Origin of the sequence: Pseudomonas sp. W15Feb34 (assembly GCF_023127765.1) — a bacterium.
GTDB classification, from domain to species: domain Bacteria; phylum Pseudomonadota; class Gammaproteobacteria; order Pseudomonadales; family Pseudomonadaceae; genus Aquipseudomonas; species Aquipseudomonas synxantha_A.
On sequence record NZ_SPKN01000003.1, the window covers coordinates 1 to 112,586 of the forward strand.

Sequence of the window (112,586 nt, forward strand, 5' to 3'; positions counted from 1 at the left end):
CCGGAAGTGGGGCGAATTATAGGCTTCCAGAATCTGCCGTCAACTCTTAATTCTGCTTTTCTATCAATTAGTTAGAATTGATTAAAAAACCACCACCACTTATAGGAACGCCATGAGTGCCCTCTATATAGAAGGAATCATTCAGACGATGCCCGCCTCCTTCAACGCAGCCACATTAGCTGCCCCTAACCCCAAAATCCCCTGCAGCACCTGAAGCGTGTGCTCCCCCAGGAGAGGTGGTGCATTTCGATATTCCACTGGCGTCTTGGACAAGCGTATCGGGCTGGCAACCTGAGGCACCATCCCCGCCAGCGCATGGGGAAGCTCCATCGCCAGGCCGCGCGCCTGGACCTGAGGATCGGAAAAAACTTGCGCCAGATCATTGATCGGTCCACACGGCACGCCCACTCGCTCCAATTGCGACACCCACTCAGCCGTTGTCTTGAAGACAGTCGCCTGGCGGATCAACGGAATCAGCGCAGCACGGTTGGCCACTCGCGCCTGGTTAGTGGCGAAACGCGGGTCATCCCCCCATTGCGGCTGCCCAGCAACTTCAGCGAACTTGCGGAACTGGCCGTCATTACCCACCGTCAGGATGAAATCACCATCAGCCGTAGGAAAGTCCTGATACGGCACGATGTTCGGATGCGCATTGCCCAGGCGTTTTGGCGAGACTCCGGTGGTCAGGTAATTCATCGCCTGATTAGCCAGGCAAGCCACCTGCACATCCAGCAGCGCCATATCGATATGTTGCCCACCGCCATCATGATCGCGGTGAGCCAACGCTGCCAGGATCGCGACGGTCGAATAGAGTCCCGTGAGAATATCGGTCAATGCCACACCGACTTTCACCGGCCCTGCGCCCTCATCACCTTCAGGCCGGCCGGTCAGGCTCATCAACCCACCCAGCCCTTGAATCATGAAGTCGTAGCCGGCACGCGCGGCATAAGGCCCCGTCTGCCCAAAGCCCGTGATCGAGCAGTAGATCAACTCAGGATTTATCTCCTTGAGCGACTCGTAATCCAGCCCATAAGCCGCCAGACCACCCACTTTGAAGTTCTCGATCAGGATGTCTGACTTGGCCGCCAGATCACGCACCAGTTTCTGCCCTTCAGGCTTAGTGAAGTCGATGGTCACCGATTCTTTATTTCGGTTGGCGGACAGATAGTACGCCGCCTCACTGGTATTTTCGCCGTATGCGTCCTTGAGGAAGGGCGGCCCCCAGGCGCGCGTGTCATCACCGCTGCCTGGCCTTTCGACCTTGATCACCTCGGCCCCAAGGTCCGCAAGAATCTGCCCGGACCAAGGGCCCGCCAGTACACGCGATAAATCCAGTACCCGCAGGTGGGAAAGCGCGCCCATGTCCGTGCTCCTATTAATAGAACGCCTGAAGACCGGTCTGTGCGCGCCCAAGAATCAAGGCATGCACGTCGTGGGTTCCCTCATAGGTATTGACCACTTCGAGGTTGACCAGGTGGCGCGCCACCCCGAATTCGTCGGAGATGCCGTTGCCGCCCAACATATCGCGGGCCATGCGGGCGATGTCCAGGGACTTGCCACACGAGTTACGCTTCATGATCGATGTAATCTCGACCGCTGCGGTCCCCTCGTCTTTCATCCGCCCCAGACGCAGGCAACCTTGCAGAGCCAAGGTGATCTCGGTCTGCATATCGGCCAGCTTCTTCTGGATCAACTGCGTTGCAGCCAATGGCCGACCAAACTGCTGACGATCCAGGGTGTACTGGCGCGCGGTATGCCAGCAGAACTCAGCAGCCCCCAACGCCCCCCAGGAGATACCGTAGCGCGCCGAATTCAGGCAAGTAAAAGGCCCCTTCAAGCCACGCACATCCGGAAAAATGTTCTCGTCCGGCACAAACACGTTATCCATGACAATTTCGCCGGTAATGGACGCTCGCAAGCCGACCTTGCCGTGAATCGCCGGGGCGCTAAGGCCCTTCCAACCTTTTTCCAGGACGAAACCACGGATATCGCCTGCATCATCTTTGCCCCACACCACAAACACGTCGGCTATCGGGCTGTTGGTGATCCACATCTTCGCGCCGGTCAGGCTGTAGCCGCCATCTACCTTTCGCGCACGGGTAATCATCGCGCCCGGATCAGAACCATGGTTGGGTTCGGTGAGCCCGAAACAGCCAATCCATTCGCCGGACGCCAATTTCGGCAGGTATTTTTGTTTTTGCGCCTCGGTGCCGAACTCATTGATCGGCACCATGACCAGTGACGACTGAACACTCATCATCGAACGATAGCCGGAGTCGACACGCTCCACCTCACGCGCAATCAGCCCGTAGCTGACGTAGTTCAAGCCGCTGCCACCGTACTGCTCGGGAATCATCGCCCCCAGCAAACCGGTTTCTCCCATCTCACGGAAGATAGCGGGATCAGTCTTTTCATGACGGAAGGCTTCGAGCACGCGAGGGGCCAGCTTGTCCTGAGCAAACTGCTCGGCACTGTCACGCACCATGCGCTCCTCTTCGGTGAGCTGTTGATCCAGCAGCAGTGGATCGATCCAGTTGAAGCTTGCCTTGCCAGCCATGAATAAGTCCTCGCGGATAAAAACGGAAGTCGTGATTCAGACTAGGCCGGCCACGCGCAGAGGGCAAACGAGGTTTCTGCATAGGGTTGTGCTAATTTCTCACTCCGTAACACTCGAAAAGCCCATAAATGCGCCTTATCTGTGAGGGCAACGTACATGCGCAGAAAAATCCCTAGCACCACCGCGCTTATCAGCTTCGAAGCGGCAGCCCGTCACGAAAGCTTCACCAAGGCGGCACAGGAGCTTTCCATCACCCAAGGCGCCATCTGTCGACAGATCGCCAGCCTTGAGGAGTTTTTAAGTGTCGAACTGTTTCGCCGCTCGCGTCGCGGGGTGAAGCTGACAGAGGCAGGCCTCTCTTACAGCCGCAGAGTTGCTACACAGCTGGACGCCGTAGAGCGCGACACCCTCTCGGTCATGGGTCAGCAGGGCACCAACGCCATCGAGTTGGCGGTGGTACCGACCTTCGGCACGCAATGGCTGATTCCACGCCTCAAGGACTTTCAGGACCGGCACCCGGAGGTGACCGTGAATCTGACCAATCGGACACGCCCGTTCCTGTTCGCCGACACCGCGTTCGACGCCGCGATCTACTTCGGCGATGCCGATTGGTCCGGCACAGAGTCACACCGGCTGATGGGAGAAAACCCTGTCCCGGTGTGCAGTCCACACTTACTTGGAGGCCGCGCGCACTTAACTCCTCAAGAGATCGCCGAATTACCGCTGCTACAGCAGACAACACGCCCCTATGCCTGGCGTCAGTGGTTCAACGCGCAACAGCTGAGTCTGCCTCGCGACATGACAGGCCCTCGATACGAGCTATTCTCGATGTTGTCCCAAGCGGCTATGCATGACATGGGCATCGCACTGATACCTCCCTTCCTCATCCAGCGCGAGCTGAAGGAGCAGCGACTGGTGATTGCGAGCACCGAAACGCTAAGCAGCGAAAAGGCGTACTACCTCATGATTCCCGATAAAAAAGTAGAATCGGCCTCCCTACACGCATTCAAGGACTGGCTGATTGAACAATCAAAGCGCTACAACCCCGGCATTTAAAGGATAAAGCCGCCTTGTTGACCCTGTAGTCAGGTTAATTTGAATCCTACAGATATACGTATATGTCGCATTTAGACAGTCTGTACCGGTTGAGCAAAAACAAGGCTCAAAGCCATGATCTACAGGGCTTGTAGCGACTAATACCAGCCTATAAGCGACCATTCACATCGGCGATTGGAAAACATCGAGTAAATGCCCTTGAGCCTTTAAAGACTTGTATTTAAAGAGGTTATTCAAGGCGGTTGCGACAATCAGTCACAGGGTGACTTGTAGTTAATTTTTCGTCACCCGTCATAATCTCTTGAAGGCCGTAAAGTTCGCCTGCAAAATGCCGCGCCCCGCTGTCATTTCAGCGGGATCGTGCTGATCGGTCGCCCCAGTTGCGCCACTCGCGGTGCACTGGCCTTTTTACAAAAAGATCAAAAGCAAAAAGATCATGCAGGAGATTTGACGTGCACATTGGTGTTCCTCTCGAAACCCAGACCGGTGAAACGCGGGTGGCTGCCACCCCGGAAACCATCAAGAAGCTGATCGGCCAGGGCCATAAGGTCACTGTACAAAGCGGTGCAGGCATCAACGCCAGCATCGTCGACAGTGCTTATGAAACGGCAGGCGCAACCATTGGCAGTGCCAGCGATGCGTTCGGCGCCGAGCTGATCCTCAAGGTGGTTGCCCCCAGCGACAGCGAACTGGCGCTGATCAAAAGCGGCACCGTATTGGTGGGCATGCTCAATCCGTTCAGCAACGAAACCATCGCCAAGCTTGCCGAATGCGGCATCACCGCCTTCGCCCTCGAAGCCGCGCCACGCACTTCACGGGCCCAAAGCCTCGACGTGCTGTCTTCGCAAGCCAATATCGCCGGTTACAAGGCTGTGTTGCTGGCCGCTCATCACTACCCGCGCTTCATGCCGATGCTGATGACCGCCGCCGGCACTGTGAAAGCTGCGCGCGTGTTGATCCTCGGCGCCGGTGTCGCGGGCCTGCAAGCTATCGCCACGGCAAAACGCCTGGGCGCGGTCATCGAAGCGTCCGACGTCCGTCCGGCGGTAAAAGAGCAAATCGAATCCCTGGGCGCCAAGTTCGTCGACGTGCCCTACGAAACCGATGAAGAGCGTGAATGCGCCGTCGGTGTCGGCGGCTACGCGCGCCCGATGCCCACCAGCTGGATGCAGCGCCAGGCCCTGGCCGTGCACGAACGCGCGAAGCAGGCCGACATCGTCATCACCACCGCACTGATTCCAGGCCGCAAGGCACCTACCCTGCTTAGCGCCGATACCGTCGCGCAGATGAAACCCGGCTCGGTGGTCATCGACCTCGCCGCAGCTCAGGGCGGCAACTGCCCGTTGACCGTCGCTGACCAAGTCGTGGTGGAAAACGGTGTGATCATCTGCGGCCCGACCAACCTGGCAGGCGCTGTCGCCGCAGATGCCTCGGCCTTGTACGCGCGCAACCTGCTGGACTTCCTGAAGCTGGTCTTCACCAAGGAAGGGCAGTTTGAAATCAACCTCGAAGACGACATCGTCGCCGCGTGCCTGATGTGCCGCGACGGCCAAGTCATCCGCAAAAACGCCTAAGCAGGGATTCAGACGATGGAAGAGCTTATCTCCCCCGGTATCTACAACCTGATCATCTTTGTGCTGGCGATTTATGTCGGTTACCACGTGGTCTGGAACGTTACCCCCGCGCTGCATACGCCATTAATGGCAGTGACAAACGCGATTTCCGCGATCGTGATTGTGGGCGCCATGCTGGCCGCCGCCCTCACCGTGACGCCGTTGGGCAAGACGATGGGCACCCTGGCGGTAGCTTTGGCTGCGGTTAACGTGTTCGGCGGTTTCCTGGTTACGCGTAGGATGCTTGAGATGTTCAAGAAGAAAGCGCCCAAAGCTGTGAAAGAAGAGGTGCAGAAGTAATGAGCATGAATCTGGTGACGACGCTCTACCTGATCGCGTCGATCTGCTTCATCCAGGCCCTCAAAGGCCTGTCGCACCCCACCACCTCCCGACGCGGCAACCTGTTCGGCATGCTCGGCATGGCACTGGCGGTGCTGACCACCGTAGGCCTGATCTATAAGCTCGGCGCGGAGCTGGCCACCGCCGGTATCGGCTACGTCATCGTCGGCCTGCTGGTCGGCGGCACGGCCGGCTCGATCATGGCCAAACGCGTAGAAATGACCAAGATGCCGGAGCTGGTGGCGTTCATGCATAGCATGATCGGCCTGGCAGCGGTGTTTATCGCGATTGCAGCGGTCGTCGAGCCGCAATCCTTGGGTATCGTCAAACACTTGGGCGATTCGATCCCGGCCGGTAACCGCCTGGAGCTGTTCCTCGGTGCCGCCATCGGTGCTATCACCTTCTCCGGCTCGGTGATCGCATTCGGCAAGCTGTCGGGTAAGTACAAGTTCCGCCTGTTCCAAGGCGCACCGGTACAGTTTGGTGGGCAACACAAGCTGAACCTTGTGCTCGGCTTGGCAACCCTGGGCCTGGGCCTGGCGTTCATGTTCACCGGCAACCTCACTGCGTTCGCGCTGATGCTGGCGCTGGCCTTCGTGCTGGGCGTGCTGATCATCATCCCGATCGGCGGCGCCGACATGCCGGTAGTGGTATCGATGCTCAACAGTTATTCCGGCTGGGCAGCGGCGGGCATTGGTTTCTCGCTGAACAACTCGATGCTGATCATCGCCGGCTCCCTGGTCGGCTCCAGCGGCGCGATCCTGTCTTACATCATGTGCAAGGCGATGAACCGCTCCTTCTTTAATGTACTGCTGGGCGGTTTCGGCAATACGCCAGACGCCGGTGCAGCAGCTGGCTCGAAAGAAGCTCGGCCGGTGAAGTCCGGCTCGGCCGACGACGCTACCTTCCTGCTGACCAACGCCGACACGGTCATCATCGTGCCGGGCTATGGCTTGGCTGTCGCACGGGCACAACACGCGCTTAAAGAGCTGACCGAGAAGCTCACCCATCGCGGCGTCACCGTGAAGTACGCGATCCACCCGGTGGCGGGCCGTATGCCTGGGCATATGAACGTGCTGCTGGCCGAGGCCGAAGTGCCTTACGACCAGGTGTTCGAGATGGAAGACATCAACTCTGAGTTCGGCCAGGCTGACGTGGTGCTGGTGTTGGGCGCCAACGATGTGGTCAACCCGGCGGCCAAGAACGATCCGAACTCACCGATTGCCGGTATGCCGATCCTCGAGGCGTTCAAGGCCAAGACCATCATCGTCAACAAGCGCTCGATGGCCAGCGGCTATGCAGGCCTGGATAACGAGTTGTTCTACCTGGACAAGACCATGATGGTCTTCGGTGATGCCAAGAAGGTCATCGAAGATATGGTCAAAGCCGTCGAATAACACTGCGCCAGCGCAATACCCGAAACCCTGGCCTCACGTAGGCTGGGGTTTTTTATTAGCGGATGAAACCCGACCAAAGGCTCTAAATCGCCACCTGGCATTCGACCATGGTAGCGGGCCGAAACTTTTTGAAATCACTACACTGCCCACCTTGCTTCCGTAGCCTGAGATAACAATTCATGTACCGTGATCGTATCCGCTTGCCTTCGTTGTTGAACAAGGTCATGAGCGCGGCAGACGCCGCTGCACTGATCGAGGACGGCATGACCGTCGGCATGAGCGGCTTCACCCGCGCCGGTGAAGCCAAGGCCGTCCCCCACGCCCTGGCCGAACGCGCCAAGACTTCGCCCCTCAAAATCACCCTGATGACCGGCGCCAGCCTGGGCAACGACCTGGACAAGCAACTGACTGAAGCTGGCGTACTGTCGCGACGCATGCCGTTTCAAGTCGACAGCACGCTACGCAAAGCGATCAATGCTGGCGAGGTGATGTTTATTGACCAGCACCTATCGGAAACCGTCGAGCAACTGCGCAACAACCAGCTCAAGTTGCCGGACATTGCGGTAATCGAAGCGGTCGCCATCACTGAACAAGGGCACATCGTGCCCACCACGTCCGTAGGCAACTCAGCCAGCTTCGCAATTTTTGCCAAGCACGTGATCGTCGAGATCAACCTCGCGCACAATCCGAACCTGGAAGGGCTGCATGACATCTATATCCCGACCTACCGGCCGACGCGCACGCCTATCCCGCTGGTGAAGGTCGACGACCGCATTGGCAGCACTGCGATTCCGATCCCGCCAGAGAAAATCGTCGCTATCGTGGTCACTAACCAGGCCGACTCTGCCTCAACCGTGACGCCGCCTGACGGTGACACTCAAGGCATCGCCAACCACCTGATCAACTTCCTCAAGCAGGAAGTTGATGCCGGACGCATGACCAACAAACTCGGCCCGCTGCAAGCCGGGATCGGCAACATTGCCAACGCGGTGATGTGTGGCTTGATCGATTCGCCCTTCGAAGATCTGACGATGTACTCGGAAGTGCTGCAGGATTCGACCTTCGACCTGATCGACGCCGGTAAGCTGAGCTTCGCATCCGGCAGCTCGATTACCTTGTCGGAGCGCCGCAATGCCGACGTTTTCGGCAACCTGGAGCACTACAAAGACAAGCTGGTACTGCGCCCACAGGAAATCTCCAACCATCCTGAAGTGGTGCGCCGCCTGGGCATCATCGGTATCAACACCGCGCTGGAGTTCGATATCTACGGCAACGTCAACTCCACCCACGTCTGCGGCACGCGGATGATGAATGGCATTGGCGGCTCCGGGGACTTCGCGCGCAACGCGCACCTGGCAATCTTTGTCACCAAATCGATTGCCAAGGGGGGCGCGATTTCCAGCGTGGTGCCGATGGTCAGCCATGTGGACCACACCGAACATGACGTGGACATCCTCGTCACCGAAGTGGGCTTGGCCGATCTGCGCGGCCTGGCACCGCGGGAGCGTGCGCGGGTGATCATCGACAACTGTGTGCATCCGGCCTACCGCGACGCGCTCAATACTTACTTCGAAGCCGCCTGCGCCATCGGTGGGCACACGCCGCATATCCTGCGCCAGGCACTGAGTTGGCACATCAACCTGGAAGAAACCGGGCATATGCTCAAGGCTTGATGAATACAGATCCGAGCTGATGCAACTACAGTTTCATCAGCTCGGCAGCCTAGCCAGTGTCTATGCAAAAAACTGTACTACTGTACCGCTCATTTCCTACTTAAATATCCCACAACTCATCTTGAAAACACCCATTTCGCACCTTTTAGGTGCGCACAGGTACAGTTGCCCCATTTCCGTACCGTACAGCCGTATTAAACAGTTAACTGGCCCCTCACAATACAGGTGAACTGTATCTAGAGAGTCTTGCGCCGGAGGAGGATCATTGGCATCAGTTAAACCACTACCTAATCCCGCCACAAGCGGAAGGATGTCATCATGGAACGTACACTCAGTTCCGAACTGTTCTTCGAAGAGAAAGCTGTAAACACCAACGCTTCCCTGCCTTTGCGCGTTCTCGCCAACCTGATGTTGTGGCAGCGCCGCATCTCCAGCCGCCACCAATTGGCTCGCCTGGATTCGCGTCTGCTGGCTGACGCCGGTATCAGCGAAGCTCAACGCTACGAAGAGCTGAGCAAGCCGTTCTGGCGCTAAGCAGCGCCCGCTGGCCCTGACCCACCGGGTCCACCGCCAGCACTCTGATTTTTTAAAGCAAAGCCCGCCCCGGGTAACCGGAGGCGGGCTTTGCTGTTTCTGCGAAAGGGCATTGAATCGGTAGGATTTCTATCTACAGGTACAGTTCTAATAAAATCATTATTAACCAGCACAGTTAAATTACAGGCTTCCTGTTGCACCGGTCCAAGCCTAATATCCACTCACCACGTGGCGAACCCTGTAGAGCGAGCGTCTGATGCTCAACAGTCCCAGTCCGTCTCACTGTGGCCGCGTCGCGCCACCTTATTTCGTCTACAGGAGTTACCCCATGTCCCGCCTTCGCCTGCTGTGCACCGCCGCTGTGCTGACCCTGGCCGCCAACGCTAACGCGAGCAGCTTCATCATGACCACCGACTCGATCGTTGGTGCCCTGAAAGCCACTTCCGACGCCACCTCCGATGCGACCTCCTCCCTGCGCGACAATAAGGTCGTACAGGCCGCCCGTGATGACGCAGCCAGCTTTGTCGCCAGCGAAGGCGCTATCCGTGGCGTGAAACTGGAAAGCGCCCTGGCCCACATCCGCCAGCAAGCGCCGCAACTGGCCATCGCTACCGATGCACAGCTGGCACAGGCAATCCTGGCGATCTGATCTGCGGCAACAGACGGGAGCGCCTGCCGCTCCCGAATGCCTCGGCGCTGGCCCTCGCCTGGCCATTGCGCTAGCCTTGGCGCTCGTTTTCAGTTGTCGAGTCCCATGGCTTTTTCATACCGCCTGTTGATCGTTCCCGTAATGTTTTGCGCCTGCTGGTCACCCTGGGCTATGGCCATGGATGTGTCCACCCAGAGCACCGTTGTCAGCGTGTATGCCACCGGCAAGGTGACCTCTGCGCCGTTCGACAACAAGTTGGTGATGGCCGCTCAGGATGATGCTGCCGCTTTCATTGCCACTGACGGCCAATGGCGGGGCGCACGCCTGGAGTCCGCGCTGGATTATCTGCGCCACAGTCGGCCAAAACTTCATGCGAGCGACCTTGAACTGGCGCAAGCAATTCTCGTCCAATAGTTATCTTTGTATTTCGGAGTCACTCGATGCGTAGCCCGTTGATCGTCGCCGCCCTCGGCCTGCTGTTTTTGGTCGATGTCGCCCAGGCGCAAACCTTGAAGGCCACCAGCAACATCATCGTGCGTGCGTCGGCGCGCACCATTGATTTCACCTCAGACACCACCACGTCCATCCGCGACTCCAAAATCGTGCGCGAAGCCCACGACGACGCCGCCAGCTTCGTAGCCACGAATGGAGAGATCCGTGGTGCCCAGCTTGAAGCTGCGTTCGATACCCTTCGCACCCGCGTGCCAGAAGCCCGTGATGCCAGCGACCAGACCCTCGCCGAAGCTATCCTCGCTCTGTGAGGCGCATCAAAACCTGGCTCCTGGCCGGGGTTGTGCTGTTGTGTGCAAGTACAGCCCAGGCCAGCCTGCAACTGCGGCTCAAAACCGATGGTTTGAGCCCGGCCGAACAGCAGGCCAGCCAGGCATTGCTCGATGAAGCGCTGCGCGCCTTGCCGCCACGTTTTGTCGAGCAATTGGATCGGCGGATTGATGTCGGCTGGACCGACAAGATGCCTGAAAATGCCTATGGCCAGGCGTCCCTGGTGTCCGAGCTGGACCTTAATCAAAACCTGCTCGCCAGCCTGACCGACGGCAGCGCCGCCGCCCTCAAAACCAATCGCCCCCACGGCACAGTGCGCCAGGAATTGCTCGCCACGGTGCTGCATGAACTGACCCACATCTATGACCGCGCACGCCTGTGGCCCAAAGACGAGCGCGCACTGATCCAGCGTTGCAGTCGCCAGAACAACATTACCGGCTTGATCGGCCTGCCCGATCAATGCCGTGGCCAGAACGACCGGCGCTTCACTCTCAGTGATGATCCCCGCCTGCTGGACCTCGCCGGCTGGCCACAATATGTCGGCCGCCGCGGCGAGCGTGAACAGCATAACAATCAGGTGGTGCGCAGCCCGGACATCTACGAAACCACCAGCCCGTTGGAGTTCGTGGCGGTCAACATGGAGTACTTCCTCCTCGACCCCAGCTACGCCTGCCGACGCCCCGCGCTGTTCCGCTATTACAAGGAACATTTCGGCTGGACGCCGCCCGAACAGCAACCCTGTGCCAAGACATACCCGTTCCTGAACGCCGGCAATGACTTCGCCAAGACGCCACTGGGGCAAATAGACCCGGAGCGGGTGTATGAAATCGACTACCTGCTCGCCGAAGCCAACCAGAATCTGGTGAGCCGCTGGGGCCATAGCATGCTGCGGCTGGTGATCTGCGCGCCAGGTCGCCCGCGTGGCCCTGACTGTCGGCTGGATCTGGACCGCCACCTGGTGCTGTCCTACCGCGCCTTCGTCGGTGACGTACAGCTGTCGAGCTGGGATGGCCTGGTGGGCAAGTACCCGTCGCGATTGTTCGTATTGCCGCTGGCCCAGGTCATCGATGAATACACCAAGACCGAATTACGAGGCCTGGCGTCGGTACCGCTGAAGCTCAACCGCCAGGAAATCAACGACACCGTCGAGCATGCGGCTGAAATGCACTGGAGCTATGACGGCAACTATTTCTTTATCTCCAACAACTGTGCGGTTGAAAGCCTGAAACTGTTACGCAGTGGCAGTGCCAACCCGCAACTGACCGGCCTGGACAACATCACCCCCAACGGTTTGCTGCAAGTGCTCAGCGCACGTGGCCTGGCCGATACCAGCGTATTGAATGACAAGCGTGAGGCGTTGCGCCTGGGGTACCACTTCGACTCATTCCGCGAACGCTACCAGGCGATGTTCGATGTACTGCGCAAGCGCCTGCCGATCAAGCAGACCCAGGTCGAAGACTGGCTGGCCCTGGATGCGCAAGCGCGCCGCCAGTGGTTCAGCCAGGCCGACCTGCGTACCAGCGCTGCATTGTTGTTGCTTGAACAAGCCAGCTATCGCAAGCAACTGATGCTCGCTCAGGACGAAGTCAAACAGCGCTATCTCAATGCCCGCGAGCTGAAAAATGGCGGCATGGAGAAAGCCAACAACACGCTGCAACAGATCCTCGCCAACAGTGGCTTTCTCAGTCGCCCGGCCGAGTTGCTCGACAGTGGCGGCTATGGCCTACCGCAACCTTCGGAAGCCAAGCGCCTGGAGTCGGAGAGCGCCGAACGTCAGAAGCAGTTGCAATCATTGACCGGCGAGCTGGATAAAGAGGTGAGGGCGCTGCTCGATCCGGCCCGCGCTGCCGAGATTGCGGCCTGTGAGGCCAACCTCAAGCAGTTGGGTGAGCATCTGCGTGCGCTGCATAAAGCGGCCGGCGGCCTCGAACTGCCCTAAAAACATAGCGGTACACAATCAAATTGTGGGAGGGGGCTTGCTCCCGATAGCGGTGTATCAGTCACTGGAAATATTGACTGAACTCCAGCTATCGGGAGCAAGCCCCCTCCCATATTTTTATCTGCATGAGCCTTAAAACCGTGTGTCACCAGTTTCTCCAGCGAAAGCTGGCTGAAAGCTTACCCGTCTAGGATCGCCCCAACTGCCGGCAACAGACCGGCTGTAAACAACAACAATGGTGATTCCCGATGTCCGCTCGTACCCGCCTGTTCGCACCCACTCCACCCGTACGCCTCGTGCCTTTCGTTCTGCGCTGACCCTCACCCGGTTCGCCATTCCCTAGCCGCGCTACGCCTGGAGTATTCCTATGCTGACTTTCCTTGGCTTTGCCATGGTCATCACGTTCATGTTCCTGATCATGACCAAGCGCCTGTCTGCGCTGATCGCCTTGATCATCGTGCCCATCCTGTTTGCACTGTTCGGCGGTTTCGCGCCGAAGATCGGCCCAATGATGCTCGAAGGCATCACCAAGCTCGCGCCAACTGGCGTGATGCTGATGTTCGCCATCCTCTACTTTGCCTTGATGATCGACTCCGGCCTGTTCGACCCGGCCGTGCGCAAGATCCTCAAGATGGTCAAGGGCGACCCGCTGAAAGTCTCGGTCGGCACTGCCGTGCTGGCTTTGGTGGTATCCCTGGACGGTGATGGCGCCACCACCTACATGATCTGCGTCGCCGCCATGCTGCCGCTGTACCAGCGCATAGGCATGAGCCCGCGGATCATGGCCGGTCTGATCATTCTCGCCGGCGGTGTAATGAACATGACACCCTGGGGTGGCCCGACGGCTCGTGCGGCCAGTGCGTTGCATGTTGATCCGTCCGACATCTTCGTACCGATGATTCCGGCCATGGCCGCTGGCGTCGTGGCGATCCTGGTAATTGCCTACATGTACGGCAAGCGTGAGCGCGCACGCCTGGGTGAACTGCACCTGCAGGGCGACGAGATCGACCACAGCGAAATCAGCGTGTCGCAATTCCCCGACGCCCGCCGCCCGAAACTGATCTGGTTCAACGGCGCCCTCACCCTGGCCCTGATGTGCACCCTGATTGCCGGCCTGTTGCCGCTGCCGGTGCTGTTTATGGTGGCGTTCAGTATCGCGATGATCGTCAACTACCCGTGCCTGCAACAGCAGAAAGACCGCGTCGCGGCCCACGCCGGCAGCGTCTTGGCGGTCGTCGGATTGATCTTCGCCGCCGGGATCTTCACAGGCATCCTGTCGGGCACCGGCATGGTCGACGCCATGTCAAAAAGCCTGCTGGCGGTCATCCCGGAAGCCATGGGCCCGTACCTGGCAGTGATCACTGCGCTGGTGAGCATGCCGTTCACCTTCTTCATGTCCAACGATGCGTTCTATTACGGCGTACTGCCAGTATTGGCCGAAGCGGCCAGTCACTACGGCATCACCGCGGTAGAAATGGCCCGTGCGTCGATCGTCGGGCAACCCGTGCACCTGCTCAGCCCGCTGGTACCCTCGACTTACTTGCTGGTGGCGCTGGCGGGTATTGAGTTCGGCGACCACCAACGCTTCACCTTGAAGTGGGCAGTGCTGGTATGCCTGTGCATAATGTTCGCCGCATTGCTGATGGGGATTTTTCCGCTGTTCAGCACTCTATAATCGTACTGACTCACCGCGCGGCGCTACAGCTTGCGCGGTTTAACACTTGCTCAAAGGAATACACATGGAATGGCTGACCAATCCGGAAATCTGGATTGCCTTCTTCACCCTGACGGCTCTCGAGATCGTCCTGGGCATCGATAACATCATCATGATTTCGATCCTGGTCAGCCGCATGCCCAAGCATATGCAGGCGCGCACCCGGATCTTCGGCCTGGCACTGGCCATGGTCACGCGCATCCTGTTGCTGCTGTCGATCACCTGGGTCATGCAACTGACCGCCGACCTGTTCGTGGTGTTTGGCCAGGGCATTTCCGGCCGTGACCTGATCCTGTTCTTCGGTGGCCTGTTCCTGCTGTGGAAAAGCTCCCAGGAGATGTACCACGCCCTGGAAGGGGAAGACGAAACCAACGACGAGCCCAAAGGCGCCGGTGGCAAGTTCATCTACACCATCATCCAGATCGCCATCATCGACATCGTGTTCTCCCTGGACTCGGTGATCACCGCCGTCGGCATGGTTTCCCATGTGCCGGTGATGGTAGCTGCAATCGTCGTGGCCGTACTGGTGATGATGCTGGCTGCCGGCACCATCAGCGAGTTCATCGACAAGCACCCGTCGCTGAAAATGCTGGCGCTGTCGTTCCTGCTGGTGGTGGGTACCGTGCTGATCGCCGAATCCTTCGACGTGCATGTGCCAAAAGGCTATGTCTACTTCGCCATGGCGTTCTCGCTGGCAGTGGAAGCGGTGAACATCAAGATGCGTACCGCCATCGCGAAAAAGAAGAAGCAGCAGGATCCAGTGAAACTGCGTAAAGACATTCCGGGTCAATAAACCTGACCCGCTGCTGAAATGGGGCGCTTGCGCCCCATTTTTTCGTCTGCCAAAAAGCTGATTTCATGACAGTTTTGTTTCAATCCCCACTTTAGCTATGCGATGCTGGCGCAGAGCCCATTCGCCAACTACAGCTTAAGTACAAGACGTAGAACGGCACGCGGTAACTTTCCTTCGCTCCTCCTGGAGCGCACCCACACGGGGGGCCGAGCATGCTGACCCTGCTCAATCTGCTTTCCGCCGTGACCCTGCTTATCTGGGGCACGCACATCGTCCGTACCGGCATCCTGCGGGTCTACGGCTCCAACTTGCGCCAAGTCATCGGGCAGAACATGTCCAAGCGCTGGCTGGCCTTTATCGCCGGGATCCTGGTGACCGCCATGGTGCAAAGCAGCAACGCCACGGCGATGCTGGTCACTTCCTTTGTCGGCCAGGGGTTGATGAGCCTTACACCGGCCTTGGCCACCATGCTTGGCGCCGACGTCGGTACCGCGCTGATGGCGCGGGTGCTGACCTTCGACTTGTCCTGGCTGTCGCCGCTGCTGATCTTCCTTGGGGTGATTTTCTTCCTGTCGCGCAAACAGACGCGGGCAGGGCAGTTGGGCCGGGTGGGGATCGGCCTTGGGCTGATCATCCTTGCGCTGCAATTGATCGTCGAGGCCGCCGGGCCCATCACCCATGCCCAGGGCGTCAAGGTGATCTTCGCCTCGCTGACCGGCGATATCTTGCTCGACGCCTTGGTCGGCGCGCTGTTCGCAATGATTTCCTACTCCAGCCTCGCCGCCGTGCTGCTTACGGCCACCCTGGCCGGCGCCGGCGTGATCGGTTTGCACGTGGCCATCGGCCTGGTGATCGGCGCCAATATCGGCAGCGGTGTGCTGGCATTTCTAAGCACCAGCATGCAAAACACCGCCGGCCGCCAAGTGGCCCTGGGCAGCCTGTTGTACAAACTGATCGGCCTGTTGCTGATCATTCCTGTGCTTGACCCGCTCGTGGGCTGGATGGACGGTCTGGATTACAGCGCACAAGGCATGGTCATCACCTTTCACCTGCTCTATAACGTCACGCGCTGCTTGATTCTGCTGCCCACCATTGGCCCTATGGCGCGGCTGTGCGCCTGGCTGTTGCCCGAGCGCGAAGAAACCAATGGCAAGGCCAAACCACGCCACCTCGACCTGGCCGCGCTCACCACGCCGAGCCTGGCCTTAGCCAACGCCGCCCGCGAAACCCTGCGCCTGGGTGACCTGATCGACAATATGCTCACCTCCATGCAGGAGGTGCTGCGCGGTAATCAAACCGCAATCACCCAGCAAATGCGCAGCCTCAGCGATGATGTCGAGGCGCTCTATAGCGCGATCAAACTCTACCTGGCGCAAATGCCCCGTGAAGACCTGAGCGAACAAGACAACCGCCGCTGGGCTGAGATCATCGAGCTGTCGATCAACTTGAAGTTGGCAGGTGACTTGATCGAACGCATGTTGCGCAAGGTCCAGCAGCAGAAAACCTCGCAGCGGCGGCAATTTTCCGAAGTGGGCCTGGAAGAACTCAGCGGTTTGCACAGCCAGCTGATCGCCAACCTGCGCCTGGGTCTGTCGGTGTTCCTCAGCGGCGACCCGGAGAGCGCTCGCCAATTGCTGCGTGAAAAGCGCCGCTTCCGCGCCCAGGAACGTCGCCTGGCTCACGCCCATGTCAGCCGCCTGCAGCGCAAAATCGTACAGAGCCTGGAAACCAGCTCCCTGCACCTGGAGCTGATCGCCGACATGAAACGCTTGAACTCGTTGTTTTGCAGCAGCGCTTATGTAGTCTTGGAAACGTCCGACACTGGCGCACTCTCCACCGAAGATATTGCCGACATCACCCATTCGCCCTGAACGTACGACGGCCAGTGAAGTCAGTTAACAATGGACCTCACTCGCCAGGAAGCTTGTTATGCGTCGCCTGTTACTCGCCTGCCTGCTTCTAGGATCGGCACACACCTTTGCCTTCGACCGTCAGCAAGTCGAGGGCTACACCTTGCCCAACGGCCTGCAGCTGCTGCTCAAACCGGGCACCGAACGCGGGCACGTGGCCATCCGCCTGGTGGTCGGCGTGGGCCTGGATGATTTCGGTTGCGAAGACAAAGAGCTTCCCCACCTGTTCGAACACCTGCTGTTCAGCGGCATCGACGGCGGTGGCGAAGGCGACCTCGAAGACCGCATGCAAGCGTTGGGCGGCGAATGGAACGCCTACACCAGCAACGCCGACACCACATTCGTCATCGAGGCCCCCGCGCACAACCAACGCAAGGTGCTGGACCTGCTGCTGGCAATCCTGACCCGCACGCAGTTGACCGATGCCAATATCAACGCCGCCAAGCAGGTGGTCGAGCGCGAAGACGGCGGCCATTATTCGCACCTGCAACGTTTGCTGGATCGCCAGGACCTGGGCCACAGCGCCAGCAACCAATTAGCCGTCGAGTTGGGGCTCAAATGCGCCGAACGCGCGCAGGTCGGCCACCTGACCCGCGATCAGTTGGAGAAACTGCGCAAAGCCTGGTACGCGCCCAACAACATGACCCTGATCGTCGTCGGCGATCTGGACAAGCTGCTGCCAGCCTACCTGGAACGCACCTACGGCCAGCTCGACCCGGTAGACCCGAGCGAGCATCGCCCGCTGCCGCAGATCCAGCACACCGCCGCCCGCCAGCGCGACCTGGTGCATGGCTGGGTCGGCGATGGCGCCAAACTGCACTGGCTGTTCCCCGAGCCGGTGCTGGACGACCAGCATGACGAAACCTACGACCTGCTCAAGGATTATCTCGATTGGGCGCTGTATCGACAGCTGCGTCTGAAGCATGGTTTGTCCTACGGTCCGTGGAGCGAACGCGAAGTGCTCGGCGGCGTAGGCTTCCTGAGCCTGAACGCCGACCTCGAACGGGAAAATCTCCCTGAAGCCGAGCAGGTCTTGCAAGACCTCAAGGCACAACTGCTCAAGGACGGCCTCGACCCGAAGGTGTTCACTCGCCTGCAGCAGGCTGCCATTGCTCGCCAAGCCTGGGCGGTACAGGGCAACAGTGCGTTGGCCGATTATTACTGGAGTGCCGCCGGCGACTACGCTGACGGCCGCTTCAGCGACCCGGTCAAGCGCATCAAGGCAGTGAGCCTTTCGCAAACCAACCAGGCGATGCGCGAGGTCTTCAAGCAACCGGGCTACTGGCGCATCGAAAAGCCGTTGTTGAGCTATGACGCCCTGACCTGGATAGGTGCGGGCGTTCTTGGGCTCATCGCCATAGTGTTGATTGGCGTTCGGCGTTATCGCCAACGGATCATGGAATGAAGCACCGAGCCCAGCGCTAAGACGTTATTCTGTCTGGGATTTTTTCCTACAAAGACTGCGAACCGCCGAATGCCAAACCTGACCCATCTAATCCAGCGCATCCTCGAACTGATTAAGCGCTACCCAGGGGTAATTGCACTCGGCGGTTTTATCTCGGGTGTGGGCAGCTTCATCCTGGTGGACCGCCAGCAAGGCATGGCCAGCTGGATCGCCGTCATCATGCTGGTCAGTTGGTTGTGGCTGATGCTGGAAAACAGCTTCACCCAACTGTTTGCCAAGCTCTTCAAGCGCGAGATCCCGGAACCGCTGCTGCGCTATGCCACGCAGATGATCCACCAGGAAAGCCTGTTCTTTGTCCTGCCCTTCTTTTTCGTCACCACTGCCTGGAACAGCGGCCAATCGCTGTTCACCGGCCTGCTCGGCGCGGCGGCACTGGTGTCGATCATCGACCCGCTGTACTACAAGTGGCTGGCGCCCAAGCGCTCGCTGTTCCTGGCCCTGCACACCCTGACCTTGTTTGCCGCATTGCTCACCGCGCTGCCGATTATCATGCACCTGACCACGGCCCAGAGTTACAAGCTGGCGCTGGGCGTGGCCATGGCGCTGTCGATCCCGAGCCTGGCGGTCAGCCTGCCGCTGCGCAGCCTCAAAGGCTGGGCGATGCTGCTGGGGGTCACGGCGGCGATCGGTTGCGCCGGCTGGTTCCTGCGCAGTTGGGTGCCGCCGGCCACCTTGTGGATGACCGAAGTCGCCATCAGCACCCAACTGCAGGATCGCACCCCGGGCGATGACCTCAAGGAGGTCACCGCCGACCAGTTGCGCAGCGGTGGCCTCTACGCCTACACCGCGATCAACGCCCCACGCGGGCTGGATGAGCGGATCTACCATGTGTGGAAATTCAACGGCAAGGAAGTCGACCGCATTGCTCTGGATATCCATGGTGGGCGCAAGGAGGGCTATCGCGCCTGGACGCACAAGCAGAATTTCCCGGGCGACGCAGCGGGGCGCTGGCAAGTGCAGGTCCTCACCGAGGACGGCCAAGTGATCGGCGTCTTGCGCTTCAAGGTGATCGACACAGCACAAGCGGACAACCCAAAGTAGGTCAGATCGTGCTATTACGTAGCCATTGTGGATAGCCAAACAAGCTCGGAGCTTATGACCACTCGCACGACCGCCGGCGCAGCCCATCTTGATACGTCCAGCACCCCGCCTTCGCTGCGGATTACCGGCGACTGGACGCTTGCCCACTACGCCAACCTGAAAAAGCTGTCGGACACACTCGACGGCCAATACGACGCCGGCGCCCGAATCGACCTTAACGGCCTCGGTGCGCTGGATACCGCCGGCGCGTCACTGCTGGTCGAGCTGCTGGGCCCCGACCGCATCCAGCACTGCGCCGAGCAGACCGATTGCAGCCTGTCGGCCGCCGACCGGGCGCTGCTCAAGACGGTCTACCGCTCCCTCAATGATTTTTGCGTCCCGCTCAAAGAGCCGGAAGAAAGCGCCGGCATCCAGGTGCTGGCCCGTATCGGCCGCGCGGTGGACACCGTCTGGCAAGACGCCAAGAAACTCCTGGGTTTTATTGGCCTGATCCTTGAGACCTTCGTCCGCGGGATGTTTCGACCCAAGCGCTGGCGCCTTACGCCGATGGTCGCCCATATCGAACAGACCGGTCTCGATGCCGCACCCATCGTGGCCCTCCTGACCTTTCTGGTGGGCGCGGTGGTGGCGTTTCTTGGCGCCACCGTGCTCAAGAGTTTTGGCGCAACGATTTTTACCGTGGACCTGGTGGCGTTCTCTTTCCTGCGCGAATTCGGCGTGCTGCTCACCGCGATCCTGATCGCCGGCCGTACCGCCAGTGCGTTCACCGCGCAAATCGGCTCAATGAAGGCCAACGAAGAAATCGACGCCATCCGCACCCTGGGCCTGGACCCGATGGAGCTGCTGGTATTGCCGCGGGTTCTGGCGCTGCTGGTGGCGCTGCCGATGCTGACTTTCCTGGCGATGCTCTCGGGGATTGTCGGCGGTGGCGTGGTGTGTGCGGTGGCCCTGGATATTTCACCGGCGATGTTCCTCTCGCTGTTGCAATCGGACATTGGCGTGCAGCACTTTTTGGTGGGCATGGTGAAGGCGCCGATCTTCGCTTTCCTGATCGCGGCCATTGGTTGCCTGGAAGGCTTCAAGGTCAGCGGCAGCGCCGAATCAGTCGGCGCGCACACCACCTCCAGCGTGGTGCAATCGATTTTTGTGGTGATCGTGCTGGATGCGGTCGCCGCGATGTTCTTCATGGAGATGGGCTGGTGAGTCGTCTACACCGTGCGCCCACTGAGGCGGTGATTGAAGTGCGCGGCTTGTGCAACCGCTTTGGTAGCCAGAGCGTGCATGAAAACCTCGACCTGGATTTATACAAAGGCGAGATTCTGGCAGTGGTCGGCGGCTCCGGCAGCGGCAAGTCGGTGCTGCTGCGCAGCATCGTCGGCCTGCGTCGGCCCAGCGAAGGTGAGGTGCGGGTGTTCGGCAAGAATCTGCCCAGCCTGCCTGAGCACGAACGCTCGCTGGTGGAGCGGCGCTTTGGCGTGCTGTTCCAGAAGGGCGCGCTGTTTTCCTCGCTGACCGTTACCGAGAACGTTGCCCTGCCATTGATCGAACATGCCGGCCTCAGCCGCGCCGACGCCGAGCACTTGGCCGCAGTCAAGCTGGCCCTGGCCGGGCTACCCCTGTCGGCCGCCGACAAATACCCGGCTTCGTTGTCCGGCGGCATGATCAAGCGCGCGGCCCTGGCCCGTGCGCTGGCACTGGACCCGGACATCCTGTTTCTCGATGAACCCACCGCTGGCCTCGATCCGATTGGCGCAGCGCAGTTCGACCAACTGATCCTGACCCTGCGCGATGCGTTGGGCTTGAGCGTGTTCCTGGTCACCCACGACCTCGACACGCTGTACACCATCACCGACCGCGTGGCGGTGCTGGCGCAGAAGAAAGTGCTGGTGGCCGACGCCATCGATGTCGTCTCGGAAACGGACGACGCCTGGATTCACGAATATTTCCACGGCCCCCGGGGCCGCGCGGCATTGGATGCCGCTCAATCGCTCAACGAGGTATGACATGGAAACCCGAGCCCATCATGTGATGATCGGACTGTTCAGCGTAATTGTGGTGGTCGGCGCTATGCTCTTCGGCCTATGGCTGGCCAAATCCAGCGTCGACAGCGCCTTCCAGGATTACGAAGTGATCTTCAACGAAGCGGTCAGCGGCCTGTCCCAAGGCAGTGCGGTGCAGTACAGCGGGATCAAGGTAGGCGACGTCACCAGCCTGCGCCTGGACCCCAAAGACCCGCGTCGCGTCCTCGCCCGCATCCGCCTGGCCGGGCAGACGCCGATCAAGGAAGACACCCAGGCCAAGCTGGCGCTGACCGGCATCACCGGCACCTCGATCATCCAGCTCAGCGGCGGCACCCCGCAGAGCCCGGAACTCAAGGGCAAGAGCGGCAACCTGCCGGAAATCATCGCCTCGCCATCGCCCATCGCTCGCCTGCTCAATAACAGCAACGACCTGATGACCAGCGTCAACCTGCTGCTGCACAACGCCAACCACATGTTCTCCCGGGAAAACGTCGAACGCTTGAGCAACACCCTGGATAACCTGCAACAAACCACCGGTGCCATCGCCGAGCAACGCGGCGACATCAAGGTGGTGATGCAGCAATTGATGCAGGTGAGCAAACAGGCGGGTGCCGCGCTGGAACAAACCACCGTGTTGATGCGCCGCGCCAATGGCCTGCTCAACGAGCAAGGCAAGCAAGCCTTCGGCAGCGCCGAGCAGGCGATGAAATCCCTGGAACAAAGCACCGCCACCATCAACAGCTTGCTGACCAACAACCAGGACTCGGTGAACAGCGGTATGCAGGGCCTCAACGAACTGGCGCCAGCGGTGCGTGAGCTGCGTGAAACCCTCGGTTCGCTGCGCGCCATCTCCCGTCGCCTGGAAGCCAACCCCAGCGGTTACCTGCTGGGCAGTGACAAGAACAAGGAGTTCACGCCATGAAGCGTGCTTACCTGATGATCGCCGCTGTGGCCCTGGCACTGCTCAGCGCCTGCTCGATCCTGCCCAAGCCTGACCCGTCAGACGTGTACCGCCTGGTGTCCACCCAACCAACCACCCAAGGCACGCCGGTGAGTTGGTCGCTGCGCGTAGCCAAACCCCAGACCAGCGAGTTTCTCGACAGTCCACGCATTGCCGTGGTGCCTGACGGCAACCTGATCAGCAGCTATGCGAACTCACGCTGGAGCGACCCGGCGCCGGTACTCTTACGCAACCGCCTGCTGGACGGCTTCCAACGCGATGGACGGGTAACGCTGCTGAGTACCGACGAGACCAACCTGCAAGCCGACTATGAGTTGGGCGGGCAGTTGCAAGCGTTTCAAAGTGAATACCGGGGTGACGCGGTGGAGGTGGTGATTCGCCTGGATGCGCGTTTGGTGCGCGGCAGCGATCAGCGGATTATCGCCAGCCGGCGGTTTGAGGTAAGGCAGCCGGTGGGTGATACCAAGGTGCCGGCGGTGGTGGCAGCCTTTGGAAAGGCGGGGGATCAGTTGAACAAGCAGGTGGTGGATTGGGTGGTGCAGCAAGGCAAGGCTTCCTCTAAACGCTGACAGCCTCATCGGGGGCAAGCCCCCTCCCACACTTGATCTGCGAATGCATTCAAAATGTGGGAGGGGGCTTGCCCCCGATAGCAATCTAAGGCTTAACCGAAGAACCAGTAGCACACCGCAATAGCCGCCACGACACCGGCAAACTCCGCCAGCAACGCACAGCCCACCGCATGTCGTGCGCGCTGGATGCCCACCGAACCAAAGTACACCGCCAACACATAGAAGGTGGTCTCAGTACTGCCCTGTATTGTCGCCGCCACCAAGGCCGGGAAGCTGTCCACACCCTGGGTCTGCATGGTCTCGATCAGCATCGCCCGTGCCGCACTGCCGGAGAAAGGCTTGACCATCGCAGTCGGTAGCGCATCGACAAACCGTGTATCCATGCCCGTCCAGGCCACCACATGGCGAATCCCTTCCAGACCGAAGTCCAACGCGCCCGAGGCCCGCAACACGCCCACCGCACACAGCATCGCTACAAGGTAGGGCAACAGGTTCTTGGCCACGTCGAAGCCTTCCTTGGCCCCTTCGACGAAGGCCTCGTACACCTTGACCTTGCGCAACGCGCCGATCACCAGAAACAGCATGATCAGGCCAAACAACGTGAGGTTGCCCAGGATCGAGGATAAACCGGCCAGCGCCGTGGCCGAGAGTGTCGCCAGCAGCGCCATGAAGCCGCCCAGCACCAACGCGCCAGGAATCAGATAAGCCAGCACCACCGGGTCCCACAACCGCAGGCGTTGCATCACCGCCACCGACAGCAGGCCCACCAGGGTCGATGCGCTGGTGGCCAGCAGGATCGGCAGGAACACCAGCGTCGGATCGGCGGCGCCTTGCTGGGCGCGGTACATGAAGATGGTCACCGGCAACAGGGTCAGCGAGGACGCATTGAGCACCAGGAACAGGATCTGCGCGTTGCTCGCCGTGTTGGGGATGGGGTTGAGTTCCTGCAAGGCCTTCATGGCTTTCAGGCCGATGGGCGTGGCGGCGTTGTCCAGGCCCAAACCGTTGGCGGCGAAGTTGAGGGTGATCAGGCCGATGGCAGGGTGACCGGCAGGCACTTCCGGCATCAGCCTTCGAAACAACGGGCCGAGCGCCTTGGCCAGCCAATCGACGATCCCGGCTTTTTCAGCGATGCGCAAAAAGCCCAGCCACAAGGTCAGGGTGCCGAACAGCAGCACCATGACTTCCACCGACAATTTGGCCATGGCGAAAATGCTTTCGACCATCGCCGCAAAAATCCCGGCGTTACCGCCCACCAGCCATTGCGCCAGTGCTGACACCATTGCCACGACAAAGAAGCCAAGCCACAGGCCATTTAGCATCAGTTGAATCCCCCGAAAGATGGGGCGAATGATAGCGGGGCTGACAGAAACGACAAACCCCGGAATTATCCGGGGTTCGTGTCAGCGCAATCGTGCTATCAGCCGCGAGTAGTCTCGCCGGCTGGCAACGCTTCCTTGCTGCGCCAGTGCGGCAGGGAGTTCCAGTAGCGCTCGCCCTTGGCGTCATCGTACATGCCTTCCCAACGGGAGATGACCAATACGGCCAAGGCATTGCCGATCACGTTCAGTGCGGTACGCGCCATGTCCATCACACGGTCGACACCGGCGATAAACGCCAAGCCTTCCAGCGGGATGCCCACGCTGCCCAGGGTAGCCAGCAACACTACAAAGGACACACCCGGCACGCCGGCGATACCTTTGGAGGTAACCATCAGGGTCAGAACCAGCATCAGTTGCTGGCCGATCGACAGGTCAATGCCATACAGCTGGGCAATAAAGATTGCCGCGATGCTCTGGTACAGGGTCGAACCGTCGAGGTTGAACGAATAACCGGTCGGCACCACGAAGCTGCAGATCGCCTTCGGCGCGCCGTAGGCTTCCATCTTCTCGATCACCCGGGGCAGCACAGTTTCGGAACTGGCGGTGGAGTAAGCCAGTACCAGCTCATCCTTGAAGATGCGCATCACTTTCAGGATCGAGAAGCCAAACAGACGGGCGATCAGGCCCAGTACCGCGAAGGCGAAGAACAGAATGGCGACGTAAACCAGGATCACCAGCTTGGCCAGCGGCAGCAGGGAGGCAAAGCCGAAGTTGGCGACGGTCACCGCGATCAGGGCAAACACGCCGATAGGGGCGTACTTCATGATCATGTGAGTGACTTTGAACATGCTCTCGGACACGCCCTGGAACATCGTCACCAGCGGCTCGCGCAGCTCAGGCTTGAGGCTCGACAAGCCCAGGCCGAACAGCACCGAGAAGAAGATGATCGGCAGCATTTCACCACGGGCAACCGCCGCGAAGATGTTCGATGGGATCAGGTTGAGGATAGTTTCGATGAACGCATGTTCATGCTGCACCTCGGCGGCGGTGGCCTGGTACTTGGAGATGTCGACGGTACCCAGGGTACTCATGTCGATGCCGGCGCCCGGGTGGAACAGGTTGGCCAGCAGCAGGCCAACCACGATGGCGATGGTAGTGACCACTTCGAAGTAAAGGATGGTTTTGACGCCGATGCGACCGAGCTTTTTCGCGTCGCCCACACCGGCAATGCCGACGATCAGCGAGGAAATCACAATCGGGATCACGATCATCTTGATCAGGCGGATAAAGATATCGCCTGCCGGCTGCAATACATTGCTGATCCACCAGGCCTTTTCAGCACTGAAATGGTTGAGCACTGCACCGATTGCGATCCCCAGTACCAAACCGATGAGGATCTGCCAGGCGAGGCTTAGCTTTGCCTTCTTCATGTCATTACCCTTACTTCAAGTGGACTTATGGCAAATGCGCCAGCTGCAACGCTCGAAAGCGAAAAAGTGTGTGCATCAGCCTCCATGGAAGGTCACCGCAGCGTGGCCGAAATGGCTTACTGGTAGGCGAAAAAAGGCGCAACTATTCCCATGCAAGGGAGCGACGTCTAATGCCGTAAACGCCTACCCTATGCCGAATCGGCATGGCTTTTTTTGAAAATAATTGTCCAAACGGTCAGTTCGAATACGCCATTCAGGCGGGTGAATATGCCGTGAGGCGGCCAAATCAGGCTCGCTCAGTGATACTGAACGACTTGCAACGTTTGGCAGAAATGCGTGAGAAATCCATCACCTAGCACCGGAAATGTCCTATGGCGCGTCTGAAAATTTCTCGATAGATGGTCGCGTCGACATACCCGGTAATGGTTGGCGAGAGGCAAAAAGCAAAATTGCGACTATGAGAGGCATAAAGCGAGAGCCATGAAGCGAGAGCCAAGCGCGGGCATGAGAGTCATAAGCCCGCCGCAAGTTCAGCAAGCTTGAGGACTTGTGAACTTGCGTCGCAGCTTTTCGCCTAACCCGGCCCTTTCGCAGGCACTCCCTGTGCCCGTAGGTCACGCCGATCTTGATCGATCAGAGCAACCCGGCCCCCTGGTCATGCACCACCCTTGGCGAGTGATGCAAACAGAAAGAAGCGCAGGGGCTTCTTTCTATGGACGCTGGCTCCGTCTCAGACGGAACCTAGTACCAATTCGGATCTTTCTTCAGTTGTTCCATCAACAGCTTTTGCATGCCTTCATCCGGCTTACCGAGGAAACGGTAATCGGCATGCCGTGTCGGGGACTTGTCGGCCGGCAAACCGGCTGGGACTTCCACCAACATCGCGTAGGCATCTTCCTTATCGAAACTGAAGGCCACGATCAAACGCTTGCTCCGGCAGGTATCCGCGGTTTCACACAGCGGCCCGACCAAGTACTTGTCGCCATCTTCCTCGACAGCGTTCATTTGCTCAGCGGTGCCGGACAGGTTCATCACCCATTCCGGCAGACGCTCTTCTTTCTTCACCACGCCTTGCCAGGTTTCACGGTATTGCGGATCCGAATTGAGCAATTCGTTCGCCCGGGATTGCCCGTCATTGGCGGCCATCGCCAGGCCGCTGCCGCCCAGTAGCAGGGCGGCAGCCAAGGCTTTAAACGGCAGAGTGGTCATATTCAACCTCGGCCTTTACGACCAAAGAAGAACGAAGCAATGAACATCACCAGGAAGACGACAAACAGGATCTTGGCGATGCCGGTGGCGGTGCCAGCGATACCACCGAAGCCCAGGACTGCAGCGACAATGGCGATGATCAGAAATGTGATTGCCCAACTCAACATGGTGATTCTCCTTATGCTTCTATAGGGGTAACAGCGGTAGTGCCGTGCAGTCGCTCAACACAAGCGACTTGTTCTTGCCTAGAACACCCAGCGCTCTTGAGCAGGCAGTTCATCCAGGGTGGAATCCTGATCGACCAAGCTCAATTGCGGGGCAGTTACATTAGCGCTGGCGCTGCCAATGGAACGGAAATGGTTCTGGGTCATCACCGGACGCTCAAATTGCGGGGCTGGCTGCTCACTCTGCTGCCAGTGCTGCATCTGCTGGCCGGCAATCAACGTGACCATCAAGGCCAGGCTGGCAAACAGGCCCTGCTGCATACGCAGCGGCGATACACGCAATTGGCTGAGGCTTTGGCGAGTCATGCTGCTGTTCTCCCGCATTCTGATTATTCGTTCATGACACTCTTGGGAGGGATATTGCAGACTGCGTGCCAGCTTTATTGCAAAATAAAACACAATAAAATCAATAAGTTATGTGACATGAAAGGATGTTGCACCCAGCATCCTGCACGATGCCTCTTTAGATGCCGTGCGAAATGCACGATGGCCAGTGGTCGGGTCAGGGGATCGAAAGCGCACGCTCAGTTGCCGAAGTCGCGATAACGCACAAAAAGGCTATCAGCCGGCGCTTTGTAGGAAGGCGTGTAGATACCTACACGAAGATGCCTTTTATGAATCAGAATAAACCATGCAACTTGCCCGATTATTCCGGGACTAAACACCATCTTATTTAATAGTTAAGGAGCGCGGGACAGATGGATTCAGCCAAGGAGCTTCAAGGCCGCATTCTTTTAGTGGATGACGAATCCGCAATCCTCCGCACGTTCCGTTATTGCCTGGAAGACGAGGGCTACACCGTTGCCACCGCCAACAGCGCCGCCCAGGCCGATGCCCTGATGCAGCGCCAGGTGTTTGACCTGTGCTTTCTGGACTTGCGCCTGGGCGAGGACAACGGCCTGGATGTACTCGCGCAGATGCGTATCCAGGCTCCGTGGATGCGTGTGGTGATCGTCACGGCCCACTCCGCCGTGGATACCGCCGTGGACGCAATCCAGGCCGGTGCCGCCGACTACCTGGTCAAACCTTGCAGTCCGGACCAATTGCGCCTGGCCACCGCCAAGCAACTGGAAGTACGCCAGCTCTCTGCGCGACTGGAGGCCCTGGAAGGCGCAGTGCGCCAGCCCAAGGATGGCCTCGACTCTCACAGCCCCTCGATGATGGTGGTACTGGAAACTGCGCGCCAGGTGGCCGGGACCGATGCAAACATCTTGATCCTTGGCGAGTCCGGCACCGGTAAAGGTGAGCTGGCCCGTGCCATTCACGGCTGGAGCAAACGCTCCAAGAAGTCTTGCGTGACCATCAACTGCCCGTCACTGACCGCCGAGCTGATGGAGAGCGAACTGTTCGGCCATAGTCGCGGCGCGTTCACCGGCGCCAGTGAAAGCACCTTGGGACGCGTTAACCAGGCTGACGGCGGCACGTTGTTTCTCGACGAGATCGGCGATTTTCCCCTCACGTTGCAACCAAAGCTGCTGCGCTTCATTCAGGATAAGGAATATGAGCGTGTGGGCGACCCAGTCACCCGCCGCGCCGACGTGCGCATCCTCGCCGCCACCAACCTGAACCTGGAAGACATGGTGCGCGACGGCCGCTTCCGGGAAGACTTGCTGTACCGCCTCAATGTCATCACCCTGCACCTGCCGCCGCTGCGCGAACGCAGTGAAGACATCCTTACCCTGGCTGACCGCTTCCTGGCACGCTTCGTCAAGGAATACGCCCGCCCCGCGCGCGGATTCAGTGATCAGGCCCGTGAAGCGCTGCTCAACTATCGCTGGCCCGGCAACATTCGCGAGCTGCGTAACGTAGTGGAACGCGCCAGCATCATCTGCCCCCAGGAGAAGGTAGAGATCAGCCATTTGGGGATGGCCGAGCAACCGACCAACAACGCGCCCCGTATCGGCGCGGCGTTGAGCCTGGACGAACTGGAAAAAGCCCACATCGGCGCCGTGCTCGCCACCAGTGACACGCTGGATCAAGCAGCCCGCACCCTCGGCATCGACGCGTCGACCCTGTACCGCAAACGCAAACAGTACAACCTGTGAGCAGGACCTTATGAAGCTCGCGATGAAACTGCGCACTCGGTTATTTCTGAGCATTTCAGCGCTGATCACCGTGGCCTTGCTGGGATTGATCCTGGGCCTGGTCAGCGTCATGCAAATGGCCAAGACCCAGGAATCGCTGATTCGCAGTAACTTCATCACGCTGGACCTGGGGCTCAAGTTGCGTCAGAGCCTGGGCGACCAGCTGATCATGATGCTGGAGAAACGACCCGACCCTGAGGCCCTGAGGGCCTCCAAGCAGCATTATTTCGACCTGCTGGACCAAGGCGTCGCCCATGAGCAGTCGATCGGTAAAAGCCATGGCTTTGGCCAGGCCCGCTCCGACTACCAGAACCTGCTCGAAGCGTTCGACCAATCCCAACAGGAAACACCGCCGCCGGGCAGCAAGGAAAAAATCACTGAAACCTTCAACATACTGCGCAACGGACTGATTGCCGATCACAAGCAGGCTCTGGAGAACATCAGCGCCAGCGAGCACAAGTCCCGTGAGCGCGCGTTATTGATTGCAGGGTTGCTCGGGTTGGTGGGCCTCGCAGTGTTGATCATTGGCTTTGTCACGGCCCATGGCATCGCGCGGCGTTTTGGCGGACCGATCGAGGCACTGGCCAAAGCCGCCGACAAGATCGGACAGGGCGATTTTGAAGTGACGCTGCCTATCTCCTCCGCAGCGGAAATGAATCAGTTGACCCGCCGTTTCGGCATCATGGCCGAAGCATTGCGCCAGCATCAGGCCACCAATGTCGATGAACTGCTGGCCGGCCAACAGCGCCTGCAAGCCGTGCTCGACAGTATTGATGACGGCCTGCTGATGATTGATCGGCAGGGCTGCCTGGAGCACCTCAACCCGGTTGCACAGCGCCAACTGGGCTGGGACGAAGAGCGCCTCGGTCAGGGCCTGGGCGAAGCCCTGGGTCGTGCAGAGATGGATGAACAACTGCAACTGGTGCTGCGCGGCGGCAACCTGGAGCGGGCGCCGGATGATCTGGAAGTGGAAGTCGAGGGCGAACTGCGCCTGCTGACCTACAGCCTGACCCCTGTGAGCCATACACAGGGCCATATTCTGGGGGCTGTGATGGTGCTGCATGACGTCACCGAACAGCGCGCCTTCGAACGAGTGCGTAGCGAGTTCGTGTTGCGCGCCTCTCATGAGCTGCGCACGCCGGTGACAGGCATGCACATGGCCTTCGGCCTGTTTCGCGAGCGAGCCAAGTTCCCGGCCGACTCCCGTGAAGCGGACCTGCTGGATACGGTCAACGAAGAAATGCAGCGCCTGATGCAGTTGATCAACGACTTGCTCAACTTCTCGCGCTACCAGAACGGCCTGCAAAAACTCACCCTGGGGGCCTGCGATGTGACCGACCTGCTGGAACACGCACGGGCGCGATTTACCGAACCCGCCAATGCGCAGCACATTGAGTTGCTGGTGGAAGCCCAGCCGGAGTTGCCGCGACTGTATGCCGACCAGGTGCAACTGGAGCGCGTGCTCGACAATTTGCTCGGCAACGCGTTGCGCCACACCGCCGAAGGCGGGCAGATTCGCCTGCAGGCACGGCGTCATGGCGAACGGGTGATTATCAGCGTTGAAGACAACGGCGAAGGTATCGCCTATGGCCAGCAAGGGCGAATCTTCGAACCCTTTGTGCAGGTGGGTCGCAAGAAAGGCGGCGCGGGCCTGGGGCTGGCCCTGTGCAAGGAGATCGTGCAGTTGCACGGCGGCCGCATGGGCGTGTATTCACGACCGGGGCAGGGTACGCAGTTCTATATGGCATTACCGTTGTAGGAGCGAGCTTGCTCGCTCCAACATCTACACAATCAGCGCTGGTTCAAGGCCCGCAGGATCGCAGCACTTTCAGCATCCGGAGTGCCATCAAACAATGAAGGGCGGAAGCGCATCTGGAAGGCGGCGATCACGTGCCGCGTGGCCACATCCAGCTCCCCGGTCTGCGGCGTCTGATAGCCCAGGCGAGCGAGTTCTTCCTGGAACCAGGTGACGCTCGGCAGCTGAGCGCCGTACTGCACCTGGAATCGTGCCACGGCCTGTGCATCCGGCCAGACGGCCAGACCTTCTGCGGCCAGACGCTTCCAGGGGAACAGCGGCCCCGGGTCCAGCTTGCGCAGTGGGGCAATGTCGCTATGCCCGATGATGTTCTTGGGGTCGATACCGTTACGCTTGCTGATGTCCTTGAGCAGCACGATCAGCGACTGCACCTGCGCTTCGGAATACGGGTACCACACACGCCCTGTCGGCGTATCACGGAACCCAGGGTTGACGATCTCGATGCCGATGGAGCTGGAATTGAGCCAGGTGCGCCCCATCCACTCGCTTTCCCCCGCGTGCCAGGCACGCTGGCTTTCATCCACCAGCTTGTAGATGGTGCCTGAGGCGTCGTCGCCGATCAGGTAATGGCTGCTCACCTGGCCATGGGTCAGCAATGCCAGCGAGCGCTCAAGGTTGGTAGAGGTGTAATGCACGACAACAAACTGCACGCGGTTGTCGTGGTTCACCGAAGGGTGGCTGGTATTCAGCCGCGGGCCGCTGGCGCAACCGGCGAGCAGGAGAAACACAAAAGCAATAGACAAGGATTTCATGGCAGGAGCAGTACACTGAGAGACGATAATGCAACAGTGTAACGTAACGTAATTAGCCCGGCGGTCAAATTACAAAATGGAACATCTTTTATGCCACCTGCACTTGATTGCGTCCCGCTGCCTTGGCCCTGTAAAGCGCTTCATCGGCTCGCTTGAGGGCCAAGTCGCTGCGCTCGCCAGGTTGAAACTGCGCTACGCCCATGGACACCGTGATCGTCACCGGCTCGCCCTTGAAGTGGAACGGGCATGCCTCGATGGCCGCGCGCAATACTTGAGCGACAGCCAAGGCATCCGCCAAGGCTGAGTCGGGCATCAGCAGCACAAACTCCTCACCGCCGAAACGCGCGATGAAGTCGGTGGGCCGCAGGCGCTTGCTCAGCACGTTGGCGATGATCTTGAGCACCTTGTCACCCGCCAGATGACCGTAGCCATCATTGATGCGCTTGAAATGATCCAGGTCGAGCATCGCCAGCGACAGGCTGTTGCCGCGTTGATGCCAGGCGTTGACCTCGTGATCAAGGCGTTCGCTCCACGCTGCCCGGTTGGGCAGGCCGGTTAGCGGATCGAGCAAGGCCTTCTGGCGCTGTACTTCCAGGTGCTCACGGTAGCCCTGGGCTTCCTGCTCCATGTTGGCCACCCGCTCAGCCAGGGTTTTGAGGCGCGCCGCCACTTCCTGCTCACGTTGGTCACGCTGCTGCTGATGCTCGTCCATGGTCCCGAGCAAGCCTTCGAGATGGCTTTCGAGTACCTGCTTGAGGCTGCTCAGATCGGCGGCTTCCTGCACGCTGCTTTGCAACCCGTCGACCTGTTCACGAATCTGCGTATCCAGCTCCCGCGCGGCCAGGCTGCTATCGGCGTGGCCCTCGCTGGCAACCTGCAGGTGGCCCTGAAATGCCTCAAGGCGCTCGTTGAGTTGCTTGAGATAAGCCTCGAACTCATGCTGGCCACTGTCGGTGATCGCCAGCATCAGCACCGCCAGGTCATCCAGGATCGGGATCAGCTCGTACCAATTCAAGCCGTGGGCAAGCCGCTCGCGCATGGCTTCGGCCTGGGGCCGGTGACGTTCAGGCAGGGACAGATCTTCCAACAGGCCCAGTAACGTATCTTCAATGTGCTTGGCCACCGAGCTGTAGGACGGCTCAGGCGAGTCGGGCAGGGCGTATATCCCATCGGACTGCAGTTCGTCGGGCTCGGGAATTTCCAGCACCGGCGGGAGAGACAGGCTACCTATGCTGGTTTGATCCGGCGCGTCGACTTCAACCTGCGGCGCTTCAATAAAGGCGGCGAGCGCGCTTTCAGGGGCCGGCTCTTCTATCGGCGGCTCAGGGGCCTGCACAGGTGAAGCAATCGGGGCTGCAGAAGGCGGTGCCTCGAATGCGAAGGTGTCGCGAGCCGCTTCCACCGGGGCCGGCGCTACCAGCTCCGATGCGGGAGCGAGCGGCGTTTGTGGTTGCGGTGCAAAGGCACGCAAGGCCTGGGTCAACTCTTCGGACTGTACGGGCTCCTGCGGCTCGGGCGAAGGTGGCGGCGCAGCGGGCTTTGACGGCGCCACCTGCGCGGTGGGGAGTGGCGCAGCGTCAACCTGCGGCGCTTCACTCGATGCCTCCTTACTGCCAAACAGGCGCTGCAGCAGCCCAGGACCCGCGCGTGAGGCTTCGCTTTCAGGCTCCAGATTATTCAGCGCCTGCCCTTGCAGGCTGCTTAGCTCACTGAGCAACAGCGGTATCTCCCGCGCCTGGCCGACGCGGCTATCGAGCTGTTTGGCAAAGGCCTTCAGCGGGCGGGCCACCTCGCGGGGCAACGCAAGCTTTTGCAGCTGGGCAACCAGGGCCGTGAGTGCGGTGCTGATCTGGTCAACCCGGGTTTCGCGGCGCTGCTCGGAATCCAGCACAGCCTTTTCCAGGCGCGGCAACAGCGCTGCGAGGGCTGCGTCCATGTCGTCCGTGCGCACTACATCACGCATTTCTTTCATGCATTGATCAACAGCGCGGTCGGTCCCTTCAGCCGCCAGCGTGCTGCGCACCAGGCCGCGGCGCAGCAGGTCGAGGCGGGCGGCCCAGCGGCGTTCGAGCTTGTCTTGTTGCTCGATGCTCTTGAGGTATTTCTCTTTCCAGCGCTGGGCGTCGTCGCTCATGCAAGAGGTCCGCGAGGACCTGGGCTCAACGCGGGTAATGCATCAGCGGTAAGCGAACCCGGCAGACGAATCTCTACCGCGACGGGCAGGTGATCGGAAATGGGCTGCGCCAGCACTCGCACACTTTCCAGTGTAAGGCTCGGGCTGAGCAGGATGTGGTCAAGGCAGCGCTGCGGGCGCCAGCTGGGAAATGTGGCTTCGACTTGCGGGGCCAACAGGCCCAGGTCGCGCAGCGGGGAATTCTGCAACAGGTCGTTGGCATGGGTGTTCATGTCCCCCATCAACACCTGGTGCTTGTAGTTACCAATCAGGTCACGCACATAGGCAAGCTGCAGGTTACGGGTACGTCCGCCGAGTGCCAGGTGCATCATCACCACCACCAAGGCTTCAGGACCTTCACCGAAACGCACGAGGATCGCACCGCGGCCTTTCGGACCCGGCAGCGGGTGATCCTCGATGGCGGTCGGCTTCAAGCGGCTGAGCACACCATTACTGTGCTGTGCCAGGCGCCCCAGGTTGCGGTTGAGCTGCTGATACCAGTACGGAAACGCGCCGAGCTGGGCAAGATGCTCCACCTGGTTGATGTAGCCCGAGCGCAGGCTACCGCCGTCAGCCTCCTGCAAGGCGACCAGGTCGAAGTCGCTGAGCAGGTCGCCGATCTTCTGCAGGTTACCGGTACGCCCCTTGTGCGGTAGAACGTGCTGCCAGCCACGGGTGAGGTAGTGCCGGTATTTCTCGGTACTGTTGCCCACCTGAATGTTGAAGCTGAGCAGGCGCAAGCGGCTGTCTGCCGGCAGGCCCGTGGCTTGCAGGTGGTGTTCGTTGACCTGCGGCTCGTGCAGGCCAACGACGCGTTCGGTACCCCAACGGCGCATGGCGGGCCCCTTACTTGGCTGCGCGTTCTTTAGCGATCAGTTGGTCGGCAACATTGAGGACCGCTTCAGGACCACCGGCAGTGCCCAGGTCGAAACGATACTTGCCGTTGACGATCAGGGTTGGAACGCCTTGCACACCGTACTTCTGCGCGAGCTCCTTGGCCTGCTTGATCTGGCCCTGGATGGCGAAGGAATTGAAAGTGGCCATGAACTTGTCCTTGTCCACGCCCTGGGTGGCGACGAAGTCAGCCATTTCGTCCGGCTTGGTCAGGCGCTTGCCCTGTTTCTGGATCGCTTCGAAGACGGCGTTGTGAACTTTGTGTTCCACGCCCATGGCTTCGAGCGTCAGGAACAGTTGGCCGTGGGCATCCCATGGGCCACCAAACATGGCGGGAAGGCGACGGAAGTTAACGTCCTTGGGCAGCTTTTCAACCCATGGGTTGATGGTCGGCTCAAAAGCGTAGCAATGCGGGCAGCCATACCAGAACAGCTCCACCACTTCGATTTTGCCGGGTACCGACACCGGTACAGGGTTAGCCAATTCAACGTAGGTTTTACCGGCTTCAAGCGGCACATCGGCTGCTTGCGCGGTCATGCCGAAGAGGCTGGCAGTGACGAGAGCGGCGCTGAGGATCAGATTACGCATGCTTTACTCCTGGACAAATAAAGTCGCCTCACGCGACCTTTGTTGTGACAGGTCTACGCGGGCATGAGTTCGTTAGTGTAACGGCAGCGGCCACAAAAAAGGGCGGCCTGAGCCACCCTTTTATGCTTGCATCGCGGGATTAATCGAGTGTTAACGTTGCGTGCAACTTAATGCAGGCCCTGGATGTAACTGGAGACGGCTGCAATGTCTTCGTCACTCAGCTTGCGAGCGATGGTGCGCATGATTGCGGCGTCGCCATCATTCGCTCGTCCGGCCTCTTCCTTACGGAAATCGGTCAGCTGTTTGGCGATATAGGTAGCATGCTGGCCACTCAGGTGCGGGAAGCCAGCGGCGGCGATGCCAGCGCCATTTGGCGAGTGGCAACCGGTGCAGGCAGGCAAGCCTTTTTCCAGGTCACCGCCACGGAACAGCTTTTCTCCGCGAGCGACCAACTTAGGATCAGCAGCTCCCACACTGCCTTTCTGGCTGGCAAAATACGCCGCGAGGTCCGCCAGGTCCTGATCGTTGAGATTGGTCAGCATGCCGGTCATTTCCAGCACTGTGCGCTTGCCGTCCTTGATGTCGTGCATCTGCTTGCTCAGGTAACGTTCACCCTGGCCGGCCAGTTTGGGGAAGTTCGGCGCCGGGCTGTTGCCATCCGGCCCGTGGCAGGCACCACATACGGCGGCTTTCGCTTGACCGGCAGTGGCATCACCTTTGACGGGGCCCTCTGCAGCGACGGCAGCGCCTGTGATGCCCAAGGTCAACAGCAGACTCACGATCAGTTTGTTCATCAGCTAATCCAACTACGGCTAAGGGTTTAAGAGTTATCTACCGGGTTTACTCACCACCAACTCAATGACGGCCTGGTAATCCTCAGTACTGCAGTCCATGCACAAACCACGCGGCGGCATTGCCTTGAAACCCTGGGTCACGCGCTGCATCAGCATGACCACGCAAACTCGGTTGTACAGCGCTTGTGGATCCTGTGTAGCCTGAGCGCCGTAAAGCGGGTTCAGGACACCAAAAGCGGCAACCATTGAGGCCATACATCGACCTTTTCAGGGTTTGAGAGCGTTTTGCGTTCTAATGCGCAATAAAGGTCTTTCGCTCCCGTGAACTTCATCCTTCGCTGGGACAAAGCACACACAAAATCTGCGGCATTATATACTGGCGCTACTGAAACGGAAACGACACCGCTTGCCGCACCCTTTTTCGGCACCGCCCACATCGGAAATCTCATGCAACTCAAGAATCCCATCCTCGGCCTGTGCCAACAGTCCACGTTCATGCTCAGCGCCGCCAAAGTGGACCAATGCCCCGATGACGAGGGCTTTGAAGTCGCCTTTGCCGGCCGCTCCAACGCTGGCAAATCCAGCGCACTGAACACCCTGACCCACGCCAGCCTGGCGCGCACCTCGAAAACCCCGGGTCGCACGCAACTGCTCAATTTCTTCAAGCTAGACGATGATCGGCGTCTGGTCGACCTGCCGGGCTACGGTTATGCAAAAGTACCTATCCCGCTGAAGCTGCACTGGCAGCGTCACCTTGAGGCTTACCTGGGTGGCCGGGAGAGTTTGAAGGGTCTGATTCTGATGATGGACATCCGCCATCCGATGACTGACTTCGACCTGCTGATGCTCGACTGGGCCGTCGCCAGCGGCATGCCGATGCACATCCTGCTGACCAAGGCCGACAAGCTCACCTACGGCGCAGCCAAGAACACGCTGCTCAAAGTGCAGTCCGACATCCGTAAAGGCTGGGGCGATACGATCACTATCCAGCTGTTCTCGGCGCCGAAGCGCATGGGCCTGGAAGAGGCTTACACGGTGCTGGCCGGCTGGATGGAATTGGCGGACAAAGGCGCAGAAGCTACCGAGTAACTTTTCTGCGGGCAAAAAAAAACCCCGGACTTCGTATGGGGAGGGAAGTTCGGGGTCCAAGTTCCGGACCGCTAGGGCGGGGTCCAGATATCTGCCAACACTTAACACAACATAGGAGCATTGAAGGGCTTCACCACCCATTCAGTAACTCTGAGTGGCAGTTCACAGGTTAAGTTCCGGCAGCTCCAAAAAACTATTGGAAATAACTGACGGCGATTTGCGCTCTAAAGCACTGCGCCAGCACCCTCGGTGTTGGCGCAGCTCTGCAATCAGTGCGCTTGGTCCCAGTTATCGCCCACGCCCACATCCACCACCAACGGTACGTCCAGCTGGGCTGCAGCACTCATATGTTCGCGAATCTTCTCGCTGACTTGTGGGACCAGGTCCTCACGTACCTCCAGCACCAATTCGTCGTGCACTTGCAGGATTACCTTGGCATCCAGGCCCGACTCGGTCAGCCAGTTATCCACCTGCACCATGGCTTTCTTGATGATGTCCGCCGCCGTGCCCTGCATGGGTGCGTTAATGGCTGTGCGCTCTGCCGCAGCGCGCTCCTGAGGCTTGTTGGAGTTGATATCCGGCAAGTACAGGCGCCGACCGAAGAAGGTTTCCACATAGCCTTGGTCCGCTGCCTGGGCACGCGTGCGCTCCATGTATTCGCGAACACCTGGATAGCGGGCGAAGTACACATCGATGTAGGCCTTGGCGGTCTTGGTATCGACGCCGATGTCCTTGCCGAGCTTCTGGGCACCCATGCCGTAGATCAGGCCGAAGTTGATCGCCTTGGCACTGCGGCGCTGGTTGGACGTGACTTCAGCCAGCTCAACCTTGAATACCTCGGCAGCCGTGGCGGTGTGCACGTCCAGATCGTTTCGGAAGGCGTTCATCAGCCCTTCGTCCTTGGACAGGTGCGCCATGATCCGCAGCTCAATCTGGGAATAGTCCGCCGCCAGCAGCTTGTAGCCCTTGGGCGCGACAAACGCCTGGCGAATCCGCCGCCCTTCGGCGGTGCGCACCGGGATGTTCTGCAGGTTCGGGTCGCTGGAGGACAAGCGCCCGGTTGCCGCTACCGCCTGATGGTAAGACGTATGAATGCGCCCGGTGCGAGGGTTGATCTGCTCCGGAAGGCGGTCGGTGTAGGTACTTTTGAGCTTGCTCATGCTGCGGTACTGCATCAGCACCTTGGGCAACGGAAAATCATCTTCGGCCAGTTTGGCCAGCACTTCTTCGGCGGTGGAAGCCTGCCCCTTGCCGGTCTTTTTCAACACCGGCATCCCCAGCTTCTCGTAGAGAATCGCCCCAAGCTGCTTGGGTGAGCCGAGGTTGAATTCTTCACCGGCGATCTCGAAGGCCTGGCGCTCCAGCTCGACCATCTTGTTACCCAGCTCGATGCTCTGGATGCCCAGCAGCTCCTTGTCCACCAATGCGCCCTGGCGCTCGATGCGTGCCAGTACCGGCACCAATGGCATCTCGATATCCGTCAGCACACTGGCCAGGCTCGGGATCGCGGCCAGCTTTGCGTGCAGCTCCTGATGCAGGCGCAAGGTCACATCGGCATCTTCGGCTGCGTAAGGGCCAGCCTGTTCAAGGGCAATCTGGTCGAACGTCAGCTGCTTGGCGCCTTTGCCGGCAATGTCCTGGAAGCTGACCGTGTCGTGGTCCAGGTACTTCTTCGCCAGGCTGTCCATGTCATGGCGGGTCGCCGTGGAGTTCAGCACGTAGGATTCGAGCATGGTGTCGAAGGCGATGCCACGCACAGTGATGCCCTGTGCAGGGTCGCCACCGATGGCGCAGTTGGCGAGGATGTTCATATCGAACTTGGCGTGCTGGCCAACCTTGAGTTTGGTCGGGTCTTCCAGCAGCGGTTTCAAGGCCAGCAGCACGGTGTCCCGATCCAATTGATCCGGCGCGCCGATATAGGAATGGGTCAGCGGGATGTAGGCGGCTTCATGGGGCTGCACAGCAAACGAGACCCCAACCAATTGCGCCTGTTGAGCGTCAATGCCGGTGGTTTCGGTATCAAAGGCAAACAACGGCGCATCGTTGAGTTTTTTCAGCCACACGTCGAAGGTGGCCTGGTCCAGGACGGTGGTGTAAACCGCCTCTACCGGTACCGATATAACGGCCTCGACCGGCGTTTCGGCGGCAGGTGCAACCTCGCTCGCCGACTTGAGCTCCACACGCTTGGCATCGCGCTGGATCTCGTCGTACCAGCTCTTGAACTCAAGCAGCGTGTACAGCTCCAGCAGCTTTTCGCGATCCGGCTCGATCAGGTGCAGGTCATCCAGGCCCACGTCCAGTGGCACATCGATCTTGATCGTCGCCAACTGATAGGACAGGAATGCCATCTCCTTGTGCTCTTCAAGCTTGGCTGGCAGGGTTTTGGCCCCGCGGATAGGCAGCGTCGGCACAATATCCAGCTGCTCATAAAGCTCTTTGAGGCCGCCATTCACTCCCACCAACAAGCCCGAGGCGGTCTTCGGCCCAATACCCGGGACGCCTGGGATGTTGTCGGACGAATCGCCCATCAACGCCAGATAGTCGATGATCTGCTCGGGAGCGACGCCGAATTTCTCCTTTACGCCCTCAACGTCCATCGAGCTACCGGTCATGGTGTTGACCAAGGTAATGTGCCCGTCCACCAGCTGTGCCATGTCTTTATCGCCGGTCGAAATCACCACCGGGCGGCTGGCGGCCGCGCTGCTGCGCGCCAGGGTGCCGATCACGTCGTCAGCCTCGACGCCTTCGACGCACAGCAACGGGAAGCCCAGGGCGATCACGCTTTGATGGAGCGGCTCGATTTGCAGGCGCATGTCATCGGGCATACTCGGGCGGTTGGCCTTGTACTCGGCGTACATCTCATCGCGAAAGGTCCCGCCCTTGGCGTCGAACACCACCGCGAACGGGCTGTCCGGGTACTGCTTGCGCAGGCTTTTGAGCATGTTCAACACGCCCTTGACCGCACCGGTCGGCAGGCCTTTGGAGGTGGTCAGCGGTGGCAGCGCGTGGAAGGCGCGGTACAGATAAGAAGAACCGTCCACCAGGACGAGGGGCGCTTGGCTCATGAGCAGGATCAACCTTTTCGGCGGGTCAGGCGCTAGAATAGCCGGACCAATGAAAACAAAGGGACAAGGTTATCATGCGTACATTCAATCGCCTGCTGTTGACCGGTTTGATTGCACTCGCTCCGATGGCTGCCATGGCGGCAGACGATGCGCCTTCGGCAGACCCGGAAGTTACCATTCGCACGGAAGGCGACAAGACTATCCAGGAGTATCGCCAGAACGGCTTCCTGTACGCCATCAAGGTTACCCCGAAGGGCGCTCCACCTTATTTCCTGGTGCGCGCGGACGGAACCGATGCGAACTTCATCCGCTCCGACCAGCCGGATATGCTGATCCCGTCATGGAAGATCTTCGAATGGAAATGATTTCTTAATTTTAACCGGCGCTGCTAAGCCAGCGCCCGTAACGGCAGTTTTAACCATGTCTGTGTTCACCCCCCTGGCTCGGCCCGAGCTGGAAACCTTTCTCGCCCCTTATGGGCTCGGCCGCCTGCTTGATTTCCAGGGGATTGCCGCCGGCAGCGAAAACACCAATTTCTTTATCAGCCTGGAGCAGGGTGAGTTTGTCCTGACCCTGGTTGAGCGCGGCCCCGTGGCAGAAATGCCGTTCTTCATCGAACTGCTCGACGTGCTCCACGACGCCGACCTGCCGGTGCCGTACGCCTTGCGTACCACCGACGGTATCGCTTTGCGCGAACTCAAGGGCAAACCCGCCTTGCTGCAACCGCGCCTGGCCGGCAAGCACATCAAGGACGCCAACGCCCAACATTGCGCCCAGGTCGGCGACCTGCTCGGCCACCTGCACTTGGCGACTCAGGGCGAAAAAGTGCTGGAGCGCAAGACCGACCGCGGGCTGGACTGGATGCTCAGTGAGGGCGCGCAGCTGATTTCACACCTCAACGACGCACAGCAGCGCCTGCTGCAGGACACATTGAGCGAGATCGAAACCCACAAGACTGACATCCTCGGCCTGCCACGGGCCAACGTTCACGCCGATCTGTTTCGCGACAATGCGATGTTCGAAGGCACACACCTTACAGGCTTGATCGACTTCTACAACGCCTGCTCGGGGCCGATGCTCTACGACGTGGCGATTGCCTTGAATGACTGGTGTTCGGATGCCGATGGCGCGATCGACGGGCAACGCGCCCGGGCGCTGCTGGGGGCTTATGCAGGGCTGCGGCCGTTTACTGCGAAGGAAGCCGAGCTATGGCCGACCATGCTGCGCGTGGCGTGCGTACGGTTCTGGTTGTCACGACTGATCGCGGCGGAGTCGTTTGCCGGCCAGGATGTTCTCATTCACGACCCCGCTGAGTTCGAGCACCGTCTGGCGCAACGCCAGCAGGTCAGTGTCCACCTGCCGTTCGCGCTCTAAAAGGCCTACTCGGTCAAAAAAATGTGGGAGCTGGCTTGCCTGCGATAGCGGTGTCGACTGACACGCCGCCATCGCGGGCAAGCCCGCTCCCACATTGGTTATGCGGCGATGGTTAAAGCGACTCCAGACAGCCAGCCAAATCATTACCTAGCTTCTCCAGGACCTGCTCATAACCCTGAGCGGTAGCCGGGGTATAGCCACCCAACGCATCCAGCTCCGCCAACTTCACCGGCAACCCGGCAACCAGCGTCTCGGCCAATCGCGGCCGCAACGGCGGCTCGCTGAACACGCAGGTCTTGCCCACCTCCTGCAAGCGCGTGCGCATCGCCGCTACATGCTGGGCACCTGGCTGCACTTCGGCGGCCACGCTGAATACGCCGGTGTGCTTGAGGCCGTAAGCCTCTTCGAAGTAGTCAAACGCCTCATGGAATACGAAGTAAGGCTTGCCATCGACGCTCGCCAGTCGCTTTTTCAAGCGCGCATCCAACGCATCCAGGCGCTCACCAAAAGCTTTGGCGTTGCTCTGATAACGCTCGGCGTTTGCAGGATCAGCCGCACTGAGGTCCGCAGCCATGCGCGTGGCGATTACCCGCGCGTTCACCGTTGACAACCATAAATGCGCATCGACGCTGCCAGGTCGATGATCATGGTCATGCTCGTCGGCATCGTCGGCGTGGGAATGGCTATCTTCGCCGAAAATACGTAATTTCATCCCTGGCAGGTCCTGGACGGCCACGGTAGCGGTCGTACGGCCTTTCAACACGCGCGGCAAAAAGGTTTCCATGTCCGGTCCGATCCAATACAACAGGTCCACCGACTGCACGCGCCGTACGTCGGATGGGCGCAATGCGAAGTTATGCGGCGACGCACCCGGCGGCAGCAATACCTCCGGAACCGCCACACCGTCCTGCACCGCCGCGGCAATCAGCTGCAACGGCTTGATGCTGGTCAGCACCTTCACATCGGCCTGAGCGGCACCCGCAACGAACAAACTGGTGACAAATACGACAAAAACGGGAAAAAGTCGGGACACGATGACCACTCAATGGCGTAGGAACGGGTAACATAATAACGTCTCTATCAAATATCTGTCGCCGCTCATGCCTAAAACACCGCTTGCCAGCCGTCCCCACGACCACTCTCACTGCGTGCACACCGCATTGTCAGAGGCCGATACCCTGTGCGCACAAAAAGGCTTGCGCCTGACCGCCTTGCGTCGCCGGGTGCTGGAGTTGGTGTGGCAGAGCCACAAACCGCTGGGCGCGTACGACATTCTTGGCGTTCTCAGCGAACAGGACGGCCGCCGCGCTGCACCACCTACCGTGTACCGCGCACTGGATTTCCTGCTGGAAAATGGCCTGGTTCACCGTATCGCCTCGCTCAACGCGTTTGTCGGCTGCAACCACCCGGAGCACGCGCATCAGGGCCAGTTCCTGATCTGTCGCGAGTGCCACGCGGCCATCGAGCTTGAACAAAAAAGCATCAGTGACGCCATTATCCAAAGCTCTGCCGACGTCGGCTTCAAGGTCGAGGGGCAAACGGTTGAAGTGGTCGGCCTGTGCGCGGGCTGCCAGGGGGCTTGATGAGCAACGCGTTGATCCGTCTGGAGCAGGTCGGCGTCACGTTCGCCGGGCAGAACGTGCTGGAAAACATCGCGCTGAGCGTGGAGCCGGGGCAAATCGTCACGTTGATCGGCCCCAATGGCGCAGGCAAGACCACCTTGGTGCGCGCCGTGCTTGGCCTGCTCAAGCCCGACAGCGGCAGTGTATGGCGCAAGCCCAAACTGCGCGTGGGCTACATGCCGCAAAAACTGCACGTGGACCCGACCCTGCCGCTGTCCGTATTGCGCTTCCTGCGCCTGGTGCCCGGTGTCGACCGCGCCCGTGCACAGGCCGCGCTCAAGGAAGTCGGCGCCGAGCAGGTGATCGACAGCCCGGTACAAAGCATCTCCGGCGGCGAAATGCAGCGCGTGCTGCTGGCCCGCGCCTTGTTGCGCGAGCCAGAGTTGCTGGTGCTCGATGAGCCCGTACAAGGCGTCGACGTCGCCGGCCAGGCCGAGTTGTACAGCCTGATCACCCGCCTGCGCGACCGCCATGGCTGCGGCGTGCTGATGGTCTCCCATGATCTGCACCTGGTGATGAGCACCACCGACCAGGTGGTCTGCCTCAACCGCCACGTGTGCTGCTCCGGCCACCCGGAACAGGTCAGTGGCGACCCGGCGTTCGTGGAACTGTTCGGCAAAAACGCCCAGAGCCTGGCGATCTATCACCATCATCACGACCACGCCCATGACCTGCATGGTGCCGTTGTCGATACTCCCCACGTTCATGGAGATAGCTGCAAGCATGGCTGATTTTCTGCTCTACGCCCTGCTGGCAGGCTTGGCTCTGGCACTGGTGGCGGGCCCGCTGGGCTCGTTTGTGGTCTGGCGGCGCATGGCCTATTTCGGTGACACCTTGTCCCATGCGGCGTTGCTGGGCGTGGCCATGGGCTTTCTGCTGGACGTGAGCCCGACCATCGCCGTAACCGTGGGCTGCCTGCTGCTGGCGGTACTGCTGGTGACCTTGCAACAACGCCAGCCGCTGGCCTCCGACACCCTGCTGGGCATCCTCGCGCCAAGCACCCTGTCCCTGGGCCTGGTGGTATTGAGCTTCATGCATGAAGTGCGTATCGACCTGATGGCCTACCTGTTCGGCGACCTGCTGGCGATCAGCCCGACTGATCTGGCCTGGATCCTCGGCGGCAGCGCTGGCGTACTGGTGTTGTTGGTGGCCCTGTGGCGCCCGATGCTGGCGATCACCGTGCATGAAGAACTCGCCAGGGTTGAAGGCTTGCCCGTCGCGGGGCTGCGCATGGCCCTGATGTTGCTCATCGCCGTGGTGATCGCTGTCGCGATGAAGATAGTCGGCGTATTGTTGATCACGTCGCTGCTGATCATTCCCGCCGCCGCCGCCCAGCGTCATGCCCGCTCACCGGAGCAGATGGCAATCGGCGCCAGTCTCTTGGGAATGTGTGCAGTGTGCGGGGGCCTGGCGCTGTCCTGGTTCAAGGACACGCCAGCCGGGCCGTCGATTGTGGTTACGGCGGCCGCCCTGTTTCTGCTGAGTTTTGTCCTGCCCCGTCGAGGGGTGTAGACTTGCTCGCTTTTTGCGCAAATAGAGAGTCGCAGGAATGAAGCCGTTCACCTCCCGTTATCTGCTCCTTGCCGCATTTTCCCTGCTGCTGGGTGCCTGTCAAAGCACGCCGCCCGCTGCCCCCGAGGCCCCGGACGCACGCGCTGTGGCCATCGCGCAGCTGGAGCAAAACCTGGCCAGCAGCGAACTGGCAACCGCCGAAGACCAACTTGCGGCGTTGCAGGCCCAGTCCCCCAACGATCCCGCACTTGAGGCCTATCAGCGTCAACTGGCCGAAGCCTACCTGCAGCGCAGCCAGATCGTGCTGCAAAAAGGCGATGTCAACGCCGCCGCCACCGCACTGAGCCGGGCCCGCGCGCTGATGCCAAAAGCCCCGGCACTGACCGGTGGCGTCAACAGCGCTATCAGCCATGCGCGCAAGGCCGAGCTGGATCAGGCAGAAGCCGCGTTGAAAGCCGCCGAAGCCAAGCCTGCGGCCAAGGTCATCGACCCCGCAGCGCCGAGCACTACCGTGGCGCTGAACCTCGCGGATGTCGAAGACATGCGTCATCAGTTGGACGCCATCGCCACCGACGTGGTGAATTACCAGTGCGATGTCAGCATCCAGGTGCCACGCACCCAGGATTACCCGTGGCTGGCCACATTGCTGACCAAACGGGTGAAACGAATTGATTCGGGGTATGACTTGAAGATTCACCGGCAGATCCTGAAACACATTCCGGCGCAGGTTGTGCTGATTCCGCGCAAGGCGGACTAAAAGCATCGTAGGCAAGCCAGCTCCCACATTTGAAGGGTGAACACATTCACGTGTGGGAGCTGGCTTGCCTGCGATGACGATCTAACAAACAACCGATAATTTAAGCCGGAATCGCCTTGGATTTCGGCTCCCGCTCCCAAACCCGATGCTGTGCAATCGCAGCAAAGAACGCCTTGAACGCCTTGGCATCAGCGCCCACGATCAAGCCCGCATCCGCTTCCAGCTTCAGCAAGTCCAGCAACGGTTTCACATCACTGGCCACCGCAATCGCCTTGAGGTGCTTGTACGCTTCCAGTACGTAATGCAACGCCACGCCATCGCCGCTCAACGCCTTCACCGAGTCCTTACCGCCCGGGATAAACACCGCGTCGAAGGCAATGGACGGCATGCCTTCCATCGAAGCGTCTACGGGTAGCGTCTTGCCATCGGCAGTGGTCACAGGCGCCGAAGTCGGGCCCAGCAACTTGGCATGGGCACCCTCTGCCTCCAGCGCTGCCTTGAGCGCATCAATTGCCGCACCATCAACGCCGTTAGCCGCCAGAATCGCCACCTTGCGCGTCTTGATATCGCCAGACAGCAAATTCACCTGGCTCAATGCCGGTGATTCCTTCAGCGATGTTTCACGTGCGGGCACCGTGCCCTTGGTCGGCGCTGGCAAGCCCAGGTTCTGCGCCACGCGTTTGGCCAGTTCCAGGTCAATGTTGGCCAGGATCTCGTTGACTTGACGCGCCCGGATAAACTCGCGCTCAACCTTGCCCAACTCGAAGCTGTAGGCCGCGATGATGTGCTCTTTCTCGTGGTGGCTCATGCTGTTGTAAAACAACGTGGCCTGGGAGAAATGGTCGCCGAACGACTCGCTGCGCTCGCGCACTTTATTGGCATCGACGCGCTCGTAGTAGGACTCGAAACCTCCATCGGCAGGACCGGCAGGCGTTTCTTTCGGCCAGCCACCATCAATCGAGTTCGGCTCGTACGAGGCCCGCCCTTTATCGATCACGGTGCGATGTTGAGCGTCGCGCTGGCCGTTATGGAAAGGCACTACCGGGCGGTTGATCGGAATCTCATGGAAGTTGGGGCCGCCCAACCGACTGATCTGCGTATCCGTGTAGGAAAACAAGCGGCCTTGCAGCAGCGGGTCGTTGGTAAAGTCGATGCCCGGCACGATATGGCCAGGGCAAAACGCGACCTGCTCGACTTCAGCGAAGAAGTTATCCGGGTTACGGTTGAGCACCATCTTGCCCAGCGGTGTGATCGGCACCAGCTCTTCAGGGATAATTTTGGTCGGGTCGAGCAAGTCGAAATCGAACTTGTGTTCGTCTTCTTCCGCCACGATCTGCACACCCAGTTCCCACTCGGGGTAATCGCCGCTCTCAATCGATTCCCACAGGTCACGGCGGTGATAGTCCGTGTCCTTACCGGCCAGCTTTTGCGCCTCGTCCCATACCAGGGAGCACGTGCCTACTTTTGGGCGCCAGTGAAATTTCACGAAGCTGGATTTACCTTCCGTATTGATCAAGCGGAAGGTGTGCACACCAAAACCCTGCATGGCGCGCAGGCTTTTTGGAATCGCCCGGTCAGACATGGCCCAGATCACCATGTGCGCCGACTCCGGCTGCAACGACACGAAATCCCAGAAGGTGTCGTGTGCCGAGCCGCCGGTAGGAATCTCGTTGTGCGGCTCAGGTTTTACCGCGTGTACAAAGTCAGGAAACTTGATCGCATCCTGAATGAAAAACACCGGCATGTTGTTGCCCACCAGGTCGAAGTTGCCTTCGTCGGTGAAGAACTTCACGGCAAAACCGCGCACATCGCGCACGGTGTCGCCGGAACCGCGCGGGCCCTGCACCGTGGAAAAACGCGCGAATACCGGCGTTTTATGCTCGGGCGTGCGCAGGAAACCGGCCTTGGTCAGTGCCGAATGGTCACCATAGCTCTGGAAATAACCATGGGCGCCGGTACCACGGGCATGCACGATGCGCTCGGGGATACGCTCATGGTCAAAGTGCGTGATCTTTTCACGCATGATGAAGTCTTCCAGCAGCGAAGGGCCACGGGCGCCGACTTTCAGGCTGTTCTGGTTGTCGGAAATCTTCACGCCCTGGTTGGTGCGCAGGGCCTGGCCGGTCGCATCGGAACGGAATTCTTCCAACGCCTGCAATTTGGCGTTGGTATTGCCTCGGTCCAGGGTATCAGTACCCGCGACTTCACTCTTGGGCGGGGTGGCTGGCTTCTTGGTACTCATCAGTCAAAACTCCTTAGTCAAAGTGGCCAGAGCGGTCCCCGGCTCGTTTGAGCGAAACCCCAGGCACGGCACCCGGGAGATCGAATTGCTTAAGTAGTGACTGACAGGGTTTTGCGCCGTTCCTTTTTTATGACCTTTGGTCTCGTTATTGCCAAATCGCTGGATGGATACGAAATAAATGCTAAGAAACACTAGATGGACAGGCTAAAATGCGCGCCCGGCTAACCGCTGATCCCTTTTCAATGCGCCCCACAAGGTTCGCTACGTGATCGAGTTTCAAAACGTCCATAAAACCTACCGCGTCGCCGGTAAGGATATCCCCGCACTGCACCCCACCAGCCTGCGCGTCGCCAATGGCCAGGTGTTTGGCCTGATTGGCCACTCGGGTGCGGGTAAAAGCACACTGCTGCGCCTGATCAACCGCCTGGAAGAACCCAGCGGCGGGCAGATCACGGTCGACGATGAAGAAGTCACCGCCCTGGATGCCAACGGCCTACGCCGCTTCCGTCAGCAGGTCGGGATGATCTTCCAGCACTTCAACCTGCTGGCGTCCAAGACCGTGGCCGACAACGTCGCTCTGCCACTGACGCTTGCCGGTGAATTGTCGCGCAAGGAGATCGACCAGCGCGTGGCTGAGCTGCTTGCTCGCGTCGGCCTGTCGGACCACGCCAGGAAGTACCCGGCGCAGTTGTCCGGCGGTCAGAAACAGCGCGTCGGTATTGCCCGCGCCCTGGCGACCAAGCCAAAGATCCTGCTGTGCGACGAAGCCACCAGCGCCCTCGACCCACAGACCACCGCGTCAGTCCTGCAACTGTTGGCCGAGATCAACCGCGAACTGAACCTGACCATCGTGCTGATCACCCATGAAATGGATGTGATCCGCCGCGTGTGTGACCAAGTTGCAGTGATGGACGCTGGCGTGATCGTCGAGCAAGGTTCGGTCGCCGATGTGTTCCTGCACCCAAAGCATCCGACCACCAAGCGTTTCGTTCAGGAAGCCGAACAGGTTGACGAAGGCGAGCAGCGCGACGACTTCGCCCACGTGCCGGGCCGCATCGTACGCCTGACGTTCCAGGGCGATGCGACCTACGCGCCATTGCTGGGTACCGTCGCTCGCGAAACAGGCGTGGACTACAGCATCCTGGCCGGTCGTATCGACCGCATCAAAGACATCCCTTACGGGCAACTGACCCTCGCCGTCACCGGCGGTGACATGGAGGCCGCGTTTGCGCGCTTCACCGCCGCCGACGTTCACATGGAGGTCCTGCGCTGATGGACGTTTTCCTGAGTTTCTTTGCCAATATCGACTGGTCCGAAATCTGGCTCGCCACCGGCGACACCATGACCATGCTGTTCGGCTCGCTGTTCTTCACCGTGCTGTTGGGCCTGCCTCTGGGTGTGCTGCTGTTCCTGACCAGCCCGCGCCAGCTGTTCGAACAAAAAGGCCTGTACGCGCTGCTGTCGCTGATCGTGAATATCCTGCGCTCGCTGCCGTTCATCATCCTGTTGATCGTGATGATTCCGTTCACCGTCCTGATCACCGGCACATCGCTGGGCGTTGCCGGCGCGATCCCGCCGCTGGTCGTAGGTGCTACGCCATTCTTTGCGCGGCTGGTAGAAACGGCCCTGCGCGAAGTCGACCGCGGCATCATCGAAGCCACCCAATCCATGGGTGCGAGCACCCGCCAGATCATCACCAACGCCTTGTTGCCCGAGGCGCGCCCCGGCATTTTTGCGGCGATTACGGTGACGGCGATTACACTGGTTTCCTACACGGCCATGGCCGGTGTAGTCGGAGCTGGTGGCCTGGGTGACCTGGCGATCCGTTTTGGTTACCAGCGCTTCCAGACCGATGTGATGGTAGTCACCGTGGTAATGCTGTTGATCCTGGTGCAAATTCTGCAAACCGTCGGCGACAGGCTGGTGGTGCATTTTTCTCGAAAATAACGGCCATTGCCGGCTCACAGCCGGCAGATGCCCGAACAAGGAGCTTGCTGGATGAAAAAACTACTGGTTGCCTTCGCTGCCGTTGCCGCGTTTTCCGCCCATGCCGAGACGATCAAGGTCGCTGCCTCGCCGGTGCCTCATGCGGAAATCCTCGAATTCGTGAAGCCTGCCCTTGCCAAAGAAGGCGTGGATTTGCAGGTCAAAGTTTTCACCGATTACGTGCAGCCAAACGTGCAAGTGGCTGAAAAACGCCTGGACGCCAACTTCTTCCAGCACCAGCCGTACCTGGATGAGTTCAACAAGGCCAAGGGCACTCACCTGGTGAGCGTTGGCGGCGTGCACCTGGAGCCGCTGGGTGCCTACTCCAGCAAGTACAAGAAACTGGCCGACCTGCCTGACGGCGCCAACGTGGTGATCCCTAACGACGCCACCAACGGCGGTCGTGCGCTGTTGCTGCTGGCCAAGAACGGTCTGATCACCCTGAAGGACCCGACCAACATCCTGTCGACCATCAAGGACATCACCGGCAACGATAAAAACCTCAAGTTCCGCGAACTGGAAGCCGCCACCCTGCCGCGCGTGCTGACCCAGGTCGACCTGGCACTGATCAACACCAACTACGCCCTGGAAGCCAAGCTGGATCCATCCAAGGACGCCCTGGTCATCGAAGGCAGCGACTCGCCTTATGTGAACATCCTGGTGACCCGCGAAGACAACAAGGATTCGGACGCAGTGAAGAAGCTGGTTGCAGCCTTGCACACGCCTGAAGTGAAAAAATTCATCGAAGAGAAGTACAAAGGCGCGATCAAGCCGGCGTTCTGACCCGCCTAGATCTCCAAAACACTGAAGATCAAAAATGTGGGAGGGGGCTTGCTCCCGATAGCAGGGTGTCAGTCGATGCATGAGCTGACTGACCCACCGCTATCGGGAGCAAGCCCCCTCCCACATTTGGTTTTGTGTTGTCTTTACTTGCGTTGGAGCAAGCCTGGCAACTGCGCTACCAGTTTCTGGTTGTTCAGCGGCGCTCGGATAAAGCCACGCTGGGTACCATCCGGGCCGATCAGCGCCAGGTTGCCGCTGTGGTCCACGGTGTAGTTCGGCTTGCTGGTATCTGCCGGAATGAAGGGGATGCTCACGGCATTCGAAACCTTCTGCACATCCTCAACATTCGCGCCGGTCAGGCCCTGGAATTGCGGGTCGAAGTAACCCAGGTACTGCTTGAGCTGGGCCGGAGTATCGCGGTTCGGATCGACGCTGACCAAAATCACCTGCAACTTATCCACAGCCTCTTTAGGCAGCTCGCTCTTGATCTGGCGCAGCTGGGCGAGGGTGGTCGGGCAGATGTCCGGGCAGAAGGTGTAGCCGAAGAACAACAGACTCCACTTGCCTTTCAATTCATTGGCCAGCACCGGCTGGCCGTCCTGGTTGGTCATGCTCACTGCGGGCAACTGGCGGCTTTGCGGCAGCAGGATGATGCCCGCGTCGATCAGCGCGGTCGGGTCGCCCTGGCCTTTGCCCGAGAGCACTTTGTTGACGGTCAGGCCCATGATCAACGCCACCAGGGCCACGAGGATGAAGACGGTTTTTTGAGTTCGAGTCATAGGTTCAACAGTAAGTAGTGGTCTACGAGCAGGGCGATAAACAGCAGCAACAAGTACCAGATAGAGTACTTGAACGTGTTGATCGCCGCGTGCGGCTGGCTGCCACGGTACAGCACCCAGGCCCATTGCAGAAAGCGTGCACCCAAAACCAGGGCACAGGCCAGGTAGAGCACGCCACTCATATGGATGACATAGGGCATCAGGCTCACCGCCAGCAAGGCGAAGGTATATAGCAGGATATGCACCTTGGTGTAGTGCTCACCATGGGTGACCGGCAACATGGGGATGTCGGCCTTGGCGTATTCCTCTTTGCGGTGAATGGCCAGCGCCCAGAAGTGCGGCGGGGTCCAGGCGAAGATAATCAGCACCAACAGCAGGGGTTCGGCACTCACATGCCCGGTGACGGCCACCCAACCCAGCAGCGGCGGCGCTGCGCCGGCCAGGCCACCGATGACGATATTTTGCGGCGTCGCCCGCTTGAGAAAACCGGTGTAGATCACCGCGTACCCGAGCAGCGACGCCAATGTCAGCCAGGCCGCCAGGGGGTTGGTGAACGCCAGCAGCAGCGCCAGGCCCGCCACCGCCAGCAACAACGCAAAGGCCAATGCTGCAGCGGGCGATACACGACCCTCAGCCAGTGGCCGCTTATGGGTGCGCGCCATCAGCGCATCAATCCGCCGATCAACCACATGGTTCACCGCCGCCGCGCCGCTTGCACACAGGGCAATGCCCAGGTTACCGAACACCAGCACCGTCCACGGCACGCCAGCGCGAGTGGCCAGGAACATGCCCACCAGCGAGGTGATCAGCATCAGCACCACCACTTTGGGCTTGGTCAGCTCCAGATAGTCACGCCAGATTGCCCGATCGTGACCTGCGCCGATCAGGGTCGCCATGGCATCTCTCCTTTAAGGGTGATCAGGCCTGAGACCTGTTTGCGCGGGATGAACCGCCAACCGAGCGTCAGCGGGGCGCGAACCCGGACCAGGCTCGTGCGGGCGTGGTAATTGACCAGCACCAGGCTCAGCAACAAGGCCGCTCCACCCGCGTTGTGACCCACCGCCACCGGCAGCGGCAGGCCGAACGCCACATTGCTCACACCCAGGCAGATTTGCGCAGCCAGGGCGATCAGCAGCAAGCCCGCCAACCGCGTCATGCCCACTGCACGCAGTTGCCAGGCCAACCCCAATAGCACCAAGGTGACCAGTACCGCGCCGATGCGATGGGTCAGGTGGATCGCCGTGCGCGCCTCGCTATCAAGTTGGCCGCCCAGGTAATTGGGGCCGATATGCTGGGTCAGGTGAAAGCCATTGGCAAAATCCGCCGCCGGCCACCATTGGCCGTGACAGGTCGGTAGGTCGACACAGGCCACGGCCGCGTAGTTGGAACTGACCCAACCGCCCAGCGCGATCTGCCCGATTACCAGTACCAGCCCCGCCGTTGCCCAATATTGCAGGCGCCTGGGCACGATCAGCGCCGGCAGCACGCCGGATAAACGCAGGGTCAGCAAAAACAACAGGCTCAAGGTCGCAAAACCACCCAACAGGTGCCCGGTGACGACTTGTGGCCACAGCTTCAAGGTCACCGTCCACATGCCAAAGGCCGCCTGGGCGAACACCACCACCAATACAAACAATGGCAATTTCACCGGCTGGCCCGGGTCGCGTCGATGGCTCCACGCACGCGCCGCCAGCAGCGCGATCAGCAGACCCAGGGTGCCGGCGAAGTAGCGATGGGTCATTTCTGCCCAGCCCTTATCGGCCTCTACCGGCGTATCCGGAAAATGCAGTTCGGCGTGGGCCAACTGGGCTTCGCTTTGCGGCACGCCGATAAAGCCGTAGCACCCGGGCCAGTCCGGGCAGCCGAGCCCGGCGTGGGTCAGCCGGGTATAGGCACCGAGCAGCACGACGATCAGCGCCAATAAGGTGGCAAACAGCGCGAGGCGAAATCCAGGCTTGGCCATGACGGTGCCCCTATCCGATGTTCGACAGTTTCAGCAGCAGGCGCAGGTCGTTGAGCAAGTCCTTGCCCTTGACCTTGGCGTCGTAGCGCAGCACCAGGTTGCCGTGGGGGTCGACGATCCACAGTTGAGCCTCACCGGGCGCCGCGGCGTTCCTGGCAAAGGTCGACACATCCAGCGGGTAGCGCTGCAGTTGCGGGTACTCAGCCTTGAGCTTGGCCTCATAGTCGGTGCTCAGCGGTTGCGCAGCCGCCAGGGCATGGTTGGCGCGGGACGCATCACGGCCAAGGCTGATTTGCAGTTGGCGCGCCAGGTACACCAGTTGTTGGCAATCGGCGGCGCAGGCGGTGGGTGCGGTGGGTGCGGTGACCAACAGTTGCCACCGACCTTCGCCGGCCTGCACGCCGATATCGGCACGGGTCTGGCCGTTGCCGATCAGTTCACCGTGATAGCTGCGGCTGTCCGGCACCCAGAACTGCAACTTGTACATGAAGGTGGCCAGCGCCATCGGACCGATCACCATCATGAGGATCAAAATCAGCTGCCAGCGCCCTTTGCGCCGGTCCGGCGTTTCAGACGTGCTGGGTGGATTCATGGCCGCTCTCATGGGGCTTCTCCTTTTTGTTGTGCCATCCGAGGTAGAGGTAAAGCACCAGCAGTGCCAGTGCCATGGCGAACCACTGCACTGCGTAGGCCAGGTGTTTTTCCGGGCCCATGGCAACGATAGGCCAGGTGGTTTCGTACGTACCCGGGCCCGCTTCGGCACGCAGTTCGTAGGCAAAGCCGCTGCGCCCCAGCTCGTCCCACAGCGCGGCGGGATGCAGTGCGGTGAGCAAACGTGGCCATTGCGCGCTGGCAGGGTCGGCATGCAGTTGGAAGGTCTCGCCGGGGGCGACGTACACCCAGGCGTCAAGATTCAATGCCTGTTCAGGCGTGGAGAAGGCCGGCGGCGTGCGCCGGTCCGGCCACGGCAACCAGCCGCGATTAAGCAACAGCCACAGGCCGCTAGCCTGGTCCTGAAAGGGTTGCAGCAGCTCGACACCTGCCTTGCCGTCACGCATACGGTTATCCAGCAATATGCTGTGCGCAGCGTCCAATTGCCCGCGAAGATGGACGCGGCGAAAGGCAGGGTCGGCCATATCATTGAGCTGCGCACTGCTGATCGGCTCGGCAGCGCGGCGCTCGGCATAACGCTCCACCAGCAGCTGTTTTTCATGCCCACGGGACAGTTGCCAGAACCCCAGGCTCACCATGAGCGGCAGCAACACCAGCACCACCAGCGTCGGCGCGATACCTGGACGAAAGCGCTGCATGGCACTGGCTATACTGGATCTCATCGCCCCTCCCTCTGTAGCCCTGGAGCCAGACCATGCTCAAAGCAGCCATTGCCCTGATGCTGATCGCGACTGTCGTGAGCCTGTTCAGTGGCCTGTTCTTCCTGGTCAAGGACGAGGGCAACTCCAACCGCCTCGTCACTGCCTTGACCGTGCGTGTGGTACTGGCCGTGATCACCGTGGGCTTGATCGCCTGGGGCTTTTTCAGCGGCCAACTGGTCTCTCATGCGCCTTGGTAATCCGCCTCACAGCACATAAACAAAGAAAAACAACCCGATCCACACCACGTCCACAAAGTGCCAATACCAACTGGCCGCCTCGAAGCCGAACTGGTGCTCGGCGTTGAAATGCCCACGCAGGATGCGCATCAGCATCACGAATAAAATGATGGTGCCGATGGTTACGTGGGCGCCGTGAAAGCCCGTCAGCATGAAGAACGTGGCGCCGTATACCCCTGAACCCAGGGTCAGGCCCAGTTCTTTATAGGCGTGGATGTACTCCTCGGCCTGGAACCCGAGAAACGCCAGGCCCAACAGCACTGTGATCGCCAGCCAGATTTTCAGCGCACCCCGATGGCCTTTACGCAGGGCATGGTGGGCGATGGTGATGGTCACGCTGGAGCTCACCAGCAGGATGGTATTCACCAACGGCAGGCCCCACGGGCTGATGGTGCCTTCAGGCGCAGGATAGAGCTTGGGGTCAGGGTTATTGAGCAAGGGCCAGGCGAACTCGAAGTTCGGCCACAGCATATGCGCAACGCCTTTGGAGCCCTCACCTGCCAGCCATGGCGCCGACATGTGCCGCACATAAAACAACGCACCGAAGAACGCGATAAAGAACATCACCTCCGAAAAGATGAACCAGGTCATGCCCCAGCGAAACGAGCGGTCCATTTGTGCGCTGTACAGCCCGTCGCGACTTTCCTTGATCACAGCACCGAACCAGCCAAACAGCATGTAGGCCAACAACAGGCCGCCGACGAAAAAGATCCACGGCCCGTGGGATTCGGGGCGCGCAGCCTTCAAGTCGTTGAACCACACCGCCAGGCCGTACACGGTGACCAGCAGGCCAATCGTGGCAATTATCGGCCATTTGCTTTGCGCTGGTACGTAGTACGTATCATGAGTCGACATGTATTCGCTCTCCTGATTGAGGGGGCAAACAGTAGCTAGCCCCCGGTCCTCGCGGCCACGGGCGGTTGGCGCGCAGTGATATCGAACAGCGTGTACGCCAGGGTCAAATGCTTCACATCCTTGGGCATCGCGCGGTCGACGATAAAACGCACCGGCATCTCGATGCGCTCACCCGGCTGAAGCACTTGCTGGGTGAAGCAAAAGCATTCGGTCTTGTGGAAATACATGGCCGCTTCGGCCGGGGAAATACTCGGGATCGCCTGGGCGGTCATCGGCTTATTGGTGGGGTTGTAGGCCACGAACAGCATCTCGTTGACCGCCCCCGGGTTGACCACAATCTCATCGGCCTTGGAATGAAATTCCCAGACCATGTCGATGGCGTTGGTGGACAGAAACTGCACCCGAACCTGACGTGAGGGGTCGACCATTTGCTCGCCCTCGTACTGCCCGGCGGTCTTGCCGTTGATGCCGAAGGCCTTGCACATCACGTCGTAGATCGGCACCAGCGCGAAGCCGAAGGCGAACATCGCCAGTACCAGGATCAGCAGGCGGGTGACCAGGCGTTTGATCGGCACGGAGTCAGACATGACACCCACCCAAGGCTGGTGCGCCCCTCCCACATGGACCGCGTTCGCAACACACAGAGGTATTCATTTGACCTCCGGCGGGGTGGTGAAGGTGTGATACGGCGCAGGCGAGGGCACGCTCCATTCCAGGCCCTCGGCGCCATCCCAGGGCTTGGCCGGTGCCGGCGTACCCCCACGGATGCACTTGATGACAATGAACAGGAAGAAGATCTGTGTGGCGCCGAACATAAAGGCACCAATGGACGAAACCATGTTGAAGTCGGCGAATTGCAGGTTGTAGTCCGGCACCCGCCGCGGCATACCCGCCAGCCCTACAAAGTGCATGGGGAAGAACGCCATGTTCATGCCCACGAAAGACAGCCAGAAATGCAACTTGCCCAGGGTTTCGTCGTACATGTGGCCAGTCCATTTCGGCAGCCAGTAGTAGGCCGAAGCGAAGATCCCGAAGATCGCGCCGGGCACCAGTACGTAATGGAAGTGCGCCACCACAAAGTAGGTGTCGTGGTACTGGAAGTCCGCCGGGGCAATCGCCAGCATCAGCCCGGAGAAGCCGCCAATGGTGAACAGGATCACGAAGGCCACCGCAAACAGCATCGGCGTCTCGAACGTCAGCGAGCCCTGCCACATGGTGCTGACCCAGTTGAATACCTTCACCCCCGTGGGCACGGCGATCAGCAGGGTGGCGTACATGAAGAACAACTCACCCACCAGCGGAATGCCCACCACGAACATGTGGTGCGCCCAGACGATGAACGACAGGAACGCGATGCTCGCCGTGGCGTAGACCATCGAGGTGTAGCCAAACAGCGGCTTGCGCGAGAAGGTCGGGATGATCGAGCTGACGGCGCCAAACGCCGGCAGAATCATGATGTACACCTCGGGATGGCCAAAGAACCAGAACACATGCTGGAACAGCACCGGATCACCGCCACCGGCCGCGCTGAAGAAGCTGGTACCGAAGTGGATATCCATCAGCATCATGGTCACGCAGCCCGCCAGCACCGGCATCACCGCGATCAGCAGGAACGCGGTGATCAGCCAGGTCCACACGAACAGCGGCATCTTCATCAAGGTCATGCCGGGGGCACGCAGATTGAGGATGGTGGCGACCACGTTGATCGCGCCCATGATCGAACTGATGCCCATCAGGTGGATGGCAAAGATAAAGAACGTCACGCTTTCCGGCGCATAGGTGGTGGAAAGCGGCGCGTAGAAAGTCCAACCGAAGTTCGGCCCGCCACCGGGGCTGAACAAGGTGGAGACCAGCAGCAGGAACGCCGCCGGCAGCAGCCAGAAGCTGAAATTGTTCATGCGCGGCAGGGCCATGTCCGGCGCGCCGATCATCAGCGGGATCATCCAGTTGGCCAGCCCGACGAAGGCCGGCATCACCGCGCCGAACACCATGATCAGGCCGTGCATGGTGGTCATCTGGTTGAAGAACGCCGGTTGCACGATCTGCAGGCCTGGCTGAAACAGCTCGGCGCGGATCACCATGGCAAACGAGCCACCGAGCAGGAACATGGTGAAGGCAAACCACAGGTACATCGTGCCGATGTCTTTGTGGTTGGTGGTCAGCACCCAGCGCATCAAGCCTTTGGCGGGGCCGTGGGCATGGTCGGCATGACCGTGGTCGATCACAGTGCTCATGGCCGTTCTCCTGCAAGCGAGTGAGCGGGGCGATTCAGGGTATTGGCGTTGAAAGTAGTCATTTGCTTTCGGCCTGTTTCAAAGCCAGCACGTCTTTGGGCGTGACCATGTCGCCTTTGTTATTGCCCCAGGCGTTACGCTCGTAAGTCACCACGGCGGCGATATCCACTTCCGAGAGTTGTTTGCCGAAGGCTGCCATCGCGGTGCCGGGCTTACCGTGGAAGACGATGCCCAGGTGATCGGCGGCGGGGCCGGTGGCGATTTTCGAGCCCTTGAGCGCCGGGAACATCGGCGGCAAACCTTGGCCCTCAGCCTGGTGACAGGCAACGCAGGTGGTGTGATAGACCTTGTCGCCACGGGCCACCAGTTCGTCCAGCGTCCACTCTTTGGAGGTCAGCTCCTTGAGCTTGGCCGCTTCTTCCTTGCGCTCGCCGAGCCAGGTGTCGTAGTCGGCCCGGGACTTGACCTCGACCACGATGGGCATGAAGCCGTGGTCTTTGCCGCAAAGTTCGGCGCACTGGCCGCGGTAGATGCCGGGTTTCTCGACACGGGTCCAAGCCTCGTTGACGAAGCCCGGGATGGCATCGCGCTTGACCGCAAAGGCCGGCACCCACCAGGAGTGGATCACGTCGGCGGCGGTCACCAGAAAGCGCACCTTGGCACCCACCGGCAACACCAGCGGCTGGTCGACTTCCAACAGGTAATGTTCGCCCTTGGTGGCCTGGTTATGAATCTGCTCGGCGGGCGTGGCCAGGTTGCTGAAGAACTCCACATCCTGGCCCAGGTATTTGTAGTGCCACTTCCACTGGTAGCCGGTGACCTGGATATCGATATCCGACTCACTGCTGTCGTAGATGTTGATCAGGGTCTTGGTCGCCGGAATCGCCATGGCCACCAGGATCAGCAGGGGCACGACCGTCCAGAGAATTTCCACCGTGGTGCTCTCGTGGAACTTGGCCGCGACCTGGCCCGTGGATCGCCGGTGCAAAATCATCGACCAGAACATCGCGCCAAACACGACGATGCCGATCACCACACAGATCCAGAAAATGGTCATGTGCAGGTCAAACACGGCGTGACTGACTTCAGTAGCCCCTGGCGCCATATTCGTTGTCCAGGCGGCGTGCGCCTGGCCGAATACCGACCACAACAGGAGGCCCATCCATACGTGTGGATGTCGCGTCATTGCGGGTTCCCCTTTATGTTTCTTGTTATCCCGCCGGTTTGCACCTGCGGCCAAGGGAGCGGCTTCCATACTGCTTACAACCGCCAAGCCTTGCCTGCGCCATGCAGTTGGGCGTCATCAGCTAATTGCGTACAAAACCGAGTATAGACAGCCCTAGCAACCCCGCAATGTGTGGGGGCAAATGAATAGAAACAGACAGACGGACCCCGTAAAATGGGCGGCGGAATCGTTTATCCGACGAACGATGGCATTTCGATATAACGCCTGCCTATAACCATGAAATAATTATGACAAATGCGTCTTAGGCGCTCGTATAAACGAACTACCTTATCCTCTCCCTTTTCCTACGCCTGTTTCACTGGAGCCTTCATGAACACCGCCGCATTGCGCGAGCAGATTTCCCGTGCCCATCAACACGAAGCTAGCACCGGCCAACTTGCCACTCAGTTGGGACAACAATTGCCGCACCTGCACTCGGCCATTTCCCTGGCTGACGGTGATCGCAACATCGTTATGACGCGCTTTGTCACCGCTTACATCGACCTGGTTCCCGATTTGCTGGACGCTGCCAATGACGTGGCCCGCGAGGCCGGAATTGAAAGCCAGATCAAGCCGGTGCTGAAAATCGCCGAACACTTCTTCCTGCAACCCCCCGCAATCCTGGCCGGCCACGAAGGTCTGGACGGCCTGCTGGACGAAGCTTACCTGGCCCATCGCTTGGTGGAGGAGGTCAACGATCTGTATATCAAGCATTTCGGCCAGCCGTTGATTCCGGCGGATACCACCGTGGCCAACGTGATTGCCCATCAATTGATCGGCGAAACATTCGCCAACCAATTGGATGAAGCCGTACACCACGCAGTGGATGAAATGCTCAACGAAGACAGTTTTGCGCTGGAGTCGGTCGAGGCGTACCGCGAGACCCTGAAGAGCCCGAGCACCGAAGCGGCATGGAAGCGCTGGCCGTGCCTGTCGCGCCAGCTTGGGGTTGAGCTGACGCTGGATCAGCCTGCATAAAACTGCCATTTTACGGCGATCAAATGTGGGAGGGGGCTTGCTCCCGATTGGGGTGTATCAGCCAAAGAGATTTTGACTGGTCCACCGCTATCGGGAGCAAGCCCCCTCCCACATTTTTTGATCGGGTTTCGTCAGGTAACGGACGGCGCCGAACCTATTCCCACCGTCGTACGTACCCGACCTTCCAACCGGCGCTTCAAGCCACGCGCCTCGATCACCAGCGTCGAGCCTTTGGCCGCATTGGCCCGCCCCCACTCCTCCAGCAATTCCAGACAAGAGTGGTCGATGTAACTCAAGTTACTCAGCGGCACATGCAACGTGGTCCCCGCAGGCACCGCCGACAGCACCTGAGTCAGCGCCGGCACTTTCAGAAAGGTCGCCGCACCCGTCAAGCGCAGCTCCATCTCCCCCTCTTGAGGCAGGTCGATCAAGCTGACTTTCAGCCGCGAAGCCTTGAACGCCAGTTTGAGCAGCGTAAGTCCGAAGCCCACCAGCACACCGGTCAGCAAGTCGGTGAAGATGATCGCCAGTGCCGTGGCCGCATAGGTGAACATCGGCATCCGCCCGTAACGTCCCAGCGCCTTGAACGCCTTGACGTCCACCAGCTTGATCCCGGTGTACACCAGCACACCCGCCAGGCTCGCGACCGGAATGCTTTGCAGCACGCTCGACAGCAAGAGCACGAAGCCGAGCAACCACAGGCCATGGAACATCGCCGACAAGCGAGTGGTAGCCCCGGCCTGGACGTTGGCCGAGCTGCGCACGATCACGCCGGTCATCGGCAGGGCACCCACCAGGCCGCAGAGCATGTTGCCGACACCTTGGGCAGACAATTCCTTATCGAAATCGGAACGCTGGCCGCTGTGCATACGATCCACCGCTGCGGCAGACAGCAGGGTTTCGGCGCTGGCGATAAACGCTACGGCGAAAGCTGCGATCAACAGCTGTGGGTCAGCCAGGTTGAGCAGATCGCTGGGGCGCAGCCAGTCAATGGCATCCGCGAGATTTTCCGGGACCTCCACGCGCTTGACCTGCAGGGCCAGCACCAGGCTGGTGACGGTCGCCAGCCCCACCCCCAGCAGGGCGCCCGGCACAAAACGCAATTGCCGCGGGCGGAATTTGTCCCACAGGTACATGACCAACATGGTCGACAGACCGAGCAGGCCGGCCTGCCACCCGAGCCCGCCACCCAAGGTCGGAAGCGCTTCAGCCAACGCCGCCGGGAAGCCTGCCAGGTTATCCAGCCCGGATGGCTTGGGCGCCCCATCAAGCATCACATGGATCTGCGAAAGCACAATCAACACGCCGATCCCCGCCAACATGCCGTAGACAACCGCCGGCGCCGTGACACGAAACCAGCAACCCAGGCGCAAACGCCCGGCCACCAGCTGCAGGAAGCCGGCCAGCAGCAGGATCGGCCCCAGCATCATCATGCCGTGTTGGCGCACCAGTTCGAACACCAGTACCGCCAAACCCGCCGCCGGGCCGCTGACTTGCAGCGGCGACCCCGCCAACCAGCCCACCACCAGGCCACCGATGATCCCGGTGATCAGCCCCTTGGCCGGCGGCATACCGGATGCGATCGCAATGCCCATGCACAGCGGCAGGGCAACCAGAAAAACAACCACCGAGGCGAGCAGCTCTCGTGGCAAAACAGCTTTCAATTGAGCAGCACGCATGATGACTCTCCCGAGGCATTCGCCGGGCGCGGTAAAGCCTGGCTGCGTCCATGGCAGCCACCGCGTTACCCGGCAGGGAAGTGTTTTAGAAGCGCGCTTTAGGCGTCGCTGAAGGGATCGGCTCGGTGCCGTTCAGCGGTCGGAACGCCGCTTTGTCCGCATCGTAGGCCCGAATTTCGCTGGTCTCGATGTTGTAGATCCAGCCATGGATAAACAAATGACCATTGGCCATGCGCGAAGCCACGGAAGGGTGGGTGCGCAAATGTTGCAGTTGGGCGATAACGTTTTCTTCGGTCAGCACCGCCATGCTCTCGCCTTCGTTGGCGCAGTCGCAGTTGTCATGGACCATGGTCTTGGCGACCTCGGCGTGACGCAGCCATGCCTTGACCGTCGGCATCTTTTCCAGGCTGTCTGGGTTGAGTACCGCGCGCATCGCGCCGCAGTCGGAGTGCCCGCACACAATGATGTGCTGTACACCAAGGGCAAGCACCGCATACTCGATGGCCGTGGAGACACCACCGTTCATTTGGCCGTAGGGAGGCACCACGTTACCGACGTTACGGGTCACGAACAGGTCGCCCGGGGAGCTTTGGGTAATCAGCTCGGGCACGATGCGCGAGTCGGCGCAGGTAATGAACATTGCCCGCGGGCTCTGGGCCGTGGCAAGTTTCTTGAAGAGTTCTTCCTGCTGAGGGAAGACGTCGTGATGGAAATGCAAAAAACCGTCAACGATGTGTTGCAGCGCTGCATCGGCGGACTCCGCCACAGGGGCTGAAGCCGACGCAGCCAACGGCTGTTTATCCTTGTCACTCATGATTCATCCTCTTGATCAATGCAGGGGAGGGTTCAGGTCAGTTCGACGCCAGGGCGGTGAAATAGTTGTAAAACCACCGCAGAACAGGGCACCGACTCGTCAGTCACTCGCTGAACAAGGTAACCGCTGAAACTTAACTCAAACTGAATGAAACGCTCTAGATCGCGGGTTTCAGTGATATCAAAAGGCGACTATTCCTACGGTAAATTCACCGCCATCTTCTTCAGTTTACAACAATGTCATCTGTCTGCCCGGTGGGCAGAATGCGGTGCAATCCAGGTTGAATCCTTCGCGTCGGTTCAGCCCCAAACGCTTGATCGCCTTGCTGAAGCGTTGAGCCAGCAAATCGGCAAAGGGCCCTTCACCCCGCATGCGCACACCGAAGCGGCTGTCATACACCTCACCACCGCGTACCTGACGCACCAGGCTCATCACATGAGCCGCACGCTGCGGGTAGTGTGCCGCCAGCCACTCCTCGAACAGCGGCGCCACTTCCAACGGCAGGCGCAGCATCATGTACGCCGCGCTTTGCGCACCGGCCGCATGAGCCTCGGTCAGCAGGTTTTCCAGCTCACTGTCGTTGATCATCGGAATCATCGGCGAGCACAACACACCCACCGCAATACCCGCGTCGCGCATCACCCGAATGGCCCGCAACCGCGCCTTGGGCGCCGCCGTGCGTGGCTCCAGGATGCGCTTGAGCTCGTCATCCAGGCTGGTCAGGCTGATCATCACCGCCACCAGGCGCTGACGGGCCAACTCGGTGAGCAGGTCCAGATCACGCAGGATCAGCGAGCCCTTGGTGATGATCGTCACCGGGTGACGGTAGCGTAGCAGCACTTCAAGGGTTTGCCGCGTGATCCTGTATTCGCGTTCGATAGGCTGGTACGGATCGGTGTTAGAGCCCAGGTTGATCGGCGCGCACACATAGCCAGGCTTGGACAGCTGCTGCTCCAGCACATCGGCCGCATTGCTCTTGGCAATCAGCCGGGTCTCGAAGTCGAGCCCCGGGGACATGTCCCAATAGGCATGGCTGGGCCGTGCATAACAATAGATGCACCCATGCTCACAGCCGCGGTAAGGGTTGATCGAGCGATCGAACGGCAAGTCCGGCGAGTTGTTGCGGGTGATGATGGTCTTGGCCGTTTCGATACGCACTTCGGTGCCTTGAGTGGGCGGCACCTCCTGGTACCAGCCATCGTCCTCGGCCACGCTGACCGTAGGTGCAAACCGGTTGTGCAGGTTGGTGGCCGTGCCCCGACCCCGGGGCGGCAGCGCAGTAGTCATGAAAACGCCTCGATACTGTTTTTATATACAGTATCGAGGCGCGGGGTTGCTGACCAGTGCCGTTGGGCGGCTAGAGTGGGATCAGTGCTTTTGCGTCACCTGCCCCAGATCATCGCCCGACGTGGTGCGCATATCGCTTTTGCGCAGGCCTGCCACATCGCTGGCGTTTACCGGCGCCCCTTGGTTGCCCCAGCTGCCACGGATAAAACTGACCACATCGGCCACTTCCTGGTCCGACAGGCGCCAGGCGAATGCCGGCATGGTGAAGGTGGACGGCGCGGTATGCGTCGCCGGCAAGGTGCCGCCGTTCAACACAATGTTGATCAACGACGTGGCGTCCGCCGTCTGCACGACCGGGTTACCCGCCAGCGCCGGGAACACTCGCGTATAGCCATGGCCATCGGTGCGGTGGCAGGCCGCGCAGTTGTCGATATACACCGAGGCGCCCGGCTTGCTGTCATCACCTTTCCAAAGCGCCTCGGCCACCTGCTTGTCGTACTGGTGCGGCTGATCCTTGGGGTCCACCGCCGGCAGGCTCTTGAGGTAACGGGCGATAGCGGTCAAGTCATCTTCTGACATGTACTGCATGCTGTGGACGACAACATCGCTCATACCACCGAACACCGCACTGCGGTCACTGCGACCGGTCTTGAGAAACTGCACCAGTTGCTCTTCGCTCCAGCTGCCGAGGCCGTCCTTGTGGTCGCCACGCAGGCTTTTCGCAATCCAGCCCTCCAACGGCGCGCTGCCGGACAGGAAGTCGTTGCCGTCAGTGGCGCTCAGGGCTTTTTCCTGCATGGTCAGGGCACGCGGCGTATGGCAGGCGCCGCAGTGTCCCAGACCTTCCACCAAGTACGCGCCACGGCTGATCACCGGATCCGCTGCGGCTGGTGACGGTTGCGCCTCGACCGCCGGCGCAAACATCCAGCGCCACGCGGCCAACGGCCAACGCATACTCAAAGGCCAGGGGATATCGCTGTCCTTGTTCTCTTGGGCGACCGGCTCGACGCCCTTCATGAAATACGCATACAGCGCTTGCATATCGCTATCGCTGACACGCGCGTAGGACGGATAGGGCATCGCCGGGTAAAGCGTACTGCCGTTCTTGGCGACGCCATGGCGCACGGCCTTGTCGAAGTCTTCGAAGCTGTAGTCGCCCAGGCCGGTCTTGTCTGGGGTGATGTTGGTGGAGTAGATCACGCCGATGGGTGTTTCCATCGGCAGGCCACCGGCGAAGGGTTTACCGCCTTTGGCGGTGTGGCAAGCCACGCAGTCGCCGGCACGTGCCAGGTATTCACCCTGCTTGATCAAGTCAGATTCCGCAGCGCTCACCGAGCAGCTGCTGAAGAGCGCCAGGGAGGCGATAACGAGTGCTTTCATGGTCATCGCTCCTTATGCCTGAACCAGTGGGCCGGGGTTTTTCAGGTACTGCTCGCGGATTGCTCGAGCTGACCAATAGGTCAAAGCTGCCACCAGGCCGGTAGGGTTATAGCCCAAGCCCTGTGGGAAAGCAGACGCGCCCGGGACGAACACGTTGTGCACATCCCAACACTGCAGGTAGCGGTTCAACGCACTGGTTTTCGGGTCGGTGCCCATGATGGCGCCGCCGTTGAGGTGGGTGGTCTGGTAAGAGGCGGTATTGAAGTGATCACCGACTTTTTTACCCAACACGGCGATGGCCTTGGGGTTCATCGCCTGTGCGACCTTGCCCATTTTCTCGACCATGAAGCGGTTCATCTTGATGTCGTTTTCCTGCCAGTCGAACGTCATGCGCAGCAGCGGCAGGCCGTAGGCATCGCGGTAAACCGGATCCAGATCCAGATAGTTACTCCGGTAGGATTGATGGGCACCGTGGGCATCCATCGACACCTGGTGGGTGTAGTAATCGGCGGTGGCACGCTTCCAGGCGCTGCCCCAGGCCGGCGTGCCCGGCGGGTTGGAAGTACCGGCAATCGGCCGGCTGCCCGCCTGGTTGACCCACATCGGCGAGCCCCCCACGAAGCCGTGGGGGCCGTGGTCGAAGTTGTCGGCGTTGAAGTCGTCGATGGCCACGCCATTGCCGCCCGCGCCAATGAAGTTGTTGGTGTGGGTGTCCTTATCAAAGAACGCCTTGATGGTGCCCATGTTCTGGTAAGCGAAGTTGCGGCCTACCACGCCCTCATTGGTAATCGGGTCGTAGGGTTTGCCGATGCCCGACAGCAACATCAGGCGCACGTTATGGAACTGGAACGCGCCCAGAATCACCAGGTCTGCCGGCTGTTCGCATTCGCGGCCCTGGGCATCGATATAGGTCACGCCAGTGGCTTTTTTCTTGGTGCTGTCGAGGTTGACCTTGAGTACGTGGGAATTGGGCCGCAACTCGAAGTTGGGCACCTGGCGCAGGGCCGGCAGGATGTTCACGTTCGGCGACGCTTTGGAATACATGTAGCACACGTAGCCACTGCAAAAGCCGCAGAAATTGCACGGTCCCATCTGCGCGCCGTAGGGGTTGGTGTATGGCCCCGACGTATTGGCCGACGGCAGGTTGTAAGGCTTGTAACCCACCTCCGTAGCTGCTTTCTGAAACAGTTGTGCGGAGACCGTATTCTTCTGCGCCTCCAACGGGAACGGGTTGGAACGATCCGGCGCGTAAGGGTTGCCCCCACGGCCTTCGCCTACCAACTGACCTTTGACCGTCCAGGCCTGCCCGGAGGTACCGAAGACTTTTTCCGCATAGTCGAAAAACGGCTCCAGCTCTTCATAGCTGACGCCGAAATCCTGGATGGTCATGTCCTTGGGAATGAAGTTCTTCCCGTAGCGTTCCTCGTAATGGCTGCGCATACGCAACTCGATCGGATCGACACGAAAATGCACGCCCGACCAGTGCAGCCCCGCGCCGCCCACGCCATTACCCGGCAGGAACGCACCGAGTTGACGGTTGGGCAAGGCCACATCATTCACACTATGGCGAATGGTTACTGTCTCTTTGGAAATGTCCTGGAACAGCTTCTTACGCACGCTGTAGGTCAATTCGTCGATGACCTGGGGATAGTTGCCGTCCGGATAAGTGTCCTGCATCGGGCCGCGCTCCAGCGCTACCACGTTGAGGCCTGCTTCCGTCAGCTCCTTGGCCATGATCGCGCCGGTCCAGCCAAAGCCTACAATCACCGCATCCACTTTCTTCATGATGGTCGCCACGTTTATGCCCTCTCGCCGCGAATGGAAACAGCCGGGAAGGGGTATTGCTCGTTGCGTTCCACCCAATCCATGAAGTCGGCGCGGGCGCCGGGGAAGCCGATCATGGTCCAGCCGACCATGCCTTTATTGCCGCCATGGATCGGGTCGCAGAAGAAACCTTCCTTGGTGTTTTGCAGCAACAGGTTAAAGAACATCTTTGGCGGCACGGCGTCGAAGTGCGCGGCAACTTCGCTGCCGCCGGCCTCCAGACGGCGTAGCATATCGTCTCGGGTAGCGCTGTCTTGCGCAGCAAAAGCCTTGCCGTTGAACGCTTTCGACCAAGCGTCCGTTGCGGCGATACCCAGGCGATAGATTTCCTTGGGTACCAATTTGCTCTGCCAGCCCATTTCCGGCGGCGCATCGGCGTTGAAGGGACCTTGCATGAACCACAGGGCGCCGCTGGCGTAAGGGGTGTTCATCTGGCGGTCGATATATTCCGGCGCGCCAGCTTCCAGTGCGCCAGGGCCTTGGGCATCAGCCGGAATCAAGCGCTCGACGGCGGCGTTGATGAACGCCCATTCCTCGGCCGTGAAATAGCTCGGCTCATAGGCTTTATCGCTCGTCGCAGGTTTGGCCGGCGCCGCTTGGGCAGGCTCCGGCGTGGCCATCAGCATCGAACCACCCAGGCCGGTGCTGGCAACCGTGACCACCGGGATCAAGGTCAAGGATTTGCGTAGAAAGTCACGCCGGGGGTTGTCTTGATCTTGATCAGACATGGATACACCTCATCATGTGGTCACGGGTTTATCCGCCGCTTCTGGGAGCAGCGTGAAGGCTTGCCAAGCAATGGGATCCAAAAACATAGAACACATTGGCAAACAATAGTTACAAATGATAGCAGGCTAAGAATTGAGAAGAGTCGATTCAGCGAGAAAAACACCGGATCAGATCGGATGAATCACAATTCTTTGACGAAGACCTCACGCGACATTGACCGCCCCTAAGCGAATCTACGGCCCATCAGCCACTTCCTTATTCGGTCACACTGTCCATGTTCAACACACGATTACTGCCTATCCTCGGCTTGGCGGTCATGGCCCTGTTCAACACGCGTCAAGCCCAGGCCGATGACGCGATCTCGATCCGCTCGCCGGAATGGGCCCAACCAGTGGGTGACCAGTACAACCTGCATCAAATGACGCCCACGCTCTATCGCAGCGCATTGCCAGACGGTGATGCACTGCCCATTTTGGAAGAACTCAAGATCGCTACCGTCATCAACTTTTTGCCGGAATCTGATGCGCAGTGGCTTAAATCATCTGATATCAAACAGGTGCAGTTGAGCTATCGCACCAACCATGTCGACGATTCCGACGTGTTGGCGGCGATCAGAGCGATTCAGACAGCAGAAGCAGATGGCCCGGTGTTGATGCACTGCAAGGACGGCGCCGACCGGACTGGCCTGATGGCAGCGATGTATCGGGTGGTGGTTCAGGGATGGAGCAAGGAGGACGCGCTGAACGAGATGACCTTGGGCGGCTTCGGCAGCAGCAATGGCTTCAAGGACGGGGTTCGCTACATGATGAAAGCCGATGTCGACAAGTTGCGTACAGCTTTGGCGAATGGCGATTGCAGCACCAGCGCGTTCGCGTTGTGCTCAATGAAAGACTGGATCACCACAACGGGCCAGGAAGAGAAAAAATTGTAGGCGTGAGCTTACTTGCGAATAACTGAATGACACCGCGTTTACTTAGGGAAACCGCGTTATCGTTAACGTTTTTCGCGAGCAAGCTCGCTCCTACAGTGAGTCCGGTTTAGTCTTTTTTGAGCTTGGGATTGGGGAAGAACTGCACCGCCTGCACTTTTGGATCCGCCGGCGCTTTCAATGCCGATGTATTGACCCGCGTGCCCAACTCCTTGGGCACCGAAAGCCCCTGATCATTCAACGTATCGGTATACCCGCAGGCCACGCATTCGCGGTGCGGCACGCTGTCTTCGGTCCACATTTTCAACTTGTCCGGCTCACTGCACGCCGGGCAGACCGCCCCGGCGATAAATTGCTTTTTGGTAATCACAGGCGCTTCACTCATGCTGCCGCGTCCTCACTCAGGCCGCTGTGGCGCAAGAGTGCGTCAATCGACGGCGCCCGTCCGCGGAAGTCGACGAACAGCACCATCGGCGCCTGGGAACCGCCACGCGCCAGGATCGCTTCGCGAAACGCACGCCCGGTCTGGGCATTGAGCACACCGTCTTCTTCGAACTTGGAGAAGGCATCGGCCGAAAGCACTTCGGCCCATTTGTAGCTGTAGTAACCCGCCGCATAACCACCGGCGAAGATGTGTGCGAAGCTGTTGGGGAAGCGGTTGTAGGCCGGCGGACGCATCACCGAGACTTCATCACGTACACCTTCAAGCACCTGCGCCACGCTGCGGCCATCGCCATGAGTGGCGTGCAGCTCAAAGTCGAACAACGAGAACTCCAGCTGACGCACCATCATCAGGCCGGACTGGAAATTCTTCGCCGCGAGCATTTTTTCCAGCAGATCCTGGGGCAGGGGCTCGCCGGTTTCATAGTGGCCAGAGATCAGCGCCAGGCCCTCGGGCTCCCAGCACCAGTTCTCCATGAATTGGCTCGGCAATTCCACCGCATCCCACGCCACGCCGTTGATCCCGGATACACCGGCGTGCTCGACGCGAGTCAGCAGGTGATGCAGGCCGTGGCCGAATTCGTGGAACAGGGTGGTGACTTCATCGTGGGTCAGCAGCGCAGGCTTGCCGCTGTCGGCTGGCGTGAAGTTGCACACCAGGTTGGCGACCGGGCTTTGCAGCACGCCATCGACGGTGCGACGACGATCGCGGGCACCGTCCATCCAGGCACCGCCACGCTTGTTGGCGCGGGCATACAGGTCGAAGAAGAAGCGCCCGACGTGCTCGCCATTTTCTTTGATTTCAAACAGGCGAACGTCCGGGTGCCAGGTGTCGAAGCCCTTCTGTTCGGCAATCTCGATGCCGTACAGGCGTTGCACAATGGCAAACAGGCCGCCCAGCACCTTGTCGATCGGGAAGTAAGCACGCAGGGCTTCCTGGGACACGCTGTAGCGCTGCTCACGCAATTTTTCGCCATAGAAACCGCTGTCCCAGCTTTGCAGGTCGGCGCAGCCTTGTTCGGCGGCGTAAGCCTTGAGCTGTTGCAGATCCTGTGTGGCGAACGGCTTGCTGCGTTTGGCCAGGTCCCGCAGGAAGCTCAGCACCTGGTCGCTGGAGTCGGCCATCTTGGTCGCCAGGCTCAGCTCGGCGAAGGACGCGTAACCCAACAATTGGGCCAGTTCCTGACGCAGGTCGAGAATCTGTTCCATCACCGGGCCGTTATCGTTCTGACCGGCATTCGGGCCCTGGTCCGACGCACGGGTGCAGTAGGCCGCGTAGACCTCTTCACGCAGGGCGCGGTCCTGGGCATAGGTCATCACGGCGTAATAGCTGGGGAATTCCAGGGTGATCAGCCAGCCGTCGAGGCCCTTGGCCTGGGCGGCGGCAGCCATTTGCGCCTTGGCCGAGTCGGTCAGGCCGGCGAGGGTGGCTTCATCGGTGACGTGCTTGGTCCAGGCCTGGGTAGCGTCCAGCAACTGGTTGGAGAATTTGCTGCCCAGCTCGGAAAGCTTGCTTTGCACTTCGGCGTAGCGCTTTTGCTGCTCCGGCGGCAGGTCGATACCCGACAGGCGGAAATCGCGCAGGGAGTGTTCCAGAATGGTTTTTTGCGCCACGTCGAAACCGGCGGCCTCGGGGCTGTTGGCCAAGGCGTCGAAAGCCTGGAACAGTTCACGGTTCTGGCCCATCTCGGTGGAGTAGGCACTCAAGGCGGGCAGGCAAGCCTCGTAGGCTTCACGCAACTCGGCGCTGTTGCACACTGCATTGAGGTGGCTGACCGGGCTCCAGGCAGCGCCAAGGCGGTCGTTCAGTTCATCCATGGCCAGGACCAGACCGGCCCATGTCGGATTTTTGCCCTGGCTTTGCAGGATGTCTGCGATAGCCACACGGTTGTCGGCGAGGATCTGTTCGATGGCCGGCTGGACGTGCTCGGCACGGATCGCCGAGAACGGCGGCAGGTCGTAGGACTGCAAAAGAGGGTTGTTCGCGCTCACGGTTGGCACCTTGGCTGAAGAAACATGTAAGAACAAAGATGGGGCCATCTTAATTACAATCAACACCCACCGCAGCTATCAGCAGAAGAGAGAGAGGCTATCGTGACCCTTCGCACCTATCAGAACCACACGCCAACCCTGGGCGCCGGGGCTTTTGTCGATATTTCGGCGGTGGTGATCGGCGATGTCGAAATCGGCCCCGACAGCTCGGTTTGGCCGCTGACCGTGATTCGCGGCGACATGCACCGCATCCGCATCGGCGCACGCACCAGTGTGCAGGACGGCTGCGTGTTGCACATTACCCATGCAGGGCCGTTCAATCCTGATGGTTTCCCGCTGCTGATCGGCGACGACGTGACCATCGCCCACAAGGTCATGCTGCATGGTTGCACGGTGGGCAACCGCGTCTTGATCGGCATGAGCAGCATCGTGATGGACGGCGCCGTGGTCGAGGACGACGTGATCATCGGCGCCGGCAGCCTGGTGCCACCCGGCAAGAAACTCGACAGTGGTTTTTTGTATGTGGGCAGCCCGGTTAAACAGGTCCGCGCGCTGACTGACAAGGAGCGCGCCTTTTTCACCTACAGCGCTGCGAACTACGTGAAGCTCAAGGACCTGCACCTGGCAGAAGGATTCGATCAATGACCCTCAACCACCCAACGGTCCTCTTCGACCTGGACGGCACGCTCACCGATCCGCGTGAGGGCATCACCCGTTCGATCCAGTACGCCCTTGGCAAATTGGGCATCGACGAACCTGACCTGACCAAGCTTGAACACTTCATCGGCCCGCCTCTGCTGCAAGCGTTCATGCAGTTCTACGGTTTCGACGAGGCCAAGGCCTGGGAAGCGGTGAATTTCTACCGCGAGCGCTTCAAGGTCACCGGGCTGTATGAAAACCGCGTGTTCGACGGCGTGATGCCATTGCTGGAGGAACTCAACAGCCAAGGGCGCCAACTGTACGTGGCCACCTCCAAGCCATGGGAATTTGCCCGCGAGATTGCGCGGCATTTCGACTTTGCCAAGCACTTCAAGGTGATTTACGGCAGCGAACTGGACGGCACGCGTACCAACAAGGTCGAGTTGATCGCCCACTTGATCCGTGAGGAAGGGCTGGACCCGGCCACAACCTTGATGATCGGTGATCGCAAGCATGACCTGATCGGCGCACGCAGCAATGGGTTGGATTCGGCGGCGGTAGGGTATGGGTTCGGCAGTTTTGAAGAGTTGAGTGCCGAAGCGCCGACCTGGCACTTCGAGACGTTGGACCAGATGCACCAGGCGTTTTTGCAGCGGCCTTGAGACCGCTTTCGCAGGCAAGCCAGCTCCCACAGTTGGCCGATTTTCAACATGAGAATGCGGTCAACTGTGGGAGCTGGCTTGCCTGCGATGAGGCCCTAACGGCCAACCTTCTCCAACTGCCTCAACGCCGCTTTACGCTGCTCCACCGGCAACCCACCCAACTTCTCCACCGCCGCATAAAACCTCACCCAATCCCCACCTTCCTGCGCAAACAACGCCGCAAACGCCGGTACCCACTGGTCATACAACCCAAACGGCAAAAGCCGAGCGTTATTCATCGGCTGGTTGATCCAGGCGTCATAACGCTTGTCACCACCCCATTGGCTATCACGCAGTTGCCGGTATTCGCTGCGCAACTGCTCGAATTGCGCCGCTTTGGCCCGGCGCATCGCGTCCGCTGCCAACGGCTGCGCATACAACGCTTCCAGGCGCTTGCGGGTATCGAGAATGAGTCGGATGAACTGATCACGCTGCTTCAACGCCGCATCGCTGACAGGCGCCAGGCCCCGTGCCGCCCGCCACTGACGGGTGCCTTCCTGCTCGACGAACGTGGCGAATGACTCGTTGAACTCGGTGTCATCCTTCACGTAGAAACGCTGGTGGGCCAGTTCGTGGAAGATCAGAGTCGCGAGGCGCTCATCACCCCAACTCATCATCGAACTCATGATCGGGTCGTTGAACCACCCCAGGGTGGAATAGGCTTCGACGCCACCGATCGACACGTCCATGCCTTGTTGCCGCAACAGCGCCGCCTCGCCACGCGCCGCGCCTTGGTTGTAGTAGCCGCGATAGGCAACGCAACCGGCGATGGGAAAGCAGTGGTTTTCAGGAGCCAGAGAAAATTCCTGCGTGGCGAAGACATTCCAGACCACATAGGGCCGGCCGATATCGGCGTATAACCGGTAGCTTTGATTATCAGGCAGATGCAAGTGCTCACTGGCAAAGGTGCGAGCTTTTTGCGATTGCACGAGATGCTCGCGCAATAGTTGAGGGCGAGTCTGGTCGGCGATAACTTCGGCAACCGGCTCCCGGGCCCGCAATAACTGCCACTGACCGCTCGCCAACTGACTGTAATAACTGACGCTGGAACAACCGCTGAGTAGCACAACCATCAACCCTGGAAGAAAACACCTGATCATGCCCCGACTGCTCCTGGGTGATTTATTCGCCAGACTATCGCGCTTGAACGGGATTTTTCCATGGCGCGGCATGTTTATACTCAAGGCTCTTCTCGCGTTGAGTACCTGCCATGCGTCAGTTTCCATTGCCCGTTGCCGCCCTCCTGCTCAGCGCTTGCACTTCGGCCCCCATCCCGCCTGTCGACCCGCAACAGGCCTGGGTGGATTTCACCACGCCGACGCCGGGCTCCAAATTGGTCATGGCTCAGCGCCTGGACGGGAAAAACCTCAACGACGGGCGCTTCTTCCAAATGCCTCCCGGCCCTCACGAGCTGATGGTGCGCTTTGACTTTGAAGTGCCCGCCGGCGGCGGTTTGGGGGGCCTTAGCCAGATGATGTATCGCACCTGTTTCATGACCCTGCAGTACGACCATTTCCAGGCCGGCCAACGCTATGTGCTCGAAGGTCGCTCGCTGGCGTTCACGCCCAACATCCGGCTGTATGACTCAGCGCGCCAGTTGCTGGCCGAAGAACGCAGCGTCAACTGCATCTGAGTCAGTCGTTGTTTTTCTGATAGATGATGCGCTTCGTACCGTTTTCGCACGAACCGACGATCATGGCGCTGTCATGGTTCTTGGCTTCTTCGGCAGTGATTATTTCCAGGGTGTAGGACGGAATCGCCTTGGCCTGGATCTTCACTTCGATTTCTTTCCTGAGCTCTTCACAATCTTTTGGCGCGGCCACGGCCGAAGTGGCCAATACACCGCAGATGATTGCCAAGGCAAAACGTTTCATGTGTGTAGCTCCCTGAATGCGCTGCGCACGAGTGTGCGCCTAGGCTGCATGGGCTATTCGACCACATTTTACAAACACGAGTTCTGATTTAACGCACAACTGAAAATGTGGGAGCGGGCTTGCTCGCGAATACGGAGTGTCAGTCACCGAGATATCGGCTGATCCACCGCATTCGCGAGCAAGCCCGCTCCCACACAAGAGTACTGCTGTGTCAGTTGACCAGCGTGGCATCCAAGGTGATGGTTGCATTCAGCACTTTGGACACCGGGCACCCTTCCTTGGCCTTTTTGCTCAGCTCATCGAACTGCGCCTGGCTCGCGCCCGGGATCTTGGCTTTAAGGATCAGGTGCACGGCAGTGATCGCAAATCCGCCCTCGACCTGGTCCAGGGTCACTTCGGCCTGGGTATCAATGCTGTCAGCCTTGAGCCCGGCATCGCCGAGAATCATGGAAAACGCCATGGAGAAACAGCCGGCGTGAGCTGCGCCGATAAGCTCCTCAGGGTTGGTGCCCTTGCCGCCTTCGAAACGGGCCTTGAAGCCGTAGGGCGCTTCGCGCAGCACGCCGGTTTCAGTGGATATGGAACCCAGGCCTGTCTTCAGATCACCTTCCCAATGCGCGGATGCCTTTTTAACGATACTCATAGCTTTCTCCTCGAACGGTGGTTTTGCGTCAGTAAGGGTTCTGAGGATAGACCCGTGGGCAAAGTTCACCTTGTCGGAAAAACCTAGCGAGACAGTAGGAAATTTCGGAGCCACCTATTGAATCTCGGGTATATGCCCTCATTGCATAGAGTATGCACACGCAGCGGCAGGTTTTAGCTCGTTTAAAAAAGCCTGTACGCCCTATTGGAGAAGCAGGCTGATGAAATCGCTGTCCGACGTAAAGTTTTCGACCCTCGACCTGGTGCCCGTGCGTGCCAATGGCAGCCCGGCGCAATCGCTGCGCAATTCCCTGGACTTGGCCCAACACGTGGAAAAGTTCGGCTACAACCGCTTCTGGGTGGCTGAGCACCACAATATGGACGGCATCGCCAGCTCGGCCACTTCAGTATTGCTCGGCTATCTGGCTGGCGGCACCTCGACCATTCGTGTCGGTTCCGGCGGCGTCATGCTGCCTAACCACGCGCCATTGGTGATTGCCGAACAGTTCGGCACTCTGGAAAGCCTCTACCCCGGCCGTATCGACCTGGGCCTGGGCCGCGCGCCCGGTTCTGACCAGATGACCGCTCGCGCCCTGCGCCGTGAACGTTCCGGCAGTGCCGATGACTTCCCCGAAGACGTAGCCGAACTCATGGCCTACCTGGGCCCGCGTACGCCCGACCAACGGGTGATCGCCGTACCGGGCACGGGCACCAATGTGCCAGTGTGGCTGTTGGGTTCGAGCCTGTTCAGCGCGCAATTGGCCGGTGAGCGTGGCTTGCCCTACGCCTTCGCCTCCCACTTCGCACCGCGCCTGATGCATGAGGCGATTCGTGTGTACCGCAATCACTTCAAGCCTTCGGCGGTACTGGACAAGCCCTACGTGATGCTCGGCATTCCACTGGTGGCAGCCGATACCGATGAACAGGCCGATTACCTGGCCACCTCGGTGTACCAACGCATCCTCGCGCTGATGCGCGGCCAGAGCCTGGTGCAGCGCCCACCGGTAAAAACCATGGACGGCTTGTGGCTGCCCCATGAAAAAGACGCGGTGGGTAGCTTCCTTGGCCTGGCCATGGTGGGTAGCCCGGCGAAGATTCGCGCCAAGCTGGAGGTGTTGATCGAGCAGACCGGCGCCGATGAGCTGATTTTTACCAGTGACCTTTATGAGCACGCTGACCGGATTCATTCCTACGAGCTGCTGGCACAGGTGATGAAGGGCTGAAATCCAAGCGAAAAAAACCGACGCACTTGCGTCGGTTTTTATGTCTGGAGCACGGAATCAACCGCGCTTGTAGACAATTTCCTTGGTGTCGCCGCCGCACGTCCCTACGACGTCACCATCCGCTGCGGCGCCTTTATCTACGATTTCCAAAGAGTAATGCGGTACGCCCTTGGCATCGATTTTCGCTGCGATCTCGCTTTTCAGCTCCTCACAGTTCTTGGCTGCCATCGCCGTACCCGCAATGCTCAACAAACCCACCGCCAACAGAAACTTCTTCATCCGTTACTTTCCTTGCGCTGATCAAAAAGAGCGTGCCAATGCTCATCGCATCGGCACGCATACGTTGTAGCGCAGGTTATGGCAATCGGCCAGCGGGCAAAGTTCAACTGAGCGGATTAACTACTTGCAATTCGGAACCCCACTTTCAGCGTGACCTGGAAGTGCGCGGCCTTGCCATCCTTGATGTGACCACGGGTTTCAGTCACCTCGAACCACTCCAAGTGCTTGATGCTTTTGTTGGCTTCAGCCAGAGCATTGTTGATTGCGTCTTCGATGCTGGTGGTGGAAGAGCCTACCAGTTCGACTTTTTTGTAGGTGTGATGATCACTCATGGCGTTTCTCCTATAGGTCGTCAATCAAGACTAGCAGCGAATGTGCTTACTGCTTCTGGCGACCGCTTGGAGGTGAAAGTTCAGAATTACTGCACTTTCTGAAACCGGCGCAGTCGGTATCTACACACGCCACTCAATCACTTCAGGAGATGTCCACATGGCCAACACTTCTTTACGCAAAGCGTCGCTGGAAAGCATGGAAGCCGAGATTTCGAGCCTGCTCAAATCTCTGGAGAGCCTCAAGGACGACGCGTCCGATGAGTCGCGCAAAACGCTGAAGGCCCTGAAAAGCAATGCCGAGAACGCGCTCAAGCACTCTCGCCACCTGATCAGCGACGCCTATGAAGAAAGCAAAGTCAAAATCCGCGAAACCAGTGCCGCCACCCGTGACTACGCACAAGAGCACCCATGGACGACCGCTGGCGTCGCCGTGGGCGCGCTGGGCCTGCTGGCGGCTTACCTGCTGTGCAAGCGCGGTGACTGATTGACCGGTTACACCGGTTGACGCAACAGCTCAGCCTTGAGCCATTGCGCCAACTGCCCGGCGCGCCCGTCTGCGGCGCGCTTGGGTAGCCACAAAGCCAGGTGCGCCGGGGTTTCGCTGAAGCCCCACGGCGCCACCAGGCGACCCGCTCGCAGGTCCTCTGCCACCAGTGGTTCTGGCGCAATCGCCACTCCCAATCCTGCTACTGCCGCTTCCAGCAAATAATACAAGTGCTCAAACCCCTGGCCGAGTTTCAACGCGCCGGGCTCGATGCCGTGTTGCCGCGCCCAGCTGGGCCAGGCTTGGGGTCGTGAGGTGGTGTGCAACAACGCTTCGCTTAGCAATGCCGTTGCTGGAGCCTGACGCAACTGTTCAAAACCTGCGAAACGAGGGCTCAACACCGGGCCGATTCGCTCGCTGGCCAGCTCATACACCTGCATATCGGCCGGCCACGGCGGCTCGGCGAATACCAGTAAGGCGTCCAGGCCAGGCCGCCGGGGGTCCAGATCGCCTTCGCCCGCCGACAGGTGCAGGCGCAAATCGGGCAAGTCGGCATTCAAGCGCCCCAGCCGAGGGATAAACCAGCGCGCCAGCAAGCTACCCGAACAGCCGAGCACAAAGGGTGCGTCGGCGCTGCTTTGGGTAAGTTCGGCGCACGCGTCCCGCAACCGCTCGAAAGCCTCCACGCTGGCATCCCGAAGCCGAACGCCTGCATCTGTGAGTTTAAGGCCACGTCCATCCTTGACGAACAGGCTCACACCCAAATGTTCTTCCAGGACTTTCAACTGCCGGCTGACCGCACCGTGGGTCACGTGCAGTTGCTCAGCGGCTTGGCTGACGCTACTGAAGCGGGCGGTGGCTTCAAAAGCACGCAAGGCATTGAGGGGTGGTAGGTCGCGGCTCATCTGTGAGTTTTCCTGACAGGTTACGGCGATCTTATCGGTTTTCAGGCCAAAGCGTCAGGGGTAGAGTGGCCGTCATTGCCTCTCAACACACATTCATTCCTGGAGCGCCCCATGACCCAGTCCCAGACCGATCTACGCAACGGCCCTGACGCCAACGGCCTGTTTGGTGCGTTCGGCGGCCGCTACGTGGCTGAAACGCTGATGCCGTTGATCCTCGACCTGGCCCGTGAATACGAAGCGGCCAAAGTGGATCCAGCGTTCAATGAAGAATTGGCCTACTTCCAGCGCGATTACGTCGGACGCCCAAGCCCGCTGTACTTCGCCGAACGCCTGACGGAGTTCTGTGGCGGCGCCAAGATCTATCTCAAGCGCGAAGAGCTGAACCACACCGGCGCGCACAAGATCAACAACTGCATCGGCCAGATCCTGCTGGCACGGCGCATGGGCAAGAAACGCATCATCGCCGAGACCGGTGCCGGTATGCACGGCGTAGCCACCGCTACGGTTGCCGCACGCTTCGGCCTGCAATGCGTGATCTACATGGGCACCACCGATATCGAGCGCCAGCAGGCCAACGTGTTTCGCATGAAGCTGCTGGGTGCCGAAGTGATCCCGGTGGTCGCCGGCACCGGCACCCTCAAAGACGCCATGAACGAAGCCCTGCGTGACTGGGTGACCAACGTCGACAGCACCTTCTACCTGATCGGCACCGTGGCCGGCCCGCATCCTTACCCGGCCATGGTGCGCGACTTCCAGGCCGTGATCGGCAAGGAAACCCGCACCCAACTGCAAGCCCAGGAAGGCCGCCTGCCGGACAGCCTGGTGGCGTGCATCGGCGGTGGCTCCAACGCCATGGGCTTATTCCACCCGTTCCTGGATGACACCAGCGTCGAAATCATCGGCGTCGAAGCAGCGGGCCATGGCATCGAAACCGGCAAGCACGCCGCCAGCCTCAACGGCGGCGTACCCGGCGTGCTGCACGGCAACCGCACCTTCCTGCTGCAGGACGACGACGGCCAGATCATCGACGCCCATTCGATTTCCGCCGGCCTCGACTACCCCGGCATCGGCCCTGAGCACGCCTGGTTGCATGACATCGGCCGCGTCCAGTACACCTCGGTAACTGATGACGAAGCCCTGGATGCATTCCACAAATGCTGCCGCCTGGAAGGGATAATTCCTGCGCTGGAAAGCGCCCACGCCCTGGCTGAAGTGTTCAAGCGCGCACCCACCCTGCCCAAGGATCATCTGATGGTGGTCAATCTCTCGGGCCGTGGCGACAAAGATATGCAGACCGTGATGCATCACATGGAACAGTCCAAGCAGGAGAAACACTAAATGAGCCGCCTGCAAACCCGCTTTGCGCAACTCAAGGAACAAAACCGCGCCGCCCTGGTGACCTTCGTCACCGCTGGCGACCCGGGTTATGACGCCTCGCTGGCGATCCTCAAGGGCTTGCCGGCCGCCGGCGCCGACGTGATCGAGCTGGGCATGCCCTTCACCGATCCGATGGCAGACGGCCCGGCGATTCAACTGGCTAATATCCGTGCGCTGGACGCCAAGCAAAACCTGGCGAAAACCCTGCAAATGGTCCGCGAGTTCCGCACCGACGACAGCGACACCCCCCTGGTGTTGATGGGCTACTTCAACCCCATTCACAAATACGGTGTGCCGCAGTTTATCGCCGATGCGAAGGCAGCCGGCGTCGACGGCCTGATCGTGGTCGACATGCCACCTGAGCACAACGGCGAGTTGTGCGACCCGGCTCAGGCCGCGGGCATCGACTTTATCCGCCTGACCACGCCGACCACCGATGACGTGCGCCTGCCGACGGTGCTCAACGGCAGTTCCGGGTTTGTGTATTACGTGTCGGTAGCAGGCGTGACCGGTGCCGGCGCCGCCACGCTGGAACACGTCGAAGAAGCGGTCACGCGTCTGCGTCGCCACACCGACCTGCCGATCAGCATCGGTTTCGGTATTCGTACACCGGAACAAGCTGCGGCCATTGCGCGCCTGGCCGACGGTGTGGTGGTGGGTTCGGCACTGATCGATCACATCGCCAATGCCGGCAGCGACCAGCAAGCGATCGATGGCGTGCTGAGTCATTGCGCGGCGCTGTCGGCAGGTGTGCGCAACGCACGCAAGTAAGCACCTGCGTTTTGAAACTTGCGCTACGCTGAGGGGTGACACCACGTCACCCCAACGCACTTCCATGCCTATTGCCGTCTAACCACCCTCGCAAGCCCCCCCGCATTTCTTGCTTCCCGGTCGTTAAGTTAGTTGCATCAGAAGTCATCCCTGGCTCTCAGGAGTACATCATGGCCTTTGATCTCATTACCTCTTCAGACTCCCGTCACTCAACCTTGCAAAAGGGCTTCAACCTGCGCTGGCCGTTGGGCAATGTGCAGGGTCAGTCTTCGCAAAATGGCGCCAACCTGATCTACCTCTGCCGCAGCCCACAAGACATCATTGACGCCGCCGCGCAGGCATTGGCCCTTCCCGAGGGGCGCATCACCGTACGCAGTGGTGGTCATTGCTACGAAGGCTTTGTCGCCAACAAGATGCCCGACAGTCCACTTGAGGTACTGTCGATTCTGGATATCAGTGCGTTGAACCAGGTGGTCTACGACGCCAGCGGGCAAATCGGCTCCGAGCTGGACCCCAGCGCTGCTGAACGCTATAGCTTTCGCCTGGAAGCCGGCGGACAAAACTGGGATGCCTATGTCGCGTTATACAAGCTGGCCAACAAAACCCTGCCCGGTGGTTCGTGTTATTCAGTGGGCCTTGGCGGACATATTTGCGGAGGCGGCTATGGGCTGCTGTCGCGCAAATATGGACTGGTATGTGACTGGCTCAGCGGTGTGGATATCCTGGTGCCCGACAGCCTTGGCAAAGGCCTCGAACCGCGCCACGTTTCTCGCGACAGCACCAATCAGGACGAACTGGACCTGTTCGCCGCGTGTTGCGGTGCCGGTGGCGGACAGTTCGGCATCATCACCAGCTATTACTTCAAAGACCTGCCACCGGCACCGAAAGAGGTACTCTGGCTGGTGTTGGAATGGGACTGGTCCGTACTGACCAAACCTGCACTCGATAACCTGCTGGTGGCCTATCAATCATGGTTCGCCAGCAATCAAAGCAACACGGACACTTGGGGCCTGGCGACCAAGCTGGAGATGCGCCACCAGCACACAGGCAATGTGACCCTGGGTATTCACTATGTGGACAAGGATGGCGAACTGAACGATCGGGCGCCCTTCGATGACTTCGTCGACAAGATGCTCACAGCCATTGGCCTGCCCGCTACAGAGTCCCTGGTCCCATTTCACGTCATCCATCTGCCGCGCAGCACTACCAACGGGCGCACCATCGACTCAGTGTCATCCGCCCGAGCAGCCTCTCAACGCTTGGACTGGCTGGTGTGCCAACAGACATTGAACGGTTCGGGGGACAACCAGCGTGGGCGCTATAAATCGGCCTACCAGAAGGGCCCTTTCAGCCCTCAAGTGCTGGACGCCATCTGGACCACATTGACCTGGCCAGACCCTGATAACCACCTAACACAAAGCCTCATTCAGATTCAGTCTTTCGGTGGCCAGATCAATGCCGCCAACGAGCCAGTGCGCAGGGAGTCGTCAGCCGCTCAGCGCTCGTCATACCTCAAGTGGCAACCGCAATGTTACTGGCGTGGCGATAGCGCCGCCTCGGATCAAGCCCATGCCGACTGGATCCGAGGGTTGTACTTCAACGCGTTCGCCGATGATCAGGGCGTACCGATCAACGACGAGTTTGAAGGTTGTTACATCAATTACCCCGACCTCGATATGACCTACATCGGTGGCAATCCGGCCAATGGCAAAAACCCACAGTGGTACAAGATCTTCTTTCCCGACCTGATCATCGAAAGCCGCCTGCGGCGTACCAAGCAGCGCTGGGACCCACACAACATTTTCCATAACGAAATGTCGGTGCCGTAATCGCGAAAGAAGGGCGACTCCAAGGTCGCCCTTTTTTACAGCTCGATCCGCTCGACTTTACCTACAAGCAATATGTAGGAAAGTGCTCCCAGCAACGCCAGCACCGCGATGTAAGTAATCGCCGGCGCAAACGACGAACCACTGGCCAGAAAGCCAATCACGATGGGCGTAGCGATTGCCGACAGGTTACCGATGAAGTTGAACACGCCTCCGGTCAGCCCCAGCAACCGCGCAGGCGCCAAGGTCGAAACCAGCGACCAGGTGATCGACGCCAGGCCATTGCCGAAAAATGCCACCGCCAGAAACGCGATGACCCACGCCGTGGAGTCCACGTAGTTGGCACCGATGATCGCCGTGGAAATCAGCAGCCCACTGATGATCGGCAACTTGCGGGCAAAGCCTACCGAGGCACCACGACGGATCAACCAATCGGAAAACACCCCCGAACACAGCACGCCCACAAAAGCGGCCAGGAACGGCAACGACGCCAACAAACCTGACTGGATAAAGTCCATGCCGCGATATTTCACCAGGTACGTCGGGAACCAGGTCAGGAAGAACCATAGCGTAGAGTTCAGGCAGAACTGCCCCAGGTAGATGCCCCAGAGTTTGCGCTTGCTCAGCACGATACCGAGGTCGACCCAACTGAAGGGTGCCTTGGCCGTTTGCGCCTGCATGTCCACCAGCCCACCACCGTCACGGATCAACTGGATTTCAGCCTCATTGGCGCCTTTGAAATCTTTGGGCTCGCGATACACCGCGTACCAGATCGCGGCCCACAGGATGCCGACGCCACCGGTAACGACAAACACCATGTGCCAGCCGTACTGGTGTTGCAGCCAAGCCAGTACCGGGGTGAGGAACGCCAGGCCGACAAATTGCCCGGAGGTGTAGACGCCGATAGCCGTGGCGCGCTCGCGCTCGGGAAACCAGGTGGTGACCACACGGCTGTTGATCGGGTACGCCGGCGCTTCCAGCGCGCCCACCGCCATGCGCAGCACAAACAACGCAATAAAGCTGGCGGCGAACCCAAGCATAACGGTGGCAATCGACCACAGCAGCAGGGCGGCCGTATACAGAATGCGCGGCGGCACCCGGTCTACCAGCCAGCCGCCGGGGATTTGCATGGCCGCGTAAGTCCAGCCGAAAGCGGAAAAAATAAGCCCGACCTGCACCGGGTCGATACCCAGCTCGCTGGTCAGCGCAGGCGCGGCAATCGACAGGTTGCTGCGGTCCAGGTAGTTGATCACCACGGTGATGAACAGCAGCACCATGATGAAGAAGCGCTTTCGGCTAGGCGTGACTAAAGAAGCCTGCCCGGTGAGGGATTCAGGGTGCATGGGGTGCCTCTTTTTATGTTTGTTGAGGACAAAACGTGTTGAAGGAACGCGGTCAATGTGGGAGCGCATTCCTTCAGATAAAAATCACCACTCGGCAAAACTGCCATCGGCGTGGCGCCAGATCGGATTGCGCCAGCGATGGCCGATAGCCGCGCGCTCAATCACATATTCCTCGTTGATCTCGATGCCCAGGCCCGGGCCGTTGGGGATCTTCACAAAGCCCTGGTCATAGTCGAACACGCCCGGGTCGCGCACGTAGTCGAGCAGGTCGTTGCTTTCGTTATAGTGGATACCCAGGCTTTGCTCCTGGATAAATGCGTTGTAGCAAGCCGCATCCAGTTGCAGGCACGCTGCCAGGGCAATCGGGCCCAGCGGACAGTGCAGGGCCAGGGCCACGTCGTAGGCTTCGGCCATGTTGGCGATCTTGCGGGTTTCGGTAATCCCGCCTGCGTGGGAGGCGTCCGGCTGGATGATGTCGACGTAGCCTTCGCTGAGCACGCGCTTGAAATCCCAACGCGAAAACAGGCGCTCGCCCAGGGCAATCGGCGTACTGGTCAGCGGCGCAAGTTCTTTCAATGCTTCGTAGTTTTCGCTGAGCACCGGTTCTTCAATGAACATCAGTTTGTAAGGATCAAGCTCTTTCATCAGCACCTTGGCCATGGGCTTGTGCACGCGGCCATGAAAGTCGACGCCGATACCGACGTTAGGGCCCACCGCATCGCGCACGGCAGCGACATTGGCCAGCGCCAGGTCGACTTTGTCGAAGCTGTCGAGGAACTGCAGTTCTTCGGTGCCGTTCATTTTCACCGCCGTGAAGCCACGAGCCACGGCCTCTTTGGCTGCACGGGCAGTGTCGGCGGGGCGGTCGCCACCGATCCACGAGTACACGCGAATCTTGTCACGCACCTGGCCGCCCAGCAGATCGCTGACCGAGACGCCCAGCGCCTTGCCCTTGATGTCCCACAACGCCTGGTCGATACCGGCGAGGGCGCTCATGTGCACGGCACCGCCGCGATAGAAGCCGCCGCGATAGAGCACCGTCCAGATATCTTCGATATTGCGTGGGTCTTTGCCGATCAGGTAGTCGGACAGTTCTTCGACGGCGGCGGCCACTGTGTGAGCGCGGCCTTCGACCACGGGCTCACCCCAGCCAGTCACGCCCTGGTCGGTTTCGACCTTGAGGAAGCACCAGCGCGGCGGGACGATAAAGGTCGTCAATTTGGTGATTTTCATCTCTTGTCTCTCTTATGGATGCAGCGCCTGCGGGCGCGGAACTTGCTATCAGCTCAGGGCTTTCCAGCCGGCGACATAAGCCTGGGCACGGCTCGCGACCTGATCCACTGTCATTCCCGGCTTGAACAACCCGGAGCCCAACCCGAACCCTTTCGCGCCGGCGTCGATAAACACCTGCATGTTGTCCGGCGTAACGCCGCCTACCGGCAGCAGCAACGTGCCCGCCGGCAATACCGCCAGCCACGCCTTGATCACCGAAGGGCCGATCTGCTCGGCCGGGAACAGCTTCAATACGTCGGCGCCTTCGGCCAGTGCGGCAAACGCTTCGGTTGGTGTTGCCACGCCAGGCGACAAGTACAGGCCTGCGGCCTTGGCGGCGCGCAGTACTTTGGCATCGCTATGGGGCATGACAATCACTTGGCCACCAGCCGCCTTCACCTGCTCGACCTGTTCAGGCGTCAACACCGTGCCGGCGCCGATCAGGCAATCGGCGGGCAGGCTGTCGCGCAGGGTGCGAATGCTGGTGTACGGCTCCGGCGAATTGAGCGGGACTTCGATCACACGAAAACCCGCGTCGTACAGCACCTGGCCGATGGCCTGGGCTTCGTCCGGGCGTATGCCACGCAGGATTGCGATCAAACCGTTTTGCGCGAGTGCTTGCTTGAGCATGTCAGGCCTCCGTTACAGGTTGAGTGAGCCCAGCCGCCACGGCCAATTGCCACAGGCCGCGCTCGGTGGCTTCCTGCGCCAGGCTGACGTGGGCGAAGCCGCAAAGGGCCAGAGCGCGTTGATAGCGGGCGCAGAGTGGGGCGGCGCCAACCAGGATGATCGGCTTGGTTTTGGCGCTGTCGGGCAAACCGGCGAGTTCGTGGCCGATCAATAGGCCGGACAGGTAGTCGGGCTGCTGGTTGGGTGCAAGCTCAGCCGCCAGGCCCAGGGTACGGGCACTGAACAAGGTCGACAGCACGCCACGCCTGCCATCCTTTGAAAGCGCCACGTGCACGCCACGGTCAAAGGCCTCGGCCTGGAATTGTTCGCTCGGCTGCTGAGTGCGGCCCAGGATGCTGTGCTTGCTCAATACCGCGAACAGTTCACCGGTCATGAAGGTGTCGAAATGCGTAATGCGGCCTTCACTCACCTCGACCCATTTAGAGTGGCTGCCGGGCAACCCGATCAACACTTGGGCCCCAAGCCCCTGCAGCACGCCGAGTACCTGGGTTTCTTCGCCGCGCATCACATTGGGTAAACCCGCTTGCTCGATCACCCCCGGCACAATATGCACATCCACCCCGCGCAGGCTGCGCACGCGGTGCAACGCCAAGCCCAGGCTGGCGACATCCACAGGCGTGGCGCAATAAGCCGCCTCGCTCCAACCCTGCGCGCTGCCAACCATACCGCAGGCAATCACTGGCAATTCAGGCTGGGCGTCGAGCCAATCGCCGCAGGCGCTATCGAACGCCAACTCGAAGCCGTCAGTGCAATGAATACCGTTGATGTCCCGTGGCTCGCTGGGCAAATGCATGATGCCCCAGGCTTGCGCGCGCTGTTCCAGCACAACGCCCGCCGAGCCGAGTTTGTAAGCACGAAGGGAGCTGGTCCCCCAATCGAGCGCGATCAATTGCGCCTGCATCGCTTCACCTGAAATGAGTGGGTGCTGAAAAAAGCAGATGGGCGAATATAAACCTACGCGCCGGAATATCTCAATATATAAATATCGATCCCACATAATGAGACAAAGCAAGATTAATCCTACACCGTTCCCTGTTTTTACTTAGAGAAAGGCAAGGCGTTATCTGATAAGGAAAGTTAAAAAACCGACAGATTCAGCTCGCGCATCGCACCCATCCAGATCGCGTAGTCGGTGTGGTCCTTCAGGTCATCGCCGGTTTCAGGGTGCAGGAAGACCACCAGGCCATCGCGGTGCAGCGCCAGCCACGGCAACACCACGCCGATGTATTCCGGCTCGAATGCCAGCTGGCAGCTCCAATCCGGATGCGGGCCCACCGGCCGCTCATGCACACGGCCCATGCGCAACGGGAACAGCCTGGCGGCGTCCTCACACAGCGTGCGCGCCTGGTCGATGGTGCTGGCGTCGAAGTAGATATGGGCGTGATAGCCCTTGATACGTTGCATGACGGACTCCGGATCCACGATGTGCCGATCCTAGACCGCAATCGAAGGCAGGGCCAGCCCGGTCAACGACTGCGCACTGCTGGCCTGTTCCGCCATCAGCCATTGGACAAAACGCTCAACCAACTGCCCGCGGCGTTTGCGCTGGGGTTGCACCACGTAATAACCGAAACGCGAGGTCACCGTGGGGCTGATCGGTCGGCACAGCCAGTTCTGTTCCAGCAGGTTATCCACCAAATGGCGCCAGCCGATGGCAACGCCCTGGCCGGCAATCGCAGCCTGAATCAGCAAGGTGTAGTTGTCGAAGCGCAATTGCCCGGGAGTTGGCGCAGCGGATATACCCAATTGGCGGAACACCCCGCTCCAGTCGAACCATTGGCTGTTGTTTTCCTGACGCAGGTGCAGCAACGGGTACTCGGGCAAGGATTGCACCGTCATCGGCGCGGCCTGAGCCTTGAGCCACTGCGGGCTGCATACCGGGAACACTTCCTCATTGAACAACCACAGGCTGTCGCCCTGCTTGAAACGGCCATCGCCGAACAGCACCGCCACATCGATATCGCTGCGCAGGCTGGCGTGGTTGCGCTCACTGGTAACCAGGCTCACATCCACCTGCGGGTTGGCCTGGTGAAAGCGATGCAGGCGCGGCATCAGCCAATAGGCGGCGAAGGCGAAGTCGGTAGCCACTTGCAGTACTTCGTGCTGGTCCTGTTGGGTGATGGTGCTGAGCCCTTGATTGATGCTTTGCAGGGCGCCCTGTACGTGCTCGAACAACAGCACGCCGGCGTCGGTCAGTTCGATACCGCGATAGATGCGGTCAAACAGGCGGATTGCCAGTTGTTCTTCAAGACGCTTGATCTGCTGGCTGACCGCCGGCTGGGTGGTGCCAAGCTCCATCGCCGCGGCGGTAAAACTGCGGTGGCGCGCCGCCGCTTCGAAGGCTCGCAGCAGATCGAGAGAGAGGTTACCCAGCGCTTCATACATAAGCTGTCGTTATCCTAGGCATTGCTTGTCATGGGCTTTACCCTGATTTCCATGGGCCGCATTCTCATTGGCATAAACACTTACTATGGAATGCCGAGAAACCATGAAGCGCAAGAACATTCTTTTCATCATGGCCGATCAAATGGCCGCGCCCATGCTGCCGTTCTACGGGCCTTCCTCGATCAAGCTGCCCAACCTCAGCCGCCTCGCCGCCCAAGGCGTGGTATTCGAGGCCGCCTATTGCAACAGTCCGTTGTGTGCGCCTTCGCGCTTCACTCTGGTCAGCGGCCAGTTGCCGAGCAAGATCGGCGCCTACGACAACGCTGCCGATTTCCCCGCCGATGTGCCGACCTATGCCCACTACCTGCGTCGCCTCGGCTACCGCACCGCGTTGTCGGGCAAGATGCATTTCTGTGGCCCCGACCAGTTGCACGGCTATGAAGAACGCCTGACCAGCGATATCTACCCCGCGGATTATGGCTGGGCGGTGAATTGGGATGAGCCCGACGTACGCCCCACCTGGTACCACAACATGTCTTCGGTGCTGCAAGCGGGCCCGTGCGTGCGCACCAACCAGCTGGACTTCGACGAGGAGGTGGTGTTCAAGGCGCAGCAATACCTGTTCGATCATATCCGCGAGGACGGTGATCGGCCCTTCTGCCTGACCGTATCGATGACCCATCCCCACGACCCTTACACCATTCCCAAGCCGTTCTGGGACCTGTACGACGACGCCGACATCCCTTTGCCTGCAACGCCGGCGCAAGCAGAGCTGGACCCACACTCCCAGCGTCTGCTCAAGGTCTATGACTTGTGGGATAAACCGCTGCCTGTGGACAAGATCCGCGATGCCCGTCGCGCCTACTTCGGTGCGTGCAGTTACATCGACAGCAATGTCGGCAAACTCCTGCAAACCCTGGAAGACACCGGCCTGGCTGACGACACCCTGATCATCTTCTCCGGCGACCACGGTGACATGCTCGGCGAGCGTGGCCTCTGGTACAAAATGCACTGGTTTGAAATGGCCGCCCGCGTGCCGCTGCTGATCAGCGCGCCGGGCCAATTCGCGGCTGGGCGGGTCACTCAGGCGGTGTCCACCGCCGACCTGCTGCCGACCCTGGTGGAGCTGGCCGGCGGCGAGCTGGACCCGCACTTGCCGTTGGACGGTCGCTCTCTGGTCCCGCACTTGCAAGGGCAGGGCGGGCATGACGAAGTGTTTGGCGAATACATGGCCGAAGGCACCATCAGCCCATTGATGATGATTCGCCGGGGCGCCTACAAATTTATCTACAGCGAAGACGACCCTTGCCTACTGTTTGATGTGCGCAACGACCCGCACGAGCGGGAGAACCTCAGCCTGTCAGCAGAACATCGCTCGCTGTTCGAGGCCTTTTTGTGTGAAGCGCGGGCCAAATGGGACATCCCGGCGATCCATCAGAAAGTGCTTGCCAGCCAGCGTCGCCGCCGTCTGGTGTTTGAGGCACTGACTCAAGGCACGCTCAAGAGCTGGGATCACCAGCCACAGGTGGATGCCAGTCAGCAGTACATGCGCAACCATATCGACCTCGACGACCTGGAGCGCAAGGCACGTTATCCACAACCCTGCCAAAACCAATAAACAGACAGAGGGAAGGCCATGCAAAAGTTGACCGTGGTACTGAGCATATTGGCGCTGGGCAGCGCCAACGTGTACGCAGACGCTCGCTGTGAAACGGTAAAGATGGCCGATCCAGGCTGGAGCGACATTGCCGCCACCAATGCCATTACCGGCTTTTTGCTGACGGGCATGGGCTACAAAGCCAAGGTCGATACCCTGGCGGTGCCGATCACTTTTGGCGGGCTCAAGGACGGCCAGGTGGATGTGTTTCTCGGCAACTGGATGCCGGCGCAACAAGGTTTTTATGACAAGTTCGTGGCCAACGGCGATGTGGTACAACTGGCGAAGAACCTCGACGGCACCGAGTTCACCCTCGCGGTGCCGGACTACGTATGGGACGCCGGCGTACGTGACTTTGCCGACCTGAACAAGTTTGCCGACAAGTTCGACAAGAAGATCTACGGCATCGGCTCCGGCGCGCCGGCAAATATCTCGTTGCAGGAGATCATCAAAAAGAATGACTTCGACCTGGGCCAGTGGAAGCTGATCGAATCCAGCGAGCAGGCGATGCTCGCCGAGGTGTCGCGAGCGGTGAAGAAACAGCGCTTCGTCACCTTCCTCGGCTGGACGCCGCACCCGATGAACGTGCAGTTGAAGATGCATTACCTCAAGGGCGGCGAGCAGTATTTTGGCGCCACCGGTAGCGTGTATACCTTGACCCGCAAGGGTTACGCCCAAGCCTGCCCGAATGTCGCCAAACTGCTGACCAACCTGAGTTTCACCCAGGAGATGGAGAACGGCATCATGGCGCAGGTGGCCAACAACAAGGTCAGCAATGCCGAGGCGGCCAAAGCGTGGATCAAGGCCAACCCCGCGGTGCTGGACAAGTGGCTCGACGGCGTGAAAACCCTGGATGGCCAGGATGCGTTGCCCGCGGTCAAAGCCCAACTCTAAGATGCGCCTGGATCCAAATGTGGGAGGGGGCTTGCCCCCGATGACGGCCTATCAGCTATGAATGTATTGGCTGAAACACCGCTATCGGGAGCAAGCCCCCTCCCACAGGGAGCCGGTGTGTACTGATACTCTAAGCCAAACCTTCTACCCGAGCCTGCGATGCCCCGGCCCAACCGCCACACACTCTTCCCCTTCCTCAGCTGGCTCCCGCGCCAAACCCGCGCCAGCGTCGGCCGGGATGCGATCGTCGGCCTCAGTGGCGCCGTACTGGCCCTGCCACAGTCGATTGCCTACGCACTGATCGCCGGCCTGCCACCGGAATACGGGCTCTACGCGGCGATCATCCCGGTCTTGATCGCTTGCCTGTGGGGCTCTTCCTGGCACCTGATCTGTGGGCCCACGGCGGCGATTTCCATCGTGCTTTACGCCAGTATCAGCCCATTGGCCGTGCCAGGTTCCCAGGACTACATCACCCTCATCCTGTTGCTGACCTTCCTCGCCGGGGTGTTCCAGTGGTTGCTCGGCCTTCTGCGCTTTGGCGCGCTGGTGAATTTTGTCTCCCATTCGGTGGTGCTGGGTTTCACCCTGGGCGCCGCGGTGGTGATTGCCCTGGGGCAGTTGCCGAACCTGCTGGGGCTGGACTTGCCGAGCCAGGCCACCGCCCTCAACAGCCTGCTGGCGCTGGTCGACCATGGCGGTGAGTGGGATCGTGCGTCCGTGATCCTCGGGCTCGGCACTTTGCTGGTGGGCGCGCTGCTCAAGTCTCTGGTGCCACGCTGGCCGACGCTGTTGATCGCTTTAGTCTTGGGTAGCCTGACGGCATGGCTGTGGCCGACGATGTTCGGGCATGTGGCGCTGGTCAGTTCGTTTATCGGCCAGTTGCCGCCGTTCAGTCCATTGCCGATGGACCTGGACCTGGTACTGCGCCTGTTGCCCAGCGCGGTGGCGGTGGGGATGCTGGGGTTGGTGACCAGCCTGTCGATTGCACGCTCACTGTCGGCTCGCTCGCAACAATTACTCGACGCCAACCAGGAAGTGCGCGCCCAGGGTTTATCCAACATCGTTGGCGGATTTTTCTCCGGCTACCTGTCAGCCGGTTCGTTCACCCGTTCGGGCCTCAGTTACGAGGCGGGTGCTTGTTCGCCCCTGGCTGGGGTGTTTTCCGCGCTGTGGGTGGCGTTATTTGCGTTGTTCGGCGCGACGTTGATCGCGCATATTCCCATCCCCAGCATGGCCGCCAGCATCCTGCTGATTTGCTGGGGTTTGGTGGATCATCGAGGGATTCGTGCTTTGTTTCGTGTCAGCCGCGCCGAATTCGTGGTGATGGGCCTGACGTGTGTCGCCACCTTGCTGCTGGAGCTACAAACGGCGATTTATGCCGGGGTGTTGGCATCGCTGTTTTTCTACCTCAAGCGCACTTCGCAACCACGGGTTCAGCAATGGCGCGATGGGGACGAGGATGTATTACGAGTGGGTGGCTCGATCTTTTTTGGCGCCAGCCATTACCTGCAAGTACGCCTGCAAAGTCTGCAGGGCACACGGGTGGTGATCGAAGCGCAGCAGATCAATTTTATCGACTACTCCGGGGTGGAGATGCTGCATCAGGAGGCGCGACGGTTGGCGCGGTTGGGGCGTAGCCTGACCTTGCGTGGGGCCAGGCCGCAAGTAATCGAAGAGTTAAGAAAACTGGAAGGGGCCAACAGTTGCCCCCTCCATTTCCAAGATTGAACACGATCAGGCCAATTGACGGCGTAGTTCGGCTAACACCGGTGCTGAATCAGGGCGCACACCACGCCACAGGAAGAAGGCTTCCGCTGCCTGCTCCACCAGCATCCCCAAACCATCCATCGCCACCACAGCGCCGTGTTCCGCAGCCCAGCGGCAGAACGCGGTAGGTTCCTTGGCGTACATCATGTCGTAGCAGAACGTCTTGCCCGGCTCGATCAGGCTGCCGGCAATCGGCGGTACATCGCCTGACAGGCTGGCGGACGTGGCATTGATGATCACGTCCACCGGCTCACGTAGCCAGTCGAAACCACTGGCAGACACCGGGCCCAGGTCGTCGAACAGCTCAGCGAGCAGCTCGGCCTTTTCCACGGTGCGGTTGGCAATGATCAACGAAGAGGGTTGCTGTGCCAGCAACGGCTCAAGTGCACCGCGCACCGCGCCACCGGCTCCCAACAACAGGATGCGTTTGCCTTGCAGGTTCAGCCCGGCGTTGACCGTCAGGTCGCGCACCAGGCCGGCGCCGTCGGTGTTGTCTCCCAACAACGTACCGTCCGCCAGTTTGCTCAGGGTGTTCACGGCTCCAGCGCGCTGGGCGCGTTCGGTCAAGGTATCGGCCAAACGATAGGCGTCTTCCTTGAACGGCACGGTCACGTTGGCGCCACGGCCCTGGCGAAAAAACTCACGGGCGCAGTGGGTGAAATCCTCCAACGGCGCGAGCAACGTGCTGTAGTCCAGTTGTTCGCCGGTCTGCTCGGCGAACATACGGTGGATCAGCGGCGATTTACTGTGGCCGATGGGGTTGCCGAACACGACATAACGGTCCATCACACCGCCGCCTTGGCTGCAACGACGCCGAGCCAGTCGCGGTCTTGCAGGAAATAATCGGTGAGGCGCGCCTCCTCGCTACCGGCCTCGGCCTTCCAGTCGTAGCTCCAACGGACCTGGGGCGGCAGCGACATCAGGATCGATTCTGTACGCCCGCCCGACTGCAGACCGAACAGGGTGCCACGGTCATAGACCAGGTTGAACTCGACGTAGCGGCCCCGGCGGAACTCCTGGAACTGACGCTGCTGCTCGGTATACGCCATGGCCTTGCGACGTTGCACAATCGGCAGGTAGGCATCGATATAGGCATCGCCGATGGCACGGATAAAGGCGAAACAGGTGTCGAAGCCCCATTCGTTCAAGTCATCGAAGAACAGGCCACCGATACCGCGAGGTTCATTGCGATGCTTGATGTGGAAATAGGCGTCGCACCAGGCTTTATAGCGTGCGTACACGTCCGGGCCAAAGGGCGCACAAGCTTGCTCGGCCACACGGTGCCAGTGGACGCAGTCTTCTTCGTTGCCGTAATACGGGGTCAAGTCAAAGCCGCCACCGAACCACCACACCGGTTCTTCGCCTTCTTTTTCAGCGATGAAAAAGCGCACATTGGCGTGGGATGTCGGCACATGCGGGTTATGCGGATGAATCACCAGTGACACGCCCAAGGCTTCAAACCCCCGACCAGCCAGCTCAGGCCGATGGGCACTGGCGGACGGTGGCAAACCGCTGCCAAACACGTGGGAAAAGTTAACGCCGCCTTTTTCGATCACCGAACCGTTCTCGATCACACGGGTGCGACCGCCACCACCGGCAGGCCGGGTCCAGGCGTCTTCGATAAAGCGAGCGTCCGTCTCGAAGGTTTCCAGGGCGTTGCAAATGCGATCTTGCAGGTCAAGCAGGTAGGCTTTAACGGCCTCGGTGCGGGTAGTCATGGCATCACCTTGAATCGGGCAAAGCTACGCGAGGCCATTGGGCGTCGGCGGCAAATGGGCGCACAGGATACCACTGCGCCCACATGCCACTGCACTTAGGTGCGCGGCAGTTGACGAAGATCAAGCTTAGGAGTCCGATAGGGGGCTACGCAGATTCGAACCCAAGGAGAAGTGCAGATGGCCAAACGTATCCAGTTCAGCGCCCACGGCGGCCCCGAAGTACTTGAGTATGTGGACTACACGCCAGCGGAGCCTGGCCCACAACAGGTGCGGGTGCGTAACGAGGCCATCGGTCTGAACTTCATCGACACCTATTTTCGCAGTGGCCTCTACGCACCGCCCGCGCTGCCATCCGGCCTGGGCGCTGAAGGCGCTGGTGTCGTCGATGCCGTGGGCAGTGAAGTCACCCAGTTCAAAGTCGGCGACCGCGTGGCCTACGGCAGCGGCCCGCTGGGTGCCTACAGCGAGTTGCATGTGTTGCCCGCCGCCAACCTGGTGCACCTGCCGGATGACATCAGTTTCGAGCAGGCCGCCGGGGCCATGCTCAAGGGCCTGACCGTGCAATACCTGTTGCGCCAGACCTACGAATTGAAAGGCGGCGAAACCATCCTGTTCCACGCGGCTGCCGGTGGCGTGGGCTCCCTGGCCTGCCAATGGGCCAAGGCCCTGGGCGTGAAGCTGATCGGCACCGTGAGTTCGCCGGAAAAGGCCGCCCTGGCCAAATCCCTCGGCGCCTGGGAAACCATCGACTACAGCAAGGAGAATGTCGCACAACGTGTGCTGGAATTGACTGACGGTAAAAAGGTGCCGGTGGTGTACGACGGCGTCGGCAAGGACACCTGGCTGACCTCTCTGGACAGCGTGGCGCCACGGGGTTTGGTCGTAAGCTTTGGCAACGCGTCGGGCGCGGTGGACGGGGTGAACCTGGGCATTCTGTCGGCCAAGGGCTCGCTGTACGTGACCCGCCCGACGCTGGCGACCTACGCCAACAATCCGGCGAACTTGCAGGCGATGGCGGACGATCTGTTTTCGATGATCAAGAGCGGCAAGGTGCGCATTGATATCAACCAGCGCTACCCGCTGGCGGATGCGGCCAAAGCGCAGACCGAGTTGTCGGCGCGACGCACGACTGGCTCAACCATTCTGTTGCCTTGAGTGCGTCATCGCAGGCAAGCCAGCTCCCACATTTGACCGCGATGACTGATCAAATGTGGGAGCCGGGCTTGCCCGCGATGGCCGTGCCTCGATCTCAGGAGGGACGCACAACCTCACCTGTCACCAGGTCCCGAATCAGGCTTGGGTTCTTGCGCCCACCCAGCGCGCCACCCAACACCAAGTCCACTTGCCCGCGGAAATACTGCTCCACGCGAATACGCGTGCGTGCCGCCGGGCGCCCCTGAGGGTTGGCCGACGTGGAGATCAACGGCCCGACCTGAGCGCACAAATCCCTCACCAACGGGTGATCAGTGACCCGCAACGCCACAGTGTCATGCATACCGGTGACCCATTCGGGCAACAAGTCCTGGTGGGGCACCAGCCAGGTATTCGGCCCGGGCCAGGTGCTGGCCATGCGATCGATCCAGGTGTCCGGGAAGTCTTCGAACAGGAAGTCGAATTGACGAATGTTGTCCGCTACCAGAATCAGGCCCTTGTCCACCGAGCGGTTCTTGATCGCCAATAGCCGATCCACCGCTTCTTCATTCCACGGGTCGCAACCCAGGCCCCAGACCGCCTCGGTCGGATAGGCAATCACCGCGCCTGCGCGAATTTCCCGTGCGGCTTGCAGCACACGCCACCTGTTGACCATTATTTAATCTCCGGACTAAAGCTCTGGGCAGTTTACCGATCTTCGTTACAAAACCCAGCGCCAAAAACCGGCAGCACCTAAACCTGGCAACGCGCCAGCCAGCGCCCGCTTTCGCAGATGACCTGGCCTTCCAGCTCCAGCTCCGTAAGAGTCGCCAGCACCTGGGACAACGGCCGACCACTGGCAATCGCCAGGGCTTCACTGGTATGCGGCGCAGCATGCAGCAGTGCCACCAGTGGGTGGGTGATCGGCACCGGCGCAGGGCGCGATAACGCCTGCCAACCGCGCAGCGCCTCAAGGATGTGTTCGATGGTTTCCACCAGCACCGCGCCATCACGGATCAGTTGATGGCAACCCTTGGCACCGGGATGGTGAATGGAGCCAGGGATCGCATACACCTCGCGCCCTTGCTCTGCGGCCAGCCGTGCGGTGATCAGCGAACCGCTGGCCATGCTGGCTTCCACCACCAGAACCCCCAGCGAGAGCCCGCTGATAATCCGATTGCGCCGTGGAAAATTACCGGCCTGGGGCCCCGCGTCCAACGGAAACTCAGAAACCACCGCGCTGCCTTGGGCAATCATCGCGGCAGCGAGCTTGCGGTGGCGCTGTGGATAAAAATTTTCCAGCCCGGTGCCAAGCACCCCGACTGTACGACCGCCCACCTCCAGCGCTGCCTGGTGTGCTGCGCCGTCAATGCCCAGCGCCAAACCACTGGTGATGACAAAACCGGCGCTCGCCAGGCTGCGGGAAAACGCGGCGGCCGTGTCCATGCCGGGGCGGGAAGCACGCCGGCTACCGACCATGGCCAACTGTGGTTTTTCCAGAATGCCCGGGTCGCCCGCAACGAATAACAGCGGCGGTGCGTCGTCGATCTGAGCGAGCAAGGCCGGGTACTCAAGTTGGTCCCACATCAGCAAATGCTGGGCCGGACGCTCTAACCAGGCCAATGCCGTACTGGCGCCATCACGGATTTGCGGGCTACGCCGGGCATCGGCGCTGATGGCGGGCAACCCGAGGGAACGCCAGGCACTGGCGGGGGCACTGAGGGCCTTGGAGGCGCAGCCGAACGCTTGGATCAATACGTGAAAACGCTTGGGACCCAGTTCTGGCAGCCTGTGCAAGCGTAGTCGGGCTTCCAGCTCTGCCGGAGAAATTTCGCTACTGTTTATCGGATTCATTTGATCATCCTTGACCGGAACAAGCTGTGGATAACTCTGTTGGTAACTTATTTAGCAGGCTATTTATTGCGCTTGTTGACGGGTCTCGAAACGATCCTTTACAGCCAGCGCGCGTGAAGCACTGAGCACCAAGGCGTAGCTGAGTTTTTCATAGGTGCGAAACACCAGAAGAGTGCCGGCCCGTTCTTCCGGGAGTTGTGTTGGCGTGCCGGTAAGGACGTCTCGCACCGTGGCACCCGCCTTGATCACCGTCAGTAACTGGCCTTCGATCAATCCGTCGCGGCGGCCCTTGTTCAGGGTCACGGCGTCCAGAACACCAATCTGAGTGACGCCCCTGGGGATGTCGATGATGTGCCCTGCGATGAAAGCCGTGGATTTGGCTGACTCCAGGGTGTTCAGCGCGACCGGACGTTGGGCACCAAGCAAGCGGTCACCTGGACGGATTTCCTGGGTAACCCGCTGCACCGCCAGGGTGGTGAGGTCGTCGGCGAGTACAAAGCGTGCGGTGCCGATATCGTCGGCATTGATGCCCAGTAGCTCCTGGGTGCCTGGGTCGGTGTAGACCTTGCCTCGACGAAAGATTCCGTAGCTTGGCTGGGCCGGGTCCAACTGACCGCGAGCATGCACGCGCTCACCGTTGGCCCCCAGCACGCGACCGCCTTGCGCTGCGACGATATAAGGCGCGTTGTCCAGGTCCTGGGGCGTATCGACAATCCGGTTATGCAGTAAAAAGTGCTGGATGGCCTGTTGCGTCGCGTGATCCAAGCGTTCAGTGGGCTTGGGAATCAACGCCATGGCGACGGGGGCCCACAGCAGCAAGACGAGTAGCGATTTCCTCATGGGGTGAATCTCCTTTATTATGTGCGTTCGCGTGAAATGCCTTGGCCCTCGTGGCTTCTGAGCGTTTCACACCGGCCGTGTGGGTCCATCCCACCGCCGATTGGTCTTTACCTCACATGTGCAGCAATTACGCTTATGGCTATTTTGAACATCCTCGAATTTCCCGACTCGCGCCTGCGCACGATCGCCAAGCCGGTGGCCGTAGTGGACGACAAGGTTCGTCAGTTGGTCGATGACATGTTTGAAACAATGTATGAAGCTCCGGGCATTGGCCTCGCCGCTACCCAGGTCAACGTGCATCTGCGTGTCGTGGTCATGGACCTGTCGGAAGATCGCAGCGAACCCCGGGTGTACATCAACCCCGAGTTCGAACCGCTGACCGATGAGATGGGCGAATACCAGGAAGGCTGCCTGTCGGTGCCGGAGTTCTACGAGAACGTCGAACGCCCGCTGCGCGTGAAGATCAAGGCCCTGGACCGTGACGGCAAGCCTTTTGAGCTGATTGCCGAAGGTCTGTTGGCAGTGTGCATCCAACATGAATGCGACCACCTTAACGGCAAGCTGTTTGTCGATTACCTGTCCACGCTCAAGCGGGACCGGATCAAGAAGAAGCTGGAAAAAAAGCATCGCCAGCAAGCTTGATGCCCTTCTTCCAAAGGCTTGCTGCGGCAAGCCTTTTTCTTTTGTGACTGTTTTTAACCGAGAACTCCCATGACCGAGCCATTGCGCATTGTTTTTGCCGGCACCCCTGAATTCGCCGCCGAACACCTCAAGGCGCTGCTTGCCAGCCCTTATGACATCGTCGCGGTGTACACCCAGCCGGATCGCCCGGCCGGTCGCGGGCAAAAACTGATGCCGAGCCCGGTCAAGCTATTGGCGCTTGAACACAACATAGCGGTGCTGCAACCGCCGACCCTGCGTAACGCCGAAGCCCAGGCCGAACTGGCCGCGCTGAAACCGGACCTGCTGGTGGTGGTGGCCTACGGTTTGATCCTGCCCCAGGCGGTGCTGGATATCCCGCGCCTGGGTTGCATCAACAGCCATGCTTCGCTGCTGCCTCGCTGGCGTGGTGCGGCGCCGATCCAGCGCGCCGTGGAGGCGGGCGACAGCGAAAGCGGCGTGACCGTGATGCGCATGGAGGCGGGCCTGGACACCGGACCGATGCTGCTCAAGGTCACCACCCCGATCACCGCGCAAGACACCGGTGGCAGCCTGCACGACCGCCTTGCCGAAATGGGCCCACCTGCCGTGATCCAGGCCATCGCCGGCCTCACAGCAGGCACCCTGGAAGGCGAGGTACAGGACGACAGCCTGGCCACCTACGCGCACAAATTGAACAAAGACGAAGCGCGCCTCGACTGGAGCCGCCCGGCCGTGGAGCTGGAGCGCCTGGTACGTGCCTTCAACCCATGGCCAATCTGCCATAGCACCCTGAACGGCGAAGCCTTGAAGGTGTTGAACGCGACCCTGGCCGACGGCAAAGGCGCCCCCGGCGAGATTATCGGCGCCAGCAAAGACGGGCTGTTGGTCGCTTGCGGTGAGCAGGCGCTGTGCCTGACACGTCTGCAATTGCCCGGCGGCAAAGCGCTGAACTTCAGCGATTTGTTCAATAGCCGCCGTGAGAAATTTGCCTTGGGCACGATCCTCGGGGTGGCCGCTCAATGAACCCACGTCTGGCCGCCGCCAAGGCACTCGCCGCCGTGCTCAACGGCAAAGCTTCGCTGAACAGTTCATTGCCGACACAACTGGATAAGGTCGAAGACCGGGATCGCGGTTTCACCCAAGACCTGGCCTTTGGCACCGCCCGCTGGCAGCCAAGGTTGTCGGCACTGGCAGCCAAGCTGCTGCAAAAACCGTTCAAGGCGGCAGACGCTGATGTCGAGGCGCTGTTGCTGGTGGGCCTGTATCAATTGCTCTACACCCGCGTACCGGCCCACGCCGCCATCGGTGAAACCGTCGGTTGCGCCGACAAGCTGAAAAAGCCCTGGGCCAAGGCCCTGCTCAATGCCGTACTGCGCCGGGCCCAGCGTGAAAGCGAAGCACTGCTGGCCGAGCTGGAACATGATCCGGTGGTGCGCACCGCCCACCCGCGCTGGCTGCAAAAATCCCTGAAAGCCTTCTGGCCCGAGCAATGGGAGGCTATCTGCGCGGCCAACAACGCGCACCCGCCGATGATCCTGCGGGTCAACCGCCGCCACCACAGCCGTGACGCGTACCTGCAATTACTGGCCGACGCGGCCATCAACGCCACCCCGTGCGTGTACAGCACCGACGGCATCGTGCTGGAAGCCGCCACCGATGTACGCAGCCTGCCGGGCTTTGCCGAAGGCTGGATCAGTGTGCAGGACGAGGCCGCGCAATTGGCGGCCGACCTGCTCGATTTGGCCCCCGGCCAGCGCGTACTCGACGCCTGCTGCGCGCCAGGCGGTAAGACCTGTCACATCCTTGAGGTTGAAAAAGACCTGGCCGGTGTAGTGGCTGTGGATCTTGAAGCCAAACGCCTGGTGCGCGTGCGGGAAAACCTTGCACGCCTGGGCCTCAGCGCCGACCTGATCGCCGCCGACGGCCGCGACACAGCGACCTGGTGGGACGGCAAGCCATTCCAGCGCATCCTGCTGGACGCACCTTGCTCCGCCACCGGCGTGATCCGTCGGCACCCGGACATCAAGCTGACCCGCCAGCCCGACGACATCGCCGCCCTCGCGGTGCTGCAAGGCGAATTGCTTGACGCCCTGTGGCCAACCCTGGAAGTCGGCGGCATCCTGCTGTACGCCACCTGCTCCACGCTACCCACCGAAAATACTGAGGTCATCCAAGCCTTCCTCGCCCGCACCAGCGGCGCGCGCGAACTGGACCTCGCTACCAGCGCCGGCATCAAGCAGCCCCACGGCCGCCAACTGCTCGCGCAGGAAGGCGGGCACGATGGCTTCTACTACGCCAAACTGATCAAGATCGCCGCCGCACGCGGCTGAATGGGTTTAAGGGAGTGACCGGATGAAAATCATCATCCTTGGGGCAGGGCAGGTCGGAGGCACGCTGGCCGAACACTTGGCCGGCGAAGCCAACGACATCACCGTGGTCGACACCGATGCCGAGCGCCTGCGCAACCTGGGCGACCGCCTGGACATTCGCACGGTACAAGGCCGGGCGTCGTTTCCAACGGTGCTGCGTCAGGCGGGTGCCGACGATGCCGACATGCTTGTGGCGGTGACCAACAGCGACGAGACCAACATGGTCGCGTGCCAGGTCGCTCATACGTTGTTCCACACCCCAACCAAGATCGCCCGGGTGCGCGAAGCGGCCTACCTGACTCGCGCCGGCCTGTTCGATAATGACGCCATTCCGGTGGACGTATTGATCAGCCCGGAACAGGTGGTCACCCACTACATCAAGCGCCTGATCGAAATCCCTGGCGCCTTGCAGGTGATCGACTTCGCCGAGGGCAAGGCGCAACTGGTGGCGGTAAAGGCGTACTACGGCGGGCCGTTGGTTGGCCAGCAACTGCGCCAGCTGCGTGAGCACATGCCAAACGTGGAAACCCGCGTGGCCGCGATTTTCCGTCGTGACCGGCCGATCCTGCCCCAGGGCGACACGGTGATCGAGGCCGACGACGAAGTGTTTTTCATCGCCGCCAAGGCGAATATTCGTGCGGTCATGAGCGAAATGCGCAGGCTCGACGAGAGCTACAAACGCATCGTCATCGCAGGCGGCGGGCAGATCGGCGAGCGGTTGGCCGAGGCCATCGAAAGCCGCTACCAGGTGAAGATCATCGAGATGAGCCCGACGCGTTGCCGGCATTTGTCCGACACCCTCGACAGCACTGTCGTACTGCAAGGCAGCGCCTCGGACCGCGACCTGCTGATGGAAGAAAACATCGCCGACGCCGATATCTTCCTCGCCCTGACCAACGATGACGAAGCCAACATCATGTCGTCGTTGCTGGCCAAGCGGCTGGGGGCGAAGAAGGTGATGACCATCATCAACAACCCGGCCTATGTGGACCTGATCCAGGGCGGCGATATCGACATCGCCATCAGCCCCCAACTGGCGACCATCGGTACCTTGCTCGCCCACGTGCGGCGTGGCGATATTGTCAGCGTGCACTCCCTGCGCCGGGGTGCGGCGGAAGCCATCGAGGCGATTGCCCACGGTGATTCGAAGTCGAGCAAGGTGATTGGCAAGGCCATCCGCGATATCGGCCTGCCGCCGGGTACCACCATTGGCGCAATCATCCGCGATGAAGAAGTGATCATCGCCCACGACGACACGGTGATCGCCACCGCAGACCATGTGATTTTGTTCCTTGTGGATAAAAAACATATCCGCGATGTAGAGAAGCTGTTCCACGTGGGCTTGAGCTTTTTCTGATCAAACGGAGTGACCGACATGCTCGAATCCCTGGAAAAAATGCTCGCCAAGGGTGTGGATAATTCGCTGCTGCGTTTCGGCTTGGGCAAGGGTTATCTGGACTTGAAAGACAACGCCAAAGCCGCCGAGCATCTGGGCAAGTGCCTCGAGTTCGATCCGAAGTATTCGGCGGCGTGGAAGCTGTTGGGCAAGGCGCACCAGGCGCAGGGTGACAGTGCCTCAGCACGACAGGCGTGGGGAAAAGGCATTGAAGCGGCCCAGGCCCACGGCGACAAGCAGGCCGAAAAAGAGATGACCGTGTTCCTGAAGAAACTCGATCGCCAGGCTTGATACAGGACTAAATGTGGGAGGGGGCTTGCTCCCGATGGCAGTGTGTCAGCCAATGCATATTTGACTGAACCACCGCTATCGGGAGCAAGCCCCCTCCCACATTGTTTCTATATCGGTCTTGAGTCAGGTGTGAGTCAGTACCACCGCGCCTCACCCGGCGGGCGCTTCTTGAAGCGCTTCATGCTCCACATGTACTGGCTCGGGTAGGCGCCGACATAGCGCTCCACCACTTTGCTCATCGCCGCGCAGGAGGTGGCGGTGTCGGTGCTGTACATGTCTTCCGGCGCCGCTTCCAGGATCACTTTGTAGCCTGAGCCGTCCGGCAGGCGCAACGCGTGCAGGAATACGCCAACAGCCTTGTGGCCCGCGAGCATGTTCGGCACGAATTTGCTGGTGAGGGCCTGGGTGGCGAAAAACGGTACGAAGATGCCGGCGGACTCGGCTGGTTCCGGGTCGGCAGGAATGCCTACCTGGCCGCCTTTGCGCACTTCCTTGATCACGCTGAGAATGCCTTCCTTGGTCGACGCCGCCACGCGGTTGCCCAATTGCACGCGTTGTTTGCGCAGCAGTTCGTCCACCGCCTTGAGCTTGGGCGGGCGATAGAAAATGATCGGTTTGCACTGGCTGCAATAGAAGTGGTTCAGCACTTCCCAGTTGCCCAGGTGACTGGTGATACCCACCACGCCTTTGCCCGAGGCCAGGGCTTGGTGCAACACTTCCAGACCCTCGACTTCCCGCACCAGGTCGATGGAGCGCTGGGCTGGCCAGATCCACGCGCAAGCACTTTCGGTCAGGGACTTGCCGATGTCCATCAGGCTGCGGCCCACCAGGCGCTCGCGCTCGGCCGGGTCCATGTCCGGGAAACACTTGGAAAGGTTGATCCGCACGGTGTCGCGGGAGCGGTTGGGGGTTTTCCACATGATCCAGCCGATGCCCGTGCCGACGGCTTGTACGGCGCGCCAGGGCAGCAGGGCAAACAACCGGAGAGCGCCTACCAGCAAGGCGCCTTTAAACTTTTCCACAGGTCACTCCTGATCGTGTGTGGTGCGCAAAACCGGCATTCTAACCGGCGTTGACCAAGTCCGCGTAACGGTCACAGTCCTGAGTGTGGTCCATGACCATGCCCGAGGCCTGCATGAAGGCGTAGCAGATGGTCGGCCCGACGAAGGTGAAACCGGCTTTCTTCAAGGCGCGGCTCATGGCTTCAGCCTCGGGTGTAATGGCCGGGACGTCGCTGCGATCCTTGAAGTGATTGACCTTGGGTTTGCCGCCGACAAATGACCACAGCAACCCCACCGGGTCTTCCAGCGCCAGCCAGGCCGCCGCGTTGCGCCGTGTAGCGTTGAGCTTCAAGCGATTGCGCACGATGCCTGGATCCTGCATCAGCGCCTCGATTTCTTCATCGCTTAACCGCGCCAGACGCTGCGCATCAAAGCCGAACAAGACCTTTCGATAATGCTCGCGTTTGCGTAAAACAGTGATCCAGGACAGACCCGCCTGGAACCCTTCGAGCAAAAGCAACTCGAACAAACCCTGCGCATCGCGCAGCGGCGTTCCCCACTCTTGATCGTGATAAGCCATGTACAGCGGATCTTCAGAACACCAAAAGCAGCGTGGCATAAGGCTCCAGGGAGTGGTGGCGGGGCCGAATCGGGTATACTCCCGCTCTTTAAATCGCAGCCCAAGTAACAGGTGAATTTCGTGAGCCAGCCTACGCCAGCCGTGCGTACCTTCCAAGACTTGATCCTCGCCCTCCAGCAATACTGGGCCGAGCAAGGTTGTGTGGTACTTCAGCCCTACGATATGGAAGTAGGCGCCGGCACTTTCCACACCGCTACATTCCTGCGGGCCATCGGCCCGGAAACCTGGAACGCCGCTTATGTGCAGCCCAGTCGTCGCCCGACTGACGGCCGCTACGGCGAAAACCCGAACCGTCTGCAGCACTACTACCAGTTCCAGGTGGTATTGAAGCCCAACCCGGACAACTTCCAGGAACTGTACCTGGGCTCGCTCAAGCATGTGGGCCTGGACCCACTGGTGCACGACATCCGTTTCGTCGAAGACAACTGGGAATCGCCAACTCTGGGCGCCTGGGGCCTGGGCTGGGAAGTCTGGCTCAATGGCATGGAAGTGACGCAGTTCACTTACTTCCAGCAAGCCGGCGGCATCGAATGCTACCCGGTGACCGGCGAGATCACCTACGGCCTGGAGCGTCTGGCCATGTACCTGCAAGGCGTGGATTCGGTCTACGACCTGGTATGGGCTGACGGCCCGTTCGGCAAGGTGACTTACGGCGATGTGTTCCACCAGAACGAAGTGGAGCAGTCCACCTACAACTTCGAACACGCCAACGTCGAGAAGCTGTTCGAACTGTTCGACTTCTATGAAAGCGAAGCCAAGCGCCTGATCGAACTCGACCAGCCGCTGCCGTTGCCAAGCTATGAAATGGTGTTGAAGGCGTCCCATACCTTCAACCTGCTGGACGCCCGCCGTGCCATCTCGGTAACTGCGCGCCAGCAATACATCCTGCGTGTGCGCACGCTGGCGCGTTCCGTCGCCCAAGCCTATTTGCTGGCTCGCGCCAAGCTGGGCTTCCCGATGGCAACCCCTGACCTGCGTGATGAAGTGTTGGCTAAGCTGGAGGCTGCACAATGAGTGCTCAAGATTTCCTGGTTGAACTGGGCACCGAAGAGCTGCCACCCAAGGCACTCAATACCCTGGCCGATGCATTCCTGGCCGGTATCGAAAAAGGCCTGCAGACTGCCGGCCTGAAGTTTGAAGCCAAAAAAGTCTACGCCGCGCCGCGCCGCCTGGCTGTGCTGCTGACCGCGCTGGAAACCCAGCAGCCGGACCGCAACATCAACCTGGACGGCCCACCGCGCCAGGCAGCTTTCGATGCCGAAGGCAACCCGACACAAGCCGCCCTTGGCTTTGCCAAGAAATGTGGCGTAGAGCTGAGCGAGATCGACCAGAGCGGCCCGAAACTGCGTTTCAGCCAGGTCATCACCGGCAAGCCGACCGCCAGCCTGCTGCCGACCATCGTTGAAGACTCCCTGAACGACCTGCCTATCCCCAAGCGCATGCGCTGGGGTGCGCGCAAGGAAGAGTTCGTACGTCCGACCCAATGGCTGGTGATGCTGCTCGGTGATCAAGTCATCGACTGCACCCTCCTCGCCCAGAAAGCCGGTCGTGATTCCCGTGGCCACCGCTTCCACCACCCGCAAGCCGTACGCATCACGTCGCCGGCCAACTACCTCAACGACCTGCGCGCCGCTTACGTATTGGCCGATGCCAATGAGCGTCGCGAGCTGATCAGCAAGCGCACCGAAGAATTGGCCCGCCTGCAGGAAGGCACCGCCATCGTGCCGCCAAGCCTGCTGGACGAAGTGACCGCTCTGGTGGAGTGGCCGGTGCCGCTGGTGTGCTCGTTCGAAGAGCGTTTCCTCGACGTGCCACAAGAAGCGTTGATCACCACCATGCAGGACAACCAGAAGTATTTCTGCCTGCTGGACGCAGACGGTAAGTTGCTCCCGCGCTTTATCACCGTGGCCAACATCGAAAGCAAGGACCCGCAGCAGATCATCGCCGGTAACGAGAAAGTCGTTCGCCCGCGCCTGACCGATGCCGAGTTCTTCTTCAAGCAAGATAAGAAACAGAAGCTCGAAGACTTCAACCTGCGCCTGCAAAACGTGGTGTTCCAGGAAAAACTCGGCAGTGTCTACGACAAGGCCGTGCGAGTTTCCAAGCTGGCGGCCTACATTGCGCCACGCATCGGCGGCGACGCAGCCTGGGCCGCCCGTGCCGGCTTGCTGTCCAAGTGCGACCTGGCCACCGAGATGGTTGGCGAGTTCCCTGAGATGCAAGGTGTCGCCGGTTACTACTACGCCCTCAACGACGGCGAGCCGGACGACGTCGCCCTGGCCCTGAACGAGCAGTACATGCCACGCGGTGCCGGTGCAGAACTGCCGACCACGCTGACGGGTGCGGCCGTGGCCATCGCCGACAAGCTCGATACGCTGGTGGGTATCTTCGGTATCGGTATGTTGCCCACCGGTAGCAAAGACCCGTATGCCCTGCGCCGTGCGGCATTGGGCGTGCTGCGGATCCTGATCGACAAGAAGCTGGATCTCGACCTGACCCAGGCCGTGGTGTTCGCCGTCGGCCAATTCGGGACCAAGGTCAAGCAAGCCGGCCTGGCCGAGCAAGTGCTGGAGTTCGTGTTCGACCGCCTGCGTGCGCGTTACGAAGACGAAGGCGTGGACGTTTCCGTCTACCTGTCGGTACGTGCCCTGCAACCGGGTTCGGCACTGGACTTCGACCAGCGCGTACAAGCCGTACAAGCGTTCCGCAAGCTGCCGGAAGCCGATGCCCTGGCTGCCGTGAACAAGCGTGTGTCGAACCTGCTGAGCAAGGCCGACAACCTCGGCAATGCCGACGTTGACCCAAGCCTGTTTGCCGATGCCAAGGAGTTCTCGCTGAACTCGGCCATCGCCAAGGCCGAGAACGCCGTGAAACCGCTGATCGCCGAGCGTAACTACGCTGAAGCGTTGGCGCGCCTGGCGTCTCTGCGTGAGCCGGTAGATGCGTTCTTCGAAGCGGTGATGATCAATGCCGACGATGCCGGCGTGCGGAAAAACCGTTACGCCATGCTCGCGCGTCTGCGTGGCCTGTTCATCAATATCGCTGACATTTCCGTACTGGGCTGATCATGTTGAAACTGCTGATTCTCGATCGGGACGGGGTGATCAACTACGACTCCGACGCTTACATCAAGTCGGTACAGGAGTGGATCCCCTTGCCCGGCTCGATCGAGGCCATCGCGCAGTTGAGCAAAGCCGGCTGGACGGTGGCCATCGCCACCAACCAGTCCGGCATCGCCCGCGGTTACTACGACATCGCCACCCTGGACGCCATGCACGCGCGCTTGCGCACGTTGGTGGCCGAACAGGGAGGTGAGGTGGGGCTGGTGGTTTACTGCCCTCACGGGCCGGATGAGGGCTGCGATTGCCGCAAGCCCAAGCCTGGCATGTTGAAAACTATTGCAGAACATTACAAGGTGCCCTTGGCTGGGATATGGTTCGTCGGGGACAGCCTCAGTGACCTGGAGGCGGCCAAAGCCGTCGACTCTCAGCCAGTTTTGGTAAAGACCGGAAAAGGCGAAAAGACCCAGGCGAAAAACCTGCCGGTAGGCACTTTGATTTTTGACGATCTGGCGGCGGTTGCCGCAGAACTTATTAACAACTAGCCGCCCTCGACTTCCTGACCAAGGATTGTTCGGGAGTGCGCTTTTAACAGGCGGGCCGTGTCCCGCAACGGTAAATGCCGCCATGTCGATCTTGCAGGCCATCAGAACCTTTTTCTTTTACCTGCTGCTGGGCACCAGTTCGTTTCTCTGGTGCACCCTGAGCTTTTTTATTGCCCCCTTCCTGCCGTTCAAGGCGCGTTATCGCTTCATCAACGTTTATTGGTGCCGTTGCGCGTTGTGGCTGAGCAAGGTGTTCCTGAACATCCGTTTTGAGGTCAAGGGCGCAGAAAACGTCCCGGACCAACCCTGCGTGATTTTGTCGAACCACCAAAGCACTTGGGAAACCTTCTTTCTTTCCGCGTACTTCTCGCCCCTGAGCCAGGTGCTTAAGCGTGAACTGTTGTACGTGCCGTTCTTTGGCTGGGCCATGGCCATGTTGCGCCCGATCGCCATTGACCGTGACAACCCCAAGGCGGCGCTCAAGCACGTGGCCAAGAAGGGCGACGAGTTGCTCAAGGACGGCGTCTGGGTACTGATCTTCCCCGAAGGTACGCGTGTGCCCTACGGCACCGTAGGCAAGTTCTCACGGGGCGGTACGGCATTGGCGGTCAACGCCAACCTGCCGGTGCTACCCATTGCCCACAATGCCGGCAAGTTCTGGCCGAAGACCGGCTGGGCCAAACGCGCTGGCACCATCACCGTGGTTATAGGCGAGCCGATGTACGCAGAAGGCGAGGGGCCGCGTGCGATTGCTGCACTGAACGACCGCGCCGCTGCATGGAATGAAGCACAGCAGCGAGCCATGGGTTCCCTGCCTCCTGAGCCCTTGGTAGTCGAGACCCCGGCGATTTGAGGATCTGTGGATAACCTGTGCACGCTTTGTTGGCGAATTGGCTTTTTTGATTCATAACCTTCTGATTTAGCTGCATATTTCTGAAGATCATAAAATCTCGAAAAACGTGCATAAGTTTTTTCTTCATAAAAAAACCGGTCCTTGTGACCGGTTTTTTATGCACAGCAGAAAAGTCGGTTTTTTAGTCTTCCAACTGCGGCAATAACAGGATGAATGTCGAGCCCTTGCCCAGCTCACTTTCACAAACGATGCGTCCACCGTGCCGTTCCACCACGGCCTTAACCATCGTCAGCCCCAGTCCAAGACCGTCACTGCCCTGGGCCGAATCGAAACGCCGGTATTGGCTGAACAGTTCCGGTAAATCCTCGGGGGCAATCCCCGGCCCCTGATCGCTGATGCGGCATTCCAACCACCCCTGTGCACTGCCGTGTCTTAACCTGACGGTAGTGCCGGAAGGGGAGTATTTGATCGCATTCTCCAGCACGTTGAACAACGCACGGGTGAGCAGTGATTGATCGGCATGGATCATGGCTTCATCCGCCTCATCCAGGTCGTGGACCAGGTGGATGCCCTTGAGTTGCGCAATCACCGCCACTTGATCAAAGGCGTCCATCACCAGCATGGCGAACAAGGTAGGCTGGAACTGGTAACCGTCAGCCTCGGCCTTGGCCAATTGCACAAAGGATTCGGTAAGGCTCAAGGCCCGTCGGACCTGTTGTTCGACCTGGGCAAAGACTGGCGATTCGCCGTTATGCACATCCAGCAGGGCGAGGATCGCCGAATGGGGTGCGCGTAGGTCGTGGGAGAGGAAACGCAGCATGGTCTCGCGATGCTGCTGGGCTTCTCGCTCCTTGCTCAGGTCCGTCAGGCTCAACAACCAGCCGAGGGCGAAGTCACCTTCGGCCGGAAGCAAGGGCGCAAGCTCCATCCGCAGACTGCGCTGGTGGATATCGCGGAACTCAACCAATTCCAGTGCTGACAGGGCAGGGCGTACGCCGTTATGCAGCGGGGGATAACCCAGATCGGCGAGTTGTTCGATGAGGTTTGAATTGACCAGGTCGTTACCGAACACATCACGGGCTACACGGTTGGCCAACAGAATATTGCCCTGTGGGTCGGTTATCAGCGTAGCCACCGGCAGGCACTCCAACCCGTCAGCCATAAAGCGCCGCGTATCACGCGTACGACTGACTGCCTGCTCAAGGGCAAAGATCCGCCCCTGCAACACATCACCCTTGCTGGCGGGCGCACGACGACGCTCCGGCAGCACCTTGGGCTCGTTATCCAGCCGCGCCAGTTCCCAACCAAAGTAGGCCAGGATGACGCTCAGGCGCCGCCAGTTCCAGATGAGATAGCTGAGTAACAGCCCGATCAAACACGCGGCGGGAGACCACCAATGCCCAAGGCGCAGCAATGCCCATGAGCCCACCAGCGCCGCGGTCATGCCACCCAGGGTCATCCACAGGGCGTAGCGAGGGCGATACAGCAGAAGGCCCAGCAGCAAGGTCACCAGGGATGTCGCCAACAGGGCGGCAAGCCATCCGGGCAGGTCGACAATGCTGCGTCCCTGCAACAGACCATTGAGGATATCGGCCTGGATCTCCACTCCTGCGGTCGTGCCGACGGTGGAGGAGAGCGGTGTCACAAAACGATCGGCCATTCCATACGCCGTGGCACCTATCAGAATCAGCCGGCCGCGCAGTGTCTCGGGAGCTACCTCGCCGCGTAATACGCTGAGGTAGGACACGCTGGGAAAGTGGTCATCTTCCGAGGTGAAAGGCACGCGGATTTCATGCTCTTGATGCCACTGCTGGCTGCTGGGCTCCTGGGCAAGGCCCGGCATTACCGGTGCTTGCTCACTCAGCGCGAACGCCAGCCATGCCAATTGAGGGAGCGTGCTTCCCGGTGGGCCTTCACGCAGATACACGCTGCGTACGATGCCGTCGCTATCCGCTTCGACGTTGATATGCCCCACGCCCTTGGCGCACTTGAGCAACGGTGACAGCGGCTCTCCTGGCAGGCTGGGCCTTACACTGCTATCACCGACGATGGGCAGCAGTACATTGCCAGCATTGCAGACCGCATCAGCCAACCGTCGTCCATCGGCCCCCTTGCTAGGTTCGCTGAAGACTACGTCAAACAGAATGCCTGCCGGCTGGGCGGCGCTAAGGCGTTCAATCAGATCTGCATGCACACTGCGCGGCCACGGCCATGGGCCGAGTACTTCCAGGCTGGGCGCATCAATGGTGACCAGCAGAATCCGTGGATCCACCGGTAAAGGTGTCAGGCGGCGCAGGCTGTCGTAGAGAGGGTTATTCAGTGCCAGGCCCGGGCTCAAGGACAGGTAAACGGTAAAGGGCAGTAACACCAGCCCGATCAACAACCATTCACGGACCAACCCGTGGAATAACAGCTGTGCCTGGGAGGGTTGGCGTTTCTCGGCTTTGCGCCATAGTTTCACAGGGCTACCGCCGAAAGTATGCGAAGGCATTGATGGTCATCGGATAAAGGTGTCATAGGCCCGCTCCCTTTCCATGTGGTGACGTTCAACAGTGTTCTGAAACCAGTGAAGCTTATTTCGGTCTCAGTTGAGGACTTTACCCAGAACCGTGCAACAAACCATACCTCACCTTGTTGCAGGGCAGGGGTATGAGCGAGTCCTTTTCCTCACAGACAGGAGCCGGTATCTTTGCTTTGAGCATCACGGGATCTTATCAGCGTATCGAGAGATACAAGGATCGTAGAATCCGCCCATAATTGTTCAGATTCAGAGGCTGGCTTTGCACAGTCGCCACTCATTAAAGCAGTCGTATTTTTTGTAGGAAGGACCCCAATGCGAGTCGCAATACTGGATGACGAGCCCGCCGAGTTGCGACGGGTGGAACAGACACTGCGACAGATTCCCAGCACTGCGGAACAGCCATGGTCGCTGCATTTCTTTGAGCGCGGCGAAGACCTGCTGCGCCAACTGCGGCGGGAAACCTTTGACCTGCTGATCCTGGACTGGCAACTGCCGGATATCTCGGGCATTGCCTTATTGCGCTGGACCCGCGAACACATGGAATCGCCCCCCGCGGTAATCATGCTCACCAGTCGCGATGCCGAAAGCGATATCGTCACCGCATTGAACAGCGGCGCAGATGATTACGTCAGTAAACCCTTTCGCCCCAACGAGCTCAAAGCACGCGTCAGCGCCGTCCTGCGACGTCACGGCTTACAGAAGTCGGCTACCCAGGAAGTACAGAGCTTTAATGATCTAACCTTCGACGATGCGGAACTGACCGTCACCCGCGCAGGCAAACCCATTAACCTGACAGAACGGGAATACCGCCTGGCCAGTTGCCTGTTTGCCAACCTGGCCCGGCCGCTGTCTCGCGAGTACCTGTATGAGCGGTTTTGGAGCCATGAGGAAATGGTCTCGTCACGGCCTTTGGATACCCATATCTACCGTCTGCGTAACAAGCTCGGACTGACGGCGGATCGCGGCTGGCAGCTGTTGACGATCTATGGATATGGGTATCGTTTGGAGAGTGTGGCGACAACGGCGCAAAGTTAAAATCTTGATGTTCCACGTGGAGCATTTTAAAACGCTTAACCATCACCCAATAAAAAAGGCCAACGCTAAGCGTTGGCCTTTTTGTTCAAGCAGGTTTACCTAATCAGAAATCCAGGTTAGACACCGCCAAGGCGTTGCTCTCGATGAAGTCACGACGAGGCTCGACCGCATCACCCATCAGGGTGT

General features: G+C 60.0%; 110 protein-coding genes (1 of these 110 running past the window's edge). 56 read left to right on the forward strand and 54 right to left on the reverse strand.

Features of this window, described 5'->3' with window-relative positions:
• Window positions 1–141 precede the first annotated feature (141 nt).
• Together E4O97_RS00730 and E4O97_RS00735 are read right to left on the reverse strand one after the other, a co-directional pair.
• Window positions 142–1,362: a CaiB/BaiF CoA-transferase family protein gene (locus E4O97_RS00730; RefSeq protein WP_032878530.1), complete on the reverse strand. Its 1,221-nt coding sequence runs from the start codon at window positions 1,360–1,362 to the stop codon at window positions 142–144.
• A gap of 13 nt (window positions 1,363–1,375) precedes the next feature.
• Window positions 1,376–2,557 carry an acyl-CoA dehydrogenase gene (locus E4O97_RS00735; RefSeq protein WP_005783512.1) on the reverse strand — a complete coding sequence of 394 codons (1,182 nt, stop codon included), beginning with the start codon at window positions 2,555–2,557 and terminating at the stop codon, window positions 1,376–1,378.
• 156 nt (window positions 2,558–2,713) lie between these two features.
• On the opposite strand from E4O97_RS00735, the gene E4O97_RS00740 reads away from it, so the two are divergent.
• The 19 genes from E4O97_RS00740 to E4O97_RS00830 all read left to right on the forward strand — a co-directional run bounded on the left by E4O97_RS00740 (window position 2,714) and on the right by E4O97_RS00830 (window position 23,011).
• The gene (locus E4O97_RS00740) at window positions 2,714–3,613 is read left to right on the forward strand and encodes a LysR family transcriptional regulator (RefSeq protein ID WP_005783510.1); all 900 of its coding nucleotides are present in this window, start codon (window positions 2,714–2,716) and stop codon (window positions 3,611–3,613) included.
• A 452-nt stretch (window positions 3,614–4,065) separates the two neighbouring features.
• Entirely contained in the window at window positions 4,066–5,187 is a 1,122-nt protein-coding gene (locus E4O97_RS00745) for a Re/Si-specific NAD(P)(+) transhydrogenase subunit alpha (protein WP_005783509.1), read from the forward strand.
• 15 nt (window positions 5,188–5,202) lie between these two features.
• Entirely contained in the window at window positions 5,203–5,526 is a 324-nt protein-coding gene (locus E4O97_RS00750) for an NAD(P) transhydrogenase subunit alpha (RefSeq protein WP_005783507.1), read from the forward strand.
• A complete protein-coding gene (locus E4O97_RS00755; protein ID WP_005783504.1) occupies window positions 5,526–6,962 on the forward strand; it encodes an NAD(P)(+) transhydrogenase (Re/Si-specific) subunit beta in 1,437 nt (478 codons plus the stop codon). The genes E4O97_RS00750 and E4O97_RS00755 overlap by 1 nt, the downstream gene beginning before the upstream one ends.
• A 179-nt stretch (window positions 6,963–7,141) precedes the next feature.
• A complete protein-coding gene (locus E4O97_RS00760) occupies window positions 7,142–8,635 on the forward strand; it encodes an acetyl-CoA hydrolase/transferase family protein (RefSeq protein WP_032878531.1) in 1,494 nt (497 codons plus the stop codon).
• 318 nt (window positions 8,636–8,953) lie between these two features.
• Window positions 8,954–9,169, forward strand: a complete 216-nt coding sequence (locus tag E4O97_RS00765) for a DUF1127 domain-containing protein (protein WP_005783500.1) — start codon at window positions 8,954–8,956, stop codon at window positions 9,167–9,169.
• Between the two features lie 328 nt (window positions 9,170–9,497).
• Window positions 9,498–9,818, forward strand: coding sequence for a DUF2388 domain-containing protein (locus tag E4O97_RS00770; RefSeq protein ID WP_032878532.1), 321 nt, complete (start codon window positions 9,498–9,500; stop codon window positions 9,816–9,818).
• 105 nt (window positions 9,819–9,923) lie between these two features.
• A complete protein-coding gene (locus E4O97_RS00775) occupies window positions 9,924–10,232 on the forward strand; it encodes a DUF2388 domain-containing protein (protein ID WP_248160755.1) in 309 nt (102 codons plus the stop codon).
• A 26-nt stretch (window positions 10,233–10,258) separates the two neighbouring features.
• Window positions 10,259–10,579: a DUF2388 domain-containing protein gene (locus E4O97_RS00780; protein ID WP_005783494.1), complete on the forward strand. Its 321-nt coding sequence runs from the start codon at window positions 10,259–10,261 to the stop codon at window positions 10,577–10,579.
• The gene (locus E4O97_RS00785; RefSeq protein WP_248160756.1) at window positions 10,576–12,537 is read left to right on the forward strand and encodes a DUF4105 domain-containing protein; all 1,962 of its coding nucleotides are present in this window, start codon (window positions 10,576–10,578) and stop codon (window positions 12,535–12,537) included. The genes E4O97_RS00780 and E4O97_RS00785 overlap by 4 nt, the downstream gene beginning before the upstream one ends.
• A 367-nt stretch (window positions 12,538–12,904) precedes the next feature.
• Window positions 12,905–14,212: a CitMHS family transporter gene (locus E4O97_RS00790; protein ID WP_003187405.1), complete on the forward strand. Its 1,308-nt coding sequence runs from the start codon at window positions 12,905–12,907 to the stop codon at window positions 14,210–14,212.
• Window positions 14,213–14,276: 64 nt separating this feature from the next.
• Window positions 14,277–15,044 carry a TerC family protein gene (locus E4O97_RS00795; protein ID WP_005783489.1) on the forward strand — a complete coding sequence of 256 codons (768 nt, stop codon included), beginning with the start codon at window positions 14,277–14,279 and terminating at the stop codon, window positions 15,042–15,044.
• A gap of 212 nt (window positions 15,045–15,256) precedes the next feature.
• Complete coding sequence (locus tag E4O97_RS00800) at window positions 15,257–16,915, forward strand: Na/Pi cotransporter family protein (RefSeq protein WP_005783487.1); 1,659 nt, start codon at window positions 15,257–15,259, stop codon at window positions 16,913–16,915.
• A 58-nt stretch (window positions 16,916–16,973) separates the two neighbouring features.
• Window positions 16,974–18,359, forward strand: a complete 1,386-nt coding sequence (locus tag E4O97_RS00805; RefSeq protein ID WP_078822730.1) for a pitrilysin family protein — start codon at window positions 16,974–16,976, stop codon at window positions 18,357–18,359.
• Between the two features lie 69 nt (window positions 18,360–18,428).
• Window positions 18,429–19,460, forward strand: a complete 1,032-nt coding sequence (locus E4O97_RS00810; RefSeq protein WP_005783485.1) for a DUF5924 family protein — start codon at window positions 18,429–18,431, stop codon at window positions 19,458–19,460.
• 54 nt (window positions 19,461–19,514) lie between these two features.
• A complete protein-coding gene (locus E4O97_RS00815; protein WP_032878538.1) occupies window positions 19,515–20,663 on the forward strand; it encodes an ABC transporter permease in 1,149 nt (382 codons plus the stop codon).
• A complete protein-coding gene (locus tag E4O97_RS00820; protein ID WP_014716351.1) occupies window positions 20,660–21,463 on the forward strand; it encodes an ATP-binding cassette domain-containing protein in 804 nt (267 codons plus the stop codon). The genes E4O97_RS00815 and E4O97_RS00820 overlap by 4 nt, the downstream gene beginning before the upstream one ends.
• A 1-nt stretch (window position 21,464) precedes the next feature.
• Window positions 21,465–22,403 (forward strand): MlaD family protein, encoded by a 939-nt coding sequence (locus E4O97_RS00825; protein WP_248160757.1) that lies wholly within the window; start codon window positions 21,465–21,467, stop codon window positions 22,401–22,403.
• Window positions 22,400–23,011 carry an ABC-type transport auxiliary lipoprotein family protein gene (locus E4O97_RS00830; protein ID WP_216090527.1) on the forward strand — a complete coding sequence of 204 codons (612 nt, stop codon included), beginning with the start codon at window positions 22,400–22,402 and terminating at the stop codon, window positions 23,009–23,011. The genes E4O97_RS00825 and E4O97_RS00830 overlap by 4 nt, the downstream gene beginning before the upstream one ends.
• A 92-nt stretch (window positions 23,012–23,103) precedes the next feature.
• On the opposite strand, the gene E4O97_RS00835 is transcribed toward E4O97_RS00830, so the two are convergent.
• From E4O97_RS00835 to E4O97_RS00855, 5 genes are all read right to left on the reverse strand, one after another.
• The gene (locus E4O97_RS00835; protein ID WP_005783476.1) at window positions 23,104–24,333 is read right to left on the reverse strand and encodes a spore maturation protein; all 1,230 of its coding nucleotides are present in this window, start codon (window positions 24,331–24,333) and stop codon (window positions 23,104–23,106) included.
• A gap of 98 nt (window positions 24,334–24,431) precedes the next feature.
• Complete coding sequence (gene gltP / locus E4O97_RS00840) at window positions 24,432–25,763, reverse strand: glutamate/aspartate:proton symporter GltP (RefSeq protein ID WP_005783475.1); 1,332 nt, start codon at window positions 25,761–25,763, stop codon at window positions 24,432–24,434.
• 741 nt (window positions 25,764–26,504) lie between these two features.
• Window positions 26,505–26,972, reverse strand: a complete 468-nt coding sequence (locus E4O97_RS00845) for an inhibitor of vertebrate lysozyme family protein (protein ID WP_216090526.1) — start codon at window positions 26,970–26,972, stop codon at window positions 26,505–26,507.
• A gap of 2 nt (window positions 26,973–26,974) precedes the next feature.
• Window positions 26,975–27,139, reverse strand: coding sequence for a DUF1328 domain-containing protein (locus E4O97_RS00850; protein WP_003187386.1), 165 nt, complete (start codon window positions 27,137–27,139; stop codon window positions 26,975–26,977).
• 78 nt (window positions 27,140–27,217) lie between these two features.
• Window positions 27,218–27,502, reverse strand: a complete 285-nt coding sequence (locus E4O97_RS00855; protein WP_032881167.1) for a hypothetical protein — start codon at window positions 27,500–27,502, stop codon at window positions 27,218–27,220.
• 392 nt (window positions 27,503–27,894) lie between these two features.
• Between E4O97_RS00855 and algB the strand changes: the two genes are divergently transcribed.
• Both algB and E4O97_RS00865 read left to right on the forward strand, forming a co-directional pair.
• Entirely contained in the window at window positions 27,895–29,241 is a 1,347-nt protein-coding gene (algB, locus tag E4O97_RS00860) for a sigma-54-dependent response regulator transcription factor AlgB (RefSeq protein WP_032878543.1), read from the forward strand.
• A gap of 10 nt (window positions 29,242–29,251) precedes the next feature.
• Window positions 29,252–31,039, forward strand: coding sequence for an ATP-binding protein (locus tag E4O97_RS00865; protein ID WP_078822725.1), 1,788 nt, complete (start codon window positions 29,252–29,254; stop codon window positions 31,037–31,039).
• 32 nt (window positions 31,040–31,071) lie between these two features.
• Here the strand turns inward: E4O97_RS00865 and E4O97_RS00870 are convergent, their stop codons facing one another.
• From E4O97_RS00870 to E4O97_RS00895, 6 genes are all read right to left on the reverse strand, one after another.
• Window positions 31,072–31,848: an N-acetylmuramoyl-L-alanine amidase gene (locus E4O97_RS00870; RefSeq protein ID WP_032878546.1), complete on the reverse strand. Its 777-nt coding sequence runs from the start codon at window positions 31,846–31,848 to the stop codon at window positions 31,072–31,074.
• A gap of 88 nt (window positions 31,849–31,936) precedes the next feature.
• A complete protein-coding gene (locus E4O97_RS00875; RefSeq protein WP_148854268.1) occupies window positions 31,937–33,982 on the reverse strand; it encodes a GGDEF domain-containing protein in 2,046 nt (681 codons plus the stop codon).
• Complete coding sequence (locus tag E4O97_RS00880) at window positions 33,979–34,857, reverse strand: endonuclease/exonuclease/phosphatase family protein (RefSeq protein ID WP_005783460.1); 879 nt, start codon at window positions 34,855–34,857, stop codon at window positions 33,979–33,981. The genes E4O97_RS00875 and E4O97_RS00880 overlap by 4 nt, the downstream gene beginning before the upstream one ends.
• 10 nt (window positions 34,858–34,867) lie before the next feature.
• The gene (gene dsbA / locus E4O97_RS00885; protein ID WP_032878548.1) at window positions 34,868–35,503 is read right to left on the reverse strand and encodes a thiol:disulfide interchange protein DsbA; all 636 of its coding nucleotides are present in this window, start codon (window positions 35,501–35,503) and stop codon (window positions 34,868–34,870) included.
• A gap of 167 nt (window positions 35,504–35,670) precedes the next feature.
• Window positions 35,671–36,297 (reverse strand): cytochrome c4, encoded by a 627-nt coding sequence (locus tag E4O97_RS00890; RefSeq protein ID WP_032878549.1) that lies wholly within the window; start codon window positions 36,295–36,297, stop codon window positions 35,671–35,673.
• A gap of 33 nt (window positions 36,298–36,330) precedes the next feature.
• Window positions 36,331–36,552, reverse strand: a complete 222-nt coding sequence (locus tag E4O97_RS00895; RefSeq protein WP_148854269.1) for a cytochrome — start codon at window positions 36,550–36,552, stop codon at window positions 36,331–36,333.
• Window positions 36,553–36,744: 192 nt separating this feature from the next.
• On the opposite strand from E4O97_RS00895, the gene yihA reads away from it, so the two are divergent.
• Window positions 36,745–37,386 carry a ribosome biogenesis GTP-binding protein YihA/YsxC gene (yihA, locus tag E4O97_RS00900; protein ID WP_005783451.1) on the forward strand — a complete coding sequence of 214 codons (642 nt, stop codon included), beginning with the start codon at window positions 36,745–36,747 and terminating at the stop codon, window positions 37,384–37,386.
• Between the two features lie 269 nt (window positions 37,387–37,655).
• Here the strand turns inward: yihA and polA are convergent, their stop codons facing one another.
• Window positions 37,656–40,451 carry a DNA polymerase I gene (gene polA / locus E4O97_RS00905; protein WP_078822721.1) on the reverse strand — a complete coding sequence of 932 codons (2,796 nt, stop codon included), beginning with the start codon at window positions 40,449–40,451 and terminating at the stop codon, window positions 37,656–37,658.
• 74 nt (window positions 40,452–40,525) lie between these two features.
• Between polA and E4O97_RS00910 the strand changes: the two genes are divergently transcribed.
• On the forward strand, window positions 40,526–40,816 hold the full coding sequence (locus E4O97_RS00910) for a DUF2782 domain-containing protein (protein WP_003187366.1): 291 nt from the start codon (window positions 40,526–40,528) through the stop codon (window positions 40,814–40,816).
• A 55-nt stretch (window positions 40,817–40,871) separates the two neighbouring features.
• Window positions 40,872–41,825 carry a homoserine kinase gene (locus tag E4O97_RS00915; protein ID WP_248160758.1) on the forward strand — a complete coding sequence of 318 codons (954 nt, stop codon included), beginning with the start codon at window positions 40,872–40,874 and terminating at the stop codon, window positions 41,823–41,825.
• A 112-nt stretch (window positions 41,826–41,937) separates the two neighbouring features.
• Here E4O97_RS00915 and E4O97_RS00920 read toward each other — a convergent pair whose 3' ends face one another.
• Window positions 41,938–42,867, reverse strand: a complete 930-nt coding sequence (locus E4O97_RS00920) for a zinc ABC transporter substrate-binding protein (RefSeq protein WP_223017814.1) — start codon at window positions 42,865–42,867, stop codon at window positions 41,938–41,940.
• Between the two features lie 46 nt (window positions 42,868–42,913).
• On the opposite strand from E4O97_RS00920, the gene E4O97_RS00925 reads away from it, so the two are divergent.
• The 4 genes from E4O97_RS00925 to E4O97_RS00940 are packed head-to-tail and all read left to right on the forward strand — an operon-like array spanning window position 42,914 to window position 45,716.
• Window positions 42,914–43,408 carry a Fur family transcriptional regulator gene (locus E4O97_RS00925; protein ID WP_177327430.1) on the forward strand — a complete coding sequence of 165 codons (495 nt, stop codon included), beginning with the start codon at window positions 42,914–42,916 and terminating at the stop codon, window positions 43,406–43,408.
• Window positions 43,408–44,178: a zinc ABC transporter ATP-binding protein ZnuC gene (gene znuC / locus E4O97_RS00930; protein ID WP_005783440.1), complete on the forward strand. Its 771-nt coding sequence runs from the start codon at window positions 43,408–43,410 to the stop codon at window positions 44,176–44,178. Before E4O97_RS00925 ends, znuC begins: the two co-directional genes overlap by 1 nt.
• Window positions 44,171–44,959 (forward strand): zinc ABC transporter permease subunit ZnuB, encoded by a 789-nt coding sequence (gene znuB / locus E4O97_RS00935; protein WP_032878556.1) that lies wholly within the window; start codon window positions 44,171–44,173, stop codon window positions 44,957–44,959. Before znuC ends, znuB begins: the two co-directional genes overlap by 8 nt.
• 37 nt (window positions 44,960–44,996) lie before the next feature.
• Window positions 44,997–45,716, forward strand: coding sequence for a PA5502 family lipoprotein (locus E4O97_RS00940; RefSeq protein WP_005783438.1), 720 nt, complete (start codon window positions 44,997–44,999; stop codon window positions 45,714–45,716).
• A 100-nt stretch (window positions 45,717–45,816) separates the two neighbouring features.
• On the opposite strand, the gene katE is transcribed toward E4O97_RS00940, so the two are convergent.
• Window positions 45,817–47,958, reverse strand: coding sequence for a catalase HPII (katE, locus tag E4O97_RS00945; protein WP_078822718.1), 2,142 nt, complete (start codon window positions 47,956–47,958; stop codon window positions 45,817–45,819).
• Window positions 47,959–48,223: 265 nt separating this feature from the next.
• Here katE and E4O97_RS00950 point away from each other — a divergent pair, with 265 nt between their 5' ends.
• From E4O97_RS00950 to E4O97_RS00960, 3 genes are read left to right on the forward strand one after another with little or no spacing between them, the layout of a single operon-like run.
• Window positions 48,224–49,231: a methionine ABC transporter ATP-binding protein gene (locus tag E4O97_RS00950; RefSeq protein ID WP_103734077.1), complete on the forward strand. Its 1,008-nt coding sequence runs from the start codon at window positions 48,224–48,226 to the stop codon at window positions 49,229–49,231.
• Window positions 49,231–49,905: a methionine ABC transporter permease gene (locus tag E4O97_RS00955; RefSeq protein WP_005783435.1), complete on the forward strand. Its 675-nt coding sequence runs from the start codon at window positions 49,231–49,233 to the stop codon at window positions 49,903–49,905. Before E4O97_RS00950 ends, E4O97_RS00955 begins: the two co-directional genes overlap by 1 nt.
• Window positions 49,906–49,956: 51 nt before the next feature.
• Window positions 49,957–50,727 carry a MetQ/NlpA family ABC transporter substrate-binding protein gene (locus E4O97_RS00960; protein ID WP_032878561.1) on the forward strand — a complete coding sequence of 257 codons (771 nt, stop codon included), beginning with the start codon at window positions 49,957–49,959 and terminating at the stop codon, window positions 50,725–50,727.
• A 143-nt stretch (window positions 50,728–50,870) separates the two neighbouring features.
• On the opposite strand, the gene E4O97_RS00965 is transcribed toward E4O97_RS00960, so the two are convergent.
• Genes E4O97_RS00965 through E4O97_RS00985 form a run of 5 tightly spaced genes read right to left on the reverse strand, consistent with a single transcriptional unit; the run spans window position 50,871 to window position 54,803 of the window.
• The gene (locus tag E4O97_RS00965) at window positions 50,871–51,506 is read right to left on the reverse strand and encodes an SCO family protein (RefSeq protein ID WP_005783433.1); all 636 of its coding nucleotides are present in this window, start codon (window positions 51,504–51,506) and stop codon (window positions 50,871–50,873) included.
• Window positions 51,503–52,402, reverse strand: coding sequence for a heme o synthase (cyoE, locus tag E4O97_RS00970; protein ID WP_078822716.1), 900 nt, complete (start codon window positions 52,400–52,402; stop codon window positions 51,503–51,505). Before cyoE ends, E4O97_RS00965 begins: the two co-directional genes overlap by 4 nt.
• Window positions 52,390–53,469, reverse strand: a complete 1,080-nt coding sequence (locus tag E4O97_RS00975; protein WP_078822715.1) for a COX15/CtaA family protein — start codon at window positions 53,467–53,469, stop codon at window positions 52,390–52,392. Before E4O97_RS00975 ends, cyoE begins: the two co-directional genes overlap by 13 nt.
• Window positions 53,470–53,479: 10 nt before the next feature.
• Window positions 53,480–54,073, reverse strand: a complete 594-nt coding sequence (locus E4O97_RS00980; protein WP_248160759.1) for a hypothetical protein — start codon at window positions 54,071–54,073, stop codon at window positions 53,480–53,482.
• Complete coding sequence (locus E4O97_RS00985; RefSeq protein WP_248160760.1) at window positions 54,039–54,803, reverse strand: SURF1 family protein; 765 nt, start codon at window positions 54,801–54,803, stop codon at window positions 54,039–54,041. The genes E4O97_RS00980 and E4O97_RS00985 overlap by 35 nt, the downstream gene beginning before the upstream one ends.
• A 32-nt stretch (window positions 54,804–54,835) precedes the next feature.
• Here E4O97_RS00985 and E4O97_RS00990 point away from each other — a divergent pair, with 32 nt between their 5' ends.
• Window positions 54,836–55,039, forward strand: coding sequence for a twin transmembrane helix small protein (locus E4O97_RS00990; protein ID WP_032878566.1), 204 nt, complete (start codon window positions 54,836–54,838; stop codon window positions 55,037–55,039).
• Between the two features lie 6 nt (window positions 55,040–55,045).
• Here the strand turns inward: E4O97_RS00990 and E4O97_RS00995 are convergent, their stop codons facing one another.
• From E4O97_RS00995 to coxB, 4 genes are all read right to left on the reverse strand, one after another.
• Entirely contained in the window at window positions 55,046–55,933 is an 888-nt protein-coding gene (locus E4O97_RS00995) for a cytochrome c oxidase subunit 3 (RefSeq protein ID WP_005783427.1), read from the reverse strand.
• Between the two features lie 35 nt (window positions 55,934–55,968).
• Window positions 55,969–56,520 (reverse strand): cytochrome c oxidase assembly protein, encoded by a 552-nt coding sequence (locus E4O97_RS01000; RefSeq protein WP_078822713.1) that lies wholly within the window; start codon window positions 56,518–56,520, stop codon window positions 55,969–55,971.
• Window positions 56,521–56,583: 63 nt separating this feature from the next.
• Window positions 56,584–58,167, reverse strand: coding sequence for a cytochrome c oxidase subunit I (ctaD, locus tag E4O97_RS01005; protein ID WP_005783425.1), 1,584 nt, complete (start codon window positions 58,165–58,167; stop codon window positions 56,584–56,586).
• A 58-nt stretch (window positions 58,168–58,225) separates the two neighbouring features.
• Window positions 58,226–59,353 (reverse strand): cytochrome c oxidase subunit II, encoded by a 1,128-nt coding sequence (gene coxB, locus E4O97_RS01010; protein ID WP_005783424.1) that lies wholly within the window; start codon window positions 59,351–59,353, stop codon window positions 58,226–58,228.
• A 369-nt stretch (window positions 59,354–59,722) separates the two neighbouring features.
• Between coxB and E4O97_RS01015 the strand changes: the two genes are divergently transcribed.
• Complete coding sequence (locus tag E4O97_RS01015) at window positions 59,723–60,370, forward strand: hypothetical protein (RefSeq protein ID WP_032878569.1); 648 nt, start codon at window positions 59,723–59,725, stop codon at window positions 60,368–60,370.
• Between the two features lie 131 nt (window positions 60,371–60,501).
• On the opposite strand, the gene E4O97_RS01020 is transcribed toward E4O97_RS01015, so the two are convergent.
• From E4O97_RS01020 to E4O97_RS01045, 6 genes are all read right to left on the reverse strand, one after another.
• Window positions 60,502–62,049, reverse strand: a complete 1,548-nt coding sequence (locus E4O97_RS01020) for a SulP family inorganic anion transporter (RefSeq protein WP_248160761.1) — start codon at window positions 62,047–62,049, stop codon at window positions 60,502–60,504.
• Between the two features lie 85 nt (window positions 62,050–62,134).
• The gene (locus E4O97_RS01025; RefSeq protein ID WP_005783421.1) at window positions 62,135–62,863 is read right to left on the reverse strand and encodes a carbonic anhydrase; all 729 of its coding nucleotides are present in this window, start codon (window positions 62,861–62,863) and stop codon (window positions 62,135–62,137) included.
• A 228-nt stretch (window positions 62,864–63,091) separates the two neighbouring features.
• Window positions 63,092–64,150, reverse strand: a complete 1,059-nt coding sequence (locus tag E4O97_RS01030) for a PA0069 family radical SAM protein (protein WP_032878571.1) — start codon at window positions 64,148–64,150, stop codon at window positions 63,092–63,094.
• An 81-nt stretch (window positions 64,151–64,231) separates the two neighbouring features.
• Window positions 64,232–65,530: a cytochrome c gene (locus tag E4O97_RS01035; protein WP_103734084.1), complete on the reverse strand. Its 1,299-nt coding sequence runs from the start codon at window positions 65,528–65,530 to the stop codon at window positions 64,232–64,234.
• A gap of 12 nt (window positions 65,531–65,542) precedes the next feature.
• Entirely contained in the window at window positions 65,543–67,327 is a 1,785-nt protein-coding gene (locus E4O97_RS01040; RefSeq protein ID WP_005783418.1) for a GMC family oxidoreductase, read from the reverse strand.
• Between the two features lie 2 nt (window positions 67,328–67,329).
• Window positions 67,330–68,082 carry a gluconate 2-dehydrogenase subunit 3 family protein gene (locus tag E4O97_RS01045; protein ID WP_032878573.1) on the reverse strand — a complete coding sequence of 251 codons (753 nt, stop codon included), beginning with the start codon at window positions 68,080–68,082 and terminating at the stop codon, window positions 67,330–67,332.
• Between the two features lie 275 nt (window positions 68,083–68,357).
• Here E4O97_RS01045 and E4O97_RS01050 point away from each other — a divergent pair, with 275 nt between their 5' ends.
• Window positions 68,358–69,014, forward strand: coding sequence for a dual specificity protein phosphatase family protein (locus E4O97_RS01050; protein WP_248160762.1), 657 nt, complete (start codon window positions 68,358–68,360; stop codon window positions 69,012–69,014).
• Between the two features lie 106 nt (window positions 69,015–69,120).
• Here E4O97_RS01050 and E4O97_RS01055 read toward each other — a convergent pair whose 3' ends face one another.
• Together E4O97_RS01055 and prlC are read right to left on the reverse strand one after the other, a co-directional pair.
• A complete protein-coding gene (locus tag E4O97_RS01055) occupies window positions 69,121–69,396 on the reverse strand; it encodes a YheV family putative zinc ribbon protein (RefSeq protein WP_032878575.1) in 276 nt (91 codons plus the stop codon).
• The gene (prlC, locus tag E4O97_RS01060) at window positions 69,393–71,444 is read right to left on the reverse strand and encodes an oligopeptidase A (protein WP_032878576.1); all 2,052 of its coding nucleotides are present in this window, start codon (window positions 71,442–71,444) and stop codon (window positions 69,393–69,395) included. The genes E4O97_RS01055 and prlC overlap by 4 nt, the downstream gene beginning before the upstream one ends.
• A gap of 102 nt (window positions 71,445–71,546) precedes the next feature.
• Here prlC and E4O97_RS01065 point away from each other — a divergent pair, with 102 nt between their 5' ends.
• On the forward strand, window positions 71,547–72,089 hold the full coding sequence (locus tag E4O97_RS01065) for a gamma carbonic anhydrase family protein (protein WP_005783413.1): 543 nt from the start codon (window positions 71,547–71,549) through the stop codon (window positions 72,087–72,089).
• Entirely contained in the window at window positions 72,086–72,745 is a 660-nt protein-coding gene (locus E4O97_RS01070; protein ID WP_248133095.1) for an HAD family hydrolase, read from the forward strand. Before E4O97_RS01065 ends, E4O97_RS01070 begins: the two co-directional genes overlap by 4 nt.
• A gap of 95 nt (window positions 72,746–72,840) precedes the next feature.
• Here E4O97_RS01070 and E4O97_RS01075 read toward each other — a convergent pair whose 3' ends face one another.
• Window positions 72,841–73,884: an aminopeptidase gene (locus tag E4O97_RS01075; RefSeq protein WP_032878578.1), complete on the reverse strand. Its 1,044-nt coding sequence runs from the start codon at window positions 73,882–73,884 to the stop codon at window positions 72,841–72,843.
• 110 nt (window positions 73,885–73,994) lie between these two features.
• Here E4O97_RS01075 and E4O97_RS01080 point away from each other — a divergent pair, with 110 nt between their 5' ends.
• Window positions 73,995–74,417 carry a hypothetical protein gene (locus E4O97_RS01080; protein WP_005783410.1) on the forward strand — a complete coding sequence of 141 codons (423 nt, stop codon included), beginning with the start codon at window positions 73,995–73,997 and terminating at the stop codon, window positions 74,415–74,417.
• A gap of 1 nt (window position 74,418) precedes the next feature.
• Here E4O97_RS01080 and E4O97_RS01085 read toward each other — a convergent pair whose 3' ends face one another.
• Window positions 74,419–74,658 (reverse strand): DUF1161 domain-containing protein, encoded by a 240-nt coding sequence (locus E4O97_RS01085; protein ID WP_016969660.1) that lies wholly within the window; start codon window positions 74,656–74,658, stop codon window positions 74,419–74,421.
• Window positions 74,659–74,869: 211 nt separating this feature from the next.
• A complete protein-coding gene (locus E4O97_RS01090) occupies window positions 74,870–75,301 on the reverse strand; it encodes an OsmC family protein (RefSeq protein ID WP_003187311.1) in 432 nt (143 codons plus the stop codon).
• Between the two features lie 220 nt (window positions 75,302–75,521).
• On the opposite strand from E4O97_RS01090, the gene E4O97_RS01095 reads away from it, so the two are divergent.
• A complete protein-coding gene (locus E4O97_RS01095) occupies window positions 75,522–76,523 on the forward strand; it encodes an LLM class flavin-dependent oxidoreductase (RefSeq protein WP_078822708.1) in 1,002 nt (333 codons plus the stop codon).
• Window positions 76,524–76,580: 57 nt separating this feature from the next.
• Here E4O97_RS01095 and E4O97_RS01100 read toward each other — a convergent pair whose 3' ends face one another.
• Entirely contained in the window at window positions 76,581–76,802 is a 222-nt protein-coding gene (locus E4O97_RS01100; RefSeq protein WP_078822707.1) for a DUF1161 domain-containing protein, read from the reverse strand.
• A gap of 116 nt (window positions 76,803–76,918) precedes the next feature.
• Window positions 76,919–77,134, reverse strand: a complete 216-nt coding sequence (locus E4O97_RS01105) for a dodecin (RefSeq protein ID WP_005783406.1) — start codon at window positions 77,132–77,134, stop codon at window positions 76,919–76,921.
• Window positions 77,135–77,291: 157 nt separating this feature from the next.
• Between E4O97_RS01105 and E4O97_RS01110 the strand changes: the two genes are divergently transcribed.
• Window positions 77,292–77,618 (forward strand): DUF883 family protein, encoded by a 327-nt coding sequence (locus tag E4O97_RS01110; RefSeq protein WP_003187304.1) that lies wholly within the window; start codon window positions 77,292–77,294, stop codon window positions 77,616–77,618.
• Between the two features lie 8 nt (window positions 77,619–77,626).
• Here E4O97_RS01110 and E4O97_RS01115 read toward each other — a convergent pair whose 3' ends face one another.
• A complete protein-coding gene (locus E4O97_RS01115; protein WP_078822706.1) occupies window positions 77,627–78,523 on the reverse strand; it encodes a LysR family transcriptional regulator in 897 nt (298 codons plus the stop codon).
• Between the two features lie 111 nt (window positions 78,524–78,634).
• Here E4O97_RS01115 and trpB point away from each other — a divergent pair, with 111 nt between their 5' ends.
• The 3 genes from trpB to E4O97_RS01130 all read left to right on the forward strand — a co-directional run bounded on the left by trpB (window position 78,635) and on the right by E4O97_RS01130 (window position 82,500).
• Complete coding sequence (trpB, locus tag E4O97_RS01120) at window positions 78,635–79,861, forward strand: tryptophan synthase subunit beta (RefSeq protein WP_005783404.1); 1,227 nt, start codon at window positions 78,635–78,637, stop codon at window positions 79,859–79,861.
• The gene (gene trpA, locus E4O97_RS01125) at window positions 79,862–80,671 is read left to right on the forward strand and encodes a tryptophan synthase subunit alpha (protein ID WP_005783403.1); all 810 of its coding nucleotides are present in this window, start codon (window positions 79,862–79,864) and stop codon (window positions 80,669–80,671) included.
• Window positions 80,672–80,841: 170 nt separating this feature from the next.
• Complete coding sequence (locus tag E4O97_RS01130) at window positions 80,842–82,500, forward strand: BBE domain-containing protein (protein WP_248160763.1); 1,659 nt, start codon at window positions 80,842–80,844, stop codon at window positions 82,498–82,500.
• Window positions 82,501–82,535: 35 nt separating this feature from the next.
• Here the strand turns inward: E4O97_RS01130 and E4O97_RS01135 are convergent, their stop codons facing one another.
• The 6 genes from E4O97_RS01135 to E4O97_RS01160 all read right to left on the reverse strand — a co-directional run bounded on the left by E4O97_RS01135 (window position 82,536) and on the right by E4O97_RS01160 (window position 88,187).
• A complete protein-coding gene (locus tag E4O97_RS01135) occupies window positions 82,536–83,840 on the reverse strand; it encodes an MFS transporter (RefSeq protein WP_248160764.1) in 1,305 nt (434 codons plus the stop codon).
• Between the two features lie 84 nt (window positions 83,841–83,924).
• Window positions 83,925–85,073 (reverse strand): galactonate dehydratase, encoded by a 1,149-nt coding sequence (dgoD, locus tag E4O97_RS01140; protein ID WP_005783400.1) that lies wholly within the window; start codon window positions 85,071–85,073, stop codon window positions 83,925–83,927.
• A 48-nt stretch (window positions 85,074–85,121) separates the two neighbouring features.
• Window positions 85,122–85,742, reverse strand: coding sequence for a 2-dehydro-3-deoxy-6-phosphogalactonate aldolase (locus tag E4O97_RS01145; RefSeq protein ID WP_248160765.1), 621 nt, complete (start codon window positions 85,740–85,742; stop codon window positions 85,122–85,124).
• 1 nt (window position 85,743) lies between these two features.
• On the reverse strand, window positions 85,744–86,703 hold the full coding sequence (locus tag E4O97_RS01150; protein ID WP_248160766.1) for a 2-dehydro-3-deoxygalactonokinase: 960 nt from the start codon (window positions 86,701–86,703) through the stop codon (window positions 85,744–85,746).
• A gap of 176 nt (window positions 86,704–86,879) precedes the next feature.
• Complete coding sequence (locus E4O97_RS01155) at window positions 86,880–87,206, reverse strand: DOPA 4,5-dioxygenase family protein (protein WP_078822701.1); 327 nt, start codon at window positions 87,204–87,206, stop codon at window positions 86,880–86,882.
• 30 nt (window positions 87,207–87,236) lie between these two features.
• Window positions 87,237–88,187 (reverse strand): LysR family transcriptional regulator, encoded by a 951-nt coding sequence (locus E4O97_RS01160; protein ID WP_032878587.1) that lies wholly within the window; start codon window positions 88,185–88,187, stop codon window positions 87,237–87,239.
• 103 nt (window positions 88,188–88,290) lie between these two features.
• Here E4O97_RS01160 and betC point away from each other — a divergent pair, with 103 nt between their 5' ends.
• The 3 genes from betC to E4O97_RS01175 all read left to right on the forward strand — a co-directional run bounded on the left by betC (window position 88,291) and on the right by E4O97_RS01175 (window position 92,466).
• A complete protein-coding gene (gene betC / locus E4O97_RS01165; RefSeq protein WP_248160767.1) occupies window positions 88,291–89,805 on the forward strand; it encodes a choline-sulfatase in 1,515 nt (504 codons plus the stop codon).
• Window positions 89,806–89,823: 18 nt separating this feature from the next.
• The gene (gene choX, locus E4O97_RS01170; RefSeq protein WP_032878589.1) at window positions 89,824–90,738 is read left to right on the forward strand and encodes a choline ABC transporter substrate-binding protein; all 915 of its coding nucleotides are present in this window, start codon (window positions 89,824–89,826) and stop codon (window positions 90,736–90,738) included.
• A gap of 159 nt (window positions 90,739–90,897) precedes the next feature.
• Window positions 90,898–92,466, forward strand: a complete 1,569-nt coding sequence (locus E4O97_RS01175; protein WP_248133101.1) for a SulP family inorganic anion transporter — start codon at window positions 90,898–90,900, stop codon at window positions 92,464–92,466.
• A gap of 6 nt (window positions 92,467–92,472) precedes the next feature.
• On the opposite strand, the gene aroE is transcribed toward E4O97_RS01175, so the two are convergent.
• On the reverse strand, window positions 92,473–93,291 hold the full coding sequence (gene aroE, locus E4O97_RS01180) for a shikimate dehydrogenase (RefSeq protein ID WP_032878592.1): 819 nt from the start codon (window positions 93,289–93,291) through the stop codon (window positions 92,473–92,475).
• Entirely contained in the window at window positions 93,291–94,223 is a 933-nt protein-coding gene (hemF, locus tag E4O97_RS01185) for an oxygen-dependent coproporphyrinogen oxidase (protein WP_032878593.1), read from the reverse strand. The genes aroE and hemF overlap by 1 nt, the downstream gene beginning before the upstream one ends.
• 177 nt (window positions 94,224–94,400) lie before the next feature.
• Here hemF and E4O97_RS01190 point away from each other — a divergent pair, with 177 nt between their 5' ends.
• Window positions 94,401–95,378: a quinone oxidoreductase gene (locus tag E4O97_RS01190; RefSeq protein WP_032878594.1), complete on the forward strand. Its 978-nt coding sequence runs from the start codon at window positions 94,401–94,403 to the stop codon at window positions 95,376–95,378.
• A gap of 94 nt (window positions 95,379–95,472) precedes the next feature.
• Here the strand turns inward: E4O97_RS01190 and E4O97_RS01195 are convergent, their stop codons facing one another.
• The 3 genes from E4O97_RS01195 to E4O97_RS01205 all read right to left on the reverse strand — a co-directional run bounded on the left by E4O97_RS01195 (window position 95,473) and on the right by E4O97_RS01205 (window position 98,048).
• Window positions 95,473–96,030 (reverse strand): L-threonylcarbamoyladenylate synthase, encoded by a 558-nt coding sequence (locus tag E4O97_RS01195; protein WP_032878595.1) that lies wholly within the window; start codon window positions 96,028–96,030, stop codon window positions 95,473–95,475.
• A gap of 77 nt (window positions 96,031–96,107) precedes the next feature.
• Window positions 96,108–97,208, reverse strand: a complete 1,101-nt coding sequence (dprA, locus tag E4O97_RS01200; RefSeq protein WP_216090511.1) for a DNA-processing protein DprA — start codon at window positions 97,206–97,208, stop codon at window positions 96,108–96,110.
• 63 nt (window positions 97,209–97,271) lie between these two features.
• Entirely contained in the window at window positions 97,272–98,048 is a 777-nt protein-coding gene (locus tag E4O97_RS01205; RefSeq protein WP_078822696.1) for a peptidoglycan-binding protein, read from the reverse strand.
• 135 nt (window positions 98,049–98,183) lie between these two features.
• On the opposite strand from E4O97_RS01205, the gene def reads away from it, so the two are divergent.
• From def to E4O97_RS01230, 5 genes are all read left to right on the forward strand, one after another.
• Entirely contained in the window at window positions 98,184–98,690 is a 507-nt protein-coding gene (gene def, locus E4O97_RS01210) for a peptide deformylase (RefSeq protein WP_005783383.1), read from the forward strand.
• Window positions 98,691–98,759: 69 nt separating this feature from the next.
• Complete coding sequence (gene fmt, locus E4O97_RS01215) at window positions 98,760–99,713, forward strand: methionyl-tRNA formyltransferase (RefSeq protein WP_216090510.1); 954 nt, start codon at window positions 98,760–98,762, stop codon at window positions 99,711–99,713.
• A complete protein-coding gene (rsmB, locus tag E4O97_RS01220) occupies window positions 99,710–101,020 on the forward strand; it encodes a 16S rRNA (cytosine(967)-C(5))-methyltransferase RsmB (RefSeq protein ID WP_032878600.1) in 1,311 nt (436 codons plus the stop codon). Before fmt ends, rsmB begins: the two co-directional genes overlap by 4 nt.
• Window positions 101,021–101,042: 22 nt before the next feature.
• A complete protein-coding gene (trkA, locus tag E4O97_RS01225) occupies window positions 101,043–102,416 on the forward strand; it encodes a Trk system potassium transporter TrkA (protein ID WP_032878602.1) in 1,374 nt (457 codons plus the stop codon).
• Between the two features lie 18 nt (window positions 102,417–102,434).
• Window positions 102,435–102,746, forward strand: coding sequence for a tetratricopeptide repeat protein (locus tag E4O97_RS01230; RefSeq protein ID WP_248160768.1), 312 nt, complete (start codon window positions 102,435–102,437; stop codon window positions 102,744–102,746).
• 134 nt (window positions 102,747–102,880) lie between these two features.
• Here the strand turns inward: E4O97_RS01230 and E4O97_RS01235 are convergent, their stop codons facing one another.
• Window positions 102,881–103,768 carry a lysophospholipid acyltransferase gene (locus tag E4O97_RS01235; RefSeq protein WP_005783378.1) on the reverse strand — a complete coding sequence of 296 codons (888 nt, stop codon included), beginning with the start codon at window positions 103,766–103,768 and terminating at the stop codon, window positions 102,881–102,883.
• A gap of 40 nt (window positions 103,769–103,808) precedes the next feature.
• The gene (gene tag, locus E4O97_RS01240; RefSeq protein ID WP_005783377.1) at window positions 103,809–104,366 is read right to left on the reverse strand and encodes a DNA-3-methyladenine glycosylase I; all 558 of its coding nucleotides are present in this window, start codon (window positions 104,364–104,366) and stop codon (window positions 103,809–103,811) included.
• Window positions 104,367–104,447: 81 nt separating this feature from the next.
• On the opposite strand from tag, the gene glyQ reads away from it, so the two are divergent.
• The 4 genes from glyQ to E4O97_RS01260 all read left to right on the forward strand — a co-directional run bounded on the left by glyQ (window position 104,448) and on the right by E4O97_RS01260 (window position 108,844).
• On the forward strand, window positions 104,448–105,401 hold the full coding sequence (gene glyQ, locus E4O97_RS01245) for a glycine--tRNA ligase subunit alpha (RefSeq protein ID WP_003213601.1): 954 nt from the start codon (window positions 104,448–104,450) through the stop codon (window positions 105,399–105,401).
• Window positions 105,398–107,452 (forward strand): glycine--tRNA ligase subunit beta, encoded by a 2,055-nt coding sequence (glyS, locus tag E4O97_RS01250; RefSeq protein ID WP_248160769.1) that lies wholly within the window; start codon window positions 105,398–105,400, stop codon window positions 107,450–107,452. Before glyQ ends, glyS begins: the two co-directional genes overlap by 4 nt.
• Complete coding sequence (gene gmhB, locus E4O97_RS01255; protein WP_248160807.1) at window positions 107,452–107,991, forward strand: D-glycero-beta-D-manno-heptose 1,7-bisphosphate 7-phosphatase; 540 nt, start codon at window positions 107,452–107,454, stop codon at window positions 107,989–107,991. The genes glyS and gmhB overlap by 1 nt, the downstream gene beginning before the upstream one ends.
• Window positions 107,992–108,073: 82 nt before the next feature.
• Window positions 108,074–108,844, forward strand: a complete 771-nt coding sequence (locus E4O97_RS01260) for a lysophospholipid acyltransferase family protein (RefSeq protein WP_005783374.1) — start codon at window positions 108,074–108,076, stop codon at window positions 108,842–108,844.
• Window positions 108,845–109,025: 181 nt separating this feature from the next.
• On the opposite strand, the gene E4O97_RS01265 is transcribed toward E4O97_RS01260, so the two are convergent.
• Entirely contained in the window at window positions 109,026–111,305 is a 2,280-nt protein-coding gene (locus tag E4O97_RS01265; protein ID WP_248160808.1) for a CHASE2 domain-containing protein, read from the reverse strand.
• 372 nt (window positions 111,306–111,677) lie between these two features.
• Between E4O97_RS01265 and E4O97_RS01270 the strand changes: the two genes are divergently transcribed.
• Window positions 111,678–112,400, forward strand: coding sequence for a response regulator transcription factor (locus E4O97_RS01270; RefSeq protein ID WP_005783372.1), 723 nt, complete (start codon window positions 111,678–111,680; stop codon window positions 112,398–112,400).
• Window positions 112,401–112,503: 103 nt separating this feature from the next.
• Here the strand turns inward: E4O97_RS01270 and gyrB are convergent, their stop codons facing one another.
• Window positions 112,504–112,586: the final stretch of a DNA topoisomerase (ATP-hydrolyzing) subunit B gene (gene gyrB / locus E4O97_RS01275; RefSeq protein WP_005783347.1), read on the reverse strand. The gene runs 2,335 nt beyond the window's last position; 83 of the gene's 2,418 nt are visible here — the last part of the coding sequence; its start codon lies off the right edge, out of view; the stop codon is at window positions 112,504–112,506.

What these genes read in the sequence shown, in the direction of transcription:
- E4O97_RS00730 (WP_032878530.1), bottom strand. Translation starts at nt 1,362, where the DNA reads ATGGGCGCGCTTTCCCACCTGCGGGTACTGGATTTATCGCGTGTACTG.
- E4O97_RS00735 (WP_005783512.1), bottom strand. Translation starts at nt 2,557, where the DNA reads ATGGCTGGCAAGGCAAGCTTCAACTGGATCGATCCACTGCTGCTGGAT.
- E4O97_RS00740 (WP_005783510.1), top strand. Translation starts at nt 2,714, where the DNA reads ATGCGCAGAAAAATCCCTAGCACCACCGCGCTTATCAGCTTCGAAGCG.
- E4O97_RS00750 (WP_005783507.1), top strand. Translation starts at nt 5,203, where the DNA reads ATGGAAGAGCTTATCTCCCCCGGTATCTACAACCTGATCATCTTTGTG.
- E4O97_RS00755 (WP_005783504.1), top strand. Translation starts at nt 5,526, where the DNA reads ATGAGCATGAATCTGGTGACGACGCTCTACCTGATCGCGTCGATCTGC.
- E4O97_RS00760 (WP_032878531.1), top strand. Translation starts at nt 7,142, where the DNA reads ATGTACCGTGATCGTATCCGCTTGCCTTCGTTGTTGAACAAGGTCATG.
- E4O97_RS00765 (WP_005783500.1), top strand. Translation starts at nt 8,954, where the DNA reads ATGGAACGTACACTCAGTTCCGAACTGTTCTTCGAAGAGAAAGCTGTA.
- E4O97_RS00770 (WP_032878532.1), top strand. Translation starts at nt 9,498, where the DNA reads ATGTCCCGCCTTCGCCTGCTGTGCACCGCCGCTGTGCTGACCCTGGCC.
- E4O97_RS00775 (WP_248160755.1), top strand. Translation starts at nt 9,924, where the DNA reads ATGGCTTTTTCATACCGCCTGTTGATCGTTCCCGTAATGTTTTGCGCC.
- E4O97_RS00780 (WP_005783494.1), top strand. Translation starts at nt 10,259, where the DNA reads ATGCGTAGCCCGTTGATCGTCGCCGCCCTCGGCCTGCTGTTTTTGGTC.
- E4O97_RS00790 (WP_003187405.1), top strand. Translation starts at nt 12,905, where the DNA reads ATGCTGACTTTCCTTGGCTTTGCCATGGTCATCACGTTCATGTTCCTG.
- E4O97_RS00795 (WP_005783489.1), top strand. Translation starts at nt 14,277, where the DNA reads ATGGAATGGCTGACCAATCCGGAAATCTGGATTGCCTTCTTCACCCTG.
- E4O97_RS00800 (WP_005783487.1), top strand. Translation starts at nt 15,257, where the DNA reads ATGCTGACCCTGCTCAATCTGCTTTCCGCCGTGACCCTGCTTATCTGG.
- E4O97_RS00805 (WP_078822730.1), top strand. Translation starts at nt 16,974, where the DNA reads ATGCGTCGCCTGTTACTCGCCTGCCTGCTTCTAGGATCGGCACACACC.
- E4O97_RS00810 (WP_005783485.1), top strand. Translation starts at nt 18,429, where the DNA reads ATGCCAAACCTGACCCATCTAATCCAGCGCATCCTCGAACTGATTAAG.
- E4O97_RS00815 (WP_032878538.1), top strand. Translation starts at nt 19,515, where the DNA reads ATGACCACTCGCACGACCGCCGGCGCAGCCCATCTTGATACGTCCAGC.
- E4O97_RS00825 (WP_248160757.1), top strand. Translation starts at nt 21,465, where the DNA reads ATGGAAACCCGAGCCCATCATGTGATGATCGGACTGTTCAGCGTAATT.
- E4O97_RS00830 (WP_216090527.1), top strand. Translation starts at nt 22,400, where the DNA reads ATGAAGCGTGCTTACCTGATGATCGCCGCTGTGGCCCTGGCACTGCTC.
- E4O97_RS00835 (WP_005783476.1), bottom strand. Translation starts at nt 24,333, where the DNA reads ATGCTAAATGGCCTGTGGCTTGGCTTCTTTGTCGTGGCAATGGTGTCA.
- gltP (WP_005783475.1), bottom strand. Translation starts at nt 25,763, where the DNA reads ATGAAGAAGGCAAAGCTAAGCCTCGCCTGGCAGATCCTCATCGGTTTG.
- E4O97_RS00845 (WP_216090526.1), bottom strand. Translation starts at nt 26,972, where the DNA reads ATGACCACTCTGCCGTTTAAAGCCTTGGCTGCCGCCCTGCTACTGGGC.
- E4O97_RS00850 (WP_003187386.1), bottom strand. Translation starts at nt 27,139, where the DNA reads ATGTTGAGTTGGGCAATCACATTTCTGATCATCGCCATTGTCGCTGCA.
- E4O97_RS00855 (WP_032881167.1), bottom strand. Translation starts at nt 27,502, where the DNA reads ATGACTCGCCAAAGCCTCAGCCAATTGCGTGTATCGCCGCTGCGTATG.
- algB (WP_032878543.1), top strand. Translation starts at nt 27,895, where the DNA reads ATGGATTCAGCCAAGGAGCTTCAAGGCCGCATTCTTTTAGTGGATGAC.
- E4O97_RS00865 (WP_078822725.1), top strand. Translation starts at nt 29,252, where the DNA reads ATGAAGCTCGCGATGAAACTGCGCACTCGGTTATTTCTGAGCATTTCA.
- E4O97_RS00870 (WP_032878546.1), bottom strand. Translation starts at nt 31,848, where the DNA reads ATGAAATCCTTGTCTATTGCTTTTGTGTTTCTCCTGCTCGCCGGTTGC.
- E4O97_RS00875 (WP_148854268.1), bottom strand. Translation starts at nt 33,982, where the DNA reads ATGAGCGACGACGCCCAGCGCTGGAAAGAGAAATACCTCAAGAGCATC.
- E4O97_RS00880 (WP_005783460.1), bottom strand. Translation starts at nt 34,857, where the DNA reads ATGCGCCGTTGGGGTACCGAACGCGTCGTTGGCCTGCACGAGCCGCAG.
- dsbA (WP_032878548.1), bottom strand. Translation starts at nt 35,503, where the DNA reads ATGCGTAATCTGATCCTCAGCGCCGCTCTCGTCACTGCCAGCCTCTTC.
- E4O97_RS00890 (WP_032878549.1), bottom strand. Translation starts at nt 36,297, where the DNA reads ATGAACAAACTGATCGTGAGTCTGCTGTTGACCTTGGGCATCACAGGC.
- E4O97_RS00895 (WP_148854269.1), bottom strand. Translation starts at nt 36,552, where the DNA reads ATGGCCTCAATGGTTGCCGCTTTTGGTGTCCTGAACCCGCTTTACGGC.
- yihA (WP_005783451.1), top strand. Translation starts at nt 36,745, where the DNA reads ATGCAACTCAAGAATCCCATCCTCGGCCTGTGCCAACAGTCCACGTTC.
- polA (WP_078822721.1), bottom strand. Translation starts at nt 40,451, where the DNA reads ATGAGCCAAGCGCCCCTCGTCCTGGTGGACGGTTCTTCTTATCTGTAC.
- E4O97_RS00910 (WP_003187366.1), top strand. Translation starts at nt 40,526, where the DNA reads ATGCGTACATTCAATCGCCTGCTGTTGACCGGTTTGATTGCACTCGCT.
- E4O97_RS00915 (WP_248160758.1), top strand. Translation starts at nt 40,872, where the DNA reads ATGTCTGTGTTCACCCCCCTGGCTCGGCCCGAGCTGGAAACCTTTCTC.
- znuC (WP_005783440.1), top strand. Translation starts at nt 43,408, where the DNA reads ATGAGCAACGCGTTGATCCGTCTGGAGCAGGTCGGCGTCACGTTCGCC.
- znuB (WP_032878556.1), top strand. Translation starts at nt 44,171, where the DNA reads ATGGCTGATTTTCTGCTCTACGCCCTGCTGGCAGGCTTGGCTCTGGCA.
- E4O97_RS00940 (WP_005783438.1), top strand. Translation starts at nt 44,997, where the DNA reads ATGAAGCCGTTCACCTCCCGTTATCTGCTCCTTGCCGCATTTTCCCTG.
- katE (WP_078822718.1), bottom strand. Translation starts at nt 47,958, where the DNA reads ATGAGTACCAAGAAGCCAGCCACCCCGCCCAAGAGTGAAGTCGCGGGT.
- E4O97_RS00955 (WP_005783435.1), top strand. Translation starts at nt 49,231, where the DNA reads ATGGACGTTTTCCTGAGTTTCTTTGCCAATATCGACTGGTCCGAAATC.
- E4O97_RS00960 (WP_032878561.1), top strand. Translation starts at nt 49,957, where the DNA reads ATGAAAAAACTACTGGTTGCCTTCGCTGCCGTTGCCGCGTTTTCCGCC.
- E4O97_RS00965 (WP_005783433.1), bottom strand. Translation starts at nt 51,506, where the DNA reads ATGACTCGAACTCAAAAAACCGTCTTCATCCTCGTGGCCCTGGTGGCG.
- cyoE (WP_078822716.1), bottom strand. Translation starts at nt 52,402, where the DNA reads ATGGCGACCCTGATCGGCGCAGGTCACGATCGGGCAATCTGGCGTGAC.
- E4O97_RS00975 (WP_078822715.1), bottom strand. Translation starts at nt 53,469, where the DNA reads ATGGCCAAGCCTGGATTTCGCCTCGCGCTGTTTGCCACCTTATTGGCG.
- E4O97_RS00980 (WP_248160759.1), bottom strand. Translation starts at nt 54,073, where the DNA reads ATGAGAGCGGCCATGAATCCACCCAGCACGTCTGAAACGCCGGACCGG.
- E4O97_RS00985 (WP_248160760.1), bottom strand. Translation starts at nt 54,803, where the DNA reads ATGAGATCCAGTATAGCCAGTGCCATGCAGCGCTTTCGTCCAGGTATC.
- E4O97_RS00990 (WP_032878566.1), top strand. Translation starts at nt 54,836, where the DNA reads ATGCTCAAAGCAGCCATTGCCCTGATGCTGATCGCGACTGTCGTGAGC.
- E4O97_RS00995 (WP_005783427.1), bottom strand. Translation starts at nt 55,933, where the DNA reads ATGTCGACTCATGATACGTACTACGTACCAGCGCAAAGCAAATGGCCG.
- E4O97_RS01000 (WP_078822713.1), bottom strand. Translation starts at nt 56,520, where the DNA reads ATGTCTGACTCCGTGCCGATCAAACGCCTGGTCACCCGCCTGCTGATC.
- ctaD (WP_005783425.1), bottom strand. Translation starts at nt 58,167, where the DNA reads ATGAGCACTGTGATCGACCACGGTCATGCCGACCATGCCCACGGCCCC.
- coxB (WP_005783424.1), bottom strand. Translation starts at nt 59,353, where the DNA reads ATGACGCGACATCCACACGTATGGATGGGCCTCCTGTTGTGGTCGGTA.
- E4O97_RS01015 (WP_032878569.1), top strand. Translation starts at nt 59,723, where the DNA reads ATGAACACCGCCGCATTGCGCGAGCAGATTTCCCGTGCCCATCAACAC.
- E4O97_RS01020 (WP_248160761.1), bottom strand. Translation starts at nt 62,049, where the DNA reads ATGCGTGCTGCTCAATTGAAAGCTGTTTTGCCACGAGAGCTGCTCGCC.
- E4O97_RS01025 (WP_005783421.1), bottom strand. Translation starts at nt 62,863, where the DNA reads ATGAGTGACAAGGATAAACAGCCGTTGGCTGCGTCGGCTTCAGCCCCT.
- E4O97_RS01030 (WP_032878571.1), bottom strand. Translation starts at nt 64,150, where the DNA reads ATGACTACTGCGCTGCCGCCCCGGGGTCGGGGCACGGCCACCAACCTG.
- E4O97_RS01035 (WP_103734084.1), bottom strand. Translation starts at nt 65,530, where the DNA reads ATGAAAGCACTCGTTATCGCCTCCCTGGCGCTCTTCAGCAGCTGCTCG.
- E4O97_RS01045 (WP_032878573.1), bottom strand. Translation starts at nt 68,082, where the DNA reads ATGTCTGATCAAGATCAAGACAACCCCCGGCGTGACTTTCTACGCAAA.
- E4O97_RS01050 (WP_248160762.1), top strand. Translation starts at nt 68,358, where the DNA reads ATGTTCAACACACGATTACTGCCTATCCTCGGCTTGGCGGTCATGGCC.
- E4O97_RS01055 (WP_032878575.1), bottom strand. Translation starts at nt 69,396, where the DNA reads ATGAGTGAAGCGCCTGTGATTACCAAAAAGCAATTTATCGCCGGGGCG.
- E4O97_RS01070 (WP_248133095.1), top strand. Translation starts at nt 72,086, where the DNA reads ATGACCCTCAACCACCCAACGGTCCTCTTCGACCTGGACGGCACGCTC.
- E4O97_RS01075 (WP_032878578.1), bottom strand. Translation starts at nt 73,884, where the DNA reads ATGATCAGGTGTTTTCTTCCAGGGTTGATGGTTGTGCTACTCAGCGGT.
- E4O97_RS01080 (WP_005783410.1), top strand. Translation starts at nt 73,995, where the DNA reads ATGCGTCAGTTTCCATTGCCCGTTGCCGCCCTCCTGCTCAGCGCTTGC.
- E4O97_RS01085 (WP_016969660.1), bottom strand. Translation starts at nt 74,658, where the DNA reads ATGAAACGTTTTGCCTTGGCAATCATCTGCGGTGTATTGGCCACTTCG.
- E4O97_RS01090 (WP_003187311.1), bottom strand. Translation starts at nt 75,301, where the DNA reads ATGAGTATCGTTAAAAAGGCATCCGCGCATTGGGAAGGTGATCTGAAG.
- E4O97_RS01095 (WP_078822708.1), top strand. Translation starts at nt 75,522, where the DNA reads ATGAAATCGCTGTCCGACGTAAAGTTTTCGACCCTCGACCTGGTGCCC.
- E4O97_RS01100 (WP_078822707.1), bottom strand. Translation starts at nt 76,802, where the DNA reads ATGAAGAAGTTTCTGTTGGCGGTGGGTTTGTTGAGCATTGCGGGTACG.
- E4O97_RS01105 (WP_005783406.1), bottom strand. Translation starts at nt 77,134, where the DNA reads ATGAGTGATCATCACACCTACAAAAAAGTCGAACTGGTAGGCTCTTCC.
- E4O97_RS01110 (WP_003187304.1), top strand. Translation starts at nt 77,292, where the DNA reads ATGGCCAACACTTCTTTACGCAAAGCGTCGCTGGAAAGCATGGAAGCC.
- E4O97_RS01115 (WP_078822706.1), bottom strand. Translation starts at nt 78,523, where the DNA reads ATGAGCCGCGACCTACCACCCCTCAATGCCTTGCGTGCTTTTGAAGCC.
- trpB (WP_005783404.1), top strand. Translation starts at nt 78,635, where the DNA reads ATGACCCAGTCCCAGACCGATCTACGCAACGGCCCTGACGCCAACGGC.
- trpA (WP_005783403.1), top strand. Translation starts at nt 79,862, where the DNA reads ATGAGCCGCCTGCAAACCCGCTTTGCGCAACTCAAGGAACAAAACCGC.
- E4O97_RS01130 (WP_248160763.1), top strand. Translation starts at nt 80,842, where the DNA reads ATGGCCTTTGATCTCATTACCTCTTCAGACTCCCGTCACTCAACCTTG.
- E4O97_RS01135 (WP_248160764.1), bottom strand. Translation starts at nt 83,840, where the DNA reads ATGCACCCTGAATCCCTCACCGGGCAGGCTTCTTTAGTCACGCCTAGC.
- dgoD (WP_005783400.1), bottom strand. Translation starts at nt 85,073, where the DNA reads ATGAAAATCACCAAATTGACGACCTTTATCGTCCCGCCGCGCTGGTGC.
- E4O97_RS01145 (WP_248160765.1), bottom strand. Translation starts at nt 85,742, where the DNA reads ATGCTCAAGCAAGCACTCGCGCAAAACGGTTTGATCGCAATCCTGCGT.
- E4O97_RS01150 (WP_248160766.1), bottom strand. Translation starts at nt 86,703, where the DNA reads ATGCAGGCGCAATTGATCGCGCTCGATTGGGGGACCAGCTCCCTTCGT.
- E4O97_RS01155 (WP_078822701.1), bottom strand. Translation starts at nt 87,206, where the DNA reads ATGCAACGTATCAAGGGCTATCACGCCCATATCTACTTCGACGCCAGC.
- E4O97_RS01160 (WP_032878587.1), bottom strand. Translation starts at nt 88,187, where the DNA reads ATGTATGAAGCGCTGGGTAACCTCTCTCTCGATCTGCTGCGAGCCTTC.
- betC (WP_248160767.1), top strand. Translation starts at nt 88,291, where the DNA reads ATGAAGCGCAAGAACATTCTTTTCATCATGGCCGATCAAATGGCCGCG.
- choX (WP_032878589.1), top strand. Translation starts at nt 89,824, where the DNA reads ATGCAAAAGTTGACCGTGGTACTGAGCATATTGGCGCTGGGCAGCGCC.
- E4O97_RS01175 (WP_248133101.1), top strand. Translation starts at nt 90,898, where the DNA reads ATGCCCCGGCCCAACCGCCACACACTCTTCCCCTTCCTCAGCTGGCTC.
- aroE (WP_032878592.1), bottom strand. Translation starts at nt 93,291, where the DNA reads ATGGACCGTTATGTCGTGTTCGGCAACCCCATCGGCCACAGTAAATCG.
- hemF (WP_032878593.1), bottom strand. Translation starts at nt 94,223, where the DNA reads ATGACTACCCGCACCGAGGCCGTTAAAGCCTACCTGCTTGACCTGCAA.
- E4O97_RS01190 (WP_032878594.1), top strand. Translation starts at nt 94,401, where the DNA reads ATGGCCAAACGTATCCAGTTCAGCGCCCACGGCGGCCCCGAAGTACTT.
- E4O97_RS01195 (WP_032878595.1), bottom strand. Translation starts at nt 96,030, where the DNA reads ATGGTCAACAGGTGGCGTGTGCTGCAAGCCGCACGGGAAATTCGCGCA.
- dprA (WP_216090511.1), bottom strand. Translation starts at nt 97,208, where the DNA reads ATGAATCCGATAAACAGTAGCGAAATTTCTCCGGCAGAGCTGGAAGCC.
- E4O97_RS01205 (WP_078822696.1), bottom strand. Translation starts at nt 98,048, where the DNA reads ATGAGGAAATCGCTACTCGTCTTGCTGCTGTGGGCCCCCGTCGCCATG.
- def (WP_005783383.1), top strand. Translation starts at nt 98,184, where the DNA reads ATGGCTATTTTGAACATCCTCGAATTTCCCGACTCGCGCCTGCGCACG.
- fmt (WP_216090510.1), top strand. Translation starts at nt 98,760, where the DNA reads ATGACCGAGCCATTGCGCATTGTTTTTGCCGGCACCCCTGAATTCGCC.
- rsmB (WP_032878600.1), top strand. Translation starts at nt 99,710, where the DNA reads ATGAACCCACGTCTGGCCGCCGCCAAGGCACTCGCCGCCGTGCTCAAC.
- trkA (WP_032878602.1), top strand. Translation starts at nt 101,043, where the DNA reads ATGAAAATCATCATCCTTGGGGCAGGGCAGGTCGGAGGCACGCTGGCC.
- E4O97_RS01230 (WP_248160768.1), top strand. Translation starts at nt 102,435, where the DNA reads ATGCTCGAATCCCTGGAAAAAATGCTCGCCAAGGGTGTGGATAATTCG.
- tag (WP_005783377.1), bottom strand. Translation starts at nt 104,366, where the DNA reads ATGCCACGCTGCTTTTGGTGTTCTGAAGATCCGCTGTACATGGCTTAT.
- glyS (WP_248160769.1), top strand. Translation starts at nt 105,398, where the DNA reads ATGAGTGCTCAAGATTTCCTGGTTGAACTGGGCACCGAAGAGCTGCCA.
- E4O97_RS01260 (WP_005783374.1), top strand. Translation starts at nt 108,074, where the DNA reads ATGTCGATCTTGCAGGCCATCAGAACCTTTTTCTTTTACCTGCTGCTG.
- E4O97_RS01270 (WP_005783372.1), top strand. Translation starts at nt 111,678, where the DNA reads ATGCGAGTCGCAATACTGGATGACGAGCCCGCCGAGTTGCGACGGGTG.